The sequence below is a fragment of the Sulfurovum sp. MH2-6 genome (assembly GCF_058374785.1).
Genome location: NZ_CM178170.1, coordinates 1,776,984 through 1,892,326 on the forward strand (window position 1 = coordinate 1,776,984; position 115,343 = coordinate 1,892,326).

Sequence of the window (115,343 nt, forward strand, 5' to 3'; positions counted from 1 at the left end):
ACGAAAATTCGGAAAACTACTACTCTTCACCTCTCTCTTTGCAGCAACAACACTTACTGCGGAGGAGAAACCCTATACCAAAGCAGACAGGATCCAGGATATGATCACGATGGCAGAGGGGATGGAACAGATCCAGTCAGGACTGCTCTACAGATGCAAAGAAGGCAAATGTATCATCAAAGGTGCAGAAGATATCAAATCCGTTCTTGCTCACCTGGAACATGTCGATCCCAAAGACTTTCTCGATAAAGAACAGCAGTACGCCTATAAGTTTGCAAAAAAAAGACAACTGATGCTCTCCATGTATCTCAATGAGATGCTGGAGGAGCTTGATCGCAAGGATATGGATGCGGTAGCCCACAACTATGGCCTGGCACTGAGAGAGTGTACCTCGTGTCATATGAGGTTACGCGCAAACTAATAATTATTATTAGTAAATTTTATTTTATATTTTTTATTAAATTAATCTATAAAATTCATAATTTATTTAAGTTTTACTTGTTAAGATAGCGGTACATCAAAAAAAAGGAAGGTTCATATGAGTATGGAAAGAAGAGATTTATTTAAACTTGCAGGTGTGGCTGCGGCAGCTGCCGTCATCCCGTCAGTAGCTGTCACAACAGCTGATGCAGCGGAAATGGCAAACAAGGCAAGCGGAAAAACAGTTCTTGTAGTGGGCGGCGGTTTCGGCGGTCTGACGATAGCAAAAGAGCTGAAGAAAAAAGATAAAAGCATTGATGTAACTGTGATCGAGAAGAAAGATATCTTTATGGCATGTCCGTTCAGCAACACCTATCTTGGCGGTCTTGAAGATGTTTCCCTCGAAACATTGACACATGACTTCTATGCACCTGCTCAAAAGCACGGGTACAATTTTGTACAGGCAGAGGTAACGGCGATCGACAGAGCAGCCAAAACAGTGACCACAACAAACGGGACCTTCACTTATGATATCCTGGTACTCTCTCCGGGTATCGCCTATGACTACAAGGGAGAGTTCCCTGACTGGAGTGAGGAGAAGATCGCGCATGTAGCACAGGCTTGTCCTGCGGCTTTGATGCCGGGGAGCGAACACCTTGCACTCAAGAGACAGCTTGTCGATATGGATGACGGTGATGTAGTGATCGTGCCGCCTGCACAAGGAAAGTACAGATGTCCTCCTGCACCGTATGAGAGAACATCCATGGTCGCCAATTATTTAAAAGAAGAGGGAATCAAAGGAAAAGTGATCGTACTTGATACCAGAGGCGGTAAGTTCTCCAAAGGTGCAGCATTCAAAGAGAGTTGGAAAGACCTCTATGACGGGATCATTGACTATAAAGGATTTACCAAGGTAATCGATGTCGATCCTGCAAAAAATGAGATCACCTATCTTGAGTTCAATGATGAAGTCTCACTGCTTGAAGCGGACCCTGAAGAAGCAACAAAACATACAATCAAATACCAGGTATGTAACCTTATCCCGAACAACATCTGTTCACCGGTGATCAAAATGGCCGGGCTTGAAACAAATCCTGCAGGATTTGCGCTCATGGATGGATATACGCTCAGATCAAAAACGGATAAAAATATTTATGTGATCGGTGATGCGGTAAGTCATGGTATCCCGCCAAGCGGTCATACAGCGATCTGGACGGCAAAACGTGCTGCATCTCAGGTTGTTGCTCAGCTTGCTGGAAAATCATTTGATCCAAAAGCGGGTCTGCCGGTGCCTGTAGGTAACGTATGTTACTCTATGGTCAGCGGAAACCCGGAAGAAGCGATCATGGTAACCCATGAGTTTGTTGCACATGAAAACGGTATGATTGTAGGGAAAGGAAATGTTCCTAAGCCAAAAGACGGGAATGGTAAATTCCGATCAAAAGGAACAGGTAAAGCGACAAGAGAGTGGTTTGCAGGTGTAAAACGCGAACTCTTCCTCTAGGACCGAAAGTCCGCGGCACGCTGCCGCGGCACCCTCTTTTATTCCACGCATCTCACGCTTATATATTACCCTCTTATACTATTTTAGAAAATGCTTTGTAGCAATGAAAAGATCAGTCATTTTGAAAAAAATCAGAGTGAAGGTATACATGAGATAACGATACACTGGTCGGAGCGACCGGACTTGAACCCAAATAACAAATCTCTGTATCCCCCTATTTTGGGGATTGAGAAGAATTTAAAAATAATTGTCAGTAGATAATGGGCACTTTTGACTGACAATTTCACTGACAGATTGACTTAGCAGTGTGAGGGATTTGAAAACTACCCTACTCTATACCGAAGTCCGTAAATACGGCACTCACTTAAAAAACAGTTAGTTGTTGGCAAACAAAATACGAACAAATTTGGCAGAGTCTGCCAAACTCTCATTCAAGATATTAGTAATCAGTAAGTTTAACACTATATTTTTTTTCTAATTCATGCCAATCTATTCCACAATTCATAAAAAACTCATATTCTTGATCATAATTTTCATGATTTGACCAAATCCATAGTTCTGGTGAATGTTCTAACTGAAGTACTTCATTAAAATATTTATCAGGATCAGTCACAATCAAAATTCTTCTAATCAAACCGGTTTCATAAATTTGACGTTGTTTATCAGATAATATTTTAATTGCATTTTCAAATTTATCAGTGATTAATTTATTTATATCTTCTAGAGTATTTAACCCAAACATCTCTAATTCAGTTATTATTTCGGCATCAGTACTTGGAATTAATAGATTTCCTTTCCCCTCAAACAATTCTTTAAAACGAGTAAGTAGAAATTGATTTAATGTTGTAGAACTAATAGGAATATTCAAAAACCCTTTTGCTGTATTCTCTGAAGTATTTTTTGCAATTAAATCAATCTCATTTGATATATTATTGAACTCTCTATCTGCCATTTCAAGAACACCAGATAAGATTTTAAATCTTCTTCCTATTTCAGGAGGTAGTTTTCCAGTAAATTTATAGTTTCTATCATGTTCAATTTCTGCCCAGGCATGTTGTAAGATTGTCCTCACCTGTATTTCGAAGTATTTGCCTGTGTATTGTTTATTTTCCGGTAGTTCTAATCTTAGTTTATCTAATGACGCTATAAAGTGGATGGATTTATAACCTACTTTGTCAATACCTAATTCTTCACTTTTATTTGTACTATTTCCAGTATCTATATCAAATATATCTTCAATTACTTTGCAAACTTTTGCAACTTCATCTTCAACATATGTAATAATTCGTATTCCAGCATAATCTTGTATTTGCTCTTGAGGATTATCATACTTTCCCTTAGATATTTTCCCCTTTACACTTTCTAGTTCTTTTACTCGTGAAGTAATAATATGATATGAAATATTTTGCATTTCAAATACTTCAGAAAGTAAAGATTCTACTTTTTCTGCTAGTCTTTTATATATTGGTCTATTCTTTATATACCATTTAGTTACATCCATAAAACTTCATACCTCTTTTTATCAAAAAAATAAAATAATTTTAAGTTTAACATTAATCTTTAAAAACTTTGTTGACCATGTAGGGGGTTATCACTGACAAATAATATAATAATATTTTCCCCGTCCCACCTCTAAGAGAAGTGATAATATTATTTCATTTTTGGCATTTCAAGTTCAGTTAAGGGATAATATTTTCCTTTTACTGAGACAAATTGATCTAATAATTCTTCTAGTTCTTGATGAAGATTTTTATTTTTTATTTTTATTGTACCATCCATAAAATTTTGTTCAAATTTTTTATATACTTGAACATGAAGAGTGATAGCTGCATATTTAACTTCTTTATAGATGACTTCTTTTATTTTATTTATTGCATTTTCATTTAAATAGTGTAATCCAGTATGACTAGTTACTTCAAACATATTTGTAATATCAATACTAAGAATAGTTTTATTATTTGCATATGTTTTTTTATTCTTTTCTAAAATTTTTTTAATAATTTTCTCTACAATTTCATCATTTTGAGGATTTTTATCGAATTTGACTGATGTACATTCTAGAAAAAATGTTTTATTATTATATATTTCAAAATCTGGTGATTCTCTTTTTTTAAATTTTATTTTATTCTTTAATAAACTACCTGTTATTGATACTTCAAATTTATGTCCATAAAAAGCATTATCGTAAAGATTGCTTTTTATATTTTTTTTTATTTTTTTATAAAGTTTTTTATTGTATTCCCCAACTGCTTTTAAATTATGAATAAAAAAAGCTAAATTTCCTAATTCAGCACGAGCTTTATGATATTTTTTTTGTAAATAAAATTCTGTAATATTATTCGTCATTAGCCTTAATTTATTCTTTTTATTATTTTTATCTAATAAACAATTAGTACCAAAGATATTTTTTAAATCTTTTATAATTTGTTGTTGATAGAAAGATAAATCATGATATATGATTTTCTCTAATGGTATATCTATAGAGTCAATTTGACTTTTACATAAATCACATATTTTATTGTTAAAAGAATATTTTTTACATTTTTGACATATAGCTCCCAAAGCATTCCTTTTATGTTTTCTAGTATAGATTATTATTTTATTATTTCAAAAAGTAACACTTAAAAACATTATTTCATATTTTTACTTTATCTTTTTTTGGATTATTTTAATTATAAAATGAAATTAAATTATGAATAATTTGTATATAAAGTATATATAAATTAAATATACTTTATATACATAAAATAACAAAAACTTATTATTGACATAGTATTTTAAAATGGAATATAGTTCTTCTAACAACAAAACAAATTGTTAGGGGTAATCATGAAAAACAAAAATCAAACAGATCAAAAGATATATTCTTATAAAGACTGTCTCCAATATCTATATATTGGGATACTAGGAACTCTATTCTTTCTTTCATTTTCTGCTTTGGCATTTATAAAAACTGTTGAGTGGTTGGGGTGATATATGAAAGGAGTATATATTTTAATCGATAAGACTTGCAATCTTATAAAGATTGGTAAAACTATGAATCTAAAACAGCGTTTATCATCCTTTAAATATAATCCAAATTATTTCTTTGATTTGGAACAAAGTTACTTTATTGAAACAAGATATCGTTCTAGAGTAGAAAATACATTACACTTTATTTGTGATGATTTTCACCATCCGCATCTTTCAAAATCTGATGGATATTCAGAGTTTTTCAATATCGAATGTTTAGATCAGTTATTGTCTTTTATTCAAGAACATGAACATAAGTTTCATAGATTTTCAAAAATTAATAATTTTTTGGAATCTAGTACTAGAGCCTTATCTCTTATTGAATCGCGAAATAAAAATAGTGATAATCTAAATCGTATACTTCGGCATAAAGCTTCTTTCTTAAAACATTTATTTAAATTGCATGATCAGGATATTCTCAATGTTAGATATCGTGATTGTACGGACAGTTTAGCGTTATACGATTATTATTTAATTACTATCAAAATCTATCCTGATTATGCTGAAACAATATGTAGGTTGAAATCATTTTTTTATTTGTATGTTTCTCGATTAAATGATCCATCGTTAGGGAGTCATACTGGATATAAATTTTTTACTTCATTATTTGATTTTGCTGGTTTCTCATTAAGTGACCCGATTTTAGTATTTTCTATCCATAAAATTCACGATTCTAATTTTTATATGAAAGTTATGAATCCAATATTTAAAAAACTTGATGATCTGATCTCATCATAATACAACTGGGCTATTAGGTAAGTTTACAACTCCAAAAACTCAAAAGAGTATAAGAGAAGTCCCTATCTTTGATGATCTAGTACCATATCTTAAAAAATTGCCTAAAAGTATGTGACTTTTTGCTAAAGAAGATAGTACACACTTGAAAAGTGTATCAGGCAACAAATTAAAAGTGTAGAAAGAACTTTTGAAAGAATGCAATATAGAGTATCGAAAACTCTATAGTACTCGTCATACTTTCATAGTTTCTATGCTGAAGTATAGTGATCTAAGTATTTTAGAGATCGCACAAATTGTTGGTCATACAAATACTCAAATGATCATTCAAAACTATGGAAAATTCATTAAAGGTGAACACTTGAAAGTGGATAGAGGTTTAACGTTATTTACTGACAAATCCACTGACAGTAAAACAGAGATAAAGTCATTTAAGGCTTAAAATGGTCGGAGCGACCGGACTTGAACCGGCGACCTCTACCACCCCAAGGTAGCACGCTAGCCAGACTGCGCCACGCCCCGATAAGAAGGGGAGTATTATACATGATATAAACTAAAGAAAACGTTTACTTCCAGTAGGTATCCAACCTCACATTCCAGCCTTTTCGCCACCGCTCTTCGCCTCGTTGCGGAGGAGAGTTTTTGATACGTCTGCTGAGCATCGCTTTGGCACTCTCCGCAAATGCCCTATATTTATCCGGCGCATCTTCATCCAAGTGCTCAAGAACCTGCAGCAGCCCCCATCCCTCCCCTTTATAACGTTCACTCTCCAGTGTCCCTTCCCCCTTGAAGTTGGTATAATCCAGCAGGATATAGAGTCCTCTCTCATCGATCGAACCGTCCGCATGATAGAGGATATGGTTGAAACGTCTTTTGATAAGCTGCTGTTTCTGAGACTCTTTAATCGTACCGAGCATCTGGGGAAGTGCCTCAGCAAGTCTTAGCGCCATAAATTCCGCCTGCTGCGGCATCGTACGTTTGAGGAAAGCAAAGAGCTCACGGTACTTTTTGCTATTGGCTTTTTTGGCACGGTAGAACTCGGCCTTGGAGTTCCATGGAAGCGGTGTTTTGGCATGTAACCACTTTGGCATCACGACATTACGCTCCTCCATAAAAGCAACTACCATAGGGAATACCTCTCTGAAACGCTCGGTATGTCCCCTGCTGAACCAGATAAAGTGCCCGATCCCCACCGAAGCGAAATCCTCCCCCTCGTTCCAGTGCACCAGGTATCTGTCCAGTCCGGCCCCCTCATTCATCCAAACCTTCTTGGCAATAAACTCTGCCTGATTCTTGGTCAGCTTCAACTCCGAAGAGAAAAGTAATATCGTACTCAACAGTAAAAACAGTATTGCCCTCATAAATGCTCCATTAATCATTATCCAATATACTATCAAAAATCAGATTACAGGGGATACAGTTCATGCATTACAAGCTCATTTTCACAGGAGTTCTCTTCTCCACACTGCTTTGGAGTCAAACCAACACGCTCAATGGCAACTGGCATGTCCGTGTCATGGATGGGAAGGATGTACGCAAGGCCAGAGCGATACTCGATCTTGATCTCGATCAGATGAAACTCTCAGGTTTTGATGCATGCAACCGTATGAGTGCAGCACTCATCAAAAAGAGTGAAAACAACCTCTTGGCACCACAGCTGAATACCACACGTATGGCCTGCAGACAATCGATACATACGTGGGTAAGCGAACGTCTGCATCAAATGATAAAAGATGGATTCACCATAAAAGAGGAGAAAAGATACGGTATCAAAGGGCTGACACTCAAAAGCTCAAGCCATGAGCTCTTTTTGAAAAAGATGGGGGAATAGAATTAATCGTGAATAGTGAAAGAGTTTCATTATCGGGTTTTGCACACTCTTAATGGATAAAAGCTTTTCACTGAAAAGCTTACCAACCCTGCTACTTGCTCCCTTCTACCTGCTACTTACCTGTCAACCCTTTCTTCTGAGTTTGCTGTAGGTTTGGCTTGAGCGTGTAAGTGGAGCGAAAGAGTTTACTCAGCAGTAAATGACTGAGCGGAACGAAGCGGTCAATCAAAAATATAGTAACTAAACCTTTCATCTGAGTTTGCTGTAGGTTTGGTCTAATGGGTGTGAGTGAAGTGAGAGAGCTTACTTATCGTAAGTGACCGAATATGAGAAGCGTTAAGCAAAGGCAAACTGCTTTGCCTTTGTAGCTTCGGAACCAAAATGGTCGGAACGGAGTGAAGCCATGTAGGCAAAGCCCATTCGATCAAAGATGCAGTAAAATCAGATGAAAGAGGGTGCGTCGTTGGCAAAAAGGATCAGATCCCCCACCCTCGTCTCTTCGACCAGCATCTGCTCCATCTTCGCTTTACTCTCCAGTTTCCCCAGCTTGCCCGCATCGACATGTGCTTTGAAGATCGGGTAGTTTAGGTCACCGGTAACGATCACTTTGTCAAAGACCTCATTGGCTCTCTGTGCCACCTCTACATTGAGTGCATCATCCACCTCAACCAGGCCCGGAGTGATAAGGACTTTTCTTCCCTTATACGTTTTTGCCAGATCAAAGGAAGCCATCATCCCGTCGATATTCCCGTTGAAACTGTCATCAAGGATCACCTTTCCGCCTGCATCGATACGCTGGAGTCTGTGTGCCACAGGTTTTAGAGTAGCCAATCCCTCTTGTATCTCCTCGGTACTCAATCCAAGCTCTTTGGCGATCTGTACCGCTGCAGCAAGGTTCATCGCATTGAAAGCACCCAGGATATTTGCCTGATACGCTACACCGTCAAGTCTGAAGCTGGTACCCTCCAGTGTCGCTTTCACCTCTTCGATAACAGCCTGAGGTGCCGGAAGCACGGTCTTGATGTTCAGGTTCTCCTTGCTTCCGAAGGTGTGCACATTCTCTTCGGGTTTCACCATCGCACTCTCATGTACCCACGCACTCTTCAAACGTTTGCTGAGCAGGATCTCCATTTTTGTGTTGCGGATGTTCTCCAGAGTCTTGAAGTACTCGATATGTGCCGGACCGATCTTCCCCACTACGACATAGTGCGGGTTGACAAAAGTCGTGATCTCCTTGATATCCCCTTCTCCTCTAGCCCCCATCTCAACGACATAGACTTCCGTGTCGGCAGGCAGATCATCATTGACATCTTTCATAACACCGCCGAGTGTATTGACTGAACGCGGGGTCGCATAGGTCTTGTATTTTGTACTCAGAATATGTGCGATGAAGTTCTTGATGCTGGTCTTACCGTAACTGGCAGTGATCCCTACAACGATCATATCCTCCATGCTTTCAAGCTTCTGCTCTGCTTTACGCTTGAAGCCCGCAAAAAGCATCTTCTCAATGAACATCGAGACAAAGTATGCCAGGAAAAGCGGAAGTACGACACCAAAGTGTTTGAAAGCAACGGCAATAAAGATCGCAAATAGAAAGAGGGCTGCATAGAAGCGCTTCACCCTACCTGTAAATACCAGCGGCTTATCGAGTCCCTTGTACCATAGATAGAGCAGCGGAAGATAGGCAAGTGCGACAATAAACCCGAACCCGCTCACCCCGTCTACCACGGCATAGAGTGCAAAGGGTACCAAAAAGTAGACAAAGTGCCACCATGTCTTGGTATGGTGTAAGACCACACGTTCAAGCTTATAGCTGTACCACTGCAGGTTGGTGATGAAGTAGTACCCTAGAGCGGCAATGAAAAGTAGGTAGGCGATAGCGTTGAGTATTAACATTAATTTTGTTCCTTACATTCTTCGGTAATGGTTTGTGCGATAAACGCCTTATGCTGCAAAAAGAAGTAGTGGTCCCCGTCAAGCGGGTAAAACTTGCTCTCAGGGATCAATCCTGCGATCTTTTCACCCGTATAGAGCGGTGTAGCCGTATCCTCTTTCCCCCAGAAACAGAGCGCTTTGGAACGGCTTCTTGCAAACTCGTGTTCAAAGTCCTCATCGACCACGTTTTTGAAGGTCTCATACATCTCATGGCTCATCCCCGCGACATCGGCTGAACGGAAGATATCCCGGAGCTTCTTGAACCCCAGCGGTTTCAGCAGTTTAAAGGTAGCGATCTTCACTTTGACCGACCACGGCTTTTCTGTTACCACACCGGCACTCGAGAGCAGTACAAGGCAAGGCGTATTCAACAGGGTAGCTACCTTGCCGCCAAACGAGTGCCCCATAGCGATCTTAGGCGATACGCCCAACGCTTCCAAAAACAGAGCAACGATTCTGCCGTAATCTTCGGTGGTAAGGATCATCTGATTGCTGCTTTTCCCAAACCCCGGCATATCCAGATAGATATGTTTGTACTCAGGAAGTGTTTTCCCAAAAGCCTGCTTCATGATCTCTTTGTTGCTGCCCCAGCCGTGAAGGATAAGGATCGCGTCTTCGGCGGTGGGGTTAAGAAGTTCATAGGAGAGCTGAAATGGTTGATTGTTATAGAATATCTCTTTTGATGCCATAGTATACCGTTCAATAAAATTGGTGTATTTTATCATAACGGCACTTATGCTACAGACTGAAGTGCAGCGTAAGCTTTTTCTTCAAAAACTAGAGTTGGGAAAGGGGGAAAGTCGTCTTCGTTCCCTGGGATCTCGGTTCATCATTAAAACGTTCCCTTATCGTGACATTACCGTTGCTCACACTGAAGGTGATCAGCGCATCACCCTTTTTGGTTCTCCAACGCCCTTTTGCTGAGCCCCAGATAACCCGCTTGCCCTCCACTCTGCACTTATACTCATACCGGTCATTCTCACCCGCTATACGGTAATGAAGAGAGACGATCCCATCCTTTTCTTGTTCTGTGTCAATAGCCCTTGGATCAACCCCCATCACAGAGGAGAGTGCAGCTTTACAGACCTGAAGATGGGTATAGGTATCACCGGACGCACCATACAGCGTATGGGAAAGCAGTAACCAAACTGAAAAAAACGTCATTTTGTTTAGATTAAACATCCATTCCCCTTTGGATCAATGATATTTGAGGTGACGTTGAGAAGTAAATGCACAAATCACTAATCAATATACTTATCATCCTTCATACTCTTCTCTTCTATATACTCCCTATAGAGCAGTGCGACACCGAAAGTCACTACGATAAGTACGCCTGCCGTAATCGTAAGCTTCACAAAAACCGTCCAGCTTACCACCTCGATCCAAAGTTGCAGCAGAAGAAGTATCGCATAAAACACAAAAACCATACCGCTGACAATACTTGCAATTTTCATTACTTTCATCTATCTTCTCTCTCTTTTCATAATGACCACATACCCCTCTCTTTTAAAGAAAAGCAGCATTCTTCTTATATCTTTCTCCATGGTAACGACTTCCCAGCCTTCCCTGGCATTGGCATTGAGAAACTCTGAAAAACGTACAGGATTGATCTTGGATTCACCAAGGAGCAGTGATCCAAGCATCCCCTCCTGATAGATAACTGCTTTATACTCTTTCATCTGCTTTCCTCTTTTAAAAGATCAACTTCTGGTCTCTATCAAATCCGTAGATATCATTAAACAGGAGAAGTGTCCCGTTTGTATCTACATAGCTTGTCAGATATGCCGTATGCACCATCACTCTTTTCTTTAACGCAATATGATGCGTTTTCAGAGACTTGTATTTTTCCAGTATACTCTCTTGTGTCTCATCCGTGAAATTATTTGCGATATGGAGCAGCATATCGTTTGGTTTTTCCAGTCTTACACACCCGTGGCTAAAGGTACGTACTTTACGCTTAAAGAGCGATTTTCCCTGCGTATCATGCATATAGACAGAGTGTCTGTTGGGAAAGATGAACTTGATACGCCCCAGTACATTACGTTGAGACGGTTTTTCAATGAACTTGAACGGCACTGTACCTTTACCCCCTTTATAGGCAGTCAGGTTAAGATCACTCAAAGCGACACTTCCGGACTCAAGGTTATAGTCACGGCGTATGACCATATTGTTACGTGCGAGATAGGCAGGGTCTTTCAGTACTTTCGGGATGATCTCGTTTCTGGCGATACTGTCGGGTACTCCCCACTGAGGATTAAGTGTAATATACTGCATCGGTTCAGCAAAAATCGGGGTTTGCAGATGTCTCTTTCCTACGATCACGCCAAACTTCAATTGTGTCTGATCCCCTTTTTTGATACGTACCTTAAATTCAGGGATATTCACCAGCGCATAATCTTCCCCCAGATCAGGACGCATGATCTTGGTTCTTTCTATATTCAGACGGATGGTATGCAGCTGTTTTGGTGTCGCATTCCCCTGCTTTTTTAAAATATTGTATGATTTTACCAGTTTCGGAAACTGTTCGGTAGCCGGAGTATAGGGCTTAAGAATATTTTTGATCGACTGCCCGGCTTTTAGCTGTGCAAGCACTGCATTTCTATCCACTTTTTGAAGATAGATATCGTAATGAGATTCGATCTTCTTCGCTTTTTTCGCTTTTTGAATCTCTTTAAAGTTTTTAAGATCGATACAACTGTTGGCAAGATTATCCGTATACTCGACCAGCAATTTGCTCATCAGCCTGGAGTTTTCGCTCTTTTTTACCTTCTGATAGAGTGCCTGCTGATCACATATCGAAGCATACCTGTCCTCTTTCAGTATCTGCAAAAACTCCTTTTTTTGAGAGGATCTCCACCCCTCTTCATCAGGTGTATCGACACATCCGTTCAGAACAATCGCTGTCAATAACACTGCCAGTAGTCTGATTTTCATTCATTCCCTCTGATTTTATCCATTAATGAGATGTTGATGGCAGACATAGGCAGTTGAAAATGCCCACTGAAAATTATATCCGCCCAGTCTCCCTGTGACATCCAGAACTTCACCGATAAAGTAAAGTCCCTCCTCCTTCTCACTCATCATTGTATACGCATTGACCTCATCTGTGGAGACTCCACCTTTGGTAACCTCAGCCTTGGAATAGCCGAACGTACCTGCCGGAGCGAAGCTGTAGTGACAAAGCGATTTTAAACGTTCCAACTCTGAAGAAGTAACTTTTTTTCCTTGTTTATCTTGCAGTCCTAATTGTAGCAAAAATCTTTTGGTTACCCGCTTTGGCATAGGAAGAAGTGAAGAGATATTTTTCTCGCTGCGTCTCAATGTTTCCCAATCCACGTCACCCAGAAAATCGATCTCTATGGTTCCTTTCTCCCAGTACAGCGATGCATTGAGTACGGCAGGGCCGCTGATGCCTTTATGCGCAAAGAGCAGAGACCCCTCTATCACATTCTCCCCCACTGTGACCTTCACTTCTGTTGAGGCGCCGGAAAGCTCTTTGAAGAAAAACTCCCCGGGCTGAAGGGTAAACCCTACCAGTGCCGGCGAAGTTTTGACAATATGGTGTCCGAAGGCTTCCGCGATCCTGTAGCCGATATCGCTGGCTTTTAGCTGCGGATAACTGAGTCCCCCTGAAGCGACCACCACCTTCTCTGCTTTCAGAACCCTCTTATCGGTTTTCACTTCAAAGATCTGCCCTTTTTTAGTGACACTAATCACCTTCTCACCAAGCAGGATATTTTGTTTGCTGCTCTCTTTTTGAAAGATACTCAGGATCTCTTTTGATGCGTTTGGACAGAAGTACTGGGTGCCTTTACGCAGAACAGGGGTAAGCCCTCTCTCTTCCAGCCACTTCAGCAGCATCTTCTCATCAAACATGTCAAGGACCGGCTGAACAAAATACTCCTCACCCAGATAGTAGGCCGCATCCATCACCTGATTGGTGATATTGCACTTGCCGCCTCCGGAGACCTGTATCTTTGCTCCCGTTTTGGTATTGGCTTCTATGAGTGTTGCACTCTTTGGAGGCAGCAGAGCAGCAAGCATCAATGCACTTGCCCCACCACCTATAATAACGATCTGATTCATGGAGCAGATTATAGCCTAAATCGTAAAAATGAGAGAGAAGATTTTGGAAGTGAAGCATAAATTTTGTTATACTATTAGGAAAGTAAGGTCAAGGAAAAAAGATGAAGAGATGGTTACTCTCCATTACTTTATATTGTTCAGCAGGGTATGGAAGTCTTTTTGTCATCACAGATCCAAACGAGAATACAGTAGAGGTCAAACGTCTTGAACCCACCTACAATGCGGCAATTGCGCAAAAGACCAGCGAATACTCTATACAGGCACTCTATGATGAGTTGAATTCTGCAGAGGAACATGCACGAAGAGCCTGGCTGGCAAAAGAGCGTGCAAAACACCTTTCCATAGCCAAAGAACAGGCAGAAAACATGGGGGTAAGCTTTACCCTGACAAAAGACCAGACCTCACAGATCCTTGAAGATGCCAAATATTTTAAAGGCGGCAGATATGTCTGGGGAGGGACTACACCTGAAGGATTTGACTGTTCAGGGTATGTGCAGTACCTTTATAAAAAACACCATATCGATCTTCCGCGTACCGCCTGGGAACAATCCAAGGTGGGGAGAGAAGTAAACCCGGATGAACTGAAAAAGGGAGACCTCCTCTTCTTCCTGACCGATCGCAAACGCAATATACCGATCACGCATGTGGGTATCTACATCGGAGGCGGTGAGTTCATCCATGCAGCCTCCAGGAAAAAAGGGATTATTATCTCCCCTATCACACACGGAAGGTATGCCAGAACATTTGTCAAAGCCAAGCGTGTGATAGACGATAGCGACGAGCGCTATACCGCTGCACTCTGAGATCAGAGTCTCTGCAGTTTCTTCAACCCCTCTTTTACAAGCGTACTCGTATCACCGCTACAGCCGGTAAGGGCTTTTTGGATCGCATCTTTTTTGAAGCCGAGGCTCTCAAGCGCCATCACTGCCTCCATCATCGATCCATTTCCGCTGCTCTCTTCTTCTCCATCCACAATAAAGTCCGCCAGCTCCACCAGGATACGGCTTGCTGCTTTCGGTCCGATACCCGGTACTCTCTTGAGAAGCCCTACATCCTTGGCACTCACCACCTTGGCAAAGGTCTCAGGGGTAAAGGTTGAGCAGATCGCAAGCCCTACTTTCGGTCCTACACCATTGATCTTCAGTACCGTATCGAACATCTTCTTCTCGTTCATCTCCATAAACCCAAAGAGAAGCTGTGCATCCTCACGTATGATCTGTGTGGTAAAGAGCTTGACTCTTTTCTCCTGAATGGCATTGGAGGTATTCAGAGAGACCATCACCTCATAGATCAGCCCATTGACATTGATATGCACAAATGTCGGATCTTTACGCTCTACGACTCCTTCTATCCCTACGATCATGTTAGCTACTCCCGTCATTCCCGACTGGATCGGGAATCCATATAATTGATTGTCAAAGTATAGCAACTCTTCTCTGCCAAAGTAAAAAATATGTCACATTGTCATGTTTTCAACTCCGGCTGCCATCCACCAGTATAAAGCGATGGCTGTTTATTAACTGTTAATTATTATTTTAATTCTATTAATCAAATATAGGTACAATACTTTTTTTTATAATTAAGGAGAGTGCAAATGGCCATCCCCAATACCCATAACAATCGTTTTTTATTCCTCCTTTTAATCATCGGAATCTTTGCAGCGATCAGTTTTGCAAGCAGAACCGTTTTGCTTTTTACCGATATGACACAAGTTGACCTGGGGATCATCCCCCTCCTTAAACTCTATTCGGTAGGCCTATTTTATGATTTGGTCGCGTCCAGCTATTATACTGTCCCTTTGGTTATCTATCTTATCCTGCTTCCCAACAGAGTCTTCAACACGAAAATACACAAACTGCTTTTCTTATCCGTTTTTTTCATAGCCACCTATCTCTTGATCTTCAATGCCGTTTCAGAGTGGTTTTTCTGGGAAGAGTTCGGGAAAAGATTCAACTTTATCGCAGTTGACTATCTGGTCTACACACACGAAGTGATACATAACATTCTTGAATCCTATCCTATTCCGCTGCTGCTGGGTATCATCTTCATTCTCAACACTCTTTTGTTTCGTCTTATCCTTAAAAAGCATGCATTGATCGATAGCATATTCGCTTCCAATCCAACGTTTATTCAACGGGCCAAAACAGGTGCCGCTTTTTTACTTTTGCCCATACTTTTTTTCAATACCATGGAACAGCAGAACCTCTCTCAGGTATCAAAGAACCAGTACAACAACGAACTGGCAAAAAACGGCTTATATTCGCTCTTCTCTGCCTTCAGAAACAATACTCTGGATTATCAGGCGTTTTACAAAACAGAAGATCGATCCACGGTCATGAAAAACCTGGATCGATTGGAGCATTTCAACGATACCCATCTCAAAGTAGTCAACAACGGAGATAAGAAGGAATCAAAATACAATGTGATGCTGATCATGGTCGAAAGTCTCAGTGCCTCCTATATGGGGGTATTCGGTAATGACCAGAACCTGACCCCGCACCTGGATACACTGAGCCGGAAATCACTCTTTTTTGATCATCTCTATGCCACAGGCACACGGACGGTAAGAGGGATGGAAGCAGTGACACTCTCACTCCCCCCTACACCGGGGAGGAGCGTTGTCAAGAGACCCGATAACCACAATATGTTCTCAACAGGGTTTATCTTTCAGGATAAAGGGTATGAGAACAAATTTATCTATGCGGGACACGGTTATTTTGATAATATGAACGATTTTTTCTCCCACAACGGGTTTGATGTGATTGACAGAACCGATTTTGAAGAAGATGAGATCAGTTTTGCCAACGTCTGGGGCGTCTGCGATGAAGATCTCTTTGCCAAAGCGATGAAGGAGTCGGATAAGTCATACAAAACAGACAAACCCTTTTTTAATTTTGTGATGACAACCTCCAACCATAGACCCTATACCTATCCCGAAGGCAGGATCGATATTCCTTCGCATACGGGAAGAAGCGGCGGTGTCAAGTATGCCGATTATGCCATTCATGACTTTTTGGAAAAAGCCAAAGAGAAACCATGGTTCAAAGATACGATCTTTATCATTGTTGCCGACCACAATGGGGGAAGTGCAGGGAAAAATGAACTCCCCGTATGGCGATACAGGATTCCTCTGATCGTCTATGCCCCGGAGATCATAGAACCAAAAGTGGTTCACAAGCTCTCCTCCCAGATCGATACCCTCCCTACCCTCTTTGCTCTGATGGGGTGGGAATATAAGAGTCAGTTTTATGGAGAGAATATCCTGGACCCAAACTTTAAAGAGCGCGCCTTTATCGGAAACTACCAGAAGCTTGGCCTGCTCAAAAAGAACAACCTTGTTGTCCTGGAACCCAACAGAACCATCCATCAATACAATATCGTTGATGAGCATTTAACGGATGCGACCTACCGGGAGAGAGATCATGTTTCACCCGAGGATAAGATGGAGATCATCACCTATTACCAGAGTGCCAGTGATCTCTATGCGCACCATACCAACCGGTGGCCGGAGAAGAACTAGCAGCGTTCTCTCTTCTCTCTGCCGCATCTATCCCCCGACAAGGACCAGCTGTCCCTTCTTCACTTTTCCTTCCGCTGCACAGATCTTACACACTTATATTTTAAGATGGCAAAAAAGGTGGAACATGCAACTCTTTATTGTCCTCTTGGGCGCGATACTCGGATTTATCTACGGCTATTATAGTGACGGCTTTATCTTCAGCTCAAATATCTGCCTCTTTGCGGGACTGACGATGATCATGCCCTCCCTCTTCAAGGTCAAACTCTCCGATGTGAAGCTGGTATGGGAGTACCGTACCGTGATAGCAAAAAGCCTTTTCCTCAATTTCCTTCTGCTCCCCGTTTTCGCTCTGATCATCGGCCTCTCTACCAACGACTACGGTATCGCTGCAGGGATTTTTCTCCTCTCTGTACTGAGCGGCGGCGGCATGGTGATGTACTGGATCAAAAAATCGGGCGGGGACACCTCTCTTGGCTTCATTATCCTCTTTATCAACCTCCTTTTGGTCTCGCTCTCTTTTTTGATGCTGCACCTTTTCGGTCTCTATACCGAAAGCTATTTCTCGACCCTCTACACAGAGGACAGGAACAATATGAGCAGTTATGCAAGGCTGGTCGTGATGCTGCTTATCGTTATCCCTTTTGTCACAAGCAGGATCATCCTCCTGATCAAGCCCCTTGCAGCTTTCATCGAAACCCACCGTCCCTCTATCAGCAACGCAAGTATCTTTGTGATCCTCTTTTATCTTTTCGGCCTGCAGAGCACGCAGAACCTTGTCGATCTCTTTGATATGCAGCCTGAACTTGTCTGGATATCCCTGATCGCGGTGATCGTTTTTTACCTGCTTGACCTGCTGGCTGCCCGTTTCATCTTCACCCTTGATTCGCCCCAGGAGAGAGCGGCATTCTGGCACAGCGCTACACGTTATATCACCCTTGCACTGGTCCTCTCGACCTTTTCGATGAAGGCTTTCGGCGTCTCCATGCTTCTGCCGATCATGTTCGCCTACCTCATACAGATACCGTTTGCGATCCTGCTGGATAAAAAGTTGGGGCAGAAAGGATAGAAAAGATCCCATGGCCAGGTTTAAAAAGAGGCATCTCCTTTGGGCAATGGAGGATGCTGCATCCTCAGGGAAGACAATGCAGCTATAGGGAGGAGAGTGGACAGGGAAGATCTACTCTCCCAAAAAAGGGAGAAAAAATGCCCGCAGAGCCTCTTTCTATCACTTATGTGATCTGAAAACACAAGATCAGAGTTGTCTCCCGATACCTTTTGTAAGGTTCAGGACGAACGCAAGGCCTTTTCTCGTATCCTTGTCTTTTAGGAGTTTCAGCATTCCAAAAAGCGAGGGTACCTCATTTTTGTCTGTCTCTCTTTTTGCATACCTGACAGCATTTTCCGTTACAAATCCCGCCGTAGCCATATTGTCCACTGTACCTATCATCTTTTCCACCATAGGCTGTGTGGTCATTTCGATATTGTCGGAAACGACAGCCAGAAGATCGATCAGGTTATCGATTCTCCCTGTCTGCACCAACATCGTCATCTTCTCTTCCAACGCTTGCATCTCTTTTGATTTTAATACTTCTACTTTTTCACTCATCGTTCTCTCCTATATCATTCCACGGGCTGCTGCCCAGTAGATACCTTTATTGAAACCTTTTCTTACAAAGCTGCCGAGTTTGCTGCACGGGGTCGGCTGCACATCCTCCTCATAGTCATACCAGAGAGGCATACCGCAGGAGAGACCCATCTGTGCAATGGCGATCACCAGGCCGTCATAACTCTCTGTAGGGTACCCATAACGGAGTTCTGAGGCGATATTGTCCGCTACGACATCGGTCTGGTTGTGTATCGTCCCTCCCGCTTTTGAGACAGGAAGGTCGACCGTATCCCCCAGCGTATAGACATTGTCCAGACCTTTTACCTTAAGGGTTTTCCGGTCCGTAGGAAGCCAGCCTTCACCGTCCAGGGCTTTTGAGAGTCCCGACTCTCTGATCACTTTTGAGGCGATAAAAGGCGGTGTGGACATGAGGATGTCAAACTCCATCTCCTCCCCCTCTTCAGAGTAGGCCACTTTTTTGGCCGGATCCACTTTATTGAGCGTAAACCCGGTTTTGTGTTTGATATCCATTTCGTCAAAGATCGCAGGCAACACTTTGGAGGTCGGTTCCTGAAGGAAAAGTCCATTGTGTACGCTTTGGGCCTCTGTCGGGTAGGTGTATACGATCTCGATATTCTCCCGTACACCCTTTTCTTTCAGATAGTCATGCAGCATGATCGTCGTCTCGACCGGTGCGATACCGCACTGATGGGGGATATTCGGCGTTTTAGGGAAGTTGACCGTGATGAGCACCCTCCCGTTTTTTATCGTTTGAAATTTTTCAGCCAGTTTTCTAGCCCCTTCATAGGTATAAAACCAGTCTCCCCCCTCTTTCAATCCAGGGATACGTTCCGGTGCAGCTTCACAGCCTGTGGCAAGCACCATAAAATCATACTCATACCGTTTTCCGCTTTGCCCCTTCACAAAGTTACGGTTCGTATTGATCTCAACAGCCGCATCCACAATAAACTCGATCTCCGGCATCAGAAGCGACCGCTGCTCTCTAACGAACTCATGGCCTTCTGATTTGTGAAAGGCCACATACATCGCTCCCGGTCGGTAATAGTGGTATTTGGAGTTGGAGATCATGGTGATTTCGACGTCACCCCTGTCGATCTCCGGCATCAGTTTTTTGGCGAGGTTATTCGCGGTCATCGTGCCGGCCGTACCGCCGCCGACAATCAGAATTTTCTTTTTCATACTAGCTCCTTATGATGAATTCTACATCAATCATAGCCAAGAAGAAAAAGGAGAGTGTAAGAGAAGTATAAGATTTACATAAGATTTTATATATTGAGCCGGTACCCTACCCCTTTGATATTTTCGATCACTTCAGGATAGAGTTTTTTGCGTATCCCTGCGATGACCATACGTATCGCATCACTGCTGGCAGGCTCCTCCCAGACACTGTGTTCGATCTGCTCTATACTGACAGTAGCATGTTTATGCTGCAAAAGAAGTTCCAACAGCGCTATCTCTTTTCTTGTCAGCTTTATGATCTCGCTCTCTTTCTCGACCACCTTTCTTTTCCCATCATAGTAGTAGTGGTTCCCTATCGGTTGCAGCGGGCTTTCTCCCCTGGCTATATTGGAAGCCACTGCAACCAGGAGTTCATCGACGTCTATCGGCTTTTTCAGATAGAAACCGACTCCTGCACGGATGGCTCTGTTCAGATACTCCGGAGAGGTAAATGCCGTCATCACGATGCATAGGGTCTCAGGGGCGATCGAAATAATCTTTTGTAAAAAGTTCAGGCCATCCACCTGGGGCATCTGAATATCCGAGATCACCACGTCGCTCGGGGAGGATTCAAAAAGCGCCAGGGCATCGATCGCATTGCTCGCTCCCCGCACCTCCTTAAAGTAGATCGACAATATTTTCACAAGCCACTTGAGGGTACTCTCATCATCTTCTGCGATAATGACAGTGAGCGGCTGCAGTTTTTCATGTAAGAGTTCCATCACTTCTCCTGTGGCAGCATAATAGTGAACTGTGCGCCGTCATCTCGGTTTTTGACAGCCAGGAGCCCGCCCATATGCGTCTCTATAATGACCTTGGACATATACAACCCTATACCGCTTCCCTTCTCTTTGGTCGTAAAGTACGGATCGAATATCTTTGGCATGATCTCTCTGGGGATCCCTCCACCGTTGTCCAGTACCACGATATGAAGATTATTTCTGTGTGACTTGATACTGATCTTGATCATCCCCCCTCTCTGGTTTTCCGTGATCGCCATCATCGCATTATGCACCATATTGAGTATCACCTGTCTAAACTCATTTTGATACCCCAGGATCTCAAGATCCGTACCTGTCTCTACAGCGGTCTCTACGACTATCCTGTGTGTTTTAAGCTGTACTTCGATCAAACGGAGCGCTTCCTCTATGCTTTTTGATACATTGAAGAGCTCTTTTTGTTTTGAGGTTCTGAAAAAAGTGCTGAAGTCATCAATGGTCTGGGACATATAGTTGACCTTCTCCATGATCTCATCTTCTATCTCTCTGAGCAGCTTATGATCGATATCTTTTTGCTTGGAGAAGTGCCCCAGCCCCTGCACGATGATCCCCAGGGTGTTGAGCGGCTGTTTCCATTGATGGGCAATGGAGTCTATCATCTCCCCCATTGCGGCAAGTCTTGACTGGTGACAGAGTATCTCGTACTGTTCTGCCCTTTTTGAAACCTCTATCTCCACCTGTTTTTTCAGTTTGTCCTGATATTCGATATCTTCAGTGATATCCGAAGTGATCATAATGATCTCATCCCGGCTCTCAAGGTAGGCCAAGGACATACTGGCATTGAGCCTTTTGCCCGATTTTGTGATACAGATCTTGCGAAACTTCTCTATACTTCCGTAACGTATCGCTTTTTCAACAGCCTTTTGGGAAGGTTCCGCATACTCGGGGGAAGAGAGCGAGATACAGGACTCACTGTAGAGCTCTTCCATGGTGTAGCCCATCATCTGCTGAAAAAACTTGTTCGCATATACGAAGTAGCCGTTACGGTTGAGAAGAGAGATGCCGTTGGCGGCAAGATCAAAGATGGCCTGAAGCTCCTCTTTTTTGGATATAAGGTCATCCAGACTCTCTTTTAATTGTGACTCGATGCTGTTGTATTTCGTGATATCATACAAATAGAGTATCGTGTTCTGAGCGGAGACCTCATAGCTCTTTCCCTCCCAATCAACGACAACATGCTCTTTTTCACCCTGCAGTAGATACTGCAGCAGTATATATTGCTCCGGGGCGAAAAGCTCCTTGAGGTGTTTCCCTTTTAACTTTTTTAACCTCTTCTCTCCATATATCTCTACGATAGAGGTATCAGAAAGTTTCAAAATGATCATATTTGGAATATCGGTTAAAATTTCAAGTTCTTTGTTCATCACTTGTATCATAACCAAGATAAACTAAATTTATTTCCATATAACAGTTTGGGTTATCTGAAGGGGAACCGGAAGGATGGGTCGGGCCACCCTGCCCCACACTGTCATGACTGCACTGAATAACGCTCAGCTCTACAGCTTATCACCCTATCTTACTGCACCCTGAAGATCGCAGGGGCTTCCAGTTCGGCATTTTTGACGATCTGCTTCAGTTCATCCTCATCCACGATCTCCAGCTTTTTCATCATCTGGATCATCCCATGGCAGTATCCCTGAAAATACTTGATCTGTTCTCTGTCCTGAATCGTTTTGGCCTGATAAAACCGCTCCAGCGCCTTTTCAAGTTCTGCGATATATGCTTGTTTCTCCAACGTTATCTCCATCTGCTTCTCCCTCTTCTCTGGTTCTCTTCATACTATTTTAGCCAAAGGTTCATTATGCTTCGAGGTGCTATACTAAGGGTATCGATCTGATGAAAAAGCTGAAAACGACAAAAGGAGAAACATGCTTCACGGCAATATGAAGTGGTCAAAAAGCGAAAAGGAAGCTGCCAGATCTCTCTTTGATCTGGCCCGTCAGAGGGACTACCGGAGGCTCATGGAGAGCATCAAAGATTTTCCGCTGGAAGCAGGTGAGGATATCTGGAAGCTCAGGGAGTTTCTGAACATGAAAGCCAAGGAGTTTGACCGGAAGTACGACTACAGGTACTCCAGACTCCCTAAACTCTTCGCGGAGTATCTGGACGAGGGGCTGTTGCACAAGGAGGAGCTCGAGGGACTTGGCGAAGAGAAAGTGGCGTATATTACTGAGATCGTGGATTATATCCAAGGGATAAAGAACCTTGGAGAAGAGGTATGAGCCTGAATGTGGAAATAAGATAGAGTTGGATATCCCCTTTATGTACTACAGGGTAACGTAAACACAGATAGGGGAGTAAACAGTCAAATCCGGGCATGCTCAAATGCAAAAAAACAGAAGTTATACCGAAAGGAATAGTAAAGGCCAAATTTAAACCCCTCAAGACCAACAGAACAAGAAGTTTTAAATCCCATAGGGATTGCTTCATAATTGACAGAGGAAAGATCCTCTTTTGTTGGAGTGGTTCCGTTTCAAATCCCATAGGGATTGCTTCATAATCTTTCCAGTCGGCGATCCATTTTCATATCGTCTCAGTTTCAAATCCCATAGGGATTGCTTCATAATGGATCAAATCAGAGTTTGAAAAACTCAAACAAAAAGTTTCAAATCCCATAGGGATTGCTTCATAATACGGTATTCCATACAGCACACTAATGCGCTGGAGGTTTCAAATCCCATAGGGATTGCTTCATAATCTTCTTTTTCTCAGAAACCTTGTACTCCTCCAAGTCCGTTTCAAATCCCATAGGGATTGCTTCATAATCCCATGGCAACTGGCCGATCCAAATGCCGTCTTTTTTGTTTCAAATCCCATAGGGATTGCTTCATAATCTATCATCGGAGCAAAGAAAGGCTATGACCTCGGGTTTCAAATCCCATAGGGATTGCTTCATAATTTATGCTGATTTTGCAGTAAGAGCACCGAATGTTAGGTTTCAAATCCCATAGGGATTGCTTCATAATATGCCTCATGGAATTCCCATCGCACCACCTCTACGTTTCAAATCCCATAGGGATTGCTTCATAATCGTCTCCACCTCTTCACCATTGTCTATCACTGCAACAGTTTCAAATCCCATAGGGATTGCTTCATAATCCCCGAATCGCAAGTATTATCCACTGCGACACGGGTTTCAAATCCCATAGGGATTGCTTCATAATCGTTATCTGCAACACCGACAACACCAAGATACGCGTTTCAAATCCCATAGGGATTGCTTCATAATCGCTTCATATTTCGGCATTGGCGTGAAAGATTGCGGTTTCAAATCCCATAGGGATTGCTTCATAATTCATGAAAGTTAGAGCCGCAAGGGCGCAGGCGGAAGAGTTTCAAATCCCATAGGGATTGCTTCATAATACATGTCTTCCATGTGTTTGTTTCTCCTTTGGTTGTTTCAAATCCCATAGGGATTGCTTCATAATGTATCGATGCCCGCGCAAAGCAGGTGACAGACTCACTGTTTCAAATCCCATAGGGATTGCTTCATAATAAGAGTATACGCCAGGACATTTTGGATATATGAGGTTTCAAATCCCATAGGGATTGCTTCATAATTTGCAGACTCCAGTACCCAATCTCTACCGTGAGACAAGTTTCAAATCCCATAGGGATTGCTTCATAATTAGCGCTCAGTATAGAACGCTCGAAGTTTAGATTGGTTTCAAATCCCATAGGGATTGCTTCATAATAACTGTACTTAAACTATCCGGAGCGACAGACACTCGTTTCAAATCCCATAGGGATTGCTTCATAATTCTTTTTGGATGAGGTTTTCATATTGCGTTCTATGGGTTTCAAATCCCATAGGGATTGCTTCATAATGGAGGATGCGGAGGTGACACCAGTTAGGCCGAACTACGTTTCAAATCCCATAGGGATTGCTTCATAATATCGTTGAAGTCGTCTACCGCCTTGGTGAGCGCGGTAGTTTCAAATCCCATAGGGATTGCTTCATAATCCACGATAGTCGGAGCCATGCTGTCGCCTTTGACATGTTTCAAATCCCATAGGGATTGCTTCATAATGAATTGGGCAATAGAAACTACCCGTTAAAAAACTCGTTTCAAATCCCATAGGGATTGCTTCATAATTTATCTTGAGCCTTGGTGATGCCTACTTTACTCAGTTTCAAATCCCATAGGGATTGCTTCATAATTCAACCAAATATGCACCACTTTTCTCACTACACATAGTTTCAAATCCCATAGGGATTGCTTCATAATGTATATCCCATCAGAGGCAAGAGCTACCTCACTGGGTTTCAAATCCCATAGGGATTGCTTCATAATCAATATCCCCGCCGTCTGTCTTGACGTACACATATTGTTTCAAATCCCATAGGGATTGCTTCATAATTAGACCGGATGTTCATTTCTCCCACTAGTGAATCCATGCGTTTCAAATCCCATAGGGATTGCTTCATAATTAGACGAAAACGGGGTTAAGGTGAAGTATCTTTTCAAGTTTCAAATCCCATAGGGATTGCTTCATAATGGGGTGCAATGGCTGCATTATTCTCATTGGCAGCTAGTTTCAAATCCCATAGGGATTGCTTCATAATGGATTGAAGAAGTCATTGATAGTGTGGTATATCAGCAGTTTCAAATCCCATAGGGATTGCTTCATAATAGGTACAAAATGAACATATCAATTTACAGAGCGAAGTTTCAAATCCCATAGGGATTGCTTCATAATCCATGCCCACCATTTATTTTTAACACAGGAATATCGTTTCAAATCCCATAGGGATTGCTTCATAATTTACCAGTTCGGACGAAAAGAAGCTTGCCGATGCAAGTTTCAAATCCCATAGGGATTGCTTCATAATCGGCTTAGACCCGAAGAACGACCCATTGAAAAACAGGTTTCAAATCCCATAGGGATTGCTTCATAATAAAGTGGTATTCTCCAATACAACCAATGAGCTTGCGTTTCAAATCCCATAGGGATTGCTTCATAATGCAGATGAAAAAGGCGTAAGGGTGTCTAAGAAATGTTTCAAATCCCATAGGGATTGCTTCATAATCAACGATCTCCCCGTATTCACTTAGCAGGTTGCCTTGTTTCAAATCCCATAGGGATTGCTTCATAATTTTCACAAAGACCGATACCGATACTGTATGGGGTGGTTTCAAATCCCATAGGGATTGCTTCATAATGAAGAGAAAGGCACGTTTGTATAGTCTCCGTATGGAGGTTTCAAATCCCATAGGGATTGCTTCATAATTTCAATACACGGCCCGTCTTAACATCACGATTTAGTTTCAAATCCCATAGGGATTGCTTCATAATTCACAAGATAGATTTTCACTCATGCTCTCTTCCTTGTTTCAAATCCCATAGGGATTGCTTCATAATGATTTTTTAAGTTCGTCTCTCATCTAAGTACCTTTAAAGTTTCAAATCCCATAGGGATTGCTTCATAATTATTCCTTTGACTCAGGAGTTTTTAGCATACGTTCGTTTCAAATCCCATAGGGATTGCTTCATAATTTTTGAGATTAACGTCTGCCTGCTCTACTTCGGTGTTTCAAATCCCATAGGGATTGCTTCATAATTAGAGGGGCGTACAATGCAAACAGATGCACTATTGTTTCAAATCCCATAGGGATTGCTTCATAATTATGTTGAGACTTGCCGATTCTGTCAGCACACTAAGGTTTCAAATCCCATAGGGATTGCTTCATAATCGTTGCCGTCACGCTTTTATATGTTCAAGATCAAGGTTTCAAATCCCATAGGGATTGCTTCATAATGGCTTCAGGATGTCCGGTACTTCATCGCCCCTGATAAGTTTCAAATCCCATAGGGATTGCTTCATAATAAATCTTGAACTGGAACATTAGCCATCTCTGCAGAGTTTCAAATCCCATAGGGATTGCTTCATAATTTCGCCCTTATGACAAAGCAGCGATTGAAGCTTTAGTTTCAAATCCCATAGGGATTGCTTCATAATAGCAAAAAAGTGCCTATATCTCTATAAAGAGACTGTTTTTTCGATTATTTTTTACCTGTGATTTTCATTAATGTATCTGTAGTATAAGTCTACAAAGTACAAAGTAACAGCTATGATCTCAACTTAAATATAGCTTTATCGTCATGCATAAATAAAAGCTTGGTACTCTGCTGATTCGCAAACAGACTTTTTGATACGATTAACTTCTTTTCTAATGACTTGCCGCCAGGTAAGTTTCTGTTCACCCAAAGTAATCTGCTGTGTCATTTTCTGGATAATCTTCAGCTCTATTTTTTTGATCGCTTCATTGCTAAACCGTATCCTGCCGCTATCCGTTTTAAAGTCTGTACTCGTTATCTCTTTTTTATTGAGCATCGTAAAGATGATATTATCACCTATCGCAGGTTTAAATATCTCTGCAATATCCAGATGTAAACTAAGTGATCTATAGTTTGGCTCATGCAAAAACCCTATCCTTGGATCAAGCTCCGTTTTGTATATCTCACTTAGGACAATATTGTAAATACGTGTGTTCATGTAGGAGATAAAACTGTTGATCTTATCAGTGGGCGGCTGCTTACTGCGGATAGTAAATTTGAAACTGCGCTGGTTGTTGATAATAGCATTCCAAGCCTGATAGTAATTCTTCTTAAATGCCCCCTCAGCTGCCATCAGTTCATTGATATTGGTTGCCTTCTCCATAGCTGTGATATAGGGTTCAGGCGCCATATCTACTTTATGCCGTTTACAGTTATGAATCCCATTGAGGATATGCCCACGGGTGATCTCCTTGGCGAGATAGAGACGATGTACAGGATCATCAAAAGCACGCAGCTGCTGTAGCAGTACAAATCCGCTTTTATTGACACTATTGGAGGTATTGGGGAAGAAGTTGCCTCGGAAGCTTCCATACGCACTGAAAAAATGCAGTAGGATATTATTATTTGCAATAAATGCCAGCGTATAGCTGTCGATATCGACTTTGGAAAGTATGTAGATCTCATCAATTGCATTGATAGGAAGGATCTTCGTGCCGATGACATTATCCTCTTCATCATAGCGGTCAAAATAGAGATTGTTATCCTGTCGTCTCAGTCTGCCGTGACTCATCAAAAAATGTGTTCTATCCGTCTTTTGCATTATTTCTCCCCCTCTTGCTAGCTAAATAATACCTCGTTCTTATCAAGCCCCATGACGATACGTTCGGTATAGTTAAGCCTGGTTGATTCATAGATGACTATGGAGTCAAGCTTTGTATCCACGGCTTTGAGCAGCTCTGCTTTGAGCTTTTTGAGATCACTGGGTCTCATCTCACCCTCAAAGACCGAGTATTGCACCCTTGTAAGATACTTCTCCACGGCTTTTCGTATACGGCGGCTGTTGTCCCGTTCTTTCTGGTTTCTGTCTGCAATATCATAAAAGAGGATGACATACATTCCTTACTCCTAATAACAATAGTCCCGATACCCGCATGCCTTGCAAAACTTGATCTTTTGAAATGGCGGCGGGGTATCTGTCCCGAGGAAATGACTAACCTCATCAACAAGGTTTTGCATCTTATGCATATTCGCTTCATTTCCTTCAACAAAAAGTACCGTCTTTCCACTAACCACCTTGCCGTTGATCTCTCTGAGTTTCAGAGAGTTTTTGAGCTGATACATATAAAAGAGCAGCTGCATCTTTGCACCTTCCGGGTTCTTGAGTGTCTTTTTGTACTCGGTGACGAGGTAATGTCCTCTCTGCTTTCCGATCTTATCAAACTTCAGCTGCGAAAATGGGAATGTATGAAGCTGATCCTCCTTGATCTCCGCCAGGGCTTTCCCCATCGCGATATTCTCATCCCACTGGTCCGCATGGATACGTCGGCTATAGAGCCACGCTTCACGCTTGCAGGTGACGTAGTAGTGGATGAGAGTGCCGGAGATGAGGGTTTGGTCGAAGGTCATTTTATCTTCTTTTTAATCAAATCCATAATCCCAATATTCACCATTCCATCCTATTTCATAACTATATCTTTTCGTATAGTTATCAAAAGGACAGATATGAATATTAGTAAAGTCTTGAAACTCTTTAGTATTAAACATTTTTTCTAATTGTGTTGTTTCTTCTTTTTTAACATCAATTATGTATTTTGACATTCTTTTTTCCAACTTTTTCAATTTGGATTTGATTTCCATTTTTTTTGAAAGCTCTGTAGTTGCTCTAGCTTCTCTGAGTAAAGCAAATTTTTTCTCTCTGTAACATTGAGCCAAATTAGGTTTAGTCTCGACAAAGACAGGTACAAGATTCGGAATTTTTTGCATGAAATTTTTTTCAAACTCTTCAACAACAGATTGAAATTCAAGCTTTTTCATCTTTTCATATAAATGTAAAGAGATAGTTCTATCCATTACCTCTTGAAAGTAGTTATTCACTTTTTCTAAAATTTCACTCTCTTTAATTTCATTTCCTAAAAACTCATCTTGTTCATCAATCAACATATCTTTTTCATGATAAGGATGCGATTTTCCATTCTTATATATAGGATGAGGCTTAATAGAGAATACTATTAATGTACAATCCTTATTATCTTGACCAGCTTCTTTTTGATTGTTACGATTGATACGCCCTGCCGTCTGAATAATGCTGCCGTAAGGAGCTAACTCTCTAAAACCAATATCAAAGTCCAAATCTACCCCAGCTTCTACCATTTGTGTAGAAATTAAAACTACATTTATATCACCTAATTTCTTTTTAATCTCTTCAATTTTCTGTTTTCGGTGTTTTGGAATCAGATGAGTACTGAGTAAATAAAGATTTTCTACTCCATTTGTTTTTAAATCATCATAGATTTTTTTTGCAAACTTTTTAGTATTGACTACACATAATACTGATTGATTTTTGGATTTATTTTCAATCTGTTCTAGCAAAGATTGTTCATCATCAGATAACTCATATTTCATATCCAATTGGGGGACAATCGTATATCTATTGTTCTCCGTATAATATTCTGTACTTAAAAGTTGGGCAAAACTCTCTTGATTAAAAAACTGCTGAATAGCTGGAATCGTTGCCGACATCAAAATAAAATGAACATTATACTGCTCTGCCAAAAAGCTTAATGTAATCGCTACATCTTCGAGTAAAACTCTAGGAATGGATTGAATTTCATCTAGGATAACAACACTATTTTGTAATTTCCAAAATTTAAGCAAATCACTATTTTTATTAGAAAAAATAGTGTAAAGAAATTGATTAAAAGTCGTCACAATGACATTGTCAAATGCCCATGTTGCCGTAATATAGTCATTTTTTTGGAGGACTTGTGCATTTTCCGTATCGGGTTCTATGCAATTTTTGGAGTCTGTTAAATGATGGTATTTGAGTAGGATATTATCTTGGTCAAATTCAAAAATATCGTAATAGTCAGTATAAGTTTGATCGATAATGCTTGTAAACGGTAAAGCCGTAATAATGGTTTGTTTATCAAAATCTTTGGCGATTTGTAGTGACAAGTGCAAGGCAGCAAATGTTTTACCGATTCCTGTAGGAGCTTCGATAATAAATATTTTTTTGTCTTTGTCCTTTTGATAGTTTGCTAAAATCTCTAGTCTTGCTTGATTTCGTTTGTCATTTAAATTATTTTGATTCTTCCCTTTTTCTTGGATAATGCTCTCTAACCTATCAATGTATTTCGAGGCTTTAAAAGTTTTTTCTTGCTTATAGGCTTGATTGAAAATAGCTTCATATTTGTCGGCAAAGATGAGTTTTGAGAATCGGATTTTAAAGAGAAAATATTCTTCTATAGTGTCAAATTCATATTTCTTATGTTCTAAAATATTCTTATAAAAGAAAAGAAACTCCATAAGTTCTTTATTGATTCTCTCTTGTGTCAGTTCACGTAAAACAGGTTTTGCCATAAGAAATAGTTTCTCATGAATTTTTTTAACACTCTTTTGACTAAAATTCATAAAATAGTGTTTTTTGAAGCCATCTAAGGTAAAATTAAAATTACTGCTAATGTCTTGTTCAATATCAGGTAAGTTTCCATGATGTTTGTTGATAGCATATAAGTTTGCTAAAAAATCCTCAAACTTCTCTTTATCATGCCTCATAAAAAAGTAAAAAAATGATGATTCAAAAGCATGAGTTGTTTTTTTATTGCTCTTTTTATTAATGTAATCTTGAAACTCTTGGGATATTTTTCCGATATCATGAAAAAAAGATACGATTCTATGCTCTTGATCTTGGGGAAATGATTGATAAATACGGTAACAATGGCTACTTAAATTGATATTGGGGTGGGATTTATACTTCATTACACTAACACTACATTTATATGCTCTTTTGAAATAAAAATCTCTTTAAAATGTATTGAATAGTATTGACATTTTCTGAGTGTAGTTACACCGGTTGAGAAAACAACGGTTTGATAATTAGAATATTTCCGATTGTTATCAAAACTTCCTTTTTCTACTTTGGTTGCCATCCGAACCGTTGTATAAATACTGTTCAAGTCAAAGCTTTCTATTTCATACTCTTTAGGAAAAATAGAATCAATTTCAATATTTTCTCCCTCTAAACCTTCAATAGTCTTAATTTCAAGATACTCAAACATTCCTGCAAACTCACTATTTCCAAGATAGATAGGATATTTAGGTGTTCTATTTTTTAAATTTTGCTCCAACCTCTTAGAGTAATGTGGATGTTGCACAATAATGATATATTTTGGATTAATTAAAAGTTCCCTATTGGTTGGTTTTGGTTTAACAAAATCGGGAGATTCTATTGTTTTTTCACCTTTTTTTATTTTATCAAACTTGGATTTTACCCCAGATGTGTAATCATCAATAAAGTTTTGTGAAAATGTTTGTTTAACTAATGGATTCAAAGAGACAATTGAATAATTAAACTCATACAATTTCTCATCACTTTTGACATCATCTATACCAATCATTGCACCAATAATCCCTGCTATTGCTGTTTTTGTCGGCATCGGCAATGAAAAAGTATTGCTTATTCCCAAAGGATCGGCAAACGAGGCAAAATTACCTCTTAGTTCAAAAGCAACTATATCATTCATTGCTTTCTTGCCCTTTGGTTAATGATTGAATATTAAAAGGAGTTACAACTGTCAAAGTGATTTTCTCTTGTTCTTTTGATTCCAATAAATTTGTGAAAATATTTTCAATACTCTGTCTTTTTCCTTCTTCATCTATTGACAGTATATCTTCATCTATAATAATTTGTATCTCTTGAATATGTTCTTTAATATGTCCCAGTTTTTCATCCAATCTTGAAAAATCAATACCGTTATAAGAGTTCACATCACTAATGTCCATTAAATCAATTTCTTCTTTGGGTTGAATGCTCACAAGTTCATCTAGCAACCCAATGTAATAATTGCTATTCTCTTTATAAACAATACGGATAAAGGCTCTTGATTTTTGATTTTTGCTGGTTGTTTTTAAAAAGTTGGTTCCATGCCAAAGAGCATCGATCATCTCCACAATATCCTCTTCGGTTGTATCCAATTTTTGTGCATTAGCTCTATTAATCGTGCCATATACGGCAAATAAACCATATTTGATAGCAGGTTTCATACCCAATGTTTTAGATTCGTTTCCTTCACTGCCAAAACCACCCGTAATAGGGTTTGGCATAATAATCGTAGGATTTAATGATTTTGACCAGCTAAATTGTACACTTCCGATAATTTCCATTTTTGGTTTAGGTACAACCGCTCCAAAAAGTCGGATATCAATACATTTTTTTACAGCATCCCAATTAGAGAGTTGTTTCTGCTCATTTGCTGTTTTTATCTTTTCTTTTGCTTCTTTGTTTCCATCAATTTTAGCAGCTTCTTGCACCCCTAATTCTTTCGCTCTATCACTTGCCAGTTGTATGGTTTCATTGGATACAAAGATATATTTATTATAACTCTCTTTTTCCTCTCCACTTGGTTTATTGAAACCTTTTTGATTAAGCATATAATCACGTATCGTTCGTTTGATTCGTACATCACTGACAATTGCTTTATTGTCGGATTCATCAAATCTTGGTTGGTTTTCAGCCATTCTATCACCATTTTGATTGGCTAACTTCACATCATATAAAAATAGTATTTCACTTTGTCTTGCACTACTCATTGTTTATTCTCCTTGTTGTTTAATTCTTTGACAAACTCTTTATAAGCTTCACTCTCTTCTAACATGGTTAGAAAATTTTCATAGGCATCCATCCCCCAATAGATACAAAACTCAACTTTTGCATTAGAGGCTGATGGTGACTTCTTTAATTTCAAATTCTCTATCTCACGGCATAACTCTGTAGCAATTGGATGATTCAAATCCAGTCGTCTCATCTCACTAGTTGTTCGAGTAAAAAGTTTTAAGAGGTTAACTTTGTTAAATGGTTGCCAGCTCAACCACTTTTTTAGTGTCACACTCTCATATTTACCATAAGCTGATTTGAGAATTACCTGAATAAATGCTCCAATCAGAAATGCTATTTGAAGTTGTGCATTATTCTGAATAAAACCAACTTCATCTTGCTTAAAAATAGATTTCTGTGCATAATCTACAAAACTTTGATTTGTCTCTCGTATGTACCGATTTAGATACTTTCTTTTATACTCTTCTTTTTTGTTATCTTCAGTCATAATTATCCTTTCAATGCATTGATTTTATTCAAAAATGCTATCAATATTCGATGCTTCAGTGCAATATCTTTTGGAAATTTTAGATAGGTTTTAATACCCTCATCCATCCTAAGATATTCACCGATACTATGAGAACTCCCTTTAGTTGTAAATTCATAATTGACATTTTTATTAACCAGTTTGAGTAATTCATCCATATTTATTTTTTGTCTTCCCAAAAGAAGCGAAGCTAAAAAAATGCGTTCATTAGCTAAAAATCGTTTGTATTTATATGAAGTTCCAACTTTATCCATCTCTTTGCCATTAAATCTAGCCCATAACGCATTTCTACAAAAATAATCCATAAGATAAACAGTTTCAGAGTCTTTTTGACTCAGTTTATAAAAGCCATCACTAATAGTAAAATCTTTAAAATCATACATCAAATCCCAAATTTGATTAATTTGACTTGGCATTACATCTTGAATTGTTCCAAAAATTTCTCGTTGATTATTATTGTCTTCATAAAATATAAAATCAAATGTAACAATATTAGTTTGCTCATTACCTACTAACCAATCACTCATCATTTTTATCTCTTCAAAAAAACTTTTGCTTGTAGCATCTGAAAAATGTGATAATCCTTTAGCAGTCTTGATTTTATCAACAAGTTTTTTCGTTAATTGTTTGTCTTGTGAAGATGGAATAATGTAAAATTTTAATCTTTCATACTCTTTTTTTAAAAAGCCTTGTTTATCACAAAATAACCAACCTTTATTGATATTGGCTCCATCTAATTCATGTAGAGGAATTTTTTCATGAACTTCTTTATCTTTCATCGTACCATTATAATTATCTGTATTAAAAAAATTTATATCAGGTTTGAAGCCTATAGGAGCTAAATCTTCAGTAAAGAAAGATGACCCACTCAATTTAATATTTTTTCCTCTTTTAATAGGATTTCCTGCAAAATTAGTTAAAACTTCAGGACATAGCTCATAAAAAGTTTTACCATTGATAAGTGTTATAAAAATTGTTTTAGCTGTTGCTTTCGTAGCTTCTAATTGCGTAAGTATTTCTGCTTTATCATTTTTCAATATTTGTAAAATCTTTGACAAAACTCTTTTATATTTTTTGGTATGTTTCAAAACCGAGTTTTCAATGCTGACTATATTTTGAGTTAATCCTTTTTGAGTGTCTTTATTGATGACATTAGGATAGAGGTAAATAGTACCAGAACCACTACCTCCGATTTTTTTTGTAAGAAAGAGTTTCTCTTTATTTAAATTAAATTTTTGAATATAGTTAGGTTCAATAACTACTGTCCATTCTATTCGATTTTTAGACTTTATCGAAACAGATAAATTTAAGACAATAAAATTATAGTCATCAAGATTTTCAATGTCTTGTCGTAAATCTTGTGCAAAATCATTACTGTCTATACATTCACCAATTTTATATAGTTTTTCTGCTAAACTCATCTTTCCCCATCTTCATTTTTAACTTTGGATTTTATCTCCTCCACAAACCCCAATCCCTGCATCCCATGCGCACCGAGACCGGTATCGAGTATCATCTCCAGCATCTTTTCTGTTGCTTTGATCTCATAGACACCGTACCACGATTTGATCGCTCCTTTCTCATAGGAAAAGATCCGTTCTCTCGGTTTTTGTCCTACAGTATCCAGCACAAATTCACCTTCATAGGGTTTGCCGAAGAGTGCTTCGTATTTCTGAAGCGTATGGTTGCGTATGATCTCCTGGAATTTATAGGTTTTTGGTTCGAGGTATATCTTTTTGGAGGAGTTGCCGTCTTTGATCGCCGCTGCAACAAATCCGCCGACTTTGATAGAACTATCCAGTGCTTGCCGATGCTGCAAAGAAACTTCCGTCGAAGCGATGTGTATTTCTCCCAGTTTCAGCCCATCGAAGAGTATCTTCTGGGCAATGGCTTTTTCATGTGCTTTATTGAGCGCGGTATAACGGATAGAGAGGTCATTACCGCGATAGACGATCCTGAAATTCATCGACTTGAAAACTTTCCCGTTAGGATGTTTATAGCCTTCATGCTCTTTATCATCAAGCGTCGTATAGACAAATGATTGAAAAAGTTTTGGAAGCACCCTTTTTACAGGTAGATTGGCAGTTGGTATCTTCGCATTGATTATCAGCATTTCTTCCCCTGAAATGAACTTAAAAAAAGTATACTACGTTTTGATCATAAATTTACTTAATGTGAAAATATCAATGATCCTCGGGCTCAGAGCTTTCTGTTTCTTATATATGCGCTACTCTTTAAAATCTACTAAAAATGTTCCCATGCTTCCCCTCCCCTTCATTGGGACTAAAGAGTAAGACTATACCCTCTCCAGGCGCTCAAACATATCCGGGTACATATCTGTCAATGCAAGCAGCGTAACAGCCTGTTCGTTTGGCTTGCTGGTCCCAAGCTCCCACTTCTCAAGCGTACGGGTGGAGATATGCAAAAAATTGGCAAATACCGCCCGACTCATACGGTATTTTTCCCTGATGCCCCGTATCTCTTCCGGAGTAAGGACCTTACGCTCCTTGGGCGTCACTTCCGTTGTCCTGAGCGTCAGCTTAGCCTCTTCATATGCTCTTGCATCATCAAGCCCCTGCTTCAACTCTGCAAACAAATCTCTTTTACCCATTTTTGATCTCCTCTGTAATCGCTTTGAGTACCTTCTTTTGACTTGGAGTAAGCGCTTCCATCTCGTTTTTTGCATAGATCGTCAAGAGATGAATATGACTTTTATCTGTCAGATAAAGATAGATCATAGGTACTTTGATTTGATAAATATCATTTATTATACCCTTGATGGGGATAGTTGTCAATCCCTCTCACACTTGTGTTTTGGTACTATCACAACTTTCATATTCATACATGTAATTTCCATCGTCATTCCCGACTAGCACCTCAAGAGTATTTCCTGCGTGCATCGGGAATTTACAATTTTATTGTGCCCTCTTGATGAGTTACACTGTACAGTATATTAGGTTGTGGATCCCCGGGTCAAGCCCGAGGATGACAGATCTATGCAAATTAAATTACTCTCTAACATGAAAGACAAAAAGTATCTCATTTTGTTATAGTTTATATGATGTAATCAACTTTAGGGTAGAATACACCTAATTCATATCATAACTTTAGCGTATGCGTTTACCTTGCCATTCTTGGCAAATATCCCAAGAGTATTTCCTACGGGCATCGGGAATCTACAAATTTTTTATGCTGACTTGACTTGCGACACTGCACAGTATATTGGGTTGGGGATCCCCGGGTGCCCATAGGAAATGCCCCTGGGGTGCAAGCCCGAGGATGACGTATGAGCAAAAGTTGAGTTAATTCGTACACTAAAGAGAAACATGCGTTTAAAATCCATTTTTACCAACAGCTTTGGTATCCTCTTCTCCCGTATCACCGGTCTGGGGCGTGATGTCCTGATGGCATCTGCACTGGGGGCATCGGTCTGGTCGGATATGTTTTTTGTGGCGTTCAAACTGCCGAACCTCTTCCGCCGTATCTTTGCCGAAGGGGCATTCACACAGGCCTTTATGCCTTCTTTTGTTGCCAGCAGGCAGAAGGGTGTTTTTGCGACGGCTATCTTCCTGCGGTTTCTGCTTTTTTTGGGTGCTTTCTCTCTGCTGATCACCCTCTTCCCCGAACCGATCACCAAAGCACTTGCATGGGGTTGGGAGTGGGAGCAGATAGGGCTGACTGCCCCGCTGACCGCGATCAACTTCTGGTATCTTGACCTGATCTTTATCGTCACCTTCCTTGCCACGCTTTTACAGTACAAAGAGCACTTTGCCACCACGGCGATGTCTACAGCACTGCTCAATATCTCGATGATCGTTGCACTGTGGCTCTATATGAAAGAGGATCCAAAGAGCGTCGCCTATGCACTGAGTTTTGCCGTCGTAGCAGGCGGGGTACTTCAGGTTGCCGTGCACTTCATCGCCATCAAACAGTTCAACCTTCAGCGTCTCCTGATCGGCGGCTGGAAATACCGCAACAAAAAAAATGTAGAGGAGGAGAAAGCGCATTTCAACAAACTCTTTTTGCCCGGTATCTGGGGAAACTCCACACCGCAGATCTCCGCCTTTGTCGATACGATACTGGCAACTTTCCTGATGACCGGATCGGTCTCCTACCTCTTCTATGCCAACCGTGTCTTCCAGCTCCCTCTCGCGATCATCGCCATCGCCACTGCCACGGCACTTTTTCCTACGGTCTCCAAGGCGATCAAAAACGGTCAGGAGACCAAAGCCTATGCCAACCTCGACAAGGCATTCTGGCTTCTGGCGTTTCTGCTCAGTTTTGCCATGCTGGGAGGGATACTCCTTGCCGAGCCGATCGTCTGGCTCCTCTTTGAGAGAGGGAAGTTTACCGAACTCCAGACACTGGAGACCGTCTCAGTGCTTCAGATGTATATGGTAGGACTGCTGCCGTTCGGACTGGCAAAGCTCTTCTCTCTCTTCCTCTACGCTACGCACAAACACCTTAAGGCTGCAAAGATATCACTCTATTCGCTGATCACCTCCGTAAGCGGTTCCTTGATCCTTATGCATCCTATGGGAGCTTCGGGTCTGGCACTTGCCGGAAGTATCGGCGGATGGGTACTCTTTATCCTGACGGTGAAAGAGGTGGGAGTAGATCGTTTTTATGCCATTTTACGCTCGAAAAAGCTGCTCTATCTGCTCTTGGGATCGGGACTTTTTACACTCCTGCTCCTATACCTCAACATCTGGCTTACCGGGCTCATTAGATAAATTGGATATAATCGCAGTACTATAAATTTGATTGAAGGTAGCCTACTCTATGCAGATCTATGACAGCGTACAGAAAACAAAAGTTCCATTTGAATCCATTAAAAAAGGCGAAGCCAGTATCTATGTATGCGGCCCCACGGTCTATGATGATGCACACCTGGGACATGCACGCAGCGCTTTGGCGTTTGACCTTCTGGCACGTACGCTTAAGACCCTTGGGTACAGAGTCACGATGGGGAAGAACTTCACCGATATCGATGACAAGATCATCAAAAAAGTAGAAGAGACAGGCAAAAGTCTGGAGGAGATCACCACCCTTTACATCAACCGCTATCTGGAAGAGATGGATGCGCTCGGTGTCGTACGTTCGGATATAGAACCCAAAGCAACCGAGTCCCTTGAAGCCATCGAGCAGATGATACAAACACTGATAGATCAAGATATCGCCTATGTGATCAGCAATGGGGATGTCTACTTTGACACAAGCAAGGATGCACACTATGGCAATGTCTCGCATCAGGTCGGAGAGGATGAGGAGAACCAGAGCCGTGTAGAACACACCTCTGAGAAACGAAACCCCAAAGACTTTGCACTCTGGAAAGCGTGTAAAGGGGATGAGGATATCTGTTTTGATACCGCATTCAGCAGGGGACGTCCGGGATGGCATATCGAGTGTTCCGCGATGATCGAAAAACACTTTGCCAAAGATCATGGTACAGAGGAGTACTCCATCGATATTCACGGCGGCGGTGCAGACCTGCTCTTCCCTCACCATGAAAATGAAGCTGCCCAAAGCCGCTGTGCTACCGGGCATGAGCTTGCCAAGTATTGGATGCACAACGGTTTTGTTCAGATAGACGGGGAGAAGATGAGCAAAAGCCTGGGTAACAGCTTCTTTTTGAAAGATGCACTGAGTGCCTATGACGGGGAGGTACTGCGCTATTACCTTAACTCCGTGCATTACCGAAATGATTTCAACTTCAATGAAGAGGACCTGCTTACCGCCAAAAAGAGACTCGATAAGCTCTACCGGCTCAAAAAACGTGTTGTTCCAGGAAAGGGTTCAGCGGTAAACAAGGAGTTCAAAAAAGCACTCCTTGAGGCGATGAGCGATGATCTCAATATCTCTATCGCACTCTCTGTGATCGATGAGATGGTAGCAAAGGCCAATGAACAGCTCGACACCAATCCAAAGGACAAGGCACTCAAAAAAGAGACGATCGCCAATATCGAATTTATCGAACTCCTCCTTGGCTTTGGAGGGAAAGAGCCCTATGCCTACTTCCAGATCGGTATCGATGAAGCACTCAAAACAAAAATAGAAGCGTTGATCACAGAACGTAGTGAAGCGAAAAAAGCAAAAGCATTCGAACGCTCCGATGCAATCCGTGATGAACTCACAGCCATGGGGATCGCTATCATGGATACAGCTGAAGGAACGGTATGGGAAAAAGCCTGACGGATAAAAGTATGACCACGCCATACATACCCCAACTGCTCCTTGCTTCCTGCCACCTGCTATCTCACACCAAAAGGTGTACCAAATGAAAGAACTCCTCAAACAGTATCTACCTTATCTCTCCGGATATAAAAGAGAGTTCTTTTTTGCAATACTGGGGATGATCGGCGTGGCTGTCGGTACTGCCGGGACCGCACAGCTTGTCAAACCTGTACTTGATGATGTCTTTATCAATAAAGATACCCAGATGCTGATACTGATGCCATTCTTACTTTTTGCTGTCTTTGCACTCAAAGGGATCGGCGGCTATATCCAAACCTACTATACCTCCTATATCGGCCAGGATGTGGTACGAAAACTCAGGGACAACCTGGTGTCACACCTTACACATCTCGATATGGGATTTTTCAGACAAATGCACAGCGGAGAGATACTCTCACGTATCACCAACGACATCACCCGTATCCAAACCGTCGTCGCCAATATCATCCCGGACCTTATCAGGGAGACACTGACCATTATTGCACTCACAGGGTATGTCATCTACGAGAGTCCCAAGCTGGCACTCTACTTTCTTGTCATTATGCCATTGGCGATCTTCCCCCTGAGCAGACTCTCAAAAAAGATGCGGAAATACTCCAAATCCTCCCAGGAGAGTACTGCAGATATGACGGCAAGACTCGGTGAGATACTCTCCAATATCGAAGTGATAAAGTCCAACTCAACCCAAGGCTATGAACAGCAGCGTTTTGAAGAGCAGAACCGAAATGTCTTCAAATACATTATGAAACAGATCAAGACCAATGCCCTTACCTCACCGATAATGGAGATACTCGGTTCTGTTGCCATCGGAGTCGTGATCTATATCGGAGGTAAAGAGGTGATAGAGGGGAGGATGAGTGTCGGTGCATTTTTCTCTTTCTCGGCAGCACTTTTTATGCTCTATACTCCCATCAAACGCCTCTCCAGTCTCTACAACAGAGCCCAGGATGCCATCAGTGCCAATATCCGTATGAATGAACTGCTTGATACGAAGCCGTCTATCATTTCAGGCCATGATGTACTGGTGGATACGGTGAAAAACATCGCATTACAGAATGTCTCGCTGAATTATGATGAGACCCCTGCATTGAAGGGTATCTCGTTTGATGTGCAGAGAGGAGAGTCCATTGCCCTGGTAGGTGACAGCGGTGCGGGGAAAAGCTCTCTTGTCAATCTTCTGGTACGCTTCTATGATCCAAGCAGCGGTACAATTCTTATCAACGGTCAAGACTACAGAGACTTTACCCTTGAATCGCTCCATCATAAGATCGCTTATGTGACACAGCGTATCTATATCTTCAATGATTCGATCGCAGCCAATGTCGCCTATGGTGAAGAGATCGATGAGGCGCGTGTCATTGAGGCTTTAGAGAAAGCATTTGCGATGGAGTTTGTCGAAAAGCTCGAAGAGGGTATCCATACACAGCTTTCTGAAGGGGGAGGTAATCTCTCCGGCGGACAAAGACAGCGTATCGCCCTTGCCCGGGCACTCTACAAAAACCCTGATATTCTGATACTGGATGAAGCGACCTCCGCACTGGATAATAAAAGTGAAGCACTGATCCAGCAGGCTTTGAGCACACTCAAATCAAAAATGATCACCTTTACCGTTGCACACAGACTAAGCACCGTAGAAGATGCAGACACCATTTTGGTCTTTGAAAACGGGAAGATCATCTGTAGCGACACACATGCCAATCTCCTGGAAAACTGTCAGGTCTACCAACGTCTCGCAAGTAAGTTATAACGCGATAGATGGTATAATTTACACTAATCCATACAAAGGTCCGTGATGATTAGAATGCTCTTTACCCTCATGCTTTTCTTCAGTCTGGCAGATGCGCAATTCAAAAAGAATTTTTCCTTTGTCGGGATCTCTGCTTCAACGGAAACGGTAGATATCGAGAATGAAGATCTCACACATAAAGCCGGTGTGGGGATCAGATACGGACAACAGTCACAGGAGTGGAGAACGGTATTCGCATTGGAGTACCATCAAACAAGCTATCAGAGTTTTTCCGTAGAGATCGATAAGATCCTTCTGGACGAGATGTTCGGCACACCGAAGTTCAGACCTTATCTCGGGGGAACAGTCGGCTACATGAACTATGATGAAGATCAGCTGGAGATGGCGTATGAAGAGACCAAGGGCTTTTACTTTGGCGGAAACTTTGGATTTATCATCTATGCCACGGATGATATCGATGTTGATCTTGGATATCACTACTACAAAGTGCAAAACCTAGACTTTTTGGATGATCTTCACGGCCTGACTTTGGCTATCCATTACTTTTATTAACCACGGGAGAACACAGTGTCATTTTTTTCTTACCAAACCCTCAAAAAAATTCTTTTTAATTTCGATCCGGAAACGGCGCATGCGATTGCCAGTCTGGGACTCAGAACGGTGGCACACTGCCCTACCCTGATGCGTATGGTCAAGGACCACTACTTTGTCGATGACACAATGCTGCATCAGGAGTTTTTCGGACGTACCTTCAGAAACCCTGTAGGATTGGGGGCAGGTTTTGACAAGAACGGTCAGTATATTACTGCGATGCCGACCCTGGGATTCGGATTTACAGAGATCGGTACGGTGACACCGAAACCGCAGCCGGGTAATCCCAAACCGAGACTCTTCAGACTCACGGATGATGACTCCCTCCAAAATGCAATGGGCTTCAACAACAAAGGAAGCCACTATATGATCCAGCGTCTCAAGAAGCTCTACTTCCTTGACTATCCTGTGGGTATCAACATCGGGAAAAACAAGGTCACACCCGAAGAGGAAGCACTGGGTGACTATGAGACACTCTTCAGAGCCTTCAAGGACTATGGAGACTATATCGTCATCAATATCTCTTCACCCAATACACCGGGTCTGCGTGATCTGCAAAATGAAAACTTCATCAAAGCGATCTTTGATATGGCAAAAGAGATCACCTCTCAGCCGGTTTTTCTGAAAATTGCTCCGGATATGGAAGCCGAAGATGCGATCACACTTTGTAAAGTAGCGGTAGATGCCGGTGCAGCAGGGATCATTGCTACCAATACAACTATTGACTACTCTCTGACGGATTCACCGCTTAAACGTACTTTCGGGGGAATTTCGGGTGCATTGCTTACCGAAAAGTCCTACCAGCTTTTCAGAGCACTGGGGAAAGAGCTCTACGGTAAGACCATGCTGATATCGGTCGGAGGTATCGACTCGGCAGAGGAAGCCTACAGACGTATCAAAGCCGGAGCATCCCTGGTACAGGTCTACTCGATGCTTGTATACAGAGGTCCTGAACTGATCAAAGAGATCAATGAAGGGCTGATCAAACTGTTAAAGCAGGACGGCTACAGTCACATCAGCGAAGCAATCGGAGCCGATTGGAGAACAAATGAAAAGTGAAGAACTAAGAATGAAGAATGCATGTAAGCTTTTTTTTAAAAAGCTTCTATCTCAAACAATGAAAGCATTGTCAAACAATGCATACCAGCACTCTTCACTCTTCACTCTTCACCCTTCACTAAAAACACTCTTAATTACACTACTATTAACAGGAGCCGGAATGGCGAATTCACTCCCAAAACACTACACAAAAACACTTGATAACGGTCTCCAGATCGTTGTGATCCCTATGGATAACGGTTCGGGTGTCATTACAAGCGATATCTACTACAAGGTCGGAAGCCGCAATGAGACGATGGGAAAAAGCGGTATGGCACATATGCTCGAACACCTCAGTTTCAAATCGACGGAAAAACTCAAAGAGGGTGAGTTCGATATGATCGTCAAGAGCCGCGGAGGGATAAACAATGCGGCAACCGGTTTTGATAAAACGCACTACTTTATCAAAACCGCTTCACAGAACCTCCCTATGACCTTGGAGCTCTTTGCTGAACTGATGAGCAACCTGAAACTCACCGATGAAGAGTTCCAGACAGAACGTGATGTCGTCGCCGAAGAGCGTAGACTCAGAACCGATAACAACCCTATGGGATACCTCTACTTCAGGATCTTCAATACACACTATACCTACCACCCCTACCACTGGCTTCCGATAGGCTTTATGGAGGATATCCAGAGTTGGAAGATCGAAGATATCCGTACTTTCTACAGACAGCACTATCAGCCGAACAATGCGATCCTCGTCGTTGCCGGGGATATTGCACCGGAGAGTGTTTATAAAGAAGCAGAGAAATATTTCGGTCCTATCAAGAACCATACGCAGGTGCCTGAAGTAAGAGCAGTCGAACCGAAAGTGGACGGTGCAAAACGGGCGATACTCCATAAAGAGGGAAACCAGGTTAATACGCTTGCGATCACCTATGCGATACCGAACTTCGAAGATGAGGATCAGGTAGTACTCTCGGCGATCTCTACTATCCTCAGTCACGGAAAGAGCAGCCGTTTTGAAAAATCACTGGTGAATGAGAAGAAACTGGTCAACACTATCTACGGCTACAATATGGAACTCAAGGATCCGGGCGTATTTTTGATCATGGCGATGTGTGCCGCCGGAGTGGATCCGGAAAACGTAGAAAAGGAGATCCTGGCTGAACTTGAGAAGATCAAACAGGGAGATGTCACCCAGGCGGAACTTGATAAAGTGAAGATCAACACAAAAGCTGAATTTATCTATTCACTGGAGAGTTCACACTCCGTATCAGGACTCTATGGTGAGTACATTGTCAAGGGAAATCTGGACCCTTTACTTGAATATGAAGAGAAATTGGATAAAATTACACTCAAAGACATTCAGGATGTCGCAAACAGGTATTTTGATCATTCACGATCTACCACTGTGATACTTAAAAAAGACGAAACAAAATAAAATGTACGTCTTTCTGAACTTGATTCAGAATCTCTAAATGGTTTTGACACATTCTGTTATCCAAAGGGATCCTGAATCAAGTTCAGGATGACAAAACGAGGAATATATATGAGCAACTATATAACTGGTGTAAGCACCGCACTTATCACACCCTTTAAAAATGGTAAACTTGATGAGGCGGGTTTTGCAAAGCTGATCCAAAGACAGGTAGATAACGGTATCGATGCTGTTTGTCCCGTAGGAACAACTGGAGAGAGTGCAACACTCAGCTATGATGAAGATATGCGTTGTATCGAGATCGCTGTAGAGGTCTGCAAAGGTACAGACACAAAAGTCCTTGCAGGGGCAGGAAGCAATGCAACACACGAAGCAGTAGAGATGGCTAAAAATGCCCAGGCTGCAGGTGCTGATGCGATATTCTCAGTGAGCCCTTACTACAACAAACCAAGCCAGGAGGGGCTCTATCAACACTATAAAGCGGTTGCCAGTGCGGTTGAAGTACCGTTTATGCTCTATAACGTACCAGGACGTACAGGTGTTGATATCCTGCCTGAAACAGTCAAAAGACTCTTTGATGATGTACCGAACATCATGGGGATCAAAGAGGCAACAGGTTCATTGGAAAGAACGGTTGAGCTGATGGCAAAGATCCCTGAACTCTACGTCTTCAGCGGAGATGATGCGATCGACTACCCTATCCTTGCAAGCGGCGGGAAAGGTGTCACGTCGGTGACCTCAAACCTTCTTCCGGATATGAAGAGCAAACTGGTTCAGGCTGCACTTTCCGGTGACTACAAGACAGCAAAAGCGATCAATGAAGAGCTGATCGATATCAACAAAGTACTTTTCTGTGAAAGCAACCCTATTCCTATCAAGGCAGCAATGTATATTGCCGGTCTGATCGATACCTTGGAGTACAGACTACCGCTTGTACCGCCAAGTAAAGAGAATATGAAAAAGATAGAAGCCGTAATGAGAAAGTACAATATCGTTGGTGCTTAAAAAGAAAATGATGTCAAAACAAGGAGTATATAGATGGCAGAAATGAAGGGGAAAACCGTTGTAATCACCGGTGCTACAAAGGGGATAGGAAGAGCCACAGCTGAAAAGTTCGCACAAAATGGAATAAATGTCGCATTTACCTATAATTCGAATAAAGAAGCGGCGGATAAGATCGCAGAGGAACTCAGCAGCAGTTACGGCATCAAAGCTAAAGCCTATCCACTCGACATCTTGGATACAGATCAGTTCAAACCGCTTTTTGAAGCGATCGATCAGGACTTTGACCGTGTAGACTTCTTTGTAAGCAATGCGATGATCTATGGTCGCCCTGTTGTCGGCGGTTATGGAAGGTTTATGAAACTGAGACCTAAAAAAGGACTCACAAACATCTATACTGCAACCGTAGGTGCCTTTGTCGCAGGTTCGCAGGAAGCTGCAAAGCGTATGGAAAAAGTAGGTGGCGGTGCGATCGTTACACTCAGTTCAACAGGGAACCTTATCTATATTGAGAACTATGCAGGTCACGGTACCAACAAAGCGGCAGTAGAAGCAATGGCACGTTATGCCGCAGTCGAACTCGGTGAAATGGGAATCCGTGTGAATGCTGTATCGGGTGGACCTATCGACACGGATGCACTCAAAGCCTTCACCAATTATGAAGAGGTAAAAGCGGAGACGATCAAACGTTCTTCACTCAATAGAATGGGAAGTCCTGAAGATATCGCAGGTTCAGTCTACTTTCTCTGTACGGATGAAGCATCATGGATCACAGGTCAGACCCTAGTAGTAGACGGCGGTACTACATTCAGATAATGTAGGTCGGGGTATCCCTACCCCGACACCAACATGTATGCTTGCTAAAAAGTTTAAATTACTATATCAATATTTTGTCGGGGTGGGGACACCCCGACCTACATAAGAAAGGTCAAGATAAATGCCAACCTCACAAATTTTCAATGTTCCCAATACTTTAGCATTTATCCGACTGCTTCTGGCACCCCTTATGTTCTTTTTCCTGGTCAATCAGGATGCCCCTCTTTTTGAAGGGATACACAGCTCATGGCTCAACTATATTGCTGCATTTATCTTTGTTCTGGCTTCAGCCACTGACTTTTTTGACGGATATATCGCCCGTACCTTTGATCAGATCACAACACTGGGGAAGATACTTGACCCGCTTGCAGACAAGATGCTCACGTTGGCAGGGTTTCTGGGGCTTATGATCCTGGGAAGTGCCTCCCCCTGGGCTATTTTTCTGATCCTGACAAGAGAACTGTTCATCACAGGGTTACGTGTATCAGCCGTGGCAGAAGGTATCGATATCTCTGCTTCCTGGATGGGAAAAGTAAAAACAGTGGTACAGATGATCGCTATCGGTTTTTTACTTATGGGCTGGACCGGCGGAGAGATCATCCTCTGGTTTGCCGTGCTTCTCACACTCTACTCAGGATATGAGTATGTGCGGGATTTTTTCAGAGCAACACAACAGCACTAAAGCTTTACGTTTCATCTCCTTACCCCCGCATAGCAAATACTATTTTTTTATCTCTCATTCACCCCCCCCCTGTAACTAGCTGCTGTTTCACTCAAAGTCAACTCCGGGAATGACGTTTTTTTTATTCATTATTCCAATTGTTTAAAAATTAATCACTTCTCTGTTTATAATTCATTTACTTTCGGTTTATAATAACTTACCTTTAAATTTAACACAAGGAAGTAATATGAAATTCACAAAACTCAGTTTAATTGCAGCGCTGGCAATCAGCTCAGCATTTGCAGGCGGGGATATCGAACCGGTAGAACCGGCAGTAGAAGCTCCGGCAGCTACAGAGGCATGTAATGCCAACACAACAATCAGCGGTAAAGCTACAGCTTACTACTATACATTTGAAGATGGAACTGATCTATTTGATAAAGCAACAAGTAACCTGGGTACGGCTGTTACTTTGGACGTTGCACACAAGATTACTGACAATGTAACTGCAAACTTCACAGCAGTTGGATTTACAAACGTATTAGATAACAATGCTGATGTATTTGAAGGTACAGAAACCGGTGCTTACCTCAATGTAGCAAACATCACTGCAACCTATGGTGATACAACGTTCATACTCGGTCGTCAGCTCCTAAGTACGCCTATGCTAAGCGGTTTTGATTGGTTGTTGGCACCAGGTAGCTTTGAAGCGTATACTATTGCTAACACTTCAATCTCCAATGTTACGCTCGTCGGTTCATATATCAGACAATATAGAGCAAATAACGGTGGTACAGACTTTATGGACCTTGATGGAGACAACTGGGCAGTGGGTGCAGCCTATAGTGATGCATTCGATGCTAGTCTTTGGTACTATAATGTAGATCATGCTGGATATACTGAAATCTATGCAGATGCAGGTGTAGAGCTTTCAGGTATCAACCTTGCTGCACAGATTGCAAGTACTGATTGGGATCTAGCTGATGATTCAATGTTATATGGTATCAAAGCATCCGGTTCAGTAGCGGGATTCGATCTCATGGCTGCTTATGTTCATGTTGAAGATTCTGGCGCAGGATATGTAGATAACGACGCTGCATACACTAGTATGTGGAACAACCTTGGTTCTGATGAAGTTGGTGATGCTTTCAAAGTTGAAGCTGCAACAGAGTTCAATGGTCTTGCAGTATCTGCAGCTTATGCCAACTATAGTAACGATATTGCTCCGGACGGAGAAGAATTCGACCTTATCCTGGGATACGGATTTACTGATTGTATCTCTCTTGATGTAATCTATACATATACAGATGCTGCAATTACTTTGTATACAGAGTCAAATGCTCTTGAAGTTATCGCAACATACAAATTCTAATCATACAACACTCTCCTATCTACATGAGGCCACTCTCTTCAGGAGTGTGGCCTCTTTTCTCTATCTGCACATTTTTACTTTTTTCTTGCCGGCTACCCCTCTGATATGTTCCAAAAAGCTGTATAGGAGCTTTATGATATAAAAATAAGATATCAATTGATTAAAATATAATCAAAATTAGCACGCTTCTCTCTCTGATCTATATTATAATGGGATATCATGAAGAGAATTCATGATAAAACTTTTTTCATTCTAGTCTCCCTTTTTTGAATACACCACTCTCCATGAGAGTGTTCGGGGAGCACTCCTTAATCCCCCTTTTTTTCTCTTTAAGATATAATATTTGATCTTTTTATCTGTCAAATAAAAAGATTATTGATAATTACTATCATTTTAAGTAGCTTTAAGAAAAGTTCGACTATACTCCATCTCATAAAAGTGATAACTATTATCATTTCTACTATTTTATAAAAGATTATAAGGAAAAATTTTGAAACAGATCACTGTTGCATTGGCCGGTCAGCCTAATGTAGGAAAATCATCTCTTATCAATGCCATCTCCAATGCGAAACTGAAAGTGGGGAACTTCTCAGGGGTTACGGTAGATAAGACCGAAGTGGTATTTACCATCTGTGATGATATCGCATGTGAGAACTATGAGACACATATCATTGACCTGCCCGGGGCTTACTCCTTAACCGAGTATACGATCGAAGAGAAAGTGACCAAGAGTTTTCTGCAGAGTGACGAGTATGATGTCATCGTCAATGTAGTAGACTCCACTAACCTTCAGAGAAATCTTCTTTTTACGACACAACTGCTTGAAACGGGGAAGAAGGTGATCGTTGCCCTCAATATGAGCGATGAAGCGAGAGAAGAAGGGATCGAGATCGATGAGAAACAACTCTCGGCGATCCTGGGTGTTCCCTGTATCAAAACAGCTGCATCTACCGGAGAAGGGATCGACGAACTCAAAGAGGCGATCGTCGCAGTCTATAAGAAAAAAGAGACAACGGCCAAAGTCGTCTACTCTGACCCTATAGAAGAGGAGATCAGACATATTGTCAAGTTCCTTGAAGAAAAAAACTACAGATCCGAACTCTCCTATAGACACCTTGCAGTCAAACTGCTTCAGGAAGATGAAGATACCTATAAAAGAATGCATGACGAACCGATCTGGATCGAGATGTTGCCACTCGTACGTGATGCACTGGGCCATCTCTACCTGCACCACAATACAAAAGATCTAAAAGAGATCTTTGATGAGGAACATTTTGCTTTTGCAAAAGGTGCAAAGATGGAAGTGATGTCCACCAAAAGCATGAAAGCAAAAAACCTGACACAAAAGATCGACAATCTTCTTATCAATAAGGTCTTGGGAATTCCCCTCTTTTTGTTCTTTATGTGGGTTCTTTTCCAGCTTACTTTTGAACTGGGTTCTATCCCGATGGACTATATCGATGCAGCCTTTACATGGATGGGAGATCAGGCCAAAGCCATCCTTGGTGAAGGGCAACTTGGCTCTTTAGTGGCTGACGGTATGATCGCCGGTGTGGGTGCGGTGATCATGTTCCTGCCTAATATCGTGATCCTCTTTATCGGTATTGCACTGCTTGAGACAACCGGATATATGAGCCGTGTGGCATTCCTGCTTGACGGGTTTTTCCATAAGTTCGGACTTCATGGAAAAAGTTTTATCCCGCTCGTTACCGGATTTGGGTGTTCTGTCCCTGCTTATATGGCTGCACGTACGCTCAAAAACGAAAAAGACAGACTGATCACACTCTTCATTATCGGCTTTATGAGCTGCGGTGCCAGACTGCCGATCTATGTACTCTTTGCCGGAGCATTCTTTGCTGAAGAGCAGGCAGGTAACATTCTCTTTATTATCTATATCTCGGGTGCACTGCTTGGATTGGTGATGGCTAAGATTCTTAAGATGTTTGTCTTCAAAGGAGAGGATGAACCGTTTGTTATGGAGATGCCTAAGTACCGTACACCGTCACTCAAACTGATCTGGCATACGGTTTACGGACAGGCCAGAAGCTACCTGAAAAAAGCGGGAACCTATATCCTGGCTGCATCGGTCCTGATCTGGTTTGCAAGTAACTATCCGAAATATCCGGAGTTGGAACTCTCCTACCAGACCAAGATAGAACAGGCAGTCAATGCAGAGCAGCAACATCAGATTGAGAATGAACTCAATATGCAACTGCTTGAAAAAAGCTATCTGGGTATCATAGGTCACGCGACAGAGCCGGTCTTTGAACCGTTAGGCTTTGACTGGCGTATGGCAGTGGCACTGGAGACAGGTCTTGCAGCCAAAGAGGTGGTAGTCTCTACTCTCGGTGTACTCTATGCGCTGGGAGACGAAGTCGATGAAGGAAATGAAGGATTGATCCAAAAGATCCGGGACAATATACCGTTTGCTTCAGCTATCGCCTTTATCGTCTTTGTCATGATCTATCTGCCTTGTCTGGCAGCGTCCATGGTCTTTACCAAAGAGGCAGGAGGCTGGAGATACCTGGTATACCTGTTCCTGATGACAACACTGACAGCCTGGATACTGAGCTTTATTGCCTACAATGTCACAAAACTGATCACAGGAGCATAGGATGATTTTAACCGAACTCAAAAAAGGACAAAGCGCTACGATCGTAAAGATAGATGCACAGCAGTCACTCAAGGACCGCCTTAAATCCATGGGAGTATGCAAGGGTGAGCTCCTGACCGTAAGAGGATGCTCTTTGGCCAAGCAGACGATGGAGATCGAGATAGAAGGCACACTGGTTGCACTCAGAGCCGAAGAGGCAAAAAAAATAGAAGTCGAAAAATAGATGAATCTAAACCAAATAGGAAACCATGGATGAAAAAAATAGCAACACTTTCATTTATCACTGCTACTCTGCTCATGGCAAGCGGAGAGATGCCCCCTGTTGCTGAAGCAACAGCAGAGGAAAAAGCATTCTCATTTATCAAAACTGTCAATGGATATATCAGAGCGGGATACCAAAATACGGATATCTCCGGAGATACGGACTATACAGATACAGCCCTTGGCGGAAAACTGCATATCGAAACTGTTTCCTGGAACGGTATCAGTGCCGGAGCCAGCTTTTATACTACAAATTCAGTGGGAAAAGATGAGGGGTATTTAAGTGGTGCCGGTATGGCCTTCTTTGACGGTAGCGGGAACTCCTACTCTATCCTGGGTGAAGCATACCTGCAGGGTGAATGGGGAAATACAACACTCAAAGCAGGCCGACAGGAGATCGATACACCGTTTGCCGATACCGATGATATCGGAATGGTACCGAATAGTTTTGAGGCAGTAACGCTTGTGAACACAGATATCAAAGAGACAACCATCCTCCTTGCACAAGTGCAGAGAATGGCCGGTGTAGATGCAGAGGTTCCCGGTGAATTCAAAAAACTCAATGGAGATGATGGTGTACAGGTATTGGGGATCACCTATGAAGGTATCGAAGGGGTATCCCTCTCAGGGTGGTACTACTATGCAAATGACCTCATAAAAGTACCCTACCTTGAAGCAACCTATGAAGCAGATCTTGGTGAAGTAAGCCTGGGACTTGGGGCACAGTATGCCTATATGGACTGGGAAGGTGATAGTGCTGCAAAGGTCTTCGGTGCAACGCTCTCTGCAGGATTTTCACCTGCCGGTCTTATAGTGGGTGCAGCCTATAATAAAAGCAGTGACGGTCCAGCAGATGACCTCTTCGGAGGAGGACCGTTCTTTACAAGTTCCGAACACCTGACACTCCCTGTAGCAGGAAGTGATGGAGAAGCAGTGATGTACACAGCTGAATGGGATGCAGGTACCATAGGCATAGAGGGATTGACATTGGGTGCCGGATACCTGACACTGGAGAGTGATACAGGGCTGGAGAGCAGTGAACTTGATCTTATCGCAAGCTATGCATTTAACGATGCATTGACACTGGATATCTTCTACAGTGATATCGATGACAAAATTGAGAGCGGTGATGAGCTGACAAACCTTAGAGTATTTCTCAACTACGCTTTTTAATCTATTGCGTGCAGGGGAAACCTTCTCCTACACCGTTTAGAGGACCTTTGGAGTGAAGATCTTCCAAGTCCCTGCACAAATCTTACAGGGTATCAATCTTTAGCACTATTTTTCACCTGCCTATCTGTGATCCGTTTTTTGGCAATGTCGTTATCTTTTTGATATAATGCGCCATTTATGCATTATTGGGAGAATTATGAGCATTATCATTGCACTGTTAGTCCTATCTGTACTGATCTTTTTTCATGAACTGGGCCATTTCACGGCTGCACGTTTTTTCGGCGTAAAAGTTGAAGTTTTCAGTATAGGCTTTGGGAAAAAACTCTTGACGAAAAAGATCGGTGATACCGTATGGAGCATCTCAGCCATCCCGTTGGGCGGCTATGTCAGAATGAAGGGACAGGATGACAGTGATCCTACAAAAGTCAGCTATGACAGTGACAGCTATACGACAAAAACGCCTCTGCAGCGTATCGTGATACTGCTTGCCGGCCCTTTTGCAAACTTTTTCACTGCCTTTGTCCTCTACTTTGCCGTATCTCAGATAGGAACACATTTGAGCCCGGTCTTCAACTATGCGAAGTATATGCCGGCAACGATCGGCAGTTTTGCCCCCGATTCCCCGGCCAAACAGGCAGGCCTGGATATCAATGATACGATAGTTCAGGTCAACCATATCAAGATCGAAGACTGGGAGGATATCGGTGAAGCGATACAGACTACAAACCATACACTCTCCCTCACTGTCTTAAGAGACGGGGCACTGATGAACTTTCATTTCGCACCGGTGATTCAAACACAACAGAACAAATTCGGTGAGGAGATAGAACGTAAACTTATCGGTGTAGGACCGCTGGTCACCCAGGAGAAGTTGCACTTTTCACTGCTTGATGGAGTCCGATTTGCCTGGAATGAGACGCTCTATGCATCCATGTTGATCTTTCAAAGTGTGGAAAAACTCGTTACAGGAGCGATCGGTGCAGACAAACTCGGAGGCGTACTTACCATTGTCGATGTGACAGCCCAGGCGAGCAACGTAGGTATCGTTGCCCTCTTCCTCTTTACCGCGTTGATCTCGGTCAACCTCGGCGTGCTCAACCTGCTTCCGATCCCGGCACTCGACGGCGGGCATATCATCTTCAATCTCTATGAATGGCTACGGGGGAAAGCACCCAGTGAAGCAGCGATGTACTATATGACCGTAACCGGCTGGGGACTTTTGCTCTCCCTGATGATGCTCGGACTCTACAATGATATCAACAGGTTATTCGGATAACCTGCTTGATACTCACTGCAAATACCTATAGATACCCCTTAAAATCTGGAAGACTTCCCCCTCCGGCTTTATCTTGACTCAAAATTTATATCACATACATACTATCTGTCAGCAATAAGATTTTCATGCTATACTCTTTACAAACGGAAAGGGAAAGGATCATGAAACACCCGCTTGATGAGTTGGATGAGATCATTCAAAGGGCATTGGAGAATGTTGAGGATGATATAAGTCAAAGAGTAAAAACAGTGTTGGAGACAAAGCGTACTCCCGTTGAGCCTGGCCCTCTGATACGGTTACAGGAGAAACTGCAGCTCAGTAGATTCGAACAACTTCTTATCTCGATCCTCTTTGCTCCTGAGCTCTATGCCAAATATGAGAAGATCTACGCTTACCTGCAAGACGATCTCAACAGACCCTACCCGACGGTACAGCTTCTGGAGATGCTTTTATGCAACACAGCCGAACAGAGTCAAGCACTCTACAACTATTTTATCACCCCCTCAAAACTCACCATGCTTTACCTCATAGAGTTTGCTTCGGAGGAGAACAATGAACTGCTTTTTAGACGTCCTCTGCGACTCTCCGCTTCGCTGAGAAACTACCTGCTGGGTGATCTTCATATCAAAGGGGCACTTCAATCCTACTGCAGAGTGCTTGAACCCGTAGAAGATGCAGCGTGTAACCTTGAGATGCAGAGTGATAGACGTCATATCATCAACCTTTATGGCTATGACGATGTTCAAAAACGCACTGAAGCCAGAGAGATCGCTTCATACTTCGGTTTTGGACTGCTGTCGGTTGATAGTGCCGAAGCACTCAAGCATGAAGAGGATACCGACCGACTGATCGCTCAACTCGTCAGAGATGCACTTCTGAGCGGTACGATCCTCTATCTTGAAGGATTTGATACGTTTCTGGAAGATACGACTCCCTATAGAGAAAAAGATCTGTTGGAGACATTGGAAAAGCTGGCTTGGGTCAGCATCGTCTCTACCAAGTCAGCCTGGAGTCCCGCAGAGTTATCCTCCGATACAAGCTTCCATACGATCAAAGAGACACGATCCGGACAAAACACCCGGAGAGTAGCCGTCGAACTCAACCGCTATGCCCAGGCGATCGTCTCCTCCAATACCCAGGAAGATATCGTTATACCGGACAAACAGAGAACACAACTGCATCAGGTTGCTACCCACTTCACACATCAAAGCAGAGTCTTCGAGGAGTGGGGATATCAGAAATTTTTTCAAAGTAGAGGTATCACTCTGCTCTTTTCCGGGGGTTCGGGTACAGGGAAAACCATGGCAGCGTCGATCCTGGCCAACCAGCTTGGTCTGCTTCTCTACAAAATAGATCTCTCCCATATGGTCAGCAAATATATCGGTGAAACGGAAAAAAACCTCTCAAAGATCTTCGAACTTGCGCAAGGTTCGGACGTGATCCTCTTTTTTGATGAAGCAGATGCGATCTTCGGCAAGCGAAGCGAGGTCAAAGAGGCACACGACCGCTATGCCAATATCGAAGTCAGTTATCTGCTGCAAAAGATCGAAGAGTATGACGGGATCGTTGTGCTTGCTTCAAATTTCAAAGAGAATATCGATGAGGCATTTTTGCGGAGATTCCGTTTTATCATCGACTTCCCGACGCCTGACGCAGCACATAGAGAAGAGATCTGGGATAAGGTCTTGCCTGAAACACTCTTAACCGAACCGATGGACTTTTCTGCATTGGCGAACCACTTCAAGCTCAGCGGTGCCAATATCCGTAATGTAGCACTCTACGCAGCTTTCAATGCGGCAGAGGATCAAAGTAAGATCACCAAAGCGCATATCGTCAAAGCATTGATAAATGAAATGGAGAAAACCGGATCACCGTTCCATGAAGAGGAAGCCGCTGCATTTTTGGGAGATTCAGGATAGATAAAAGGAGGGAGATTTGATCTCCCTTTTTGAAGTAATAATCGGTACCATTTTCGCTTTTGTTATCAACTTAGTACATACGATCCAGGTAATACTCTTCAACAGAATTACAAACCCTATGCAGCTCTTTTGGACTCACTAACCCGTACGCCTCATATAGCGTCTCAACGAAATCAGCATCTCCGCTATTACCGACTTACAAAAGCTCAACTGTCAAACAGAAACTTTCACTTCCGTCCATTTCATCAAACTCATCACTACTTTTTCGGTCGCATGTCTGATATTCTGCTCTGTCTCTCAAGATTTAACATCTTAAGTGCAATCTCATCTAATAACAACCAATCTTACAACTAATCTTATTATTGCACTAACCGTCTAAAACTAATCTTAATACATACATTTGTGCTTGCTCTTCTCATCAAATTTAAAGTAGCTGCTCATCCAGATATCACACCCTATCTCTCTTTTGGGTTTATCAGGTGTAAAATTCTTATTGGAAGCGTCATACATTTCAAACCCGTAATATTTCACTCCCAGTACCCTTTTCGGGTCCTCTTTGGATAAAAGCAAGCTGCTTAACTTTTCCGCTGCCTGTTTTGCTAACGCTTTATCCGCTTCTTTATCTTTCTTACTCAGATCTTTATAGATTTCTGACTGCGTGATATTTGCCAATACTGCTTTATCATCGAGTGTATCCCATCTCGATTCAACGGTCAGATTAAAGAAGATAACATCATCATCACTTTTCTTCTTGGCATTGACTTCATCCACAATCTCTTTCTCCTCATCTCCCATGGTAATTCGGTTATATTCAGCGCTGGTTACATTCAGGTTCAACGCTTTTCTATATCCTGATCCTCCAAACCAGTCAGCCAACAGATGTGCACTGTCAAATAAATTTTGTTTGTCATATGTGTTTGCTCTTTCCAGTTGTTCCCTTTTCTTTTTATCCTCTACACTGTTTGGGTCCAGTTCGGGACCTTTATTGCTTCTCATATAGTGAAGGTAGAGTCTACTACCGACCTGATCAACTCTCTTTTTTAGTTTAACGAGATCATCCTCCTCTTTATAGAGCGCTCCTAGGTCATTCTTATCTGATATATCATCGAAAAAGCTATGATAGTTCTCTCTCGTTTCACCATTTGGCTTAGGATATTTTGCATATTTTTGTATGCCGATCTTTCCTATCTCCGCTTTTAGTTTTTTCTCATCATTCAAATTGGAATCAAGTGCCACATCACTATCATTAAAACTTTGGATAAAACTCTGATAAAAAGATTTTTGGCTTACAAAACTACCTGCAGACTCTGTTTTACCCCGTGTTCTACTTATTTTCAAGGTGAGTTTTTCACCTTTTGTGGACTGTTTTACCCCCTCTTCCCCCTCTTTATCTATCTCATTGAAATTATGCGTCACAGTAAACATCTTATCCTGGTGTTTATCATTTTTATAGTTGTAAACGATTTCCATTACCTGGTTTTTGATACTGATACTCTCTATTTGAGGTTTATACTCTGTATGTTCTCCTTCCTTTTGTCCCTTTGTGTCTAAATATTCTTTGATAACTTTTGATATCTCTTTTTTTCCATCTTCAAATGTGTTAATACTCATATAATTATCTAAGTTATTTTTTATTTTTGTTTTATTAACTTCATTCAAATAAAGTTTTTGCTTCTTGTCACTATTTTCATTAAGATTAGTTTTTAAGTATTCATAAAAGTCACTTCCCGGCTCAAGCATTTTGTCATAAAGTCCATATTTTTTTAATTCTGTTACAAGTTGACTCCATTCCTCTTTAATTCTAATTTTTGGATTTTTCAATATTTTCTTTACCTCTTTTAAACAATGCCTTTTTTCAACCTTTTCTAAGTGCTCAGCTGATAGATCCGTAATTTCATACCCAAAAATATTAAATAATGTAGACAAAACTACTTTAAGCTGTCCTTCTTTGATCATAGTGTCTTTTTTCTCTTGGCTTCTCTCTTTGTCATATTTATTAAAGTCAAACCTCTCTTGTTTAAGTATGGCCTCTTTTATGACTTTTTGTTCTTGTTCTGCCTCTGTCACAGTACCTACATACAGCTCTTTAGCTTCTTTGATATATTTAACTGCACGTGCAGAATCTTCTTTATTCAAGTCAGGAATCTTCTTTTCCCACTTCTCTAAACGTGAAAGTATGGTTTTCGGCCTGCTGGCCACCATCACTTTGACTTTGCCGCCTTTAGTGGTAATCCAAAGTCTATGGTTCTCCTTGGCAGCAGTAAACTTAAGCTCTTTTCCCAACGTTTTATCGATCTTTTTATTGACCGGTTTCCCTTTTGGGGCTCCCTTTTTTGCACCTATTTTGCCGCGGCCGAATAGTTTGTTAAAGGCTTTTCTTGCTTTATCAAGCAACTTGTCTACCGCACGGTCGATACGTTTGCGTACTTTTTTGACGATCTTTTGGACTTTTTTAGCCAGTCCCCCGAGTCCCAGGATTTTGGCAAAGATATTGATCACTACGACAACCAGTGCTGCCAGGCCCTCTTCGACCGCTTTGACAACACCTTTGAGATTGCCGCTGGCTACGGCCTTGATCGCTTTGATCATCACAGGGATGATCATCATCGCTGATTCAACGATCGCTACGAGCATGTCTTTGATCGCAATGGCCGCTTTGATAAACGCACCGCCCGGTACAAAGAGCCCTACCAGCCATTTGGTACCGGCTATGAGCACCTGGGTGATCAGCATTGTTTTGATCTCACCGATGACCGTCTCTTTGAGGTCATTGAACTTCTCTTTGAGATATTTCCATATCCCTTTGATCCCCTCTTTTTTAAAGATCTTGAACATCTCAAAGCTTTTTTCCATCACTTTAACGGCCGGCTCGCCAAAAAGTTTGACGGCCTTTTTGCGTATAAAGTCCCAACCCAGCCCGAGTATCTGCATCACGAGTGAAAAGATACCTTTTAAAGAGAAGATATTTTCCGGGATTGTGATCCCCATCGGTCCCATCGCACCGGTGAGCCACTTGATAAATCCGCCGATAAGGTGTTTTTTGATATTGGTTTTAAAGAGCTCTATCCCTTCTTTGACTGCGCCGAATAGCATCTTGGCAAAACCGATCGGATCTTCGAGGATCTTGGGTATCAAACCGGCAATCCCCGAGACCAATTTTCTGATCATCTCACCAAGCTTTTTGATCGTATCCGCCACCTCTTTCACTGCATCGACTGCTTTCTCAACCCAGCTGGAACTGACACTCTCTTTGATCTTATCAAAAGATTCGCGCAGGCTATCTACGTTCTTTTTGTACTGTTGTGCAAGGCTTTGTACCAACTCTTTCTCTTTGTCCCGGACTGTCCCTTCCAGGTCGCTGTACCGGTCATTAAAGGTATCATAGGAATCTTTTGCCAGATCCTGCTCCTCTTTGCTCAGTCCCTCATAGAGATCTTGACTCTCCTTTCTTCCTTCAGTGATGATATCGATGGCCCCATTGAGCTCAGAGGTGATATGTTCTGCAATTTTGTCAAAGATCTTATCCAATGCCTCGATAAATGTTTGCTTCTCTTCACGAAAAACCTTCTCGATCGCTTCGGTATCTTCTCCGAAAAGATAATCATCGATCACCGTCACACCATAGATATCATCCAGTTTCCTCTCCACATTTCTCTCAAACCGTCTTTTGGCATCGGGTACGGAATCACTTTTTGCCAACAAACCTCCAAAAGAGGAATCACTCTTTTCAAAAAACCCTTCGATATAGGGAGTAAGTGCATTCAGTTTTTCGGTGACTTTTCTCTTGGTACGGTTATAGATCTCTTCAAACTGTCTATTGAGCTCACGTTTTTTAGTGATCCTTGCATCTTTTGTCTTATGCTGTTTGATTAAGGTATCATTGAAGTTCTTTATACGGGAGACGAACATCTTGCCCATTTTTACGTTTCCGGAAGCTTCGGCACCGCCACTTGCCTGCGCCAATATCTTTTTCTCTTTTGCTCTATAGTGTAGAGGGGCACGCACGGTAGCCTTTTGGGCTTCGGTTTTGGAGTCAAGTGCAGCGATAAAGGTCGGTTCATTGGAGTTGGCCAGTTGCGTTTCGGTCAGGCCGTTTTGAGCCATTGTATCATCAAGCTTTTGATGCTCCTCCTCCATAGAGATCTCACTGCTGTGTTTTGGTTTGGGGACAGCACTTTTCCCCTGGATCAAAGCGGGCGCTGCTCCCGTTTCATCCAGCTTGACCTCTTGTGGCTTTACCGGCATTATACCGCTTTCCGGTGGCTTTTTGGCCTCCGCATCTTTCTGCAAGCCTCCGGTTGCTTTCTCTTTTCCGTCAACAATCTTGTCGTTGACATCCTCTTTGAGTTTTTCAAGGGGTTTTTCTTTTTTAAACTTTTTCGCCGAATCTGAATCTTTGGGAAGTTTTTGCTCCAGTTTCTTCAGCTCTGCTTTTAATGCACGTTTGAAGGTCTCCGCCTTGAACTGTTGCTTCTCTTCAACTTTTGAACTTTTCTCGATGCTTTCGTAGTGACTTGTGCGGTCATTGTTCTCTTTCTGTTCTTTCACACTCACTTTTGCCGCATCCTCGATTTCGGCTTGTTTTGTCTCCGGTGCGGGATGCTCTTTTTGCCGATCGCTGCTCTCCTTGATCTCTCTCAGCGCCTTTTGAAAAGCCGGATCTTTTTTCGGGTCGGTAACGGCTCTAGTCACCCTTCTTTTTTTCTTTGGCTCTTCCTTTGACTCTTTCTTTAACTCTTTCTTTGGCTCTTCCGGTTGACGTTTTTTGGCACGCTCCCGGCTCTTGGTCTCTTTTCCTTTGGATCTATGCTCCTCTTTTTTTATCCCCTCATTGTGTACAGGGCGCACCGGTTTTGATCTTCTGATCGGCTTTTTGGCTACCGATAGACTATCCTTTCGTGTAGGTACCGGCTTGGAGGCTTTTTTGTTCACTTTTTGGAGCATCGTTGTATTCTTTATGCGTTGAGTACGGCCATATAGTAACCCGGTGTACTGCCTTGGTTCTCCACTTTGACAGTATTCCTGTCCACATGCGTGACTTTGATAGTGAAATTTTCTTTCCCGACTATTTTTTCATAACTGTATTTTGGAACAACGAAGAGATCCTCCAGGTGATAGTTTATCTTCGCATCGTACCGCTTCATCACACTATATGACATATCTGTAATATTCGCTTTTTTAAGCATCGTATGTACGGTTTTGTTTTTATCATGGGTGGTTACACTGTATCTCTTTTTATACGGTTCTGCTTCTGCCACCTTTAAAAACTCCTCAGTCTCCATATTGAATGCTTTGGCCTCTTTTTCCAACTCCTTACGCATCACTGCACTCACCCCATCATCCCCATCGTATTTCACCCTCTTATAGATATCTACTACAGGAAAAGCTCCCCGGTTATGCTCGATCTCGACTACCGTATCTACTGCTTTCAGATGGAAGTGGCGCTCTGCATGATAACCGCTCTGCATAGAGATTTTGATCTTATGATCCTCTTCACTTATCTCCACATTATTTCCTGCGATCAACACAATATCCCCGCTCTCATCCGGCGCTGCTCCGTTAATCGAAGAGACCAGTGACAGATCACCGCTTTTCCCGTTCACGCTTCTTACATAGCTCTGGTTGATCCTGCACAGGAGTTTAGCGATCTCTGCATTGGTATGGAGATAGCTCCTCTCCTCTTGGCTGATACTGCCTTTATCGCCGACTTTAATATACTTGCCGATATAGAGTATCGGAAGATCGATTGATTGTTCCGAGCGTCTTTTGAAAAAACCAAGCCGTCTAAACTTAGGTAACCGTAGCCATCCTGGCAAAGCACCTTTACTTTCACACGCAATATCATCGACACTCGGAACCAGGTGTGTATTACTGATATGGATCTCAAGATCTTCGACAATATGGTCAAAGACACACTCATCACTGCAGGTATCTTCATTGGCTGCGGGGAGACGGTCTTCGCCTCTCTCTTTATATTTGAGATAGATATGGTCATTCTCTTGAAGTTTCTCCGGCAATTCAAACTCTCTGTCTTCCGGAAGCACAATGAAATTACCATGACTGTCAATACCGATACCTTTGTTTACTGTGATTTTCTTCTCACTGTTTTTTACACCTTGGATCTTTAACCCGTCTACGATACCGTATCCGACCAGTGCACTGTTGATCGCTTTGATCTTATCGATAAAGTACCGCTGTTCCAGTTTGAGATCATCTACATCGATCAGTTTGCCTTTGTAATAGTCGTTTCTCTTTAATTCAAAATCCATATTCATCAGATATCCTTTATTCTATTTTCGTATTAAAAGGGAGAACACTCTCGCCAACTATCAATGATTGATCTTCATTCAACGTATGGTCTCTATAGAGACGGCCGACAGTATGGGCCGGCTTGAATGCCCAAATAATCGACTCGATCACCTCTACATCCCGGCTGTTTTTTGTTTTGTCACCGCTTAACTTCACACAAAACTCGAAGGTCCCGATGCGCTCGATGGTCGGTTTTTCATCACAATAGAGCTCTATGGCACGCTGCATCGAGGATTCCGTACCAAGTCCCCTGAAGAGTGTCGGTGCCTCTTGTAAAAACCGGCGCCACTTCTCTTCAGGCCAACGATGGTCTCTGGCGATCCCCAGCAGCGAAGAGAGCCACTCCAGGTAATTGCTGTCACAAAGTGCAGGCAGGAGCATCTCGTGTGTATCTTCTATCTTCTCTTCAAAGGTCTCCATGATCTCCTGGAATATTGCCAGGAACCGATAGAGTATCTCGGGGTCGACCGGCTGATAGAGTGTCTCTCTCTCCTCTCTATAGTAAGCCGGGAGATACTCCGCATAGGACTTCTTGTCGTAAACGGCCTTTACCGAGAAGAGTATCGGTGCCAAAGTATGCGTATCCTCATCACTACGCAAGATCATACGGCAGTGCAGTGACTTCCCCTTGAATCCATAGAGATAGATATTGGTAGCGTCTCTATAGCTCTCTGTTTTTGTCCCGTCAGTGATCTCAACGAGCAGTTCACTCCCCTTGGAGGTATCATAATGCACTTTAGGGATCTCACCCTCGATTTTGAGGTGGGTCCAAACCGTCAAGTCGTTACCGCTTTGAAACGTTTCACTTGTTTCGCTTTCGTCTATATAGCGATGGGGATTGGAAAAGTGATAAAGTGTATGATCCGCACCAAGCACCCAAAGGTTTTCATTACAATCGATACCGAAGGTTACGACATCGATAGAGTCGTCGATAGGCGGCATCTCAACCTCTCTATCCTTCTCCCCGATACGTGCCATGAGCGCTTGGGCTTCTGCTACCTTAAGCTCTCTCCACTGCTCCTCAGGATCAAGATGGGGAAAGTAAAGGTGGAATCTCCCATCCTCTTCCTCTATCAGCAGGGAGAGACACCCGTCATTGATCACAACCATATCTATGATCACCCGATCCTCTATCACACTTTCAAGCGGATAAGAGAGACTCGCCAGTGTTAACGGTACCTCATACGTTCGTATATCTTGTTTACTCATGGACAACTCCCCAGCGGCTGTATATTTGTTACAGTGATCGAATGTTTCCCCGATATTGGCAGTACATTTTTACCGAGCGTGATCGTCGTCTTGCCTTTGGATAAAACATCGGAATCAGCATCGTAGAAGTAGATCCGATCGATAGTGTCGATCCCTTCGATACGATTGAGCAACATATAGATTTGGGAGATATGCAGCTCTTCCCCAAACTCCCATCCACTTTTTTCCTTCCCGCCGTATACCGGATGCAAATACTCCTGAAGTCTGTCGCGTATAAGGCTTTTCAGCTTATCAGGATCGTGATAGCGCGTCTTTGCTTCGATCTTCACATTCACAGTGCTGTAGTCGGGAGAGACTACGGAAACTTCTGTGGTTAACAATGCACGCTCTTGCAGATAAGCAGCAATCTTCTTTTTCACCGCTTCACTCGGTCTGGGGTCATGCTCCCTGCTTTCAGGGACAACCACCACCGATACACGATTTGCTTCCTTGTCGGCTTTCGCTTTCACCTTGGCAACACGAGGATACTGCAGCGTCAAGTACTCAAAATCATCCAGCGTGACTGCTTTGTAGGGTGTTTCCAATGCTTTTTGTACCTCAATAAACCTCTCGCTCAATGCACCGCTGCCATGATGACCCAACAGCTCCAAAAATGCTTCATAGTGGTCATCGCGGATCCGGTTGAGACGGTAACTGTTGATATCAGCCATCCACGCCAGCAACTCAATGATCGTGATCCCGGGGTCAGAGTAGTTATACTCCGTCCACTCTTTCCCATATGCCGGCAACTTGGCTACTGCCTCTTTGATACGGGTCTCAAACGCTTTTTGATCCAGGTTTGGTATCTCAAGTCCCATCTACTCACCTCCCTTATAGAGTACTTTTATCGTATGTGTACCGCTGCAGATGATCGTATCTTTCCCCACTATCGGCATCTCTGGGTTATCCACCGAATAGTTTTTCCCATGAGAAAGGGCGACCGTAAGCGTGCTGATCTTATCGATCCCCTCAATCCCGCTCAAGAGTCTGTAGGTATCCGCTAATGCAGGGAGTGTGCCAAACGCCCATCCGGTTTGACGTACGCCTCCTGTGACCGGATGCAGAAAACGGTCCAATGTCTCTGTGATCGTATGTTTTATCGCCGTAGCATACTCCCACTCGGTCAACTCTATCGTCATCTCCAGACTGACCGATAGATACTCCGGCTCATCCACTGTGACGCTGATCGTTGCCGGAGACCTGGCACCGATATACGCTGAGACGGTTTTTTTCAACCCTGAGGTGGGGATCGGCATCTTTTGCTGTCCATAGGGGATGATATAGAGCGCTACAGCACCTCTCTTCTCTACAACAGAGACTTTCGCCACATCACTGGAAGCCTCCTGAACCAGGTAGGAATAGTCCTCTTGTGCAACAGCTCTATAGCGGTGTTTAAACCGTTTTGGAGCGATCGACATGAGGTTCCCGATAGTTTGCATATCGGCTCCACCCGTTGCATCAATAGGATTCACCATACTATCAATAAAAGCCACCGTATCCACCATACTATCGATCTGCATTGCTGCGACATTCCCCTCTGTACCACCGCCAACGGCATAACTGACGAGGATATTCTCCTCTCCCATCGGCGGGATCTTTCCGTTGCGGTCATCCCCGAATGAGATTTCACCCAGATAAGCGTTCAACCGATAAACGCGCTCGTTTGATCCGGCATGATAGAGCTGATCTACTGCGTTCCACAAGACCCAGTACCCCTCACCAAACCGATCTTTATACCCCTCATACCCTTCAGGGAGTTCACTCTCCAGCACCCAAAGCTTAACATCAAAGAGATTGGTGTCGGTAAGTGAAAAGCGCTGAAAGCCCGAACCGTCACTGGAACCCAAAGGCATCACATCCAGCGTCTTACTCTGTCTCGCCTCTATTGTATTGAGATAGAGTGCTTCAAGCGCTCTTCCCTCTACCGCCTCATCAAAAACAGCACGGATCCAATAACATCTTTTCGAAAACAGCTCTGCTGCTTCCTGATCCCCCGGTGCAATGAACTGTATATATCCACTCTGTTCAAATGCATTACTGCCGTCTTTCACATTGAGCTCCGACCACCCCTCTTCACTGTGGTACTGCCAATGAAGCGATCTTTTCTCTCCGCTGCCGGCATCGGCCATCTTCACATAGAGAGAGATGAGCCCCTCTCCAAAGGAGCGATCAAAACCAAAATAGAGTGCCGCTTCATCTTCATCCGTTTCACTGACCTGACTGCCCGGCTTAAAAAACGCCATATTCTTATAGTTGTAGCAGTATTGCGGTATGACACCATCATTTTGATGCTTCACCTCTATGCTTATTTTAGAGACTTCAGGTTGGTTCACATATTCATAATCACTATTCATACCAAAAGATGAATTGTCCAAAACCCGAACGCGAACCCAATAGTTCTCTTCACCGTTCACAGTCGTGGGAGAGATATCATCGGGGACGTGAAAAGGATTGGAGGGCAAAGTGTTCCACGACTCTCCGTTCCAGTACTCCCATCCAAAACAGTGATCGCTGAAATAGGCATTTCCTGCTCCCCCCTCTTTATCAAAATAAACCTCTACCTCAAACCCTTTTTTAGAAAATGCCTCTTCCGATGCGATATAGAGAAGATCATTGATCTGCGGCTGATACCCGAAAGGATGAAATGTCTTGTTGTGATCCAACGGTGTAGTGTTGTGAAAAAGGGCATCGATATTGGAACGGCTCCGGAAGTTGACCTTGAAGATACCACTTGCATACGCCTCATCCGTTTTTACCCTGATCCAGTAGCTGCTTACACCGTTAACCTTTGTTTTGATACTTTTATAAGGCAGGGACTTATCCAGCCTGGTACTTCCTTCCTCCTGAAAGGAGATCCAATCCGGTTCCCCCTCCTTGTTTTGATGACCATAATACTCCCACTCTCCGTTTTTGATCTCAGGGACGGTAAAGTTCAACCCCACGGCCGTATTGACTTTTTTATGGATATTAAAAAGATGATCGTCACCAAAATAGAGATAGTTGTCGCTCTCCGTCGTGGAAAAGAGTTCCATCACTCCGGAAGTATCCAAACTCGCTGAGTGATCAGTCACATATCTGTTCTCACGGATATCCACCAGTGCAGCCAGTTTTGCAGGCGATGCGGTAAAACTCTCCATGGTTTCAAACTTCACTTTGGACTTGCTTTCAAGCTCAGTCAGTCGGGGGACGGTAACAGCTCTTTTACAGTTTTCACTCAGGGTAAATGTCACGGGAGCAAAAGCAGGCAGAGGTGGATTTAGGCTATAACCCAATTTGTCAAGATAGGCAACAATAAGTTTGTCCGGTACTTTGTCAAACTGCGTATAGAGTTCGCTCATCATCGCAGCAAAGACTTCGGAAACCGCCCATCCCGCATCCTTTATATCCGGGTTCCACTCCCGAAGATAAGAGGGCTGAAGCTCTTTGATCCTGGTTAAAATCTCTTCTTTATCCATACACTACCCCCTCTCCGTAAGATAAAATGGGTATACGATATTGTAACGGCTGTTGGATGACCTGACGCTGTAATCGATCTTTACGACCAGTTTGCCCTCCTCACTGCTCTCTACCTCAGCCTTCACACGCTCCAGTTCAATGCGCGGTTCATACAGTGTCAAGGCACGTGTCACCTCATTCTCGATCATTGAAAGGTTGCTGCTGTTGATGACGGAGAAGAGATAGTTTTGGATACCACATCCAAACTCGGGACGCATCACCCGCTCACCCGGAGCCGTATTGAGTATGATCAATATCGCCTCCTTGATATCCTCATCTTCGCTGACCAGCTCAAATGCACCCTCTTTCAATCCAAGCGGAAATTTCCAACCGTTCCCTAAAAATTCTCTTTTCATACGCTATCCTATCAGTACTGTCGGTTCACCCGATATGATGACATTGGGTGCCGGTGAAGCTTCTATGATCTGATCATTCATCCTTGCTGCAGGAGCACCATTGATCAGCACACTCATACTGCCTGCCACGACACTCCCGCCCACATGGGCCGTATCGCCGGTAAATAACGGGCAGGTATGCATATCCGTATTTACCCTCCATGCCGGTCTACCTCCTATCAGCACGTTAACACTTCCCGGCCCCGGCGCGAGCGGTGTTCCGTGCGCCGTGTTGTCACCCAATCTTGCTGCCGGCAACCCCATCAGTTTATCCTTATCAATCCGCCCTTGAGGACCAGTTCCCCCGAAGCGTTTATCGTGATCTTCGCTGCATCGATCGAGATCTCCATAGTGCTGGATATGGCTATCCTGTTTTTTACCGCATCCATTTCAACCCTATTACCGGATTTGTCTTCAATCGTGATCATTTCGCTTCCGGCTTTGTCATCCAGCGTGATCTTATGTCCGGCAGAACTGACAATCTCCATTTTTTCAGAAGCGTTTTCACTGTTATCGTCAAAAGTCACCCTATGCCCGCAACGGGAACGAAGCTCACGGATACTGTTTGTGCCGTCGCTGTTACTTCGGGGCGGTCTGTCACTTTGGTTCCAGAGTGAGCCTATGATAATCGGTGAGGTCACATCTCCGTTGATAAAAGCGACCAATACCTCATCCTCTACTTCCGGGATAAAGTAGCTGCCGTACCCATCCCCGGTCATCTGGGCAGAGACCCTGGCCCAATAGGATTCATTGGTTTCATCACCCCACGGGTACTGCACCTTGATACGTCCCAGATTATCGGGATCGTTGTTGTTTGTGACGATCGCCGTTGTCAACATCGAATATCTATTTAACACCACTAATCCTTTGTTTGTTTGCCGCGCACTTGCAGTACGGTCTCATAACCCGATTCGCTAAAGCTATGTACGCTTTTCTCGATATAGTAATCACAACTGAACTTTTTACCCAGTCCCAAAAGCGATATCGTGATCCCGGGTTTGAGATCAGGAATACCGACGGAACGTATCTCTGCCTTAAAGCTGTTGAGAGAGAAGTTCTGCATGATCGCTTCGGCTCTTTTGGTTGCCTCCTCTTTGCTCTTGACCGGTTCACGCACCTCATACTCGATACGGTTCAGTTTTTTCAAAAGTGCTTTGATCCCCTCTTTTGTATCGCTGAACGTTGCTTCATCCGCCACTGCTTCCCCGACGATTGGCTCTTTGCTTCCGGATAGTTCCAGACCGACCACTTTGACCTTGGAGACTTCTTTCTCCATATTGAGCTCCGGTTTGAATCCCAGGATCTCCTGACCGTATCGCAGTGTCAATGTACTGCTTTGCTTTTTAGGGACAGGTCTGAAGTACAACAGGTCGTTATCGACAAAAAACTCATACCCGTACTGTTGGGCCAACGTTTGTATAAAGAGGTAATCATTCTCTTTTTGGTTCTCAATCTGATCATACATGACCTCCGTTGAAACGATCTTGCGTTTATCTTCTGCAAAAAGATTACCGTATACCTCCGATACGATCTTTTTGACGATCTCCGAAGCAGTCGTATCTCTGATCACCTTCTTATAGGCATGTTTCATCATGAGAAAGGAGTAGTCTTTTGCCTCCACGCTGATATCCAGATACTCCCCTTCACTAAAGTTCCAGTTTATATTGGTGATCACCCCTTGAAAGAGTATAGAGAGATCTGACTTTTCTTGATGACTGTCCGCATAGCCGATATGGACTTCAATGGTATCACCCAACTCGAACAAATCGGCCTTTTTGGGTTTGAACTCCAGATCAATCGCATCGGAGATACTGAAGGTGCAGGTATCGGCCCCGTCCAGTGTTTTGTCGATCTCTACAGACGTAAAGTAGAAACCCTCTTTGGAGAGTTTTTCATTTTTGATCCAGATTACGGCTTCCGGTGCCAGATAGTTATTGTAGGTATCCGAAAGGTAAGGTGATGCATTACTCATTTTCACCCTTTGACGGGAGCAAAAGTTCACTGCCGTAAGGGATATCCAACGGATTGTCTATCCCATTTTTTTCAGCTATCTTCCGCCACATTGCCGGACTCTTATACTCCCTGTAGGCCATATCAAAGAGTGTATCCCCTTCAAGCAATACCCTTTTTTTACTGATATCCGAGGACTGCAGATCCGTTGACTTGGCTGTCTCTTTAACCTTCACATAAGGTTTCAGTGTCATAGATATCTTCGCACGTGCCGGTGTACCGTTTGAGAAGAAGTAGGTAAACTCTTTCTTGAATGTTGCAACGATCCCGTCAAAAGAGAGCTTACCCCATACAAATTGGCATGGCGGGGGTGCATGCAGTGTGTTATCGATATCTACGATTTTATAGAGCGGTTCGATCAGCTCACGGACATCCCCGCCTGTAGAAGTACTGTCAAACAGCAGCTCCAGTGCAAGGTCGGACTGTTTCGTTCCTGTAAACTGATTGATCGTTCCCTTGAGCCCCATCAGCTTCTTTTCACTATACTCATTGTTCTGCTCTACACTGTAGGTCGGTGGGTTGAACTGCAAAGGGATCTCTTTCTCTTTATACTTGCCATCCAGCACAACGAACTTTGCCTTATCCTGTTTCAAAATATCAAAATTCATACGACTACCAACCCTTCATGTACAAGTTCCAGGCTCTCGATCGCTACTTCGGAAGTCTTGGCATTCAGTTGGGGGCCAACCCACTTTACCGGATAGGCAAACTTCAGCATAAAACGTATCTTCTCATTTCCCGCACTGTCCATCAATGCGATATAGACGATCGGCTCTTTGGGGATAGGCATATTGCCGTATGTGATCGCTTTGAGTACCAGGTCATACCATGTTCGCAGTGATGAATTCCCGCTGATACCACGTTTAAGTATCACATTGGCATGTTTAATCCCTGCAGGCAGTTTATGGATAAAGTCCATACCGCCCTCTTTATACTCTTCGATCTCGATCTCCTGTTCCAGCCCAGAAACTTCCGAAAAACCGGCAACAAACAGACCGGCGATCTCAACACGGTAACGGTGTGTCAATAGCGGATTCTCTCTATCCATAAAGGTGCCCTCTCCTTTTTAACTCTCTGTCCCACTTCTTCATGACCGAAGCGTACAGTTTATCGCTGAGTGCCTTCTCTTCGCGTTGGCGTACTATACGCTCCTCTTTGGTAAAGGTATGGGTGTGTCGCTCCTGCGTTTGAACCTTGATCTTCTCCGTAACGCGTGTCACAACACGTTCCTCAAGCGCTTTCATCGTATCTGACCCTACGCTTTCACTCTCTTTATGATAGACCATGACCTGTTGCTCTGCTGCCGTTTTGAAAGAGGCTTTTTCCACAGGTCTTGTAACCGGCTGACGCTTTTCTACCCGGTTGTCAAAATGAAGGGGGTGCGCTATGGTATAGCTGTCACCTTCCCGGTGGTAAAACGAATCGTGCTTCTCTGTCACAGCAGGTAAAAATTTCATATGATGGGCATCGTAGCGGTTTGTAATATGCTGAATCCTCTGATGCGAACGGTTAGAGATAAAGTTTTGAGAAGAGGTAAGATGCATCTCGGGATAGCGGTAATTGATCGTTTCACTGTCGCTTTGATGGATATGAGTGACACGATTGTCATGATATTCACTGTTATGCACCACCGGAAGGGGCGCTTCACTTTTTTTGAAGATCATAACGGCAATGGGTTTACGGCTTCGTGCCCCTTGCACCCCTCTCTCAAAAATATAATCAAAAAAACCGACTCTTTCACCTACTCCCAAGACGTCTCTTTGCCTATTCATAACGATATCCTCTTCTCTGTTTCGCCTAACTCCCGGTTGATCTCACTGATCTCGCTACACCACCGTACTCTTTCCCAATGCGGCATCTCCAACACCTCGTCACTGCTCCAGTGAAAGTGATAGGATATAAACGCTACCTCCTTATAGATCTGATCCAGGGGGTAGCATTTTACTCCTTTGGGCGGTCAAACCTCACTTCATGTGTTTTATTGCAATAGGGACATACCGTCTCAAAAAGCACACTCCCCTCATTGATCTTGCTGTAAAGCGCTTGCAGATAAGAGAGGTCTTGTATAAAAAGATTCTCTATCACTGCCGGCGTCACATCCTCCAAACTTCCCAACTGGGTCACCACACGTGAAAGCAGGATCACTGAGAGATAAGCGGGATTTCCGATCACACGGGGATCTTTCTGCGGTAGGATCTCATCTTTTGCCGTTGCCAGCTTCATGACTCCATGCTTATGCAAGTTCCCTTCCCCGTCTACATAGCCTTGCGGCAGGGTAAATTCAAATTCTGTCTGTAGTGCCATCACTTATCCCTCTTAACTGACACGCCGCATTCCCTCATGGGCGATCTCTAACGTCTCAATAGCGATCTCGTTACCGCTTGCTTTAAGGTCAGGGGCATCATACTTGGTCGGCCACGCTTCACGAAATTCCCAGCGGGCAGCCATCTGCCCCTCTTCATCAAGCACGATTACTGCCATATTTTTACGTGCGCTTGCAACCAAACCGGATTCCACCTGATATCGCCACTCATAGAGCTCCAAGGAGTCGGTCGTACCCCACTTCAGTACCACATTTCCGTATTTGATCAGTCCGGGGATCTTACGTACCGTCGGAAGATCACTTCCCTCTCGGTACTCTACAGGGTCCTGTGCACTGTCAGGGATCGTCACCTCTGCAAAACCCGCCTGTACGATACCTTCGATCTCTACCAAAAACCTGAAACCTTTATAAGGGTCTTTTCTACTTGCCATCATGCTCTCCTTTAACTCTCTGCACTAGCGGTCCACTGACCGATCTCAAAGATCACGAACTCTGCAGGTTTTGTCGGCGCCACACCGATCCTCACGATCAATTTTCCGTTATCAATATCACTCTGTGTCATCGTCGTTCGGTCACATCTGACAAAAAATGCCTCTTCAGGCGTACTCCCCATCAATGCACCGCTCTTCCATACACTCAGTAAAAAATTATTGACACTTTGCGCCACTCTTGCCCACAGCTGTTCATTGTTGGGTTCAAACACCACCCACTGTGTAGACTCGTCAATCGACTCTTCAAGATAGAGAAACAGACGACGGACATTCACATATTTCCACAGCGGGTCCGATGAGATCGTCCGTGCACCCCAGACACGGATTCCCCTCCCTTTAAAGGCGCGGATACAGTTGATCCCGAGAGGATTGAGAATATCCTGCTCTGCTTTTGTGATGTTTTTTTCCAAACTGAGGGCACCACGGACAATCTCATTGGCCGGTGCCTTATGTACACCTTTCTCACTGTCACTTCTGGCATAGATCCCTGCGACTGCACCGCTTGGAGGCACCAGCTTTTGTTCCAATACAACTTTTCCACCGACCACTGTTTCAACCGCCATCTTGATCCACGGATAATAGAGTGCTCCGATTCCGGCATCCGACGACAACGTATCTTTACGCGTCTGGATCGCTTCCATAGTTTCACCCTCTGCCGAATCAAAGATAGCGACACGATCTCCCATCTTTGCACAATGGGTGATCATCGCCGTTTGCACCACAGTACTGGTACCACCCGGGATACAGACAATACTTACCTCATCGATCTCCTCTAAAGAGGCCAAACCCGTACGTTTTCCCTCATCATCCGTTGTTCCGACAAGGTCGTCATCATCGGAACTCGCAGTACGTACCACATAACACCGATTACCCCCGTTGGCAAAAAAACCGTATACTGCAGATGCCAGATAGGGTGAAGCGTTAGAATATCTGCCGAAACTGGATACAAACTCCATCCAACTCGAAATAAAGGTCGGCTTACCTACCGCTACATCCGTTGTACTTGCTACACCTACAAAACCAACCGTACTGGTCGATACGCCTGCGATCGGTTTTGCACCCATCTCTATCTCATCTATATACACACCCGGTGAAAGACACTCTACCATTTTTACCTCCTTATCAGTAAGTTACATTTTTTCCATTACGATCGTTATAGATCTATTGGATAACTGCAGTATATTCTTTAACTCAATCTCTTTTGAGCTATACCCCGCAGCATCTACCACAACGGTCATCTTCTCTTCATTTTTGAGCGCTTCAAACTCAAACCTTCCTAAGCCATTGGTCATTGTCTGATCTATAATCCCTCCTCCTTCGTCTTTGATCTTGATGGTTGCCCCTTCGTTAGCATTCGTAGTGCTTCCACTCTTATAGACCACTCTACCATGGAGATAGAGACGATTGGGCACCTCGTTCAATGCCTCATACCCGATCGATTTAACCTGGACGATCTCATCGCTTGTAACTACTTTTGACTCAAGCGGCAGAGTGACTTTGAGCGAAATATACGGCCTTGCATCCTGATCGATCGCACTCCAAAGCTGATAGCCTGACTGCTCATCGATAAACGGTTTGGGGAAAAGCTCCAGTGAAATCTGTTTTACTATAGTGTTATCATTTGAAATAAAATTGGCGGCAAGATTGGGAAAGTCATAGAGTGCAAGAAGCGTTGCTTCCAAATATTGGTGTTCAATGACACTTTGATTTTCGTTATTGTAGAATGTGATGAGATAGTAGAGGTCTACATAGAGAGGCGGTTTTTGATCTTCAACCTTGGTACCGTTCAGGTTCCGCTGTGGATCGTTTCTTCTGAGTTCTACATTTTCTTTTAATTCCAGAAGATAGATATTGATCCAGTTTTTACTGCTTTTGGCACCCTTAAGCCACTCTTTGTTGGGCAATGCAAAACTAAAATCAAGCTCCGTATCACTGGGATCCCCCAACATCTTTAAAAGGTACGCTTTTAATGTACTGTCAACTTTTTCTATCATAAAGTAACCTTCCCCGCTACTTACATTCACTCAATTTAGTTAAAAAACAACACTATTTTATGGGATAGTAAAGATTAAAAATCTATAAATCTTCCACCTTCTTTCGGTCATTATACTCTTATAGAAATGGATTGTCAACAGAGTCTATCAGTCCGAACTTCATACAAAAACATGGGCTAAAAATGCAAAAAAAGCACGCTACAGAGGGCATTCCATGCAGTTAACTGTAGAGGAAAGCACAAAAGAAGTCTGAAATGTAAAGTTGGTCACAACTCCTCAAATCATCATACTCGCTTACGGATTTTCAGCACTATACCGTTCCTCGAATCAGCTCTCCGGAGATATGGGACAAATTAAAATAACCATTTTTTATAAGTTTTTTCTAATTCTTCTAAAGAGGAAACGTAAAAGTTATAGTCTCTATAGATTAAAGAAACTAACATTACATATAAAAGTATGTTTCCTAAACTCAAAGATTCAATAGTTAAAATATTCACTTCATATTTATTTAAATAATATAAACACATTACTAATACACAGATTAATTCAAATATAGAAAAATACAAACTTTTCAATTTTCCATTTTCCCTTATCTTAAGGGAAAAACTCATAGAAATAAATAAACCTATAATACTTAAAGTAGCATAATAATAAGTATCCACATCTAAATTACACATACGCACAATATATACCATTAATATTCCATATATAAGTAACATATCGGCTAAATATATCATAAGGTAATATCTAATTATTTTCATCTTTAGTCATTCTCCTTTACCTAAAATTTTCTTCTAGATACTCAACTCCATAACCTGCTGCTCGGCTTGCTACTTTCACTCGTTCCACCAGTCCCCTGGTGGAATGCATAGGGGCTACCAGAGACGTTCTATCTCTATCAACCCATCTCCTCCTTCATAGTTTTTTGCACTGCTATATCTCCAATGTACTGCCTCATCCACATATCCTCTTTTGACAGGATTTTGGTGAATATAATCTATTTTACTTTTCATCATTGCATCTGTTTGTATCAGTTTTGTCTGATATCCCTCTTCCCATATCTGATACTCCTTCTCTCTTTTATGTGCTTTTTTATAAAACTTCAACTGTTCAAGCAGTGTGCTTACATTCTCTTTTTTTAACAGTTTCAGTATCTCATTGGCTGTAAACTTCTTGAAAGACTCCATGGTTTTTTGGAGATTGTTGCTCTGCAGAACCATATGCAGATGATTTTCAAGTATCACATAGGCATAGAGTTTGAAATCCTCTTGCTTCTGTAGAAATTTCAAGGTATCGAGGATGATGCCTACACTCTCTTTACGTGTAAATATCGGAATCCAATGCAATATCGTACAGGTAACGAAATGCGGATGTGTCGGTTCATAAATTTTCTCACAGAGAGTGCAAAGCACAAGGTAGCGGCTTCTTCCCATAGAGGTATTGTATCTTATGTGGATTTAACGACTGGTTATGTGATTGACAGTTTGGTCTGCATTCCACCAGGGGACTGGTGGAACGAGCGAGTTTTCCTCGTCCCACCTCTCCGTAGGTGGGATGCAGATATCATACTGATCTACTTGGAATGTTACTTTCCACTTATCAGTGGACTTAATCTCTTTGCATTACTTTGCAATTGGTATACACTACACCTACGGAGAGGTGTAGCGAGAAAAAGAGTGTGTTCTTTCACACTCTCCGGAGAGGTGGAGCGAGAAACTAAACCAACGGTGTCTACAGTTCCTAAGATCATATAGTTTCTCTTTCACTCGTTCCACCAGTTGTATAGACAAGGGACATAGTTTATACTTTTCCTCGTCCCACCTCTCCGTAGGTGGGATGCAGATATCATACTGATCTACTTAGAATGTTACTTTCCACTTATCAGTGGACTTAATCTCTTTGCATTACTTTGCAATTGGTATACACTACACCTACGGAGAGGTGTAGCGAGAAAAGAAACTTAATGTATGTCCGTCTACAACTCCCTTCAGCCCTCCAGCCCAGTCACCGATACCTTGGGCTATTCCTCCACTGATAGCTCCGAAGACCGCTCCTTTAAAACCAGCAAGCAAGGCATCTTTAAAACTGCCTCCATTAAGCAAGTTTCCCAAGAGTCATAGAGTATTTTATGGCCAAGTCCTGCAGCTTTGAGGATTTCCACCTTTATCAAATCCCCAACTTTTTATAATTTTAGTTTTGGGATCTACAACATAATACAATTTACATTTTCCTACCCACTCTTTTTTTTGAAAATTGGGCAAGACTTCAGCCGATTCTATATGATAAACTAAATTACCGTTTTTATCTTTAGTTATATGTGTTAAGCCTTGACCGGCTTTTAAAAAATCACCTCTAATCAACTCTCCTGAATTATGATACTTATCTGGTGCATTACCATAATGAATTTTTTTTCCAATTCTAGCATTTTTATAACTCATAAAATCTTCATGACCAACCCTATAACAACCTATTGTTAAAAATACAATTAAAATGAACAGAGTATATTTCATTTTTGTTTCTCCTTACCATTTTTATACATCCTATAATATACTTCATACTGCTGCATATCAGCAGCCACTGTTAAAGCATAAGAAGGTGGCATTGTGGCTATCAAAGATACTTGATCATTTGGCATAAAGTCTAAGCTATGTAATCCATCATGGAACTCTGCAAAAGCATCCATATATGGATATTTGGCTACAGTCTTCATAAAGTTAGATTGATCTGATGATAGTGGTGCCTCCATTTTTCCACTTAACACATCTTTTAACTCATCTGGATCTAATTGCTTCCCGACATCAGGTTTTCCATCTTGCCATAAATGTGGTTTACCATTATTTGTATTGTATGCTGCACTTATTTCTGTATATAGATACCTTGCACTAGCCGTTACAAATGCCAATGCAAACCCATCTTTAAAACTTCCACCAGTTATCTCTGAGGAGATTCCCCCTCCAAGACTGTTTGCCAAAACCCTCTCAGGAGTCCATAAATTACCATAATACTCTGCAATACCTCCAGTAAGTGCCCCTGCAATTGCCCCTTTAAAACCTGCCAGCAGGGCATCACCTAAACTGCCGCCATTCATGACCGTCATACCAAACCCCATGACACCGCCTAAGGCGGCCCCCTGTACGACAGCTGTCGCACCGGCAAGTCCCGGAAGTAATTGTGCTGCAAAGTTGCCTGCGGGTCCTAAAATCGCATAGGCAACCACGACCATAATAACCGCAACAATTACTTTCAAAATCTTAGAAAAAAAACTGTGTCCACTGGGATCCGTATATTTTAACGGATTATTTCTTACATAGCTGTATCGGTTAAACGCCTGCGTATCATACGGATCCTGGATGATAGGGTCAGCACTAAGGAACCTACCAAGAGTTGGATCATAGAGCCTTGCGTTCATATGGATAAGCCTCGTACCTTCGATATGCTCATGTCCGGTATAGCCTCTGTTGGTCGTAAAGCCGGCATCAGAGTTTTTATAGACCTTCAACTCTTCCCCGAAAGGTTTATAGGCACGTCTCTCAAGGACGACTCCTCTGTTGTCCGTGATGGTATCAACCGATCCCAGCGCATCATAGTGAAGATAACGGATGGAGGCGATCGGTACGGCACTATCCGGTTCATAGGTTTCGGTGTTGATCGCCACGACTTTGCCGCCTGCGTAGATTAGATGCCTGTGTGTCGATGTACCGTTACCGTTGTCGGTATACTCATAGCCCTTGCCGACATAGTGGGTGGTTTTCATGCCTTGAGTCTTTCTGTACCTGTTTTGGTTCATATCATAATCAAAGTATATGGTCGTACCGTTCTCTTGAATCATGGTCGCTTTATTGGCAGAGTTGTACTCGATGAGGATCCCGTCATTGTAGACCATATTGCCGTTGGCATCATAGTCAAAGGTTTTTACCTCATTTGTAAGAGGGTTGGCGACACTCTTTAGCCTGTTTGGATGCTCCTGGCTGTAGGCATAGACACCGATATCACTTTTGTACGTGATATTCCCGAAGGCATCGTAAACATAGTTCATGTTGGAAAGCCCCGAAATGCCTTCTGCATTCTCAAAGACAAAGTTTGCATTCTCTATACGGCTGAGTGCATCATAGGCATAGTGTGCCGTGACTCCCAGATGTGTATCGGTACGCTGTGTCACATTGTAGTTGAGATCATACTCATAACTCAGATCCCTGACGGCATCATCCCCGTAAAAACCGGTATGGGAAGTCAGCATCGCACCGCTGTCATCATAACTGTCAGTGTTGATCAGACCGTTACCTGAAAGGTATTGCGTGACCCTACCATAACTGTCCATCTGGAGCACTTTGTAGTGATAGACATGCTCTGCATCGGAGAGTACTTCGCTGTAAGCTTCTGAAATCTCTTTTGCGCCAGTTGCCTGTTCGCTGAGCTGCTGATAGAAAGATGACTGTTTCTGGGCCGAGGAAAGCAAAGTTTTGGTTTCTGAAACCAAATCAAGATACTCCCGGGCCAACTGCACTGATTGTGCTGCCTGATCGTCATAACTTCTGGCTTCCTCAAGTGATTCCTGTGCTTTCAAAAGGTACTGGGCAGAAAGTGCTCTATACTCCTCTTCATAAGCATAATATTCATCAGCAAGATCCTGATAGATATCACTCTGGCTACGGTAATACCAACTTGTCGAGTATCGATCTGCTAACGCCTGATATCGATCCGCCTGTGCCTTGGCATCATTTGCATACCCTTCATTGAGTGTGGCATAGTACTCATACTGTGCGGCATTGGCTTTAAGTTCCGCTGCTACCTTCTCAAAGTATGCACGGTCTTCCTCATTTGCATCGGCAATCTTCTGATAATAATCCACTAGCGAAAGAAGTCTCTCCGATTCGCTCTTATATTCCAGATACAATTTATGATACTCAACGGCATCTCGCAGTTGCTGGGTGATCAATCCCGCATAATGATCAAAATCAAAGTCTATGATCTCTTCTGCTGGAGATTTGATCGCTTCAAGATAGCCATTTGGTGTATAGACATTGATCAGTTCAAAATTATCAGGTTTGATGACCGATGCAAGTTGCCCCTTATCATTGTAGTTGTACTTTTCTGTGTAGCTTCTGCTGTCTATTACTGTCGTAGTAGCTACCAGCCTTCCAAAGTTACCATAGGTATAAGCTTTTGAGAATGTACCGTCTGCACTGCTCTCCTGTACTACTTTCCCGATCGCTTTATTACCCGTATCGTACTGCCATGCGTGGGTGCCTTCAGGAGTACTTTTGCTCACCACTCTTCCGAGTTTGTCATAGGTCATAGTAGTGGTCTGTCCCTTGGCATCAGTCTGGGTTTTCAGTTTGCCGTCTGCATTGTAGGTGTAGCTCCAGTGTCCCATATTGGGATCAAACATATCGGTCTTATTGCCAAGCTTGTCATACGCCATGGTGATGGCATGGGTCTCATCCCCATTTGGTACGGTTTTAACCAGGTTACCGACTGCATCATAGAAATACTCCATGCTGCTTGGCCCCTCTTCGATCGCTGTCACTTTATCCATCACATTTTTAGTGATTCTCTTTGTATGGCCTTCAGCATCGGTGGTGATGACATCATATCCTTCATACTCCACAGCTGTCGTTGCACTCTGTCCATTGAATGCAGGCGTTTGTGTCTGGATCACACGTCCATACTTATCATGAGTATATTCGATATAACTTTTTGTTTCACCGAGTTTATAAGGAGAGGACTTTTTATCCTCTTCTCCCTTATGGTTATAGATGGTCTCGATAAAGACCGCTTCCCCGTCAAAACCGATAGACTTGGAGGCAACCTGACGGTCAAAGCTGTCATGGTAGAGTGTCCCTTCTTTACCGCCGGAATCTTTTTGGGTAATCGTATAGTAGCTGTTATTGATGGAATTATCAGAACTATAGATCCACTCTGTCCATGTACCATCGGCTCTGAGCTCTTTTCTTTTTTGTCCCCAAGCATTATATTCCCAGGTGGTAGTCAGTTCATTTGGTCCTGTAACACTCAAAAGTTTTCCGGTAGCTTGATCATAAACCCTGTGCTCCTCATGATGAAGTGCATTCATTACCGTTTTGATAAACTGTGCATTGTCATCATAGATATATTGAGTGGTACGGGGTTCACTAAAAGAAGGAGAGGAGAGAGTCTCTGTAAGCTTATTACCGTAGTTATCATACGTATATGTTTTTGTAAGGCTCAATGCTTCATCAGGCTCGATCGTCTCACGCTCAAGCATTCCCTGCTCATTATAGCTGAAAGTTGACACTCGGGTGATCTCACTACTGTATCCTTTATGCTTCACCTCTGCTCGAATCAAACGTCCAAGTATCCATCTTTCAGAATCATCTATATTCTCATAGGTACTGGTAGTGGTTTTGCTAAAGGTATCGTTTTCAGTACCTGTGGTAATGGTCTCTATCTTTCCGATATTACCATACTGATCATACTCAGAGTAGATGGTCTCCACCTGTTTGAGTCTGGTGTTGTCCATATAGTTGGACTCTATCTCACCACTCTGCTTGATCAGATAGTAAGGTTGTCCATCAGACCTGTTGCTTACCTGGATATGCTCATCAAAGAGAAGCCCATCACGTTCTACTTGAGTGATACCATCAGGAGTATAAAGGTTAAATGAGATTGCTTTTTCTCCAAGCAGCTCTTTCCCCAGATATGTCTCTGTTTTAAATACTCTTCCAGTCAATGGATAGCGCTGCTCATAGTGTGTCACGATCTTCCCGCCGGTGGTCACATCGATCTCTTCTATACGCTGGAATCCCATAGAGCCTCTGAAACGGTGATACTTCAATCCGCTGTAGTGATACTCTTTGAGATGCTCTCCTCCCAGTCCGTCTCCGACACTAGTTTGACAAACCACCTCTTTGGCAGGCTGCATATCGATCTCGTTGATTACCGCATCACTGCTTTTGGTATATATATTTTCATCGGATAGGGATTTGTACGTAATCTTAGTCATGTTTTTGAAAGCATCGGTAATAGCAATGATCTTCTCTTGATATTGTTCACTGAGGAAAAGACCTTTTTTTGTATCGAAGATATCTAGCAATCCATCACCATTAAAATCACCATAAAGCGCATTGTAGTGTTCATCAGTATAACTAAACTCTATAGGGTTTACGTATGTTGTAAACTCTCCTATTCCGCTATTGAGACGTATATTTTCTCCTACTCTAACTAGATCAAATTCGTATCCACCTAAGTTGCTACCACTAGTTTCAATAGTGGTTTTTGATTTTTTCCCAACAATATCAATAGCACCATCTCCATTGATATCAAGCAAGTCATTATCTTTAAAACTTCCATTGAGATGAAGTTCTTCAGCTTGCAAAGAGAAATATCCTTTTCCATCATTTAACCATACCTTATCATGACCGTCATTATCTATATATACGATATCAGATGCACCATCTGTATTAATATCAATTACTTTTATTCTATTATTATCATTAGCAGATATATCAAGCTTTTGCGTAATCCATTGTCCCTGACCACTAGAGATATGTACCGCACTGGTGTCAGTTTGACCTTCACTCTCACTTAAAAGAGTAATAGCGTTTTCTACAATATGTAAAAAGTCAGGAATTCCATCACCATTAAGATCTAATATTTTATCAAAACTCTTAACTTTTCCTAGTCGACTCCCTTCTATTGATAGATCTTGATGTGTAATATTTTCTTGTGATAAAACATATCGTCCGGACTCTAGTTTATATACATTGATCATATAATTTTTTTGAATTGCTAAAGGGTATTCCGTTTTCAGCTGGATTACCATAAAAAGTTCTTCTATACCATCACCATCAATATCATAAAAGAGCACCTCTCCCTGTTCTCTTTCTCTTGATACAACCCACTGTGGTGTAGCAAAAGCTGGGTTTTCTATGTAAAGTCTATTGATCGTCAAAATTGGCATTGAAGTAAATGCACCTGACCCATCATTGAGCCAGATAATCTCTTTTTCTTTATTTCCGTCAATCCCTGACTGGTAGATATCCACATCACCATCTCTGTCTACATCCATTAGAAGAATATTCTTCGCATCTGTTTGTATATAGGGACGCTCAGGACTCAATGTAAATACTCCGCTCCCATCATTGAGCCAGATTCTGTCTGCCCCACTGTAGCATTCATAGATATCAACATCACCGTCATTATCAATATCGGCAAGCTTGGCCTCTACTGCTGAAGCACTGATCCCAAACGTTGTTTGTTTTACAAATTCGCCATTTTTATCATTGAGCCATACTGCTCCATTATTATCATAGAGTCTCAAAATATCGGAGTAGCCATCCCCGTTAAAGTCTGATACTTTAATCAGATAACTTTTATCGGTAACATAATTGGTGGTATGGTGAGAAAAAGAGAGAAGCTCTTGGTCTTTTACTTTCCAATCAAAGACTAAAGGTTCGGTACACTCAGTTCCTTTACACTCTTTAATTGATTTGAGTTTCAATTTGTCATGAGGAGCACTCTGTGACAGATATTCAAAAATATATTGTCCGTCAGTCACGTCATTGACCAGGATATCGATAGATGCAAGACTCCGATCCTGTGTGATCACCTGGCCCAAGAAATTACTGTGTGTGACATCCATCCTATTATTATCATAGACAAAGTTTATTCTGTTGATACCTTTGGCATAGACAACCGAGTTGATCGCATGCTTGTCATAGATAAAGTCAATAGTGTTATCTGTATTGGATTCCAGTGCATCCTTGATCTTATTGAGCTTCCAAGAAACACTCTTACCCTCATGTACGAATTTTGAATCAGGGGTAAATCCATACTCATAGATATCTCCTGACTTGGTCCATACTTTGAACTTTTCAGGGTTACCCGCTTCTCCTCCGTACGAGATGATCTTCGTAAAGCTTTCTACTTTGGTGCGATACTCTGTACCGATTCCACCTTCCTCTCCATTGACTGCGACCAGACGTTGTCCATCCATACAATAGTGGTCACCTTCATCCAAACTAATCACTCGGTCTTTACCATCTTCAGCAACAGTTGAACCACAACGGTTGATACTGCTAAGTCCTGAAAGGTTCCACCCTTTCCCCAGGTATCCATTGCCTCCATTCGAATTATAAAGCAGTGAAAGTTTTGGAACGACACCGGCGATACCTGGAGGAAGCTGAAGATCAACCTTATAGTTGAGCACTCCTTGTTCGACACTCATCGCACCTTTGAAGTTGACTACCGACTCAGCCTCTAGTAAAGAGAATGAAACTAACAAGTTCAACAGGATAATTTTAAACAGACCGGTCCTATGTATGGTAGATATCATAGTTATTTCCCCCAATATAAAAATGATTGTGATAGAAAAGAAAAAACAAAAATGAAGTTTTATAATAGATTACAAAATTAAAAAACAGCCCCTCTCTGTTTTTCTAAAATTTACTAAGAAGAATCGTTCATAACTGAACATTTTCCCTCTTCCCTTAGATAAATAAAAAATATCACTGGCTGAAGGATAACAAAAAAATTCTTTCAAGTTGTTTTTATTATACTCAAAAATAAACTTTTACCATATTAGACTAAAGTCTATAGTAAAATTACGCTAGTTCCTCATTGACTCAATTTTAGTTTGCAGTTTTTCCAGCTCTTCAGGAGATGGAGGAGTGTTATTGGTTCTCAGGTTCTTTTCTTTTATTCTGGCATTTGCTTCTGCGATCAATGCATCACTCTCTTCTTTTAATCGATCTATCTTTTCGGATTCTGTAAATCTCTCTATCATAGTTTTTGATTCTGGGGTCGCTTTGAATACCTCTTTATAAGACTTTGCTTCATATCTATTTGAATTGGACGCTTCAGCTGTCCCTTGAGGTTTACTTGAAGCTAAGTTATTATGTTCAGACTTATCGTTGAGAGGAGGGTTCATCGCTTTTACTATATCAGTATTATTCTCTATTTGAGGCTGAGAATCTTTTATATTTACAAAATAAAAGAGCCATCCTATGAGCAATAAGCCTATAGTAAATAAAATGAGTTGCGGTTTGTTTTCTGACATATTTTCCCCTACTACCTTTGATTTAGAAAGTATATACTATTTTTTTTGTGTTTGTTCTGAGTCTTTTCATCGCAAGGTTGTAAAAAATACAATTTATCCTTTATCCATACTTCTACACAAAACATTGGTCAAAGTATATGCACTTTGAAGCGAGTGACTTTTTCATTCAAGGAGCATATATATTACCCGTATTACAATGTATGACAATAGCAATTGTAGTAGTATAGGTATTTTAAGCTCACCGGAAGCCGAAATATCGTTATATACCTATAAACTTTTATATCGATAACACAACATCGGCTTAAAAACCACCCTACTGAGGTTCACTTTCACACTCTCTCAAAATTAAGAAACAAAAGATTCTTCAGTAGTAGTTTAATGATACCAGTCACCATATTGGCACTTTAGTATTATTTCTGCTAAAATTCTTTCTATTAAGAGAGGATAGAAATCCCTACCATACGTATGGGATAAGGAAGGAAAACACAATGATACTTGATAAAGAACAGTTAAGAAGAAACCTTGATGAAGTGATCTGGAAGATCGAAGAGGCGCGTATCTCTGTCAGCGAACACCACATAGTCCAGCTGGTAGGTGTCGGTAAATATACAGAGATCGAAAATATCGCAACACTCTATGAGCTTGGACAAAGGGCTTTCGGGGAAAACCAGGTACAACAGTTGGCACAACGTATGGAACTGCTTGAAGAACTTCCGCTTCAGTGGCATATGATCGGTTCTCTGCAGAAGAACAAGATCAACAAGCTGATTGACCTTCGACCGTTCCTGCTGCACTCGCTTGACAGTATCGAACTGGCTGAAGAGCTGAATAAAAAACTGGAAGTAAAAGAGCAAACGATGAGTGCCCTCCTTCAGATCAATGCAGCAGGAGAAGCGACAAAATCAGGGGTATCAACTGAGCAGGCCTATGATATCTACCAGCAGATCAAAGAGACCTGTCCAAACATCAACCTCAAAGGTGTTATGACGATCGGTGCACACTCAGAGGATAAAACAGTGATACAGAAAAGTTTTGAAGATACCTATGCCGTCTATGACAAGGTACAAAAAGAGGGAGCGAGTATCTGTTCTATGGGTATGAGCGGGGATTATGAACTTGCGATCAAGTGCGGATCAAATCTTGTCAGAGTGGGATCAGCACTCTTTAAAAGCTAAATATATTTAGCTTGCCGCCTGCTGATCTCTTTTTTCCTGACAAGCACGGCATACACCGTAAAGGTTGATCTGCTCACTGCTTAAGGCAAACTTCTCCTCTTTTGTCATATCCTCTATCAGCGTATCTACGCTGTTGATAAGAGGCTTATCCTCAACCATCCCACACTCAGTACATACCAGGTGGATATGATCTTCTTTCTTCAACTCATATTTTGACTTCTGGCCCGCAACAGGAACCTCTACGAGTACCTTCTTCTCTACCATTAAAAGAATGTTTTTATACACAGTCGCAAGTGAGAGTGAGGCATGGATTCTGGAAACTTCTTCATAGATCGCATCGATAGTGATATGACCGTATTTTTCTATCGTTTCTAGAATATTTATACGTTGAAAAGTTGCTTTGAGTCCGCTGTCTTTGAGTAGTGCTACATGATCAGTCATCTTGTATCCTTCAAAGCGCATATATAAAAAGACGGGAAGTAATGGTTTAGCTTCTTACTCCGACTAAAAAGGGGAAGAGGGGTGCCGAAGAAGAAGCTAAAGCATTACCTCCACGTTATGTAACGTAAAAGTAACGTTTGTTATGCGCGTATTATAACCCAGCTAAGCTGAGTTATAGCTTAAATTATAAATCTTTTTCGTGTTTTGCAAGATATTCGGCTACACCAGCTGTGTCAGCTTTCATACCTTCGTCGCCTTTGTTCCAACCAGCAGGACATACTTCACCATGCTCGTTAGTAAATAGCATTGTATCAACCATTCTAACCATCTCATCGATATTTCTACCAAGTGGGAGGTCGTTGATCACTGCATGTCTTACTGTACCGTCCGCATCAATAAGGAAAGAACCTCTAAGTGCTACTGATTCATCAAGAAGTACATCGTAGTCTCTTGCAATCTGCTTGTTAAGGTCTGCTACAAGCGGCATATCAACTCTACCGATTCCACCGTTTTCTACCGGAGTCTCTCTCCATGCAAAGTGGCTGAACTGAGAATCGATCGAACAACCGATTACATTGATACCTCTTTCTCTGAACTCTTTAGCTCTGTGAGAGAATGCGATGATCTCTGATGGACAAACAAATGTAAAGTCAAGCGGGTAGAAAAAAAGTACTGCACCTTTTTCACCAAGATTTTCATAAAGATTGAAATCTTCTACGATTGAACCATCTGCAAGTACAGCAGTTGCTGTAAAATCAGGAGCTTTTTTAGTTACTAGCATTTTACTTCCTTATTGATAATTTTTATTAACAAAGTAAGTTTATCATAATAAGATTAATTTACTCTTAATTCAATGAAAGGGCAATAACCCAAACCTTTTAATAAATTTTTCATCGATATCGATGATACCTTTGGCCTGCAACCGATCCAACACCTCTTTGGTACAGTGTGTATCGCCGGGCCATTCCCTGTCGTATCCGTCTATTATACCTTTATTTGTCCCATCTATGACAATAAACGGAGAAAGCTTCACATCTCTTTGTGCATCTATATTGTTTACCACACGCCAAATCAGCATATAAGGGTCCTCGATATCGTTATTTGCCTTATCCACGATCACCAACACCTTGATATGATCTTTAAGTGTATCGATCTTCTCCCAGTCATCCGATATAGACTTCGTCTTCTCTACGGTAATCACACAGAGAGGATTTTTCGTATCTATCATATACTGTTTGAGTTCAATGATATGACTGTCGATCTCCTGCATCTTTGCCAAGAGTTCACTGTCACTGAGCGGGAGAGCTATCCCTTCGGCAACCTCATCACCTGTTGCATCCACACCAAGTTTACCCCCGACAAACTGTTCAGGAGAAGAGTGGTCCAGATGATCAACCACCCCTTGCGTGATCAGGACTTTGCTTTTATCCAATCTGTTTAGGATATGCGCACTCAATGCCTCAAACGCTTCCAGCTCGGGAGCATCCTCTCCCACAAAGATCGCATGTTTGACAAAACTCATCTGCCCTACTCCCCAGAACGCATGCATGAATTGCTGTGCATGGCCTTTGTAGAGTGTTTTCATCTTGGCGAGTATCAGGTTGTGGAACACACCGTTTTCAGGCATATTATAATCGATCAGATCCGGGGCCATCGGTTTAAGCATCGGGAGGAAAACTCTTTCGGTAGCCCATCCCATATATTTATCCTCAAGAGGAGGCTTACCTACCACTGTTGCAGCAAAGACAGGGTTTGATTTTGTTGTGATGGTCTCCACCTCCAGGACAGGGAAAGGTTCCTTGAGTGTATAGTAACCTGTATGATCGCCAAACGGCCCTTCGATCTCCATCTTTTCAGGATCAACAAAACCTTCGATGACGATGTCTACATCTTCGGGAATATAGATATCGTTAGTGATCGATTTCACCAATCTGGCATTATCATTACGTACAAATCCATAGAGCAGCAGTTCAAACATACCGTGAGGCATCGGTGCCTGTCCGCACCAGATATAGAGCGGATCGCCACCTATCGCCACAGTCACCGGCATTTTTTTCCCTGCTTTTTGATACTGATCAAAAAAGTGAGAGGCATCCTTATGGATCTGCCAGTGCATACCCAGCCTCTTCTTATCATACTGCTGAAGTCTGTACATTCCCAGGTTCTGCATCTGACCATCAAGACTCTGGGTATAAACCTGTCCCATGGTGATAAAGGGACCGCCATCCTCTTCCCAGGTCTTCAGTATAGGCAAGCTGTCCAGATCGACGTTCTCTTTCGTATAGATAACTTCCTGACACTCTCCCTTTCCTTTGAGTCGTTTGGGGAAAACATTTTTGAGATTAAAAAGTTTCGGAAGCATTTTCAGTTTTGCCGCGATCCCCTTCGGAGGCTTGAGCTTCAATAACTCATCAATACCCTCTGCTACTTCATCGGGATGTCTGCCGAAGATATCTTCGGTGATCTGCTTGTTGGCAAAGATATTCATAAGTACCGGCATATCGTAGGTAATGCCTTTGGCCCTGTTGACAGGATGGGTAAAGAGCAGTGGACGGGAGTCCTCTTTTTTCACTTCGATATAGGCAACATGCGGTATCTCAAGCTCAACATCCAGAGGCTCATCAATGATCTTTAAATTTCCATGCTCTTTCAGCCAAGCAACCACATCTTTCATATCTATCCTTCTTACTATAAATGTATCAACTCTATTATGATTGAAAAAATTATAGCAGAACCGGATTAGTTTTACAGTACAAGGATAGCCAAATATGAGCCATCCCTGTTAACCAAGTTTCCTTTAGATACTAGAGTAAAACATCTATAAATAGAGACATCCAACAGAGCATATTCCACCAAGCACAATTGTGTTTGGTGTTTAGATCTGTAGGGTCAGTTCCGTTATCATTAAAATTCAATGATAAAAATAGAATACTGTGGCTCTTCAAGATATCATATTGTTGAAATATTTATATAGTAGTCAATCGGGGAGTAAAATGGAGTGTTTATCTCTCACAGTTATTAAGATAATAGCTGTGAGCGGTTACCTCAAAGAGGAATATACTCTCTTTCAGGTTTTAAAAGAAGCATTAGAGTCTTTGCGGCATCTCATCTTTAAAAGCGATCTCTTCAGCCTTACTGAGGATCTCCAGGGCACCATCTTCTATCATGGCATTGGCAAGCGCTTCGCCCAAATGTTCACAAGCCTCAATCTGTGTAGACATGGAGGCTTCAAGAATATTGGTCCCGTCAGGGTAACCGAGCATCGATTGTATCGTGATATCCTCACCGTCCATCGTTGCATTCACGGCAACAGGAGCCGAACACCCTGCACCTATCTTCGAAATAAAGTCTCTCTCCAGCTTCGTACAGAGATAACTCTTTTCATCATTCAGGCTTAGTGCGATCTCACGAACTCTCTCGTTATTGCTTACGATCTCGATACCCAGTGCAGCCTGTCCCATCGGAGGGATCATAAAGTTGAGTTTTTCCACATACGGGATATCTTTCAGCAGATCGAGTCTGTGAAGTCCGATATAAGCCAGAATGATGGCATCATACTGACCTTCTGCAAGTTTTCGAAGACGTGTATTGACATTTCCTCTCAGATCTTTTACTGTGAGATCCGGACGTTTTTGCAGGAGTTGCATACGTCTTCTCAGACTTGTTGTTCCTACCACGGCCCCTTGAGGGAGTGCATCCAGGTTTTCATACTTATGTGAGAGGAAAACATCACTTTGATCCTGACGTTCCGTGATCGCTACAAGCTCCAGCCCCTCAGGAATATACGTCGGTACATCCTTAAGTGAATGTACAGCCAGGTGTGCATGACCTGCGAGCATCTCATCTTCTAGTTCTTTGGTAAAGTGCCCCTTACCGCCTACCAGTGCCAAAGGTTTATCAAGGATCTTGTCCCCCTGTGAAGTGATCTCGTTGAGTTCTACTTCCACGCCCGGAAAGGTTGTTTCGACCCTCTCTTTGATATGGTATGCCTGCCAAAGTGCCAGTTGGCTTGCACGTGTCGCTATGATTAATTTCTCTGCCATTACTTGATAAACTCTTTATATTTATTTCTCATCTTATCCCACTTACCATCCAGATAGATCGTAGGGGTACCGCTGACCATCATCTCACTCGCTGCATCTGAATCCGCCTTCATCGCATCTTTGACTTTTTGTGCGTCAACCTGCTTTTCTGTGACACTGTATCCTGTCTGCTTTTTCACTTCAGCAAGGATCTTTTTCGTATCCGTTTCTCTAGGATCGATCTTCATCGCATAGACTTTTGGCAAGATGTCCATTTTCCCTTCATGCTGTGCCACGTGCATCACACGCGTCAGTACATCCGAAACAGGGTGTATACGCAGTAAAGGCAGATGGTAATAGTAGAGTGCAAATGTATCAGGATGTTCTTTAGCCGCTTTCATGATATCTGGAACCACATCCTGACAGAATGGGCATTGAGGATCTGAGAATATTAAGACTTTATGGGCAGCATTTTTATTTCCAAAGATCAGGTGTGCATCATCATAGAACTTATCTGATACAGTCGGCTTGATCTCATTACGGTAATCTCTTCCGTTCTTAAGGCTGACAAGGTTTCTTGTCACCAATCCGTCTTTGACAAAGATAGTCTCAGGTGCCTTCATCTCTTTACCCTGATACTTCAAGTTCATTGTTGTCAGATAGACACTCCAACCGGGAAGTTCAGAATGAGAAGTCTCTTCAATGATTGTAAGCCCCTGTACTTCGACCTGGGGATTGAGTACTACATGCTTCTTCACATATTTCAGCAATTCTTTTTCATCGGCACCATTTCCTGCATTAAGGGCGAGGGTTGCGATCAGTGTACTCGTCAATAATTTCGACATCAATGACATTATCTTCTCCTTGTTTTTCTGATTGATAGTTCGTTTGTTCAGGGGTTATTTTAGCGATAAATTGCAAATAAATTGTATAAAGTAACGCAAAAACTCCAAGAATATCCGTCAGTACCCCGGGAATGATCAGCAGAATCGCCCCGATAAAGTAGGAGGTACTGACGCTGTGAAACCCCTGAAGACTTAGTTTCCCGCGTTTGACAGCCTCGAGATTACCCATCACCGCGAAGGGTGAAAGTCTCAAAAGCTGTATACCGATGATGATCGTTATTACGATCCATATTGCTGACCATAAAAAACCGATCTTCTCACCTACACTTAAAGAGAGATAAAGCTCCAACAGCAAAAATGGAATCGCAACTAAGATCGGCATGGTTAAAATCTCTCCTCAAGCAGAGAGAGGATCTCTTCAGCAGATACCTCCTCTTTGAGCATCTCTTTACGTGTGACGAACTCCACTTTCCCTTCAGCAAGTTTTTTCCCGATCACTACAGAATGCGGGATACCCAGAAGTTCATAGTCTTTCATCTTTGCACCGAAACGGTCTTTACGATCATCCAGGATCACATCGACACCTTTGGCTTTCATTGCAGCATAGAGTTTTTCAGCCAAAGCCAACTGCGCTTCATCCTTTATATTGGAAACAAGGATATGAAGATCGAACGGCGCTGACTCTTTTGTCCAGATACACCCTTTATCATCATGGTTCTGTTCGATGATCGCTGCAAGCAGACGGCTCACTCCGATACCGTAGGTCCCCATCACCATAGGAACGGCTTTCCCGTTCTCATCCAGGAACTCACATCCGAGAGGTTCAGAATAGACGGTACCGAGCTGGAAGATATGTCCTGCTTCGATCCCTTTGGTATAGCGTAATGTACCGCCGCAGCACGTACAGATATCACCCTCCTGCACTGCTACCAGATCATCAAAGTCTGCTTCGATCCCTACAAAGTTGTTGCCGACAAGGTGGTAGTCCTTCTCATTCGCCCCACAGATCATAGAGCTTGCATCTTTTAGCTCATTGTCATACACGACAGTGATCCCTTCAGGTGCAGTGGTCGGTCCCATAAATCCGGCGATCAACCCTGCTTCAGCCAGCTCTTCTTCGGATACATCGACAAGATCGTTAGCATTGACGGCATTACACGCTTTGACCTCTTGAAGTTCATCCGATCCTCTCAGTGCAAAGAGTACAATCTTGCTCTCACCCTCATCATAGAGTGCTCTTTTGGCTACGGTTTTCACCAAATAGTATGGATCCACCTTGAAAAATGCACTCAGCGCTTCGATCGTTTTGACCTCAGGCGTATGGAACCTTGCAAATGTCGCTTCAGGTGCTTCCGCATCACATTTTTTAGGCTGGCGCACAGCCGCTTCGATATTGGCACCGTATTCACAACTATCACACACAACGATCGTATCTTCACCGCTGTCTGCCAGTACCATAAACTCTTTGGATCCGCTTCCGCCTATCGCACCGCTGTCTGCCTCTACGACTCTGAATTCAAGACCGAGACGGGTAAAGATCTTCTTGTAAGTCTCTTCCATCAGAGCAAACTCGCGCTTCATATCCTCTTCAGAGCTGTGGAAACTGTAACCGTCTTTCATCAAAAACTCCCGTCCGCGCATCAAACCGAATCTCGGTCTGATCTCATCACGGAACTTGAGGTTGACCTGATAGAGGTTCAAAGGGAGTTGCTTATAGCTTTTTACCGTCTGTCGGACAAGGTTTACCATCATCTCTTCATGGGTCGGACCGAGTACAAAGTCATTGTCTTTACGGTCTTTAAAACGCAAAAGCTCTTTACCGTACTTCTCGAAACGTCCGCTCTCCTGCCACAATGACGCAGGCGTCACCATCGAGAGGCTTACCTCCTGGCATCCTGCTCTGTCCAGCTCCTCCTTGACCACTCTTTGTACTTTGTCAAGTACCTTTTTACCAAGCGGCAGAAAGTTATAAAGTCCGCTCCCTCCGACAGATTGAATAAATCCACCCCTGATGAGATAGATATGACTCGCCAGTGTTGCATCATTTGGCGTCTCTTTTGTTGTCGGTATCAGTAGTTGTGTAAATCTCACGATTCGTATCCTTTTGTATGATGATCATCTTTATAAAGTGCCAGATCGCATCTGTCTATCTCTATATCAAACATTTTTTTCACTGCTTCGATCGCATTGGCATTTTTCTTATCCGCTGATGAGTGTCGCAGATTTTGGGTAGGATCATGCAAAAAGCGGTTAAACATCTGTTCTGCCATTTTGCGCATATTGGATTCATACTCCGCAGGAACAAACCCTTTTTTGATCGCACGTCCCAATTCATTCTCTATCGCAGTAGCAACCTGTGACCTCATCTCTTTGATCACCGGCTCGATAGAGAGTGCTCTCAGCCACCCGTAAAACTCCTCTTTATAGCGATCTACGATCGCAGCAGCCTCTAAGGCTTTCTCTTCTCTCAAAGAGTGGTTACTTTTAGAGATCTCACGCAGATCATCGATACGGAACAGCTTGAGCTTCTCAAGATCCATATCTTCGATGTCGCGGGGAATAGCCATGTCAAACCAGACCCTTGGGATCGTTCTGTTTTCGATCAATCCATTGCTTATAACAGGTTCAGGTGAAGAGGTTGCAGCAAAAAGCAGTTTATAACGGTTGATATATTTTGACAGATTCTCCATCGTATCGGCTTTGACATTCTCCCCCAGGGAGTCGGCTACTTTTTGTACTTTCTCGAGGTCACGCCCGATAAAGACCACATCGCACCCTACTCTGAGCAGATGCTTTGCGGCAAGTACACCCATCTCGCCGGCACCTACGACCACACCTGTCATCCCCTGTATATGCTCGCCCAAAAGTTTATGTGCCTGTGCCACCGCTACCGAAGCGATAGAGATCGGATTTTGGGAGATATTGGTGGCATTACGCACTTCAGCCGCGCATTTAAGCGCATAAGAGATGACACGGTTGAGCTTCTCTCCTGCTGTTCCGTGCTCTACAGAGAGTTTAAATGCATCTTTGACCTGACCGGTGATCTGTGACTCACCGATCACAAGAGAATCAAGTGAAGAGACAACACTGAAGATATGGCTGATCGCTTCATCATCATCATAGGTTTTCGCTGCATTTTTAACCTCATAAAAGTTCTGACCGCTCTTTTGACTCATCAGTCCCAGTAGGGTATGGTAGCTTGAGAAGTTGTCACTGGTGGCCAACACGATCTCCACGCGGTTACAGGTAGAGACGATAAATGCTTCACTGATATAGTCAAATGAAACCAGCTGCTCAAGCATCTGCTTCTTCTCTTCGTCATTGGCAAAAGCCAACTTTTCCCTGAAAGCCTGATCACAGTTCTTGTGCGAAAAACTCATCACCTGATAGTACATTAAAACTCTCTTTCGATCATCTCTTTAGCGATACCTGCCAGTGACGCTTCACCGTGAGCACTCATCAACGAAATTGCCTCTTCTATCAGCGTTTTAGCCTCAAGATAAGATGTTTCAATGATGTGATACTCTTTCATTTTTGCCTGTATCCACAGTTGTTCTTCGGGTTTCAATACTTTGGCATGCAGACTTTCAAGTTTGACTCTCTCTTCATCCGTCATTGCCTCATAAAGGTAGATATAGGGCAGCGTCGTTTTTCCTTCTACGAAATCATGCAGTGCCGGTTTCCCAAGAGTTTCAGCATCCTGTGTGATATCAAGGATATCATCGATCATCTGAAATGCCAGACCTAAATTACGTCCATAGGTAAGGTAGGCTTCTTTCGGTTTACCTGCGAGTACCGCTGCGGCACCGGCACTCGCTTCTATCAATGAAGCGGTCTTCTGATAGATCATTTTGAGGTAACGCGACTTATCCACATTAAAAGTTTTGGAGAGTGAAACATCTCCCAGTTCACCAAGGCTCAACTGCACAACGGCATTGGAGACGATTTTGGCAACCTCGGTACTGATATTGTTTAACTCAAAAAAACCTTTGGAGTAAAGGATATCCCCCAGCATGATCGCTGTTTTGTTTCCATAAAGTGCATTGAGAGAAGGTTTGTTACGGCGGGTATAGGCATCGTCGATCACATCATCATGCAACAAGCTGGCTGCATGGATCATCTCTACGACTGCTGCGGTCTTCACTGCGGTCAAGTGATTGCCTGCGATCTTTAGAATGAGCTTTGCTCTCAGCCTTTTACCTGCAGGAAGCTTTGCATAAAGCGTGCTTACCTCCTTGTCCCCCAGTTCGGTTATGAACTGTTCTATCTTTCTCTCAACTGCACTTAACACTAAACTTTATCCTTATTCACACTGCGTAACGATATTACCCACAAGCTCGATGAAGATACTGTTCACACCATTATCGATCTCAGGATCAATCACAGTGTCTTTGATCATCTGCTCATACTCCGATTCCAAGCCTTTTTCTTCCAGCATCTTCTCTGCAACAGCCAGACGTCTGAACATCTTCTCTACTTCCATCTCAACGATGTTCTGGTTTGCTGTTCTTGCAATAGAAAAGTAGTTGGATCTAGGGGTTCCTACAAATGCATCATCATCATCAAAAATATTCATATTTTATTCCTTATAGTTTCTCTACTATATTCTTCCGGTTCTCTTAAAAAAAGATATTATAACCAAAATGTTTTAACTGTCACTTTTCACTTTGTAGATCACGGCATACATCAACGGGACATAGTAGAGATTCAACACAGTGGCCCACGCGATACCGAATCCCAGAGAGATCGCCATAGGCTGCAGGATCAGCGCCTGCCCGCTCGCATAGAAGATCATCGTAAAGAGCCCCAGTACCGTCGTCACAGAAGTGAGCAAAATCGGTCTGAGCCTGTGTCCGGCTTTCTCCATCAACTCTGCAGTATTCTTGCTTCCCTTGATAAAACTCAGCATAATAAGCCCGTCATTGACCACCACGCCGGCCAGTCCGATCACCCCCATCACACCGGGCATCGTCAGGTTGATCCCCATCAGGTAGGTCCCTATCAACGCTCCGACAATGGAGAGCGGTATCGTTGAGACGATGATAAGCGGCAATATGAGAGAGTTAAACATCCACACCAGAGAGATAAAGATCAGAAAGACAGCGATAAGTGCAGCCTGTGTCATCTCCCTTTTCATCTGATTGTTCTCTTTCTCTTCTCCCTTGATAATGACCTTCAGGCCCTCTTTCTCAAATGTTTCAAGCAGAGGTCTGATCTTTGCCATCACTTCTGTTGCCAAGACCTTGTTGCTATCCACTCTTGCCGTCACACTGCTGACCCGCTTTCCATCCTCTTTAAAGATCTTTATAAAACTCTTCTGATAGGTGAAATCACACACCTCATCCAACCGGACCACATTCAGCCCGTCGGGTGTCGTCAACGTGATAGAGGAGACCTCCATACGTTTGTCTTTATTGGGGTCTTCTATACGCAGACGGACCAAACCTGTCTCATCGAACATCTTTCCGTACTCGCCTTTCAGGAAGATCCCTTTCAGCTCAGAAGTGACATAGGCTTCGGTGATCCCCAGCATCTGGCCATATTCATTGACACGAAGTTTGAGTTCCCTGACCCCCTCTTTTGCATCATCGGCGATATCAAATACGCCCTCTATCGTTGACAGCTCGCTTTTGAGCCTTTGCAGGGCTTCAAGCTTTTGTGCTTCATCGACACTGCTTAAACCGATCTCAATATCATGTCCCACGATCCCTGTCTGGGGAACGAAAAGATTGATCTGGCTGAAAAGCTTCTCCCCATTCGGTGCTTTGAGTTCTCTCAGTCTGTTGATCACCTCTTTCTGTGTGGATTGAGCGATCTCCTGCGCTTTTCTTGCCCTGATCATATCACTTCCGTCATACTCCAGAGAAAAGATAGGGTTCAAATAGCTATCAAAGAAATTCTCCGGTGCCTTCTCATGCAGGTTGATAAAGATATGGAACAGATTGTCTCCGCTCTCAAAGGTCTGATCAGAGTTAAGAAAGAACCCAACCACAGAGGTGATAGAGGAGACCTCCCCTTCACCGTAATAATTAAGCAGTTCTGCTTCGATCTGGCTCACAACCTCTTCTGTATCTTCCAGCTGGTAGTTGACATCGACTTTACCGTTCAGATAGATCTGAGTCGAGTCAAACTCGGGAAAAAGCTGAAACCTGGTGATACTCATCATCCCCACGGTAGCCAGTAGTATCCCCCCTACCAGGAGTGCCAACGAGCGTTTCTTCCCAGCCAGCATTCTGCCCAGTATCCGTTCATAGATACGATCCATACGGATCCAAAAGTCGTTTTTGCTATGTTTCTGGTCCGCGTCCTTCATACTGAAGAGTTCTTTGGAGTGAAGCGGGAGGAAATAGAATGCTTCAAAGAGTGAACTGAGCAGCAGGATAGAGATCATCACCGGCAGCACCTTCATAAACATCCCCATCTGCCCGCTCAGTATCAGTAGCGGCAGAAAGGCAAATACCGTTGTCATCGTAGCAGTAAGTACCGCAGGGAACATCTCCACGGATCCGTCAATGGCTGCCTGCCTTGGGGATTTACCCATCTCCATATGCCTAAAGATATTTTCCGCGACAACGATCGCCTCATCGACCAGCATTCCCAGCGCAATGAGTGCGCCAAGCAGTGTCAGCATATTGAGACTGTAGCCGATCTGATCCGCTCCGATAAGGGTGATCATAAAGCTGGCAGGGATACCGATCGCTACCACGGCAGCGATCTTGTAGTTCACACTCATAAAGAGCGCCAGAAAGACCAGGATCAATCCAAAAAGAATATTCGAAGAGACGAGGTTGAGACGGTTTTTGATCCAGATAGAGGTGTCGGTATAGGCTTCCAGAGTGATCCCGTTATACTCTTTCTGTACTTCAGAGAGCATCGCTTTGATCTCTTTGCTCAATGCGATGGCATTCCCCTCTTTGGTTTTATTGATATTGACAGAGATATTACGTACACCATTGAAGTGGGATATCTCACTGCTGTCACTCAAGCCGAAACTCACCTTGGCAATATCACCCAGACGCAGACGTTTACCTCCGACAGTGATCAGTGTCTCCTCAAGGGCTTTGGCACTTTTTTCACCGTTGATGGTAGAGATATAGAGGTGGCTACCTTTCTGTTCGATCGTTCCTATAGGAAAAATGGAACTGAGTGTGCCGATCGTACGAAATACCGCCTCTTTTGGCAGACCGTATGCAAGAAGTTTCTGTTCATCGACATGGATCAGTACCTCATCATCGGCATCCCCGCGTATCGTAATTCCGCTAAGGTCCTTGTAGGCACTTAACCTGCTTTTGATCTCCTCTGCGATATCCAAAAGCTCTTTTTGCGGACGTTCACCCGAGATCGCTACCAGCAGCAAAGGAAAATCCTGCACCGCGATCTTCGCTACAGGTTCATCCATATCGGAAGGGAGATCCCGTCTGATCGTCGCGATGACATCCTTGACATCACTGAGGACAAGTTGGTTGTCACTGCCTGTTTTGATATCCGCGTTGATAAAAAAAAGCCCGTTTTGGATCATCGTATCGATATTGTCTATCTCGGAGATACTCCCCAGCTCATCCTCAATATTTTTGACTACCATTTTATCAAGGACATCCGCACTGGCACCCGGATAGCCGCCTGTGATACTCACCTGATCGAGTTCTGCCGGGGGGAAGATCTCTTTTGGAATATTCTGATAGGAGAAGATCGAGAGCAGCAGCATAAAAACCAGCAGTATATGGTTGATAATAGGTCTGTCTATCGCAAAAGTAACAAAGGCACGTATCATGCTATTCATCCTCTTTGATCACAAAGATCGTATCGGTCACCCTGTTTTTAAACTTCAGTGCTTCCACCTTCTGTTCAAGCAGCTGTTTTTCCACTTTCAGTACGGAGACATGCTGCTGCAGGCGATTGACCTCCCTGCTTTCATAATAGATCTGGTTGCTCAGGTAGATCTTTATCATCCCCAGTATCAGCACGATCGCCATAGAGATCACAATGATCATCACCATTTTAAAAGTAATACCGTTAGGCGCTTTACTTTTTCGTTTTACAGCCATTAACTACTCTTTTTAAACCTGAAACTTCTCAGTTTTGCCGAACGGCTGCGAGGATTGATCTTGAGCTCTTCTTTTCCTGCAGTGATCGGTTTACGCTTGATCGGTTTTCCGATATCATGATCATTCCCGCAGGTACATCGCATCGCCTGGGGGTCACAGATACAGGAGGTGCTCCACTTTTTAAAGCGGTTTTTCACCAACCTGTCTTCAAGAGAATGAAAGGTAATCAACGAAACGATCTCATCTTTATAGTGTTTAGCCTCTAACGCATCCAACAGTCCCTCGATCTCTCCGAGTTCATTGTTTACTTCAATGCGTATCGCCTGAAACATCAGGGTAGCCGGGTGTATCTTGCCATGACTCCCCAACACCTCTACCGCGATCTGGGCCAGCTCTTTGGCCGAATTGATCGGTGCCCGGCTTCGTCTCTCTACTACTGCAGCAGCCAGTTTTTTATAGGGTTTGACCTCGCCGTACATATCAAAGATATACTCCAGTTTCTCTTTTGGATATTCGTTGACCACCTCGTAAGCACTCAGGGGTGCTGTAGCATCCATACGCATATCAAGTGTCTCGGAGTTAAAACTGAACCCCCGCTCCATCTTGTCAAGCTGCAGAGAGGAGACACCGAAATCTGCCAAAACACCTGTAATAGGGCTTTCAGTCAGCGTAGGAAATACCGTGGCAAACGTACCTTTGTAGAGTCTGCTTCTCTCACCGAACGGTTCCAGTCTTTTTTTGGAAAAGGCTAACGCTTCATCATCCCTATCGATCCCGATATGGTTTATATGATCATAGCGTTTCAACATCTCAGAGCTATGCCCGGCATACCCCAAGGTACAATCAACAAAATACCCCTCTTTGATCTCTTTGAAACTTTCTAGAACCTCTTCAAGCAAAACGGGGATATGGGGAGTCTGCACAATAAACCTTTATATGGAGAAAGCATGATTCATGCCCTTAAAATATCAATGCTATAATAACAAAATATTCCTAATAAAGGTTGCTAGCGATGGATAAACACCTGATCGAAGAGATCCAACACGTTTCACTCTCAATGTTCAACAAAAACTTCTTTAGTGTGTACCACGGTTCGATCTCGGCGCGTATCTCTATCAACCAATTTATCATCAACCGTAAAGATACGATCCTGGATGAAGTGACAGAGAACTGCATGGTCAGACTGGACTACAGCCAAAGAGACTATCGGTGGTCTGAAGCGAGCCAGGATGTGTATATCCATGAACATATCTATGAAACGATCCCCAATGCCAAATATATCTCTTTTACCATGCCGCCCTATGCCACTGCCTACTCCCTTAAGCACGGGAAAGTCTCTCCTCAGGACTATCATGGCAAAAAAGTATTGGGAGATATCATCATCTATGATCCCAGAAATGTAGATGACTGGATGGAAAGGGCACAGTATGAGATTCCCAAATTTTTTCAGAATCACGAGAGCCATCTGATGCTGATCAAAGGGTTTGGTGTGATCTCTTATGACCGGGATATCACGGAAATGGCAAAAAAAGTTGCTGTACTGGAAAACTCCTGCAGACTTTTGGCACTGAGTGCAAACCTGTAAGATATTTGGTTCAGTGTATAGAAACTTAGAGAATCCGAACGGAGAAGATGAGCAATTTTTTCTAGACCGTGGGTGACAGCATCACACGCATAACTGTAAACTTACTTCTGCTATACTCTAACTCACTTTGACAAATTGTAAACCGGACAATAATATGAATCAGACCCAAAAACGACTAAGTATCATCAAACTGGCTATATCGATGACCGATATCGAAACGATTCAACAACAGATTTCCAAATTAAGACTTCTTAAAGAAGACCTACAGATTCAAAAGATCATTGATGCCCTGGAGTCGGAAAGCTACGCTCAGGCCCAAAATCTTATCCAGGCCTATATCGATGCACCGATACAGGAAGTGCATCAACGTGTCTCAAACGGAAAGCAGGAAGAGAGCTACAGCCGGAGAGAACAGGAGCTGATCGATCAATTTGATCTTTTTATCACAGATAACCATAGTGAAGAGAAGAGTGAAATCGTAGATATCAATCAATACCTGAAGCGTTCGCGTGTCGCTTCAAATGAGAAGAAGGATCCGTCCGAGGTTGATTTTGACAAACTCCTTGAGATGGATGAGAGTGAACCCATGGAGACCGAAGTGCCTCTCTCCTCTCATGGAGAGGCTACGGTTTCCGAAAGTGATAAAGAGCCGCAGGAACCACTCCCGATAACGGATACCACTTCAGAAGATACTTTTTTAGCAGAGGAGGTGATCACCGCACCACTGCAGGATGAATCGTTTTCAGAAGAGACGACTGAAGAGAGCCTCTCCCCGCAAGAGGAAGAGAGTGAAACGACAGCAGAAACCGTAACAGCTCAGGAAAAAGAAACCGTACCGTCCAAAACAGAGGATATATCAGGTGATACCGTTGATAGAGAGGATGACCAGACACAATACCGTCCTATCTTTTCTATCAGGGAACAGTTTCATGATGCCTCTGAGAAGTATCCTCCGGTTACAAGCACGACGCAGCTTTACGACTCTGTAGAGCAGTGGATCGACCAGATCAGCGATGAGCACGGCTATAAAAAAACTGATGTAGAGAAAACGGTGATTGAGGCATTAAAGCTGGCAGAAGAGGCGATCGACTCCAAAGGAGCCGAAGCAGCGGAACTTCTCCTCCTATCAGGACTGACCGAAGATGCGTTTGGACAACTGATCTTGGCCAGGGAACTTTTCAAAGGAAGACTGTTTGAAAAAAATATAGCTGAAGCCTTTGAGAGGATCGAACAGTTGGCCGAAAAAGAATACCCCGAAGCGATCTGTGACCTTGCACAGTTTTACGAACATGGTATCGGAACCCAAAAAAACAGAAAAAAGGCCAAAGCGCTTTATAAAGAAGCGATGCAGTTGGGGATCAAGCGGGCCCAAAAACATTTTGAACGTCTCAATAAAGAGAGAGGCCTCTTCTCTTTTTAGGCCTCTTCCCTGACGCTTGCTATACCTTCCCAGGCCACATCGACCATCTTCTCTATCTCTTCATAAGAGATCGTATACGGCGGCATAAAGTAAACGACATGCCCCAAAGGTCTGAGCAAGACACCTTGACTCAGGGCATACTGATAGACACGGAGGCCAATCCTCTCGTCTGCACTGTACCCTTTGAGTTCGATCGCAGTGATCATCCCCTGTTGTCTTATCTCTTTGACATTTGAAAGCTCTCCGATCTTTTCGGCCCGCTCCATGATATAGCGGCTCTTCTTTTCATTCATAGTGATCACATCTTCTTTCTCGAAAAGCTCCAGTGTTGCGAGTGCGGCTGCACAGGCAAGCGGATTTCCTGTGTAGGAATGGGAGTGCAGAAAGGCTTTATATTCGCTATAGTCACAATAAAAAGCAGTGTAAACCTCATCTGTTGTCATCACGACAGAGAGCGGAAGATACCCTCCTGTCAACCCCTTCGAAAGTGTCATAAAGTCCGGAGAGATACCGGCATGTTCACAGGCAAACATTTTCCCTGTTCTTCCAAACCCGGTCATGATCTCATCCGTGATCAGATGCACACCATATCTCCTGGTCAGCTCTCTGGCACCACTGAGGTATAAGGGGTGATACATATGCATACTTCCCGCCCCCTGTACAAGCGGTTCGACGATCAATGCAGCGATCTCATCGGCTTGCTCTTTCAGTACCTCTTCAAGTATTTTGAGTGCCTCCTTCGCAGCTTCTTCGCTTTGATCTGCCGGTACCGGCACCTGCCTGTTTGCGATCAGCAACGGTTCGTAGGTCTCCTTGTAAAGTGCGACATCCCCCACACTCAAAGCACCGATCGTCTCTCCGTGATAGGAGTTTGTCAATGAGAGAAAAACCGCTTTCTTCTTTCCCTGGTTAAGATGGCAATGGTAGCTCATTTTCAGTGCTGCCTCGACAGCACTTGAACCGTTATCTACATAAAAAACCCTGGAGAGCCCACCGGGAGTGATATCTACAAGTTTATGCGCCAACTCTATGGCCGGTTCATGGGTAAAACCTGCCAACAATACATGTTCCAGTGTTTCAAGTTGTGCCTTGATCTTTTCATTGATATAGGCGTTGGAGTGGCCAAAGAGATTCACCCACCATGAACTTACCGCATCAATATAACTATTTCCTTCAAAATCATAGAGATAGACCCCTTTCCCGGACTTGATCGGTATCAAAGGTAAAGTCTCATGATCTTTCATCTGTGTACAAGGGTGCCATATCACTTCAAGGTCCCTATTCATCATTTCACTGTTTTTAGATAACATCTTAATTTACACGCTGCCCTTTTAATTTATATTGGATAAAATATTGTACAAATTTTTCGATTGAAGGTAGATGAAGTATGATAAGTTGGATGCAAAAGCACAATAAATATCTTGTATGGACGATCTGGGTAGCCACCATAGCGTTCATCGGTGCAGGTTTTGTAGGATGGGGAAGTTATAGTTTCGGATCAAAGGCCGGAAATGTAGCCAAAGTTGGCGAGATTGAGATTTCTCAAAACAAGCTCAATATGGTTTACAGTAATATCTATGATGACTACAATCAAAAAATGCAGGGACAACTTGATGAAGCAAAAGCAAAAGAGCTTGGACTTGTACAACAAGCTTTTGCGACAATCGCTACACAGGCAAAAGTACTGAACTTTGCAAAAGAGAACGGTATTATCGTTTCAGATCAGGAAGTAGCAACAGTACTCCAAGGTATCAGGTCTTTTCAAGAGAACGGGCAGTTTAGTAAAAAGATCTATGACCAATACCTGAAAAGCCGAAGAATGACAGCAAAAACATTTGAATCTACGTTAAGAGAAGAGCTCACTATCGCAAAAACACTTGATCTGCTCAAAGCCGATACGCTGCCGTTTGAGAAGAAGGTCGTCTCTTCAGCCATCAACATTGCTGACAAGATCGCATATACAGTGCTTTCATTTGATGATATTCAAGTGGAGATCAAGGAGAGCGAACTTCAAAGTTTCTGGGAAAAAGAGAAAAACAATTTTATGACGCCAAAAGCGTATAAGCTTTCTATCCTCTGGACAGAGACTACAGATACGGCAGTGACAGAGGATGAACTGCAGAAACACTTTAACGAGAACAGTTTCAACTATACTGATAAAGAAGGAAAACAACTCGCATTTGAAGCAGCAAGAGAGCGTGTCACCAGTGACCTGAAACTCAAAAAGAGCAAAAAATCGGCGCAAAAAGCCTATATCGCCTTTAAAAAAGGAGAGGTGTCAAGCAGTGAGACATTGACACTCCCTGTCAATGATATCAGACTCTCCCAGGAAGCATGGGAAGCGATCCTGCAAAAAAGTGCAGGAGAGATCATCAAACCGAAAGTGGTTTCGGATCGTTATGCAACGGTTAAGATCGAAGAAGTGGTCGAACCAAGAGTCAAAAGCTTTGAGGAGGCAAAAGAGGAAGTTACAGGGATCTATAGAGCAGAGATGCAGCAAAAAGGTCTTGTCGCTCTTGCTGAAAAAACACTGCAGAACTTTGATGATATCAACACGACAACCTCCGAATTCCTTACGTTGAAACAAAATGTCAATCTTGCTCCGTTAAATTTAGAAGAAAGTTTACAATTTGTCCAAAAACTCTTTACATCGACCGAAGAAAAGGGTATGATTAGTGTAGTGGATAAAGTTGTCATCTATAGTATACTCGAGCAGAAAGTGATGTCGGCAGATGAAAATCAGAGTGCATTGATCGAGCAGACAGTAAGCCAGTTAAAAAAAGGCATTTTTGAAAATAATTTCCTTAAAACACTTGACAAAAAATATCCAGTCGAAGTTTATGTACAAGGACTGACAAATTGAATAAGACAGTTTTAGCTATAGATATCGGTTCCATTAATATATGTGCGATCATAGCTGAAATCAAAGATGGTAGAGTCCAGATACAGGGTCATGGTATCACAAAATCCCAAGGGGTAAAAAAAGGTGCCATTACCAATATTGAACTTGCATCAAAGTCGATAAAAAAAGCCCTCAATGATGCAAAACGCATCTCAGGCAGCAATATCTCTTCAGCTATCGTATCTATCTCTAATGCTTATGCAAAAAGTCTGAACTCTACCGGTGTAGTCAATATCCCTCACAAGGATATCTCTATCAAAGAGCTTGAGAGGGTGATGAAAACCGCACTTTACAATGCGAACATCCCCAATGAGTTTGATATCGTACATGTGCTTCCATACAACTTCAAAGTAGATGATCAGGACTTTATCGAAGATCCGTACGGAATGAATGCAAGCAGACTTGAAGTCGATGTCAATATCATCATGACCCAAAAATCAAATCTCTCCAATCTTACCAAAGCGGTGCGTTCTGCGGGGGTAGAGATCGAGGGCATTGTGCTCAGCGGATATGCTTCAGCTATCGCTACGATGGATGCAGATGAAAAAGAGCTTGGTGTAGCGGTGATCGATCTTGGTGGGCAGACAAGTAATCTTGTGATCCATACAGGTAACTCTATCCGATACAATGACTTCCTGGGAGTAGGATCGAATCATATTACCAATGACCTCTCTATGGCACTGCATACACCTCTGCAAATCGCTGAAAATGTCAAAATACGCCACGGTAACCTGAGTGAGACCAGCAATGAAGTCATCGAACTTCCTATTATCGGGGATGAAGAGAGCCGTAACGGTGTCTCTCTGGATATTGTACATTCCGTTATCTTTGCACGTGTGGAAGAGACCTTGATGCTTTTGGCCAAGTCACTTGACAAAAGTGCGCTCAGAGAGCAGATCGGTGCAGGGATCATCCTTACCGGAGGGATGACTAAACTCAAGGGTATCAGAGAGTTGGCACAGTCCATTTTCCCGACAATGCCTGTACGTGTAGGATATCCCAACGAAGAGAAGATAGACGGACTTTTTGAGGAGTTGAAAACACCTGAGTTCTCCACTGCTGTGGGATTGATACTTTACAGTGCAGGCGGACACACCGAATATGAGATCAACTTCGAGCAGAAGTTACTGCACTCCAAAAGCGTCCAGAAAGATGACCTCGGAGATATCAGAATCTCACAAAAAAACGAAAACAGAGAAGAGCGTAAAAGAGTCCAGATCGAACCTGAACCGGATCAGGAGAGAAAAGAGGAAGATAATGTCATTTTTGATGATCTCCCTGACATCGGGAAAGAGAACAATCATCCGGTAAAGAAGTTTGTAAATTGGGCGAAACAGCTTTTTTAAACTAAGGTTTACATCAAATAAAGGAGGAAAAAATGGAAGATTTTGAGATAGAGATCACTGAAGCGAAATCAACGACAAATGGTGCCAAGATCAAAGCTATCGGTGTCGGTGGCGGTGGCGGAAACATGATTAACCACATGATCAATGAAGGGATACACAGCATTGATCTTATCGTAGCCAATACAGACCAACAGGCACTTGACAGCTCGATTGCACCTTATAAAATGCAGCTGGGGATCAATGCAACAAGAGGTTTGGGTGCAGGTATGGTTCCTGAAAAAGGTAGAGAAGCTGCCCTGGAGAGTTTTGAAGATATCAAATCAATGCTTTCGGGATCAGATATCGTATTTATCTCTGCAGGTCTAGGCGGGGGGACCGGTACCGGTGCAGCACCGATCATTGCCCAGGCGGCTAAAGAGGTTGGTGCTTTAACTGTCTCTGTGGTCACCAGTCCGTTCAAATTTGAGGGACGCAAGAGAGCTAAACTTGCAAAAGAGGGTCTTGAAGAGCTTAAAAGAGAGAGTGACTCTATCATTGTTGTACCAAACGAGAAACTTCTTTCTATCGTAGAGAAGAATCTTGGTATCAAAGAGAGCTTTAGAATGGTAGATGATATCCTTGCACAGGCAGTTGGCGGTATCTCAAAGGTGATCCTCTCTCACGGTGAGAATGATATCAACCTTGACTTTGCCGATGTGAAGACGGTGATGAGCCATAGAGGTCTTGCACTAATGGGTGCAGGATACGCGACAGGTACAAATGCTGCATATGATGCGGCAAAAGCAGCTATCGAGTCCCCTCTTCTTGACAATATCTCCATTGATGGAGCGATGGGTGTACTTGTTCACTTCGATATTCACCCGGATTACCCAATTATGGAGATCGGTGAAGCGATGGGAATCGTTGAAGAGAGTGCAGATGAAGATGCTTCGGTGATCTTCGGTACAACGACCAATGTAAACATGGAACCGGATGAAGTGAAGATCACTATCGTTGCTACCGGTTTTGAGGATAAGGATGCGATCAGTGAGCCAACTGTGAAAAAACAGGAAACACTCCTCAGCAGCGGTACGACAACAAACAATATCAATAACCTCCGTTCGAAAATGGTTGTAGGTGGATACAATGACAATGAAGATATCCTTGATGTACCTACTTTCCTAAGAAAACAGATGGATTAATTCCCTCTTTTTCTCCTTTATTATAAAGAGAGTTTCTTCCCTCTCTTTATATTATTCTCATATTTACCCTACTATTTACTCTTTTTTGTTATGATTCTTCCACTTTAATTTAGAGGAATAGAAACAATGAAATATCTTAAGCAATTTTCGACTGTTGCCTCTGCTACGGGACTGGGTTTGTTACTCTCTACGGGACTTACCGGATGTGTCGGTGGGGGAGATCAACAAACACAAGAACAGCAGCAGGCAAAAGGTGCCTTCGTGATTATTGAAGAGACTGCACCGGGCAAATACAAAGTCAAAGACGAATTCCCTGCTGAAGAGACACGTATCGTACTCAAGCAAATGGATGGTACAGAAAAGGTACTGACAAAAGAGGAGATGGATCAACTGATGCAGGAGGAGAATGCCAAGATCGACAATGGTACTTCCAACCTCACAAATCCACAGATGTCACAACAGGGTGGAATGGGACTGGGAGAAGCGATCCTTGCAAGTGCGGCCGGTGCGATTATCGGATCATGGATTGGAAGCAAGCTTTTCGGTAACCAAAACTACCAGAACAACCGTAAAGCAGGCTATAAAAGCCCTTCAACCTTTACCAGAAGTCAAAACAGTTTCAACAAAGCGAAATCAACCTCTACCAGTTCTAAAAAAAGCGGATTTTTTGGAAGCAGCAAAACGGGTTCAGGAAGCAGTAGCTTCTATGGAGGATAAAAGGTGAAACTTCAGAAAACAGCTCCGCTGGATACGGAGTACCTTGAATCACTCGGTTTTGTATGGCATACGGACCATGACGAGAGCAGCTACATTGCAGATGAACTCGTTGTGATCACAGAAGCGGAGGCAGAGGCATACTATGAAGCAGGAAATGCACTCTATGATATGTTCATTGAAGCAGCACAATACGTCATCGACAATAACCTCTTTCATGAGATAGGCATACCGTTTAACCTTGTCGAGATCATCAAAGAGTCATGGGAAAATGATGTACACTGGCACCTCTACGGACGTTTTGACCTTGCGGGAGGGATTGACGGGAAACCGATCAAACTTCTTGAGTTCAATGCCGATACACCAACGGCTCTCTTTGAGACGGCGATCATCCAGTGGGCCTTACTGAAGCAAAACGGCAGAGATGAGGAGAGCCAGTTCAATGGCGTCTATGAAGCACTCGTCGAGAATTTTCAGCGACTCGTTACACTCGACGAGAGCGTAGAAGCCTTTGAAGAGAACTATGACGGGTGGAAATTCCTCTTCACCTCGATCAGAGGGAATGCAGAAGAGGAAAATACCGTCAGACTCCTTCAGCATATCGCTACGGAAGCAGGATATGTTACAGAGTTTGCCTATATCGATGAAGTGGAGTTCAGCGAAGAGGAAGGCATCTTCTACCATGATGAAAACTATGAACTTTGGTTCAAGCTTATTCCGTGGGAGGATATCGCACTTGAAGAGTCTGACCTTGCGATGATCCTTACGGATATTATCAAAAACCAAAAAGCGATCATCTTCAACCCGGCCTATACTCTGCTCTTCCAATCAAAGGGTATTCTAAAGATATTGTGGGATCTCTACCCTGGCCATCCCCTACTGCTTGAAAGCGCTTTTGAGCCGTTGGAGGGCCAAAAACAGGTAAGTAAACCGGTCTTCGGCAGAGAGGGAGGAAGTGTCACGATCATCGATGAACAGGGTAAAGAACTTGAGAAGATATCCAGTGAATACGAGAACCATAAAATGCTCTATCAAGCCTATACCGAACTTCCGACAGATGCAGAAGGTCAAAGTTATCAGGCAGGAGTCTTCTATGCCTATGAAGCATGCGGACTCGGATTTAGAAAAGGAGGCAGGATACTGGATAATATGGCTAAGTTTGTCGGTCATATTGTGGAAGGGTAAAGGTAATATCATACCGTGTTCTACCCACGGTATCTATCTCCAACCCTCCTTTAAGCTGATCATGCACCAGAATATTGATCAGCTTCAACCCCAGGGAGTGTTTTACACTCTCTCTATCAAACCCTTTTCCGTTATCCTCTATAATCAGTCTGTACGTCCCCTCGGTCTTGTGAAAGCGGACAAAGATCTTCCCTCCCTCCTCATCAAAGGCATACTTGTGTGAGTTGGTCATGATCTCATTGGCAACAAGGCCTATATATACCGCTTCTTTGATAGAGAGTGTTACATCCACATCAATCTCGATCTCGATACCCTTCCCCTGCGAGATGAAACTATGAGAGAGACTGGCGGCCAACGACTCCATATAGAGTTTCATATCGATCTGATCCAAGTGCTCATCCATCGTCAATAGCTCATAACTTTTTGCAATGGCATTGATCCTGTTCCCGATATCATTCAGTGTAGATTTATGTACCTGATCTGCTATCCCGTCTTTCTGCAGCTTGATAAGCGACAGAAGGATCTGGAGATTGTTCTTTACCCGATGGTGTAGCTCCCTGAGCAGTAACTCTTTGCTCTTGAGTGTATCACTTAACTGTTTTGTTTTGTCTTCAACCTCGGCATGAACCCTCTCTTCTCTTAGACGTGATTCCTCAAGCAGAAGCCTGTTTACTTTTACTTGCTCTTTCTGCAAGATCATATAACGATCGGCAAATGCAAGAGAGAGTGCTATTGCTTCAAATGACGCTGCAAAAAGAAATAAGCTGTTATGCTCAATAAAAAGTGTTGTCAGTCCCATTGAGTCTGTGATCACTCCGATATAGGAGAGGAAAATGATAAAGAATCCCGTGATATAGAGTCTTGCCTGTTTGTACCCTCTTCTATAGACATAGATGGCGACACTCAGGTTGAAGATCAGTAAAAAGAGTGCGAAGAGAGACGAAAGGCGATAAGCTATCGCCTCAGGTCCATGGAAGAACACCATACAGATCGAAGCGGTGATAATATAGAGTATAAATGTCTGATAGAGCTTCCTGTACCGCCTGATATCCAAAAAGTGCATCGCAAAGAGTGCATTGGTGATCATCAGTAAATATCCCCTGATAATGGTTGCTTCAAGATCAAGCAGAATCATCTCTTTTGAGAAATAGATCTGTGTAAGTCCTACATATTTCAGTTGATAAGAGAGCAGCGGGATAAGATAAAGTCCATAGAAAAAATAACTCTTATCTTTGATATAAAAAGAGAGTATGAAACTGTATATCATTAAGGCAAAAATAAACCCGACCAAAAAGATATCTATGAGCTGTTTGACGATATCTTCCCCGATATAGGAGCTCTCATCTTCCAGCATCACATTGAAGTTGAGATAAGAGTAATAGGAAAAGAGTGTCATATAGTAGGTTTTTACGGTATAGGGCTCCAGGACTACCTTATAGTAGTGCAGCAGTGTCCTGTGATCATCACGAGGATGTGCCTGTCCCATGACATAAGGCTCGGTGAGATTTGATTCATCATAGATGTGGATATGTTCGATAAACGGGGTACCGAAAAGCAGAATTTTTTCCTGCGGACGATCTGTATCATTCGTTAAATCAAGTTTGATCCAAACCTTTTTCCTACTTACACCGATCCGAATGATATCGCTGTCGTAGGGCTGAAACAGATCCTTATCTATAATCTCTGTAAGCGTAGAGTCATTCTGATCGATATATACCTCACTCTGTTTCAGCAGGGAGACCCCGCTTTGATCGATGTTAATCAGACCCGCAGAGAGGAAAGTAGCCAACAGAACATACAAAATAACTGCTCTTCTGAGAAAAAATTCTTTATCCATGAGATAAATCATACCCCAAATTGTCTAAAAGCTATACCTGAAACCACTCCTATCAGGTGAAGTAACACAAAAGTAGTAAAAGGAAACTCAGAGGAGACTTACTCCGATAATCACATAAGAATCGTTTCAGTAAATCTATAGGCAGATTTCCAATATATAGCGCACTAGGAGTTGCATTATCTCTCATATCCCTCGAAAGTATCAACCGCAACCTGTCACCTGTCCCTTCCCCGATGTTTGAAGGAAACAACGGAAATCAACCTGTACGCCATAAAAGAGACAGAGCCTACCTTTATATTTGCTGCGAAGATTCTCCTTCACAGCATAGCACCGATATCCTTCGATACAGGCGATATCGTACAAGAGTATTCACGCTCCAAGGATAAGATTATTCTTTATCTTCGTTTTTAAAATCTGCAGGGTCTCTATATTCCAATGTTGGCAACTTATATGCAATGAATAAAAGTAGAGCACTGAAAAGAAGTACGACGGCAAAAGCGTAATCTGAAAAGAAATCTATCAATTGAGGTTTTCCCAGATCAGGACCTATCAATGTTTTGATCCATGGGTAGAGATAGGTATAAGCGGCCCCACCGACCATCCCACCGATAACACCTACCAATGCATCCACCCTTCCCTCTGATACGGAGACAAAAAAAGCAGACGGGCATTTTCCCAATATAACCAAACCGATACCAAAAAGTACGGCACCTACAATGAGCCCCGTCAACATAACAGGCTTTACAGAAAAAACAGCAAAACCATTCTCCACCATCAAATAGAATCCGACACTTGAAATAGCTACCGTCGTCATAGCCATTCTAGGAACCAATGTATCTTCAAATATCATAAATCCGGCCATCTTTTCAAACTTATCAAGTCTCGAGTAGAGAATAATCGCCCCAAAAACAAACCCTATAAGCAGTACTGTCCAGACAGAACCGTGGCTGCCTTCTGCAACGATACTAAACATATTGACCATACTATCTATCATTTTTATTACCCTTCTTCTTATAAAAAAATCTTCCTGTGATCATACCTGTACCCAGGGCTACAATGGCAAAGACAATACCGCTAATGGCATGTTGGCTTCCTCCCGAAAGTATATGCCCGGCATTACAACCTCCTGCCAGCCTTGCACCGAAAATAAGCAAGAACCCTGCAACAAAACTCCACAACATACGAGACTTTACAGAAGTGTTTTTTCTCTCTTTCCAAAGTGTAGGTATAGTGCTGATATGAAATGATTTTGTAACAAAAACAGACATAAAAAGTCCACCGAAAAATACACCGATCAGCATCACCCCCTCCCAGGCACCCGACTCTTCTATCTCGGCGGTATAGCTATAGGTATCAGCATCGAGTCCAAACAGTACAGTTGAAAGATAAGCCATTCCTGTAGATGCTCCGATAGGGCGGTCTGCACCTATATGAGAAAAACTAAAAAAGAAGAGCAGACTCATTGCTATTCCTCCGATCCACCACGGTATTTGTCTTGGCATTGTAACTCCTCAATAAATAAATCGTAAAGTTAGACTTAACGTTTTTGGATTATATTTTAAAAATCTTAAGATCAAATAAAATATATTTCCATAATACAAAGAGTATATGATTGCTATAATGGGGAATATGGACTCTATTCTACAAATTTGGAAACAGAATTCATTCTAAATCCAGATACATTAAACCATTAACGTAAAGTACAACTTTATATATGGATTGATTAGGATTCTAAAAACTATCGAACAGGTGAGAGTGGCGTCATGTTTACTCTGTAAGAGATTTTATATTTTCAGAAAAATCTTCACCGCAGGATAAGGGGAAAACAGATGATCCCTCCCCATACGGAAAGATGGGAAAAAAAATAGATTAAAAATCTATGAGATTAAGATGCGGGAGAGTCAAGCTTTTGACACGCTACAGAAACGATCTGTTCTATGCGGCTATCTATCCTGGCTGCAGTAAGCTTTCCCTCCCAGACACATCCTGTATCCAGTGCCAGAACATTCTCATCCTGATACAAGCCCAGTGCCGACCAGTGCCCAAAAACGATCTTTAGGTCAACTGACTTTCTATCGATCACATGAAACCAAGGTTTCATCCCCTTCTCCTCAAGCTTCTTGTCTGTTGGAGGACCTTTTTGATCAAAATCCAGTCTGTGGTCTTTATAACAAAAGCGCATCTGTGTAAACGTACTTAAGATATAGCGCTCGATATCATCGATACTCGCACTGCGGTCAAAACGGTCATAGGTATGATGAAACATCTTCTCCAGCCATATTTTCACCTCAGACTCATCTGCCTGCAACCTCTCTTCGATCTGTTTGGCATAATGTATCGCCATACCAAGATCAAATTCGGGAGAGATCCCCGCATGTGCCATACCGTATCCCAGCTGATAGTCTATATGTAAAAATCTCTGATAGCGAAGCCAATCGATATAGGTTTCAGCATTCGGGGACTCCAGGATCGGATCGATATACCTGTTGCTCTTTCTTACCCCATAGTAGGCTGCGATCAGGGAGACATCATGATTCCCTAAAACCATCTCAACACTCTCACGTATACTGTAGAGATACTCAAGTGTGGACAGAGAGTCTTCACCCCGGTTGACAAGGTCTCCTACCAGCCAAAGTCTGTCCACTGCAGGGTCAAAGTTGATCTTATCCAGTAACCTTTGAAACGCATCATAACATCCCTGCAGGTCACCTATCGCCCAAACTGCCACCTACAATCCTTTTTCGCAACCCAGTTTTGCACGATATTCCACTGTTTTTTGCTCAAAGTCCATCGCTGCATAGGCAGGAGATGGTGAGGGGAGATAACAGGTCTCTATGGAGAGATGTGAAAAGTATCTCTTATAGAGTGCTTCTGCCTTCTTACCTGTAAAACAGATCTTTTTTATCTTCGGGTACTTTTCCAGCAACCCTGCGATATCGTTCACCTCTATATCCTCCAGGGAACTATCCAGGGAGTTCTCCCGCTGACAGGAGGCAACCATATCCCAAAGGCCTACCTTCGCCTCTTTAAGCAACCATATCTTCTGATCACGGTTATTGATGGGATAACCCGTCATTGCTTCCATGATCTTCCAGAACTGATTACGGGGATGCCCGTAGTAGAAGTTGTTTTCAAATGATTGGATACTGGGAAATGACCCCAGTATCAGTATCTCCGTATCCTTAAAAACGATCGGATTGAATGGATGGTCTAGGTTTTCACTCTTCACTGCTTGCTGCTCCCTGCTGCTTGTACTCTATTTACATGCCTTTTGCATATTACGGATCATCAAGACCAAAAGTGCCAAAGAGAAGACCTTGAAGTTGACCTCACTGCCCTTATGGGTATTGACAAAAGTCTGGCTCTGCGTTGCAGCTTCACCGGCTTGCTGCATGGTCACGATATCAGGCAGGTAGTAGTGAGCGAACATCAAGCCCGTTGCTACTACAAAGAAAGTAGCCACCTGTGTGATCCAGTCTCTTTCAAACTTTTTATACTTATACCCTTCATATAAAACCACTGCAATCACCACCACATTGACCAGGTAGGCAAGACGGACAAAGTTCTCCGTCATGATCTGTCCTTCCTGGTAATGGCTGAGTAGTTCAGCCCCTAACCATGAAGCGGTATTGAACGTCACCGGTGCTACCACTACACCTGCAAAAAGCCCTGCTCCAAGCATCGCACCAAGCAGTATCAAATATGCCATCGTTGCCACTCTAAAATATTTACTCATTTTTACCCTTTAAACTTAATCACAAATCCTCTATCAAAACCTGCAAGGTCTTGATAAAACTCAATAAATTCTATCTCAAACTCTTTAACAAACGCTTCTATCGGTGCTTTTTGATCATATCCCATCTCACATGCAAGGTACCTGATACCGCGGCAGGAGACATCCCTGATGATCTGCTTGAGAAGCTCATCCCCAACTTTGCCTCCAAAGAGTGCTTCTCCGGGTTCATAGTCCACCACATTGGACTCCAGGATAAACTCCTCGGCGATATAAGGAGGGTTGGAGACGACAAGCTCCACACTTTCGGGTACCTGATCGATCAGATTGGATTTTCGCAGTTCAATCTGCTCTTCCAATCCGAATTTCCTAATATTTTTACCGGCTACCTTCAACGGGGTGTCGCAGATATCTGTCGCGATACTATGCAGCTGAGGGAACTTTCTGGCCAATACGACAGAAATCGCACCGCTACCGACGCCTATCTCAGCAATGCGGGTGATCCCCTCTTCTTCGATGATCTTCGCTACTTTATCGATGAGTATCTCTGTCTCGGGACGAGGGATAAGTACTCCCGGCTCTACATCCAGCTCTATATCATAAAAACTGGCACTGCCGACGATATACTCATAGGGTTCATGCTTGGCACGCCGTGCTATCAATCTTTTATACCCCTCTTCATCCTCTACTGTTTCGTCAACATACATATGCAGATAGAGGCGCTCCTTCCTGAGATGATAGGCTAACAGAAGCTCTGCTTCGAACAAAGGCCGTTCACAGGACTCTGCAAGCACATCTTTAGCCCACTTCAATGCTTGGGATATCGTCAAATAAGTTCCTTTTTTCTTAGACTTTCTCATTCACAGGAAAAGCATATACTATTCTGGTTTATCACACTTTTCATCGCCGATAAAAGAGAATATCCCCTCTTTTGGCAGCTCACTCTCTTCACTCTCTTCTCCGACGACAACGCCGGTCGCATCATACCCAAGCTCTTTGAGTCTCTCCAGCACAGGCGGGTGCGTATAGTAAAAGAAGATCACCAAAGGGTGAGACTTCGGGAAAGCCTTGTTCTCTGTGATCAGTTTCAGAAGTGCGGAGACCAGGTTTTCCCTGCCGCCCATTTGGGAGCCAAACTCATCTGCAGCATACTCA

At 42.8% G+C, this 115,343-nt stretch carries 102 protein-coding genes, 1 tRNA gene and 1 CRISPR repeat array (2 of these 104 cut by a window edge); of the genes, 31 read left to right on the top strand and 72 right to left on the bottom strand.

The features are described 5' to 3' along the window. Both AC4JOV_RS09140 and AC4JOV_RS09145 read left to right on the top strand, forming a co-directional pair. On the top strand, positions 1-421 hold the 3' portion of the coding sequence (locus AC4JOV_RS09140) for a hypothetical protein (RefSeq protein WP_229937886.1). It extends 5 nt beyond the left edge of the window; 421 of the gene's 426 nt are visible here — the last part of the coding sequence; the start codon falls outside the window, past its left edge; its stop codon occupies positions 419-421. A gap of 117 nt (positions 422-538) precedes the next feature. Continuing rightward, the gene (locus AC4JOV_RS09145) at positions 539-1,924 is read left to right on the top strand and encodes an FAD-dependent oxidoreductase (RefSeq protein ID WP_229937885.1); all 1,386 of its coding nucleotides are present in this window, start codon (positions 539-541) and stop codon (positions 1,922-1,924) included. A 439-nt stretch (positions 1,925-2,363) separates the two neighbouring features. Here the strand turns inward: AC4JOV_RS09145 and AC4JOV_RS09150 are convergent, their stop codons facing one another. Then, positions 2,364-3,425, bottom strand: coding sequence for a GTP pyrophosphokinase (locus AC4JOV_RS09150; RefSeq protein ID WP_229937884.1), 1,062 nt, complete (start codon positions 3,423-3,425; stop codon positions 2,364-2,366). Between the two features lie 149 nt (positions 3,426-3,574). Next, on the bottom strand, positions 3,575-4,486 hold the full coding sequence (locus AC4JOV_RS09155) for a hypothetical protein (protein ID WP_229937883.1): 912 nt from the start codon (positions 4,484-4,486) through the stop codon (positions 3,575-3,577). A 414-nt stretch (positions 4,487-4,900) separates the two neighbouring features. Here AC4JOV_RS09155 and AC4JOV_RS09160 point away from each other — a divergent pair, with 414 nt between their 5' ends. Further along, on the top strand, positions 4,901-5,674 hold the full coding sequence (locus tag AC4JOV_RS09160; RefSeq protein ID WP_229937882.1) for a GIY-YIG nuclease family protein: 774 nt from the start codon (positions 4,901-4,903) through the stop codon (positions 5,672-5,674). A gap of 441 nt (positions 5,675-6,115) precedes the next feature. On the opposite strand, the gene AC4JOV_RS09165 is transcribed toward AC4JOV_RS09160, so the two are convergent. Further along, positions 6,116-6,193 (bottom strand) — tRNA-Pro (locus tag AC4JOV_RS09165). A 44-nt stretch (positions 6,194-6,237) separates the two neighbouring features. Then, the gene (locus tag AC4JOV_RS09170) at positions 6,238-7,032 is read right to left on the bottom strand and encodes a hypothetical protein (RefSeq protein ID WP_229937881.1); all 795 of its coding nucleotides are present in this window, start codon (positions 7,030-7,032) and stop codon (positions 6,238-6,240) included. A 62-nt stretch (positions 7,033-7,094) separates the two neighbouring features. Between AC4JOV_RS09170 and AC4JOV_RS09175 the strand changes: the two genes are divergently transcribed. Beyond that, positions 7,095-7,502: an META domain-containing protein gene (locus AC4JOV_RS09175; RefSeq protein WP_229937880.1), complete on the top strand. Its 408-nt coding sequence runs from the start codon at positions 7,095-7,097 to the stop codon at positions 7,500-7,502. Positions 7,503-7,943: 441 nt separating this feature from the next. Here AC4JOV_RS09175 and AC4JOV_RS09180 read toward each other — a convergent pair whose 3' ends face one another. The 7 genes from AC4JOV_RS09180 to AC4JOV_RS09210 are packed head-to-tail and all read right to left on the bottom strand — an operon-like array spanning position 7,944 to position 13,523. Then, a complete protein-coding gene (locus tag AC4JOV_RS09180; protein WP_229937879.1) occupies positions 7,944-9,398 on the bottom strand; it encodes a Mur ligase family protein in 1,455 nt (484 codons plus the stop codon). Beyond that, entirely contained in the window at positions 9,398-10,162 is a 765-nt protein-coding gene (estV, locus tag AC4JOV_RS09185) for an EstV family lipase (protein WP_491522137.1), read from the bottom strand. The genes AC4JOV_RS09180 and estV overlap by 1 nt, the downstream gene beginning before the upstream one ends. Positions 10,163-10,214: 52 nt before the next feature. Beyond that, complete coding sequence (locus AC4JOV_RS09190; RefSeq protein ID WP_229937877.1) at positions 10,215-10,619, bottom strand: hypothetical protein; 405 nt, start codon at positions 10,617-10,619, stop codon at positions 10,215-10,217. A 59-nt stretch (positions 10,620-10,678) separates the two neighbouring features. Then, positions 10,679-10,900 carry a hypothetical protein gene (locus AC4JOV_RS09195; protein WP_229937876.1) on the bottom strand — a complete coding sequence of 74 codons (222 nt, stop codon included), beginning with the start codon at positions 10,898-10,900 and terminating at the stop codon, positions 10,679-10,681. After that, positions 10,901-11,116 carry a DUF4177 domain-containing protein gene (locus tag AC4JOV_RS09200; RefSeq protein WP_229937875.1) on the bottom strand — a complete coding sequence of 72 codons (216 nt, stop codon included), beginning with the start codon at positions 11,114-11,116 and terminating at the stop codon, positions 10,901-10,903. It lies immediately after the preceding gene. Between the two features lie 13 nt (positions 11,117-11,129). Then, positions 11,130-12,371, bottom strand: a complete 1,242-nt coding sequence (locus tag AC4JOV_RS09205; protein WP_229937874.1) for a L,D-transpeptidase family protein — start codon at positions 12,369-12,371, stop codon at positions 11,130-11,132. Positions 12,372-12,386: 15 nt separating this feature from the next. Beyond that, complete coding sequence (locus tag AC4JOV_RS09210; RefSeq protein WP_229937873.1) at positions 12,387-13,523, bottom strand: BaiN/RdsA family NAD(P)/FAD-dependent oxidoreductase; 1,137 nt, start codon at positions 13,521-13,523, stop codon at positions 12,387-12,389. Between the two features lie 101 nt (positions 13,524-13,624). On the opposite strand from AC4JOV_RS09210, the gene AC4JOV_RS09215 reads away from it, so the two are divergent. Beyond that, positions 13,625-14,326 (top strand): C40 family peptidase, encoded by a 702-nt coding sequence (locus AC4JOV_RS09215; protein WP_229937872.1) that lies wholly within the window; start codon positions 13,625-13,627, stop codon positions 14,324-14,326. Positions 14,327-14,328: 2 nt separating this feature from the next. On the opposite strand, the gene ruvA is transcribed toward AC4JOV_RS09215, so the two are convergent. Beyond that, a complete protein-coding gene (ruvA, locus tag AC4JOV_RS09220; protein WP_229938365.1) occupies positions 14,329-14,886 on the bottom strand; it encodes a Holliday junction branch migration protein RuvA in 558 nt (185 codons plus the stop codon). 231 nt (positions 14,887-15,117) lie between these two features. On the opposite strand from ruvA, the gene AC4JOV_RS09225 reads away from it, so the two are divergent. Together AC4JOV_RS09225 and AC4JOV_RS09230 are read left to right on the top strand one after the other, a co-directional pair. Then, the gene (locus AC4JOV_RS09225) at positions 15,118-17,043 is read left to right on the top strand and encodes an LTA synthase family protein (protein WP_229937871.1); all 1,926 of its coding nucleotides are present in this window, start codon (positions 15,118-15,120) and stop codon (positions 17,041-17,043) included. Positions 17,044-17,167: 124 nt separating this feature from the next. Further along, on the top strand, positions 17,168-18,109 hold the full coding sequence (locus tag AC4JOV_RS09230) for a hypothetical protein (RefSeq protein WP_229937870.1): 942 nt from the start codon (positions 17,168-17,170) through the stop codon (positions 18,107-18,109). Between the two features lie 186 nt (positions 18,110-18,295). Here AC4JOV_RS09230 and AC4JOV_RS09235 read toward each other — a convergent pair whose 3' ends face one another. The 5 genes from AC4JOV_RS09235 to AC4JOV_RS09255 form a co-directional block, all read right to left on the bottom strand. After that, a complete protein-coding gene (locus AC4JOV_RS09235; RefSeq protein ID WP_229937869.1) occupies positions 18,296-18,649 on the bottom strand; it encodes a DUF1641 domain-containing protein in 354 nt (117 codons plus the stop codon). A gap of 9 nt (positions 18,650-18,658) precedes the next feature. Beyond that, positions 18,659-19,849 carry an NAD(P)/FAD-dependent oxidoreductase gene (locus AC4JOV_RS09240; protein WP_229937868.1) on the bottom strand — a complete coding sequence of 397 codons (1,191 nt, stop codon included), beginning with the start codon at positions 19,847-19,849 and terminating at the stop codon, positions 18,659-18,661. An 86-nt stretch (positions 19,850-19,935) separates the two neighbouring features. After that, complete coding sequence (locus tag AC4JOV_RS09245; protein ID WP_229937867.1) at positions 19,936-20,610, bottom strand: response regulator transcription factor; 675 nt, start codon at positions 20,608-20,610, stop codon at positions 19,936-19,938. Then, positions 20,610-22,031, bottom strand: a complete 1,422-nt coding sequence (locus AC4JOV_RS09250; RefSeq protein ID WP_229937866.1) for a PAS domain-containing sensor histidine kinase — start codon at positions 22,029-22,031, stop codon at positions 20,610-20,612. Before AC4JOV_RS09250 ends, AC4JOV_RS09245 begins: the two co-directional genes overlap by 1 nt. 152 nt (positions 22,032-22,183) lie before the next feature. Further along, positions 22,184-22,414, bottom strand: a complete 231-nt coding sequence (locus AC4JOV_RS09255) for a hypothetical protein (protein ID WP_229937865.1) — start codon at positions 22,412-22,414, stop codon at positions 22,184-22,186. 121 nt (positions 22,415-22,535) lie between these two features. On the opposite strand from AC4JOV_RS09255, the gene AC4JOV_RS09260 reads away from it, so the two are divergent. After that, a complete protein-coding gene (locus tag AC4JOV_RS09260; protein WP_229937864.1) occupies positions 22,536-22,889 on the top strand; it encodes a hypothetical protein in 354 nt (117 codons plus the stop codon). 180 nt (positions 22,890-23,069) lie between these two features. Then, positions 23,070-26,629: direct repeats of the CRISPR family, unit length 31 nt; unit sequence GTTTCAAATCCCATAGGGATTGCTTCATAAT. Between the two features lie 141 nt (positions 26,630-26,770). On the opposite strand, the gene cas1 is transcribed toward AC4JOV_RS09260, so the two are convergent. From cas1 to AC4JOV_RS09315, 11 genes are all read right to left on the bottom strand, one after another. After that, a complete protein-coding gene (gene cas1, locus AC4JOV_RS09265) occupies positions 26,771-27,769 on the bottom strand; it encodes a CRISPR-associated endonuclease Cas1 (protein WP_229937863.1) in 999 nt (332 codons plus the stop codon). Positions 27,770-27,786: 17 nt separating this feature from the next. Next, positions 27,787-28,065, bottom strand: a complete 279-nt coding sequence (cas2, locus tag AC4JOV_RS09270; RefSeq protein ID WP_229937862.1) for a CRISPR-associated endonuclease Cas2 — start codon at positions 28,063-28,065, stop codon at positions 27,787-27,789. Between the two features lie 9 nt (positions 28,066-28,074). Then, on the bottom strand, positions 28,075-28,575 hold the full coding sequence (locus AC4JOV_RS09275; protein WP_229937861.1) for a Dna2/Cas4 domain-containing protein: 501 nt from the start codon (positions 28,573-28,575) through the stop codon (positions 28,075-28,077). A 12-nt stretch (positions 28,576-28,587) separates the two neighbouring features. Then, positions 28,588-30,927 (bottom strand): CRISPR-associated helicase Cas3', encoded by a 2,340-nt coding sequence (gene cas3, locus AC4JOV_RS09280; RefSeq protein ID WP_229937860.1) that lies wholly within the window; start codon positions 30,925-30,927, stop codon positions 28,588-28,590. Next, a complete protein-coding gene (cas5, locus tag AC4JOV_RS09285) occupies positions 30,927-31,691 on the bottom strand; it encodes a CRISPR-associated protein Cas5 (protein ID WP_229937859.1) in 765 nt (254 codons plus the stop codon). The genes cas3 and cas5 overlap by 1 nt, the downstream gene beginning before the upstream one ends. After that, positions 31,684-32,757, bottom strand: coding sequence for a type I-B CRISPR-associated protein Cas7/Csh2 (cas7b, locus tag AC4JOV_RS09290; RefSeq protein ID WP_229937858.1), 1,074 nt, complete (start codon positions 32,755-32,757; stop codon positions 31,684-31,686). The genes cas5 and cas7b overlap by 8 nt, the downstream gene beginning before the upstream one ends. Beyond that, on the bottom strand, positions 32,754-33,269 hold the full coding sequence (locus AC4JOV_RS09295; RefSeq protein WP_229937857.1) for a hypothetical protein: 516 nt from the start codon (positions 33,267-33,269) through the stop codon (positions 32,754-32,756). The genes cas7b and AC4JOV_RS09295 overlap by 4 nt, the downstream gene beginning before the upstream one ends. A 2-nt stretch (positions 33,270-33,271) precedes the next feature. Beyond that, entirely contained in the window at positions 33,272-34,729 is a 1,458-nt protein-coding gene (locus AC4JOV_RS09300; RefSeq protein ID WP_229937856.1) for a hypothetical protein, read from the bottom strand. Then, positions 34,726-35,421 carry a CRISPR-associated endoribonuclease Cas6 gene (locus AC4JOV_RS09305; protein ID WP_229937855.1) on the bottom strand — a complete coding sequence of 232 codons (696 nt, stop codon included), beginning with the start codon at positions 35,419-35,421 and terminating at the stop codon, positions 34,726-34,728. The genes AC4JOV_RS09300 and AC4JOV_RS09305 overlap by 4 nt, the downstream gene beginning before the upstream one ends. Before the next feature lie 183 nt (positions 35,422-35,604). Further along, the gene (locus AC4JOV_RS09310) at positions 35,605-35,919 is read right to left on the bottom strand and encodes a helix-turn-helix domain-containing protein (RefSeq protein WP_229937854.1); all 315 of its coding nucleotides are present in this window, start codon (positions 35,917-35,919) and stop codon (positions 35,605-35,607) included. Continuing rightward, entirely contained in the window at positions 35,912-36,046 is a 135-nt protein-coding gene (locus AC4JOV_RS09315; RefSeq protein ID WP_256444111.1) for a hypothetical protein, read from the bottom strand. The genes AC4JOV_RS09310 and AC4JOV_RS09315 overlap by 8 nt, the downstream gene beginning before the upstream one ends. A 588-nt stretch (positions 36,047-36,634) precedes the next feature. On the opposite strand from AC4JOV_RS09315, the gene murJ reads away from it, so the two are divergent. The 15 genes from murJ (at position 36,635) to AC4JOV_RS09390 (ending at position 55,456) form a co-directional block, all read left to right on the top strand. Then, a complete protein-coding gene (gene murJ, locus AC4JOV_RS09320) occupies positions 36,635-38,041 on the top strand; it encodes a murein biosynthesis integral membrane protein MurJ (protein ID WP_229937853.1) in 1,407 nt (468 codons plus the stop codon). A gap of 49 nt (positions 38,042-38,090) precedes the next feature. Continuing rightward, positions 38,091-39,500 (top strand): cysteine--tRNA ligase, encoded by a 1,410-nt coding sequence (gene cysS / locus AC4JOV_RS09325; protein WP_229937852.1) that lies wholly within the window; start codon positions 38,091-38,093, stop codon positions 39,498-39,500. 85 nt (positions 39,501-39,585) lie between these two features. Beyond that, on the top strand, positions 39,586-41,289 hold the full coding sequence (locus AC4JOV_RS09330) for an ABC transporter ATP-binding protein (RefSeq protein ID WP_229937851.1): 1,704 nt from the start codon (positions 39,586-39,588) through the stop codon (positions 41,287-41,289). Positions 41,290-41,331: 42 nt separating this feature from the next. Then, positions 41,332-41,841 (top strand): hypothetical protein, encoded by a 510-nt coding sequence (locus tag AC4JOV_RS09335; RefSeq protein ID WP_491522138.1) that lies wholly within the window; start codon positions 41,332-41,334, stop codon positions 41,839-41,841. Between the two features lie 15 nt (positions 41,842-41,856). Further along, entirely contained in the window at positions 41,857-42,939 is a 1,083-nt protein-coding gene (locus AC4JOV_RS09340) for a quinone-dependent dihydroorotate dehydrogenase (RefSeq protein WP_229937849.1), read from the top strand. 58 nt (positions 42,940-42,997) lie between these two features. Continuing rightward, positions 42,998-44,365 carry a M16 family metallopeptidase gene (locus tag AC4JOV_RS09345; protein ID WP_451923619.1) on the top strand — a complete coding sequence of 456 codons (1,368 nt, stop codon included), beginning with the start codon at positions 42,998-43,000 and terminating at the stop codon, positions 44,363-44,365. A gap of 108 nt (positions 44,366-44,473) precedes the next feature. After that, positions 44,474-45,367, top strand: a complete 894-nt coding sequence (gene dapA, locus AC4JOV_RS09350; protein ID WP_229937848.1) for a 4-hydroxy-tetrahydrodipicolinate synthase — start codon at positions 44,474-44,476, stop codon at positions 45,365-45,367. 33 nt (positions 45,368-45,400) lie between these two features. Continuing rightward, positions 45,401-46,180 carry an enoyl-ACP reductase gene (locus AC4JOV_RS09355; protein WP_229937847.1) on the top strand — a complete coding sequence of 260 codons (780 nt, stop codon included), beginning with the start codon at positions 45,401-45,403 and terminating at the stop codon, positions 46,178-46,180. A gap of 121 nt (positions 46,181-46,301) precedes the next feature. Further along, positions 46,302-46,862 carry a CDP-diacylglycerol--glycerol-3-phosphate 3-phosphatidyltransferase gene (gene pgsA / locus AC4JOV_RS09360; RefSeq protein ID WP_229937846.1) on the top strand — a complete coding sequence of 187 codons (561 nt, stop codon included), beginning with the start codon at positions 46,302-46,304 and terminating at the stop codon, positions 46,860-46,862. Positions 46,863-47,088: 226 nt separating this feature from the next. Next, on the top strand, positions 47,089-48,213 hold the full coding sequence (locus AC4JOV_RS09365) for a hypothetical protein (RefSeq protein ID WP_229937845.1): 1,125 nt from the start codon (positions 47,089-47,091) through the stop codon (positions 48,211-48,213). A 490-nt stretch (positions 48,214-48,703) separates the two neighbouring features. Next, positions 48,704-50,827: a ferrous iron transport protein B gene (gene feoB, locus AC4JOV_RS09370; protein ID WP_229937844.1), complete on the top strand. Its 2,124-nt coding sequence runs from the start codon at positions 48,704-48,706 to the stop codon at positions 50,825-50,827. Position 50,828: 1 nt separating this feature from the next. Next, entirely contained in the window at positions 50,829-51,050 is a 222-nt protein-coding gene (locus tag AC4JOV_RS09375; protein WP_229937843.1) for a FeoA family protein, read from the top strand. 29 nt (positions 51,051-51,079) lie between these two features. Next, on the top strand, positions 51,080-52,261 hold the full coding sequence (locus tag AC4JOV_RS09380) for an OprD family outer membrane porin (protein WP_229937842.1): 1,182 nt from the start codon (positions 51,080-51,082) through the stop codon (positions 52,259-52,261). 196 nt (positions 52,262-52,457) lie between these two features. Next, a complete protein-coding gene (gene rseP, locus AC4JOV_RS09385) occupies positions 52,458-53,537 on the top strand; it encodes an RIP metalloprotease RseP (RefSeq protein WP_229937841.1) in 1,080 nt (359 codons plus the stop codon). Positions 53,538-53,698: 161 nt separating this feature from the next. Then, positions 53,699-55,456 (top strand): ATP-binding protein, encoded by a 1,758-nt coding sequence (locus AC4JOV_RS09390; protein ID WP_229937840.1) that lies wholly within the window; start codon positions 53,699-53,701, stop codon positions 55,454-55,456. 387 nt (positions 55,457-55,843) lie between these two features. Here the strand turns inward: AC4JOV_RS09390 and AC4JOV_RS09395 are convergent, their stop codons facing one another. From AC4JOV_RS09395 to AC4JOV_RS09500, 22 genes are all read right to left on the bottom strand, one after another. Beyond that, positions 55,844-60,400, bottom strand: coding sequence for a phage tail protein (locus AC4JOV_RS09395; RefSeq protein WP_229937839.1), 4,557 nt, complete (start codon positions 60,398-60,400; stop codon positions 55,844-55,846). 11 nt (positions 60,401-60,411) lie between these two features. Next, positions 60,412-61,731, bottom strand: coding sequence for a hypothetical protein (locus AC4JOV_RS09400; RefSeq protein WP_229937838.1), 1,320 nt, complete (start codon positions 61,729-61,731; stop codon positions 60,412-60,414). Positions 61,732-61,741: 10 nt separating this feature from the next. Beyond that, the gene (locus AC4JOV_RS09405) at positions 61,742-62,974 is read right to left on the bottom strand and encodes a phage tail protein (RefSeq protein ID WP_229937837.1); all 1,233 of its coding nucleotides are present in this window, start codon (positions 62,972-62,974) and stop codon (positions 61,742-61,744) included. After that, positions 62,971-63,831: a baseplate J/gp47 family protein gene (locus tag AC4JOV_RS09410; protein ID WP_229937836.1), complete on the bottom strand. Its 861-nt coding sequence runs from the start codon at positions 63,829-63,831 to the stop codon at positions 62,971-62,973. The genes AC4JOV_RS09405 and AC4JOV_RS09410 overlap by 4 nt, the downstream gene beginning before the upstream one ends. Next, complete coding sequence (locus AC4JOV_RS09415) at positions 63,832-66,468, bottom strand: baseplate J/gp47 family protein (RefSeq protein WP_229937835.1); 2,637 nt, start codon at positions 66,466-66,468, stop codon at positions 63,832-63,834. Between the two features lie 3 nt (positions 66,469-66,471). Further along, on the bottom strand, positions 66,472-66,864 hold the full coding sequence (locus tag AC4JOV_RS09420; RefSeq protein ID WP_229937834.1) for a GPW/gp25 family protein: 393 nt from the start codon (positions 66,862-66,864) through the stop codon (positions 66,472-66,474). A 3-nt stretch (positions 66,865-66,867) separates the two neighbouring features. Then, positions 66,868-67,167, bottom strand: a complete 300-nt coding sequence (locus AC4JOV_RS09425) for a PAAR domain-containing protein (protein ID WP_229937833.1) — start codon at positions 67,165-67,167, stop codon at positions 66,868-66,870. Then, a complete protein-coding gene (locus AC4JOV_RS09430) occupies positions 67,167-67,760 on the bottom strand; it encodes a phage baseplate assembly protein V (protein ID WP_229937832.1) in 594 nt (197 codons plus the stop codon). Before AC4JOV_RS09430 ends, AC4JOV_RS09425 begins: the two co-directional genes overlap by 1 nt. Before the next feature lie 2 nt (positions 67,761-67,762). Continuing rightward, on the bottom strand, positions 67,763-68,875 hold the full coding sequence (locus tag AC4JOV_RS09435; protein WP_229937831.1) for a phage late control D family protein: 1,113 nt from the start codon (positions 68,873-68,875) through the stop codon (positions 67,763-67,765). Next, positions 68,868-69,521: a CIS tube protein gene (locus AC4JOV_RS09440; RefSeq protein WP_229937830.1), complete on the bottom strand. Its 654-nt coding sequence runs from the start codon at positions 69,519-69,521 to the stop codon at positions 68,868-68,870. Before AC4JOV_RS09440 ends, AC4JOV_RS09435 begins: the two co-directional genes overlap by 8 nt. After that, positions 69,518-69,961, bottom strand: coding sequence for a phage tail protein (locus AC4JOV_RS09445; protein WP_229937829.1), 444 nt, complete (start codon positions 69,959-69,961; stop codon positions 69,518-69,520). The genes AC4JOV_RS09440 and AC4JOV_RS09445 overlap by 4 nt, the downstream gene beginning before the upstream one ends. After that, entirely contained in the window at positions 69,954-70,685 is a 732-nt protein-coding gene (locus AC4JOV_RS09450; protein WP_229937828.1) for a hypothetical protein, read from the bottom strand. Before AC4JOV_RS09450 ends, AC4JOV_RS09445 begins: the two co-directional genes overlap by 8 nt. Then, positions 70,682-70,843 (bottom strand): DUF6760 family protein, encoded by a 162-nt coding sequence (locus AC4JOV_RS09455; protein ID WP_404820164.1) that lies wholly within the window; start codon positions 70,841-70,843, stop codon positions 70,682-70,684. The genes AC4JOV_RS09450 and AC4JOV_RS09455 overlap by 4 nt, the downstream gene beginning before the upstream one ends. An 11-nt stretch (positions 70,844-70,854) precedes the next feature. Further along, positions 70,855-71,217, bottom strand: coding sequence for a hypothetical protein (locus AC4JOV_RS09460; RefSeq protein WP_229937827.1), 363 nt, complete (start codon positions 71,215-71,217; stop codon positions 70,855-70,857). Between the two features lie 12 nt (positions 71,218-71,229). Then, complete coding sequence (locus AC4JOV_RS09465; RefSeq protein ID WP_229937826.1) at positions 71,230-71,667, bottom strand: phage tail protein; 438 nt, start codon at positions 71,665-71,667, stop codon at positions 71,230-71,232. Positions 71,668-71,678: 11 nt separating this feature from the next. Continuing rightward, positions 71,679-72,836, bottom strand: coding sequence for a phage tail sheath subtilisin-like domain-containing protein (locus AC4JOV_RS09470; RefSeq protein ID WP_229937825.1), 1,158 nt, complete (start codon positions 72,834-72,836; stop codon positions 71,679-71,681). A 21-nt stretch (positions 72,837-72,857) separates the two neighbouring features. After that, entirely contained in the window at positions 72,858-73,721 is an 864-nt protein-coding gene (locus AC4JOV_RS09475; protein ID WP_229937824.1) for a Pvc16 family protein, read from the bottom strand. 353 nt (positions 73,722-74,074) lie between these two features. Next, positions 74,075-74,482, bottom strand: a complete 408-nt coding sequence (locus tag AC4JOV_RS09480) for a hypothetical protein (protein ID WP_229937823.1) — start codon at positions 74,480-74,482, stop codon at positions 74,075-74,077. Positions 74,483-74,596: 114 nt separating this feature from the next. After that, complete coding sequence (locus AC4JOV_RS09485) at positions 74,597-75,154, bottom strand: REP-associated tyrosine transposase (protein ID WP_229937822.1); 558 nt, start codon at positions 75,152-75,154, stop codon at positions 74,597-74,599. Positions 75,155-75,847: 693 nt separating this feature from the next. Next, on the bottom strand, positions 75,848-76,231 hold the full coding sequence (locus tag AC4JOV_RS09490) for a hypothetical protein (protein ID WP_229937821.1): 384 nt from the start codon (positions 76,229-76,231) through the stop codon (positions 75,848-75,850). Beyond that, on the bottom strand, positions 76,228-82,989 hold the full coding sequence (locus AC4JOV_RS09495) for an FG-GAP-like repeat-containing protein (RefSeq protein ID WP_491522139.1): 6,762 nt from the start codon (positions 82,987-82,989) through the stop codon (positions 76,228-76,230). The genes AC4JOV_RS09490 and AC4JOV_RS09495 overlap by 4 nt, the downstream gene beginning before the upstream one ends. Positions 82,990-83,307: 318 nt before the next feature. After that, positions 83,308-83,757: a hypothetical protein gene (locus AC4JOV_RS09500; RefSeq protein WP_229937819.1), complete on the bottom strand. Its 450-nt coding sequence runs from the start codon at positions 83,755-83,757 to the stop codon at positions 83,308-83,310. A 488-nt stretch (positions 83,758-84,245) separates the two neighbouring features. Here AC4JOV_RS09500 and AC4JOV_RS09505 point away from each other — a divergent pair, with 488 nt between their 5' ends. Next, on the top strand, positions 84,246-84,932 hold the full coding sequence (locus AC4JOV_RS09505) for a YggS family pyridoxal phosphate-dependent enzyme (RefSeq protein ID WP_229937818.1): 687 nt from the start codon (positions 84,246-84,248) through the stop codon (positions 84,930-84,932). 6 nt (positions 84,933-84,938) lie between these two features. Here the strand turns inward: AC4JOV_RS09505 and AC4JOV_RS09510 are convergent, their stop codons facing one another. The 13 genes from AC4JOV_RS09510 to rsmH form a co-directional block, all read right to left on the bottom strand. After that, the gene (locus tag AC4JOV_RS09510; RefSeq protein WP_229937817.1) at positions 84,939-85,373 is read right to left on the bottom strand and encodes a Fur family transcriptional regulator; all 435 of its coding nucleotides are present in this window, start codon (positions 85,371-85,373) and stop codon (positions 84,939-84,941) included. 184 nt (positions 85,374-85,557) lie between these two features. Next, positions 85,558-86,154 carry a peroxiredoxin gene (locus AC4JOV_RS09515; RefSeq protein ID WP_229937816.1) on the bottom strand — a complete coding sequence of 199 codons (597 nt, stop codon included), beginning with the start codon at positions 86,152-86,154 and terminating at the stop codon, positions 85,558-85,560. Positions 86,155-86,223: 69 nt separating this feature from the next. Further along, the gene (locus tag AC4JOV_RS09520; protein ID WP_229937815.1) at positions 86,224-88,047 is read right to left on the bottom strand and encodes a menaquinone biosynthesis decarboxylase; all 1,824 of its coding nucleotides are present in this window, start codon (positions 88,045-88,047) and stop codon (positions 86,224-86,226) included. A 412-nt stretch (positions 88,048-88,459) separates the two neighbouring features. After that, positions 88,460-89,416, bottom strand: coding sequence for a hydroxymethylbilane synthase (hemC, locus tag AC4JOV_RS09525; protein ID WP_229937814.1), 957 nt, complete (start codon positions 89,414-89,416; stop codon positions 88,460-88,462). Beyond that, positions 89,416-90,240 (bottom strand): thioredoxin domain-containing protein, encoded by an 825-nt coding sequence (locus AC4JOV_RS09530; RefSeq protein ID WP_491522140.1) that lies wholly within the window; start codon positions 90,238-90,240, stop codon positions 89,416-89,418. Before AC4JOV_RS09530 ends, hemC begins: the two co-directional genes overlap by 1 nt. Then, the gene (locus AC4JOV_RS09535) at positions 90,194-90,622 is read right to left on the bottom strand and encodes an FxsA family protein (protein ID WP_229937812.1); all 429 of its coding nucleotides are present in this window, start codon (positions 90,620-90,622) and stop codon (positions 90,194-90,196) included. The genes AC4JOV_RS09530 and AC4JOV_RS09535 overlap by 47 nt, the downstream gene beginning before the upstream one ends. A 2-nt stretch (positions 90,623-90,624) precedes the next feature. Then, positions 90,625-92,331 carry a proline--tRNA ligase gene (locus tag AC4JOV_RS09540; protein WP_229937811.1) on the bottom strand — a complete coding sequence of 569 codons (1,707 nt, stop codon included), beginning with the start codon at positions 92,329-92,331 and terminating at the stop codon, positions 90,625-90,627. Then, the gene (gene hemA / locus AC4JOV_RS09545) at positions 92,328-93,635 is read right to left on the bottom strand and encodes a glutamyl-tRNA reductase (RefSeq protein WP_229937810.1); all 1,308 of its coding nucleotides are present in this window, start codon (positions 93,633-93,635) and stop codon (positions 92,328-92,330) included. Before hemA ends, AC4JOV_RS09540 begins: the two co-directional genes overlap by 4 nt. Further along, complete coding sequence (locus AC4JOV_RS09550; protein ID WP_229937809.1) at positions 93,635-94,531, bottom strand: polyprenyl synthetase family protein; 897 nt, start codon at positions 94,529-94,531, stop codon at positions 93,635-93,637. The genes hemA and AC4JOV_RS09550 overlap by 1 nt, the downstream gene beginning before the upstream one ends. 12 nt (positions 94,532-94,543) lie before the next feature. Beyond that, the gene (locus AC4JOV_RS09555; protein ID WP_229937808.1) at positions 94,544-94,816 is read right to left on the bottom strand and encodes a DUF2018 family protein; all 273 of its coding nucleotides are present in this window, start codon (positions 94,814-94,816) and stop codon (positions 94,544-94,546) included. Positions 94,817-94,888: 72 nt separating this feature from the next. Further along, positions 94,889-98,011 carry an efflux RND transporter permease subunit gene (locus tag AC4JOV_RS09560; RefSeq protein WP_229937807.1) on the bottom strand — a complete coding sequence of 1,041 codons (3,123 nt, stop codon included), beginning with the start codon at positions 98,009-98,011 and terminating at the stop codon, positions 94,889-94,891. 1 nt (position 98,012) lies between these two features. After that, on the bottom strand, positions 98,013-98,285 hold the full coding sequence (locus AC4JOV_RS09565; protein WP_229937806.1) for a hypothetical protein: 273 nt from the start codon (positions 98,283-98,285) through the stop codon (positions 98,013-98,015). Beyond that, positions 98,285-99,208 (bottom strand): 16S rRNA (cytosine(1402)-N(4))-methyltransferase RsmH, encoded by a 924-nt coding sequence (rsmH, locus tag AC4JOV_RS09570; protein WP_229937805.1) that lies wholly within the window; start codon positions 99,206-99,208, stop codon positions 98,285-98,287. The genes AC4JOV_RS09565 and rsmH overlap by 1 nt, the downstream gene beginning before the upstream one ends. A gap of 89 nt (positions 99,209-99,297) precedes the next feature. On the opposite strand from rsmH, the gene AC4JOV_RS09575 reads away from it, so the two are divergent. Both AC4JOV_RS09575 and AC4JOV_RS09580 read left to right on the top strand, forming a co-directional pair. Then, the gene (locus AC4JOV_RS09575; protein WP_229937804.1) at positions 99,298-99,870 is read left to right on the top strand and encodes a class II aldolase and adducin N-terminal domain-containing protein; all 573 of its coding nucleotides are present in this window, start codon (positions 99,298-99,300) and stop codon (positions 99,868-99,870) included. A gap of 127 nt (positions 99,871-99,997) precedes the next feature. After that, positions 99,998-101,290, top strand: coding sequence for a tetratricopeptide repeat protein (locus AC4JOV_RS09580; protein ID WP_491522141.1), 1,293 nt, complete (start codon positions 99,998-100,000; stop codon positions 101,288-101,290). On the opposite strand, the gene AC4JOV_RS09585 is transcribed toward AC4JOV_RS09580, so the two are convergent. Continuing rightward, a complete protein-coding gene (locus AC4JOV_RS09585; RefSeq protein WP_229937802.1) occupies positions 101,287-102,579 on the bottom strand; it encodes an adenosylmethionine--8-amino-7-oxononanoate transaminase in 1,293 nt (430 codons plus the stop codon). The genes AC4JOV_RS09580 and AC4JOV_RS09585 overlap by 4 nt on opposite strands. Before the next feature lie 110 nt (positions 102,580-102,689). On the opposite strand from AC4JOV_RS09585, the gene AC4JOV_RS09590 reads away from it, so the two are divergent. The 5 genes from AC4JOV_RS09590 (at position 102,690) to AC4JOV_RS09610 (ending at position 108,618) form a co-directional block, all read left to right on the top strand. Then, positions 102,690-104,153 carry a peptidylprolyl isomerase gene (locus AC4JOV_RS09590; protein ID WP_491522142.1) on the top strand — a complete coding sequence of 488 codons (1,464 nt, stop codon included), beginning with the start codon at positions 102,690-102,692 and terminating at the stop codon, positions 104,151-104,153. Continuing rightward, on the top strand, positions 104,150-105,538 hold the full coding sequence (gene ftsA / locus AC4JOV_RS09595; protein ID WP_229937800.1) for a cell division protein FtsA: 1,389 nt from the start codon (positions 104,150-104,152) through the stop codon (positions 105,536-105,538). The genes AC4JOV_RS09590 and ftsA overlap by 4 nt, the downstream gene beginning before the upstream one ends. Positions 105,539-105,570: 32 nt before the next feature. Next, on the top strand, positions 105,571-106,719 hold the full coding sequence (ftsZ, locus tag AC4JOV_RS09600; RefSeq protein ID WP_229937799.1) for a cell division protein FtsZ: 1,149 nt from the start codon (positions 105,571-105,573) through the stop codon (positions 106,717-106,719). 126 nt (positions 106,720-106,845) lie between these two features. Further along, on the top strand, positions 106,846-107,436 hold the full coding sequence (locus AC4JOV_RS09605; protein WP_229937798.1) for a UPF0323 family lipoprotein: 591 nt from the start codon (positions 106,846-106,848) through the stop codon (positions 107,434-107,436). Positions 107,437-107,439: 3 nt separating this feature from the next. Next, on the top strand, positions 107,440-108,618 hold the full coding sequence (locus AC4JOV_RS09610) for a glutathionylspermidine synthase family protein (protein WP_229937797.1): 1,179 nt from the start codon (positions 107,440-107,442) through the stop codon (positions 108,616-108,618). On the opposite strand, the gene AC4JOV_RS09615 is transcribed toward AC4JOV_RS09610, so the two are convergent. From AC4JOV_RS09615 to AC4JOV_RS09650, 8 genes are all read right to left on the bottom strand, one after another. Beyond that, positions 108,587-110,455, bottom strand: coding sequence for a 7TM diverse intracellular signaling domain-containing protein (locus AC4JOV_RS09615; RefSeq protein ID WP_229937796.1), 1,869 nt, complete (start codon positions 110,453-110,455; stop codon positions 108,587-108,589). The genes AC4JOV_RS09610 and AC4JOV_RS09615 overlap by 32 nt on opposite strands. Before the next feature lie 388 nt (positions 110,456-110,843). Beyond that, complete coding sequence (locus AC4JOV_RS09620; RefSeq protein WP_229937795.1) at positions 110,844-111,449, bottom strand: YeeE/YedE thiosulfate transporter family protein; 606 nt, start codon at positions 111,447-111,449, stop codon at positions 110,844-110,846. Beyond that, positions 111,439-111,957 carry a YeeE/YedE thiosulfate transporter family protein gene (locus AC4JOV_RS09625; RefSeq protein WP_229937794.1) on the bottom strand — a complete coding sequence of 173 codons (519 nt, stop codon included), beginning with the start codon at positions 111,955-111,957 and terminating at the stop codon, positions 111,439-111,441. The genes AC4JOV_RS09620 and AC4JOV_RS09625 overlap by 11 nt, the downstream gene beginning before the upstream one ends. Before the next feature lie 383 nt (positions 111,958-112,340). Beyond that, positions 112,341-113,183, bottom strand: a complete 843-nt coding sequence (locus AC4JOV_RS09630) for a symmetrical bis(5'-nucleosyl)-tetraphosphatase (protein WP_229937793.1) — start codon at positions 113,181-113,183, stop codon at positions 112,341-112,343. Next, positions 113,184-113,684, bottom strand: a complete 501-nt coding sequence (locus AC4JOV_RS09635; RefSeq protein WP_229937792.1) for a DNA-deoxyinosine glycosylase — start codon at positions 113,682-113,684, stop codon at positions 113,184-113,186. A gap of 27 nt (positions 113,685-113,711) precedes the next feature. Then, on the bottom strand, positions 113,712-114,191 hold the full coding sequence (locus AC4JOV_RS09640) for a DUF4149 domain-containing protein (RefSeq protein ID WP_229937791.1): 480 nt from the start codon (positions 114,189-114,191) through the stop codon (positions 113,712-113,714). Positions 114,192-114,193: 2 nt separating this feature from the next. Beyond that, positions 114,194-115,018: a peptide chain release factor N(5)-glutamine methyltransferase gene (gene prmC / locus AC4JOV_RS09645; RefSeq protein ID WP_229937790.1), complete on the bottom strand. Its 825-nt coding sequence runs from the start codon at positions 115,016-115,018 to the stop codon at positions 114,194-114,196. Between the two features lie 48 nt (positions 115,019-115,066). Continuing rightward, a protein-coding gene (locus tag AC4JOV_RS09650; RefSeq protein ID WP_229937789.1) for a M48 family metallopeptidase crosses the window boundary here: on the bottom strand, positions 115,067-115,343 show its end. It continues 1,019 nt past the right edge of the window; the window shows 277 of its 1,296 coding nt (coding positions 1,020-1,296); the start codon falls outside the window, past its right edge — the gene reads right to left on this strand; it ends in the stop codon at positions 115,067-115,069.

Excerpts from the sequence above, each read along its gene's own strand:
- AC4JOV_RS09145 (WP_229937885.1), top strand. The coding sequence starts at position 539 with ATGAGTATGGAAAGAAGAGATTTATTTAAACTTGCAGGTGTGGCTGCG.
- AC4JOV_RS09565 (WP_229937806.1), bottom strand. The coding sequence starts at position 98,285 with ATGGCTGTAAAACGAAAAAGTAAAGCGCCTAACGGTATTACTTTTAAA.
- AC4JOV_RS09575 (WP_229937804.1), top strand. The coding sequence starts at position 99,298 with ATGGATAAACACCTGATCGAAGAGATCCAACACGTTTCACTCTCAATG.
- AC4JOV_RS09440 (WP_229937830.1), bottom strand. The coding sequence starts at position 69,521 with ATGAATTTTGATATTTTGAAACAGGATAAGGCAAAGTTCGTTGTGCTG.
- AC4JOV_RS09475 (WP_229937824.1), bottom strand. The coding sequence starts at position 73,721 with ATGATAGAAAAAGTTGACAGTACATTAAAAGCGTACCTTTTAAAGATG.
- AC4JOV_RS09590 (WP_491522142.1), top strand. The coding sequence starts at position 102,690 with ATGCAAAAGCACAATAAATATCTTGTATGGACGATCTGGGTAGCCACC.
- ftsZ (WP_229937799.1), top strand. The coding sequence starts at position 105,571 with ATGGAAGATTTTGAGATAGAGATCACTGAAGCGAAATCAACGACAAAT.
- AC4JOV_RS09300 (WP_229937856.1), bottom strand. The coding sequence starts at position 34,729 with ATGAGTTTAGCAGAAAAACTATATAAAATTGGTGAATGTATAGACAGT.
- pgsA (WP_229937846.1), top strand. The coding sequence starts at position 46,302 with ATGCCAACCTCACAAATTTTCAATGTTCCCAATACTTTAGCATTTATC.
- AC4JOV_RS09345 (WP_451923619.1), top strand. The coding sequence starts at position 42,998 with ATGAAAGCATTGTCAAACAATGCATACCAGCACTCTTCACTCTTCACT.
- AC4JOV_RS09640 (WP_229937791.1), bottom strand. The coding sequence starts at position 114,191 with ATGAGTAAATATTTTAGAGTGGCAACGATGGCATATTTGATACTGCTT.
- AC4JOV_RS09490 (WP_229937821.1), bottom strand. The coding sequence starts at position 76,231 with ATGAAATATACTCTGTTCATTTTAATTGTATTTTTAACAATAGGTTGT.
- cas2 (WP_229937862.1), bottom strand. The coding sequence starts at position 28,065 with ATGTATGTCATCCTCTTTTATGATATTGCAGACAGAAACCAGAAAGAA.
- hemC (WP_229937814.1), bottom strand. The coding sequence starts at position 89,416 with ATGGCAGAGAAATTAATCATAGCGACACGTGCAAGCCAACTGGCACTT.
- AC4JOV_RS09500 (WP_229937819.1), bottom strand. The coding sequence starts at position 83,757 with ATGTCAGAAAACAAACCGCAACTCATTTTATTTACTATAGGCTTATTG.
- estV (WP_491522137.1), bottom strand. The coding sequence starts at position 10,162 with ATGATAAAATACACCAATTTTATTGAACGGTATACTATGGCATCAAAA.
- AC4JOV_RS09330 (WP_229937851.1), top strand. The coding sequence starts at position 39,586 with ATGAAAGAACTCCTCAAACAGTATCTACCTTATCTCTCCGGATATAAA.
- murJ (WP_229937853.1), top strand. The coding sequence starts at position 36,635 with ATGCGTTTAAAATCCATTTTTACCAACAGCTTTGGTATCCTCTTCTCC.
- AC4JOV_RS09485 (WP_229937822.1), bottom strand. The coding sequence starts at position 75,154 with ATGGGAAGAAGCCGCTACCTTGTGCTTTGCACTCTCTGTGAGAAAATT.
- dapA (WP_229937848.1), top strand. The coding sequence starts at position 44,474 with ATGAGCAACTATATAACTGGTGTAAGCACCGCACTTATCACACCCTTT.
- AC4JOV_RS09375 (WP_229937843.1), top strand. The coding sequence starts at position 50,829 with ATGATTTTAACCGAACTCAAAAAAGGACAAAGCGCTACGATCGTAAAG.
- AC4JOV_RS09380 (WP_229937842.1), top strand. The coding sequence starts at position 51,080 with ATGAAAAAAATAGCAACACTTTCATTTATCACTGCTACTCTGCTCATG.
- AC4JOV_RS09235 (WP_229937869.1), bottom strand. The coding sequence starts at position 18,649 with ATGAGTGAAAAAGTAGAAGTATTAAAATCAAAAGAGATGCAAGCGTTG.
- AC4JOV_RS09405 (WP_229937837.1), bottom strand. The coding sequence starts at position 62,974 with ATGAGTAAACAAGATATACGAACGTATGAGGTACCGTTAACACTGGCG.
- hemA (WP_229937810.1), bottom strand. The coding sequence starts at position 93,635 with ATGTACTATCAGGTGATGAGTTTTTCGCACAAGAACTGTGATCAGGCT.
- AC4JOV_RS09175 (WP_229937880.1), top strand. The coding sequence starts at position 7,095 with ATGCATTACAAGCTCATTTTCACAGGAGTTCTCTTCTCCACACTGCTT.
- AC4JOV_RS09585 (WP_229937802.1), bottom strand. The coding sequence starts at position 102,579 with ATGATGAATAGGGACCTTGAAGTGATATGGCACCCTTGTACACAGATG.
- AC4JOV_RS09560 (WP_229937807.1), bottom strand. The coding sequence starts at position 98,011 with ATGATACGTGCCTTTGTTACTTTTGCGATAGACAGACCTATTATCAAC.
- AC4JOV_RS09555 (WP_229937808.1), bottom strand. The coding sequence starts at position 94,816 with ATGAATATTTTTGATGATGATGATGCATTTGTAGGAACCCCTAGATCC.
- AC4JOV_RS09515 (WP_229937816.1), bottom strand. The coding sequence starts at position 86,154 with ATGCTAGTAACTAAAAAAGCTCCTGATTTTACAGCAACTGCTGTACTT.
- cas5 (WP_229937859.1), bottom strand. The coding sequence starts at position 31,691 with ATGAATGATATAGTTGCTTTTGAACTAAGAGGTAATTTTGCCTCGTTT.
- AC4JOV_RS09260 (WP_229937864.1), top strand. The coding sequence starts at position 22,536 with ATGCTTCACGGCAATATGAAGTGGTCAAAAAGCGAAAAGGAAGCTGCC.
- AC4JOV_RS09415 (WP_229937835.1), bottom strand. The coding sequence starts at position 66,468 with ATGGATAAAGAAGAGATTTTAACCAGGATCAAAGAGCTTCAGCCCTCT.
- cas3 (WP_229937860.1), bottom strand. The coding sequence starts at position 30,927 with ATGAAGTATAAATCCCACCCCAATATCAATTTAAGTAGCCATTGTTAC.
- AC4JOV_RS09230 (WP_229937870.1), top strand. The coding sequence starts at position 17,168 with ATGCAACTCTTTATTGTCCTCTTGGGCGCGATACTCGGATTTATCTAC.
- AC4JOV_RS09615 (WP_229937796.1), bottom strand. The coding sequence starts at position 110,455 with ATGGATAAAGAATTTTTTCTCAGAAGAGCAGTTATTTTGTATGTTCTG.
- cas7b (WP_229937858.1), bottom strand. The coding sequence starts at position 32,757 with ATGAGTAGTGCAAGACAAAGTGAAATACTATTTTTATATGATGTGAAG.
- AC4JOV_RS09195 (WP_229937876.1), bottom strand. The coding sequence starts at position 10,900 with ATGAAAGTAATGAAAATTGCAAGTATTGTCAGCGGTATGGTTTTTGTG.
- AC4JOV_RS09250 (WP_229937866.1), bottom strand. The coding sequence starts at position 22,031 with ATGAACAAAGAACTTGAAATTTTAACCGATATTCCAAATATGATCATT.
- AC4JOV_RS09160 (WP_229937882.1), top strand. The coding sequence starts at position 4,901 with ATGAAAGGAGTATATATTTTAATCGATAAGACTTGCAATCTTATAAAG.
- AC4JOV_RS09225 (WP_229937871.1), top strand. The coding sequence starts at position 15,118 with ATGGCCATCCCCAATACCCATAACAATCGTTTTTTATTCCTCCTTTTA.
- AC4JOV_RS09180 (WP_229937879.1), bottom strand. The coding sequence starts at position 9,398 with ATGTTAATACTCAACGCTATCGCCTACCTACTTTTCATTGCCGCTCTA.
- ruvA (WP_229938365.1), bottom strand. The coding sequence starts at position 14,886 with ATGATCGTAGGGATAGAAGGAGTCGTAGAGCGTAAAGATCCGACATTT.
- AC4JOV_RS09170 (WP_229937881.1), bottom strand. The coding sequence starts at position 7,032 with ATGAGGGCAATACTGTTTTTACTGTTGAGTACGATATTACTTTTCTCT.
- AC4JOV_RS09625 (WP_229937794.1), bottom strand. The coding sequence starts at position 111,957 with ATGCCAAGACAAATACCGTGGTGGATCGGAGGAATAGCAATGAGTCTG.
- AC4JOV_RS09510 (WP_229937817.1), bottom strand. The coding sequence starts at position 85,373 with ATGACTGATCATGTAGCACTACTCAAAGACAGCGGACTCAAAGCAACT.
- rseP (WP_229937841.1), top strand. The coding sequence starts at position 52,458 with ATGAGCATTATCATTGCACTGTTAGTCCTATCTGTACTGATCTTTTTT.
- cas1 (WP_229937863.1), bottom strand. The coding sequence starts at position 27,769 with ATGCAAAAGACGGATAGAACACATTTTTTGATGAGTCACGGCAGACTG.
- AC4JOV_RS09275 (WP_229937861.1), bottom strand. The coding sequence starts at position 28,575 with ATGACCTTCGACCAAACCCTCATCTCCGGCACTCTCATCCACTACTAC.
- cysS (WP_229937852.1), top strand. The coding sequence starts at position 38,091 with ATGCAGATCTATGACAGCGTACAGAAAACAAAAGTTCCATTTGAATCC.
- AC4JOV_RS09435 (WP_229937831.1), bottom strand. The coding sequence starts at position 68,875 with ATGAGTAATGCATCACCTTACCTTTCGGATACCTACAATAACTATCTG.
- AC4JOV_RS09210 (WP_229937873.1), bottom strand. The coding sequence starts at position 13,523 with ATGAATCAGATCGTTATTATAGGTGGTGGGGCAAGTGCATTGATGCTT.
- AC4JOV_RS09245 (WP_229937867.1), bottom strand. The coding sequence starts at position 20,610 with ATGGAACTCTTACATGAAAAACTGCAGCCGCTCACTGTCATTATCGCA.
- AC4JOV_RS09535 (WP_229937812.1), bottom strand. The coding sequence starts at position 90,622 with ATGCCGATCTTAGTTGCGATTCCATTTTTGCTGTTGGAGCTTTATCTC.
- AC4JOV_RS09240 (WP_229937868.1), bottom strand. The coding sequence starts at position 19,849 with ATGAAAAAGAAAATTCTGATTGTCGGCGGCGGTACGGCCGGCACGATG.
- AC4JOV_RS09255 (WP_229937865.1), bottom strand. The coding sequence starts at position 22,414 with ATGGAGATAACGTTGGAGAAACAAGCATATATCGCAGAACTTGAAAAG.
- AC4JOV_RS09425 (WP_229937833.1), bottom strand. The coding sequence starts at position 67,167 with ATGGGGTTGCCGGCAGCAAGATTGGGTGACAACACGGCGCACGGAACA.
- AC4JOV_RS09605 (WP_229937798.1), top strand. The coding sequence starts at position 106,846 with ATGAAATATCTTAAGCAATTTTCGACTGTTGCCTCTGCTACGGGACTG.
- AC4JOV_RS09190 (WP_229937877.1), bottom strand. The coding sequence starts at position 10,619 with ATGTTTAATCTAAACAAAATGACGTTTTTTTCAGTTTGGTTACTGCTT.
- AC4JOV_RS09470 (WP_229937825.1), bottom strand. The coding sequence starts at position 72,836 with ATGGTAGAGTGTCTTTCACCGGGTGTGTATATAGATGAGATAGAGATG.
- AC4JOV_RS09400 (WP_229937838.1), bottom strand. The coding sequence starts at position 61,731 with ATGAATATGGATTTTGAATTAAAGAGAAACGACTATTACAAAGGCAAA.
- AC4JOV_RS09310 (WP_229937854.1), bottom strand. The coding sequence starts at position 35,919 with ATGGGTAAAAGAGATTTGTTTGCAGAGTTGAAGCAGGGGCTTGATGAT.
- AC4JOV_RS09205 (WP_229937874.1), bottom strand. The coding sequence starts at position 12,371 with ATGAAAATCAGACTACTGGCAGTGTTATTGACAGCGATTGTTCTGAAC.
- AC4JOV_RS09480 (WP_229937823.1), bottom strand. The coding sequence starts at position 74,482 with ATGAAAATAATTAGATATTACCTTATGATATATTTAGCCGATATGTTA.
- AC4JOV_RS09215 (WP_229937872.1), top strand. The coding sequence starts at position 13,625 with ATGAAGAGATGGTTACTCTCCATTACTTTATATTGTTCAGCAGGGTAT.
- AC4JOV_RS09460 (WP_229937827.1), bottom strand. The coding sequence starts at position 71,217 with ATGGCACTACAGACAGAATTTGAATTTACCCTGCCGCAAGGCTATGTA.
- AC4JOV_RS09200 (WP_229937875.1), bottom strand. The coding sequence starts at position 11,116 with ATGAAAGAGTATAAAGCAGTTATCTATCAGGAGGGGATGCTTGGATCA.
- AC4JOV_RS09150 (WP_229937884.1), bottom strand. The coding sequence starts at position 3,425 with ATGGATGTAACTAAATGGTATATAAAGAATAGACCAATATATAAAAGA.
- AC4JOV_RS09445 (WP_229937829.1), bottom strand. The coding sequence starts at position 69,961 with ATGGATAGAGAGAATCCGCTATTGACACACCGTTACCGTGTTGAGATC.
- AC4JOV_RS09520 (WP_229937815.1), bottom strand. The coding sequence starts at position 88,047 with ATGAAAGATGTGGTTGCTTGGCTGAAAGAGCATGGAAATTTAAAGATC.
- AC4JOV_RS09315 (WP_256444111.1), bottom strand. The coding sequence starts at position 36,046 with ATGATCTATCTTTATCTGACAGATAAAAGTCATATTCATCTCTTGACG.
- AC4JOV_RS09305 (WP_229937855.1), bottom strand. The coding sequence starts at position 35,421 with ATGCTGATAATCAATGCGAAGATACCAACTGCCAATCTACCTGTAAAA.
- AC4JOV_RS09450 (WP_229937828.1), bottom strand. The coding sequence starts at position 70,685 with ATGAATAGGCAAAGAGACGTCTTGGGAGTAGGTGAAAGAGTCGGTTTT.
- AC4JOV_RS09365 (WP_229937845.1), top strand. The coding sequence starts at position 47,089 with ATGAAATTCACAAAACTCAGTTTAATTGCAGCGCTGGCAATCAGCTCA.
- AC4JOV_RS09505 (WP_229937818.1), top strand. The coding sequence starts at position 84,246 with ATGATACTTGATAAAGAACAGTTAAGAAGAAACCTTGATGAAGTGATC.
- AC4JOV_RS09295 (WP_229937857.1), bottom strand. The coding sequence starts at position 33,269 with ATGACTGAAGATAACAAAAAAGAAGAGTATAAAAGAAAGTATCTAAAT.
- AC4JOV_RS09530 (WP_491522140.1), bottom strand. The coding sequence starts at position 90,240 with ATGTCGAAATTATTGACGAGTACACTGATCGCAACCCTCGCCCTTAAT.
- AC4JOV_RS09620 (WP_229937795.1), bottom strand. The coding sequence starts at position 111,449 with ATGATAGATAGTATGGTCAATATGTTTAGTATCGTTGCAGAAGGCAGC.
- AC4JOV_RS09395 (WP_229937839.1), bottom strand. The coding sequence starts at position 60,400 with ATGCTCCAAAAAGTGAACAAAAAAGCCTCCAAGCCGGTACCTACACGA.
- AC4JOV_RS09355 (WP_229937847.1), top strand. The coding sequence starts at position 45,401 with ATGGCAGAAATGAAGGGGAAAACCGTTGTAATCACCGGTGCTACAAAG.
- AC4JOV_RS09390 (WP_229937840.1), top strand. The coding sequence starts at position 53,699 with ATGAAACACCCGCTTGATGAGTTGGATGAGATCATTCAAAGGGCATTG.
- AC4JOV_RS09420 (WP_229937834.1), bottom strand. The coding sequence starts at position 66,864 with ATGAAAAGAGAATTTTTAGGGAACGGTTGGAAATTTCCGCTTGGATTG.
- AC4JOV_RS09410 (WP_229937836.1), bottom strand. The coding sequence starts at position 63,831 with ATGGGACTTGAGATACCAAACCTGGATCAAAAAGCGTTTGAGACCCGT.
- AC4JOV_RS09465 (WP_229937826.1), bottom strand. The coding sequence starts at position 71,667 with ATGGCAAGTAGAAAAGACCCTTATAAAGGTTTCAGGTTTTTGGTAGAG.